This is a genomic window from Streptomyces sp. R44 (genome assembly GCF_041053105.1).
GTDB lineage: Bacteria > Actinomycetota > Actinomycetes > Streptomycetales > Streptomycetaceae > Streptomyces.
In genome coordinates, this window is the sequence record NZ_CP163444.1 from 3,269,311 (window position 1) to 3,382,924 (window position 113,614).

The 113,614-nt window shown below is 71.1% G+C and carries 102 protein-coding genes, 2 tRNA genes and 1 riboswitch (1 of these 105 cut by a window edge); of the genes, 35 read left to right on the top strand and 69 right to left on the bottom strand.

Going from position 1 to position 113,614, the window contains the following annotated elements:
- Positions 1-130 carry the 5' end (the start) of an ROK family protein gene (locus AB5J54_RS15075; protein WP_369144435.1) on the bottom strand. The gene continues 917 nt to the left of window position 1, outside the view, so the window shows 130 of its 1,047 coding nt (coding positions 1-130); its start codon is at positions 128-130; the stop codon falls past the left edge of the window.
- Positions 131-200: 70 nt separating this feature from the next.
- On the opposite strand from AB5J54_RS15075, the gene AB5J54_RS15080 reads away from it, so the two are divergent.
- Positions 201-1,271 carry a Gfo/Idh/MocA family oxidoreductase gene (locus AB5J54_RS15080; protein WP_369144436.1) on the top strand — a complete coding sequence of 357 codons (1,071 nt, stop codon included), beginning with the start codon at positions 201-203 and terminating at the stop codon, positions 1,269-1,271.
- Between the two features lie 7 nt (positions 1,272-1,278).
- On the opposite strand, the gene AB5J54_RS15085 is transcribed toward AB5J54_RS15080, so the two are convergent.
- The 6 genes from AB5J54_RS15085 to AB5J54_RS15110 form a co-directional block, all read right to left on the bottom strand.
- A complete protein-coding gene (locus tag AB5J54_RS15085; RefSeq protein ID WP_369149334.1) occupies positions 1,279-1,362 on the bottom strand; it encodes a hypothetical protein in 84 nt (27 codons plus the stop codon).
- A 103-nt stretch (positions 1,363-1,465) separates the two neighbouring features.
- The gene (locus tag AB5J54_RS15090; protein WP_369144437.1) at positions 1,466-2,851 is read right to left on the bottom strand and encodes a choice-of-anchor A family protein; all 1,386 of its coding nucleotides are present in this window, start codon (positions 2,849-2,851) and stop codon (positions 1,466-1,468) included.
- Positions 2,852-2,940: 89 nt separating this feature from the next.
- Positions 2,941-3,798 carry a fumarylacetoacetate hydrolase family protein gene (locus AB5J54_RS15095; protein ID WP_369144438.1) on the bottom strand — a complete coding sequence of 286 codons (858 nt, stop codon included), beginning with the start codon at positions 3,796-3,798 and terminating at the stop codon, positions 2,941-2,943.
- Positions 3,799-3,936: 138 nt separating this feature from the next.
- Positions 3,937-4,656 (bottom strand): YidC/Oxa1 family membrane protein insertase, encoded by a 720-nt coding sequence (locus AB5J54_RS15100; RefSeq protein WP_369144439.1) that lies wholly within the window; start codon positions 4,654-4,656, stop codon positions 3,937-3,939.
- Between the two features lie 92 nt (positions 4,657-4,748).
- On the bottom strand, positions 4,749-5,045 hold the full coding sequence (locus tag AB5J54_RS15105; protein ID WP_369144440.1) for a DUF6412 domain-containing protein: 297 nt from the start codon (positions 5,043-5,045) through the stop codon (positions 4,749-4,751).
- An 84-nt stretch (positions 5,046-5,129) separates the two neighbouring features.
- Positions 5,130-5,669: a winged helix-turn-helix transcriptional regulator gene (locus AB5J54_RS15110; protein WP_369144441.1), complete on the bottom strand. Its 540-nt coding sequence runs from the start codon at positions 5,667-5,669 to the stop codon at positions 5,130-5,132.
- Between the two features lie 81 nt (positions 5,670-5,750).
- Between AB5J54_RS15110 and AB5J54_RS15115 the strand changes: the two genes are divergently transcribed.
- Positions 5,751-7,139 carry an MFS transporter gene (locus tag AB5J54_RS15115; protein ID WP_369144442.1) on the top strand — a complete coding sequence of 463 codons (1,389 nt, stop codon included), beginning with the start codon at positions 5,751-5,753 and terminating at the stop codon, positions 7,137-7,139.
- Here AB5J54_RS15115 and AB5J54_RS15120 read toward each other — a convergent pair.
- The 3 genes from AB5J54_RS15120 to AB5J54_RS15130 form a co-directional block, all read right to left on the bottom strand.
- Complete coding sequence (locus AB5J54_RS15120; protein ID WP_369144443.1) at positions 7,114-7,839, bottom strand: hypothetical protein; 726 nt, start codon at positions 7,837-7,839, stop codon at positions 7,114-7,116. The genes AB5J54_RS15115 and AB5J54_RS15120 overlap by 26 nt on opposite strands.
- Positions 7,840-8,032: 193 nt before the next feature.
- The gene (locus AB5J54_RS15125; RefSeq protein WP_369144444.1) at positions 8,033-8,458 is read right to left on the bottom strand and encodes a hypothetical protein; all 426 of its coding nucleotides are present in this window, start codon (positions 8,456-8,458) and stop codon (positions 8,033-8,035) included.
- 163 nt (positions 8,459-8,621) lie between these two features.
- Complete coding sequence (locus AB5J54_RS15130) at positions 8,622-9,440, bottom strand: class E sortase (protein ID WP_369144446.1); 819 nt, start codon at positions 9,438-9,440, stop codon at positions 8,622-8,624.
- Between the two features lie 63 nt (positions 9,441-9,503).
- Here AB5J54_RS15130 and AB5J54_RS15135 point away from each other — a divergent pair, with 63 nt between their 5' ends.
- The 4 genes from AB5J54_RS15135 to AB5J54_RS15150 all read left to right on the top strand — a co-directional run bounded on the left by AB5J54_RS15135 (position 9,504) and on the right by AB5J54_RS15150 (position 13,597).
- Positions 9,504-10,499, top strand: a complete 996-nt coding sequence (locus AB5J54_RS15135; RefSeq protein WP_369144447.1) for a tetratricopeptide repeat protein — start codon at positions 9,504-9,506, stop codon at positions 10,497-10,499.
- 70 nt (positions 10,500-10,569) lie between these two features.
- Positions 10,570-11,001 (top strand): very short patch repair endonuclease, encoded by a 432-nt coding sequence (locus AB5J54_RS15140; RefSeq protein ID WP_369149335.1) that lies wholly within the window; start codon positions 10,570-10,572, stop codon positions 10,999-11,001.
- Positions 10,994-11,980 (top strand): DNA cytosine methyltransferase, encoded by a 987-nt coding sequence (locus tag AB5J54_RS15145; protein WP_369144448.1) that lies wholly within the window; start codon positions 10,994-10,996, stop codon positions 11,978-11,980. Before AB5J54_RS15140 ends, AB5J54_RS15145 begins: the two co-directional genes overlap by 8 nt.
- Positions 11,981-12,025: 45 nt before the next feature.
- Complete coding sequence (locus AB5J54_RS15150) at positions 12,026-13,597, top strand: DNA cytosine methyltransferase (protein WP_369144449.1); 1,572 nt, start codon at positions 12,026-12,028, stop codon at positions 13,595-13,597.
- Between the two features lie 9 nt (positions 13,598-13,606).
- Here AB5J54_RS15150 and AB5J54_RS15155 read toward each other — a convergent pair whose 3' ends face one another.
- Genes AB5J54_RS15155 through AB5J54_RS15165 form a run of 3 tightly spaced genes read right to left on the bottom strand, consistent with a single transcriptional unit; the run spans position 13,607 to position 17,610 of the window.
- Complete coding sequence (locus AB5J54_RS15155) at positions 13,607-14,470, bottom strand: DUF6339 family protein (RefSeq protein WP_369144450.1); 864 nt, start codon at positions 14,468-14,470, stop codon at positions 13,607-13,609.
- The gene (locus tag AB5J54_RS15160) at positions 14,467-15,462 is read right to left on the bottom strand and encodes a hypothetical protein (protein WP_369144451.1); all 996 of its coding nucleotides are present in this window, start codon (positions 15,460-15,462) and stop codon (positions 14,467-14,469) included. The genes AB5J54_RS15155 and AB5J54_RS15160 overlap by 4 nt, the downstream gene beginning before the upstream one ends.
- Positions 15,463-15,465: 3 nt before the next feature.
- Positions 15,466-17,610: a helix-turn-helix domain-containing protein gene (locus tag AB5J54_RS15165; RefSeq protein ID WP_369144452.1), complete on the bottom strand. Its 2,145-nt coding sequence runs from the start codon at positions 17,608-17,610 to the stop codon at positions 15,466-15,468.
- A 605-nt stretch (positions 17,611-18,215) separates the two neighbouring features.
- Between AB5J54_RS15165 and AB5J54_RS15170 the strand changes: the two genes are divergently transcribed.
- The 6 genes from AB5J54_RS15170 (at position 18,216) to AB5J54_RS15195 (ending at position 30,604) form a co-directional block, all read left to right on the top strand.
- Positions 18,216-18,338 (top strand): hypothetical protein, encoded by a 123-nt coding sequence (locus AB5J54_RS15170; RefSeq protein ID WP_369144453.1) that lies wholly within the window; start codon positions 18,216-18,218, stop codon positions 18,336-18,338.
- Between the two features lie 126 nt (positions 18,339-18,464).
- Positions 18,465-23,222, top strand: coding sequence for a DEAD/DEAH box helicase (locus AB5J54_RS15175; RefSeq protein ID WP_369144454.1), 4,758 nt, complete (start codon positions 18,465-18,467; stop codon positions 23,220-23,222).
- Positions 23,219-25,123, top strand: a complete 1,905-nt coding sequence (locus AB5J54_RS15180) for a UvrD-helicase domain-containing protein (RefSeq protein ID WP_369144455.1) — start codon at positions 23,219-23,221, stop codon at positions 25,121-25,123. The genes AB5J54_RS15175 and AB5J54_RS15180 overlap by 4 nt, the downstream gene beginning before the upstream one ends.
- Positions 25,120-28,377: a helicase-related protein gene (locus tag AB5J54_RS15185; protein WP_369144456.1), complete on the top strand. Its 3,258-nt coding sequence runs from the start codon at positions 25,120-25,122 to the stop codon at positions 28,375-28,377. Before AB5J54_RS15180 ends, AB5J54_RS15185 begins: the two co-directional genes overlap by 4 nt.
- Positions 28,374-30,233 carry a DrmB family protein gene (drmB, locus tag AB5J54_RS15190; protein WP_369144457.1) on the top strand — a complete coding sequence of 620 codons (1,860 nt, stop codon included), beginning with the start codon at positions 28,374-28,376 and terminating at the stop codon, positions 30,231-30,233. Before AB5J54_RS15185 ends, drmB begins: the two co-directional genes overlap by 4 nt.
- Before the next feature lie 68 nt (positions 30,234-30,301).
- Positions 30,302-30,604, top strand: a complete 303-nt coding sequence (locus AB5J54_RS15195; protein ID WP_369144458.1) for a hypothetical protein — start codon at positions 30,302-30,304, stop codon at positions 30,602-30,604.
- 85 nt (positions 30,605-30,689) lie between these two features.
- Here the strand turns inward: AB5J54_RS15195 and AB5J54_RS15200 are convergent, their stop codons facing one another.
- The 4 genes from AB5J54_RS15200 to AB5J54_RS15215 all read right to left on the bottom strand — a co-directional run bounded on the left by AB5J54_RS15200 (position 30,690) and on the right by AB5J54_RS15215 (position 34,722).
- A complete protein-coding gene (locus AB5J54_RS15200; protein ID WP_369144459.1) occupies positions 30,690-31,958 on the bottom strand; it encodes a DUF445 domain-containing protein in 1,269 nt (422 codons plus the stop codon).
- Positions 31,959-31,970: 12 nt separating this feature from the next.
- A complete protein-coding gene (locus AB5J54_RS15205; protein ID WP_369144460.1) occupies positions 31,971-32,951 on the bottom strand; it encodes an ATP-binding cassette domain-containing protein in 981 nt (326 codons plus the stop codon).
- Between the two features lie 6 nt (positions 32,952-32,957).
- Positions 32,958-33,734, bottom strand: a complete 777-nt coding sequence (locus AB5J54_RS15210; RefSeq protein WP_369144461.1) for an ABC transporter permease — start codon at positions 33,732-33,734, stop codon at positions 32,958-32,960.
- A gap of 187 nt (positions 33,735-33,921) precedes the next feature.
- Complete coding sequence (locus AB5J54_RS15215; RefSeq protein ID WP_369149336.1) at positions 33,922-34,722, bottom strand: ABC transporter permease; 801 nt, start codon at positions 34,720-34,722, stop codon at positions 33,922-33,924.
- 139 nt (positions 34,723-34,861) lie between these two features.
- Between AB5J54_RS15215 and AB5J54_RS15220 the strand changes: the two genes are divergently transcribed.
- A complete protein-coding gene (locus AB5J54_RS15220; protein WP_369144462.1) occupies positions 34,862-36,991 on the top strand; it encodes a transglycosylase domain-containing protein in 2,130 nt (709 codons plus the stop codon).
- Here the strand turns inward: AB5J54_RS15220 and AB5J54_RS15225 are convergent.
- The 3 genes from AB5J54_RS15225 to AB5J54_RS15235 form a co-directional block, all read right to left on the bottom strand.
- Positions 36,985-37,305, bottom strand: a complete 321-nt coding sequence (locus AB5J54_RS15225) for a multidrug efflux SMR transporter (RefSeq protein ID WP_369144463.1) — start codon at positions 37,303-37,305, stop codon at positions 36,985-36,987. The two genes, AB5J54_RS15220 and AB5J54_RS15225, sit on opposite strands and share 7 nt — an antisense overlap.
- A 32-nt stretch (positions 37,306-37,337) precedes the next feature.
- A riboswitch (guanidine-III (ykkC-III) riboswitch) is annotated at positions 37,338-37,408 on the bottom strand.
- Positions 37,409-37,452: 44 nt separating this feature from the next.
- On the bottom strand, positions 37,453-37,788 hold the full coding sequence (locus AB5J54_RS15230; protein WP_351187291.1) for a co-chaperone GroES: 336 nt from the start codon (positions 37,786-37,788) through the stop codon (positions 37,453-37,455).
- 37 nt (positions 37,789-37,825) lie between these two features.
- Positions 37,826-38,146 carry a DUF3618 domain-containing protein gene (locus AB5J54_RS15235; protein WP_369144464.1) on the bottom strand — a complete coding sequence of 107 codons (321 nt, stop codon included), beginning with the start codon at positions 38,144-38,146 and terminating at the stop codon, positions 37,826-37,828.
- A 135-nt stretch (positions 38,147-38,281) separates the two neighbouring features.
- Here AB5J54_RS15235 and bcp point away from each other — a divergent pair, with 135 nt between their 5' ends.
- Together bcp and AB5J54_RS15245 are read left to right on the top strand one after the other, a co-directional pair.
- Entirely contained in the window at positions 38,282-38,749 is a 468-nt protein-coding gene (gene bcp, locus AB5J54_RS15240; RefSeq protein ID WP_369144465.1) for a thioredoxin-dependent thiol peroxidase, read from the top strand.
- Between the two features lie 1,131 nt (positions 38,750-39,880).
- Positions 39,881-39,965, top strand: a tRNA-Leu gene (locus tag AB5J54_RS15245).
- Between the two features lie 56 nt (positions 39,966-40,021).
- Here the strand turns inward: AB5J54_RS15245 and rdgB are convergent.
- The 4 genes from rdgB to AB5J54_RS15265 all read right to left on the bottom strand — a co-directional run bounded on the left by rdgB (position 40,022) and on the right by AB5J54_RS15265 (position 42,154).
- Complete coding sequence (gene rdgB, locus AB5J54_RS15250; RefSeq protein ID WP_369144466.1) at positions 40,022-40,630, bottom strand: RdgB/HAM1 family non-canonical purine NTP pyrophosphatase; 609 nt, start codon at positions 40,628-40,630, stop codon at positions 40,022-40,024.
- A gap of 8 nt (positions 40,631-40,638) precedes the next feature.
- On the bottom strand, positions 40,639-41,040 hold the full coding sequence (locus AB5J54_RS15255) for a hypothetical protein (protein ID WP_369144467.1): 402 nt from the start codon (positions 41,038-41,040) through the stop codon (positions 40,639-40,641).
- Positions 41,041-41,104: 64 nt separating this feature from the next.
- Positions 41,105-41,836, bottom strand: a complete 732-nt coding sequence (gene rph, locus AB5J54_RS15260; protein ID WP_351187299.1) for a ribonuclease PH — start codon at positions 41,834-41,836, stop codon at positions 41,105-41,107.
- Between the two features lie 84 nt (positions 41,837-41,920).
- Positions 41,921-42,154, bottom strand: coding sequence for a glucose PTS transporter subunit EIIB (locus AB5J54_RS15265; RefSeq protein ID WP_189723936.1), 234 nt, complete (start codon positions 42,152-42,154; stop codon positions 41,921-41,923).
- A 294-nt stretch (positions 42,155-42,448) separates the two neighbouring features.
- Here AB5J54_RS15265 and AB5J54_RS15270 point away from each other — a divergent pair, with 294 nt between their 5' ends.
- Positions 42,449-43,675 (top strand): PTS transporter subunit EIIC, encoded by a 1,227-nt coding sequence (locus AB5J54_RS15270; protein ID WP_369149337.1) that lies wholly within the window; start codon positions 42,449-42,451, stop codon positions 43,673-43,675.
- Between the two features lie 289 nt (positions 43,676-43,964).
- Entirely contained in the window at positions 43,965-45,230 is a 1,266-nt protein-coding gene (locus tag AB5J54_RS15275) for a PTS transporter subunit EIIC (RefSeq protein ID WP_189805268.1), read from the top strand.
- Positions 45,231-45,323: 93 nt separating this feature from the next.
- Here AB5J54_RS15275 and AB5J54_RS15280 read toward each other — a convergent pair whose 3' ends face one another.
- Complete coding sequence (locus tag AB5J54_RS15280; RefSeq protein ID WP_369144468.1) at positions 45,324-46,079, bottom strand: MBL fold metallo-hydrolase; 756 nt, start codon at positions 46,077-46,079, stop codon at positions 45,324-45,326.
- A gap of 203 nt (positions 46,080-46,282) precedes the next feature.
- Between AB5J54_RS15280 and AB5J54_RS15285 the strand changes: the two genes are divergently transcribed.
- A complete protein-coding gene (locus tag AB5J54_RS15285; RefSeq protein WP_369144469.1) occupies positions 46,283-46,795 on the top strand; it encodes a type II toxin-antitoxin system PemK/MazF family toxin in 513 nt (170 codons plus the stop codon).
- Positions 46,796-46,864: 69 nt separating this feature from the next.
- Here AB5J54_RS15285 and AB5J54_RS15290 read toward each other — a convergent pair whose 3' ends face one another.
- The 4 genes from AB5J54_RS15290 to AB5J54_RS15305 form a co-directional block, all read right to left on the bottom strand.
- Positions 46,865-47,815 (bottom strand): PLP-dependent cysteine synthase family protein, encoded by a 951-nt coding sequence (locus AB5J54_RS15290; protein ID WP_369144470.1) that lies wholly within the window; start codon positions 47,813-47,815, stop codon positions 46,865-46,867.
- A 5-nt stretch (positions 47,816-47,820) separates the two neighbouring features.
- Positions 47,821-48,099 carry a MoaD/ThiS family protein gene (locus AB5J54_RS15295; protein ID WP_369144471.1) on the bottom strand — a complete coding sequence of 93 codons (279 nt, stop codon included), beginning with the start codon at positions 48,097-48,099 and terminating at the stop codon, positions 47,821-47,823.
- A 91-nt stretch (positions 48,100-48,190) separates the two neighbouring features.
- Positions 48,191-48,319 carry a putative leader peptide gene (locus AB5J54_RS15300; protein ID WP_312882985.1) on the bottom strand — a complete coding sequence of 43 codons (129 nt, stop codon included), beginning with the start codon at positions 48,317-48,319 and terminating at the stop codon, positions 48,191-48,193.
- A 101-nt stretch (positions 48,320-48,420) separates the two neighbouring features.
- Positions 48,421-49,059: an HD domain-containing protein gene (locus AB5J54_RS15305; protein WP_369144473.1), complete on the bottom strand. Its 639-nt coding sequence runs from the start codon at positions 49,057-49,059 to the stop codon at positions 48,421-48,423.
- 73 nt (positions 49,060-49,132) lie between these two features.
- On the opposite strand from AB5J54_RS15305, the gene AB5J54_RS15310 reads away from it, so the two are divergent.
- A complete protein-coding gene (locus AB5J54_RS15310) occupies positions 49,133-50,077 on the top strand; it encodes a GlxA family transcriptional regulator (RefSeq protein ID WP_369144474.1) in 945 nt (314 codons plus the stop codon).
- A gap of 27 nt (positions 50,078-50,104) precedes the next feature.
- On the opposite strand, the gene AB5J54_RS15315 is transcribed toward AB5J54_RS15310, so the two are convergent.
- The 4 genes from AB5J54_RS15315 to clpS all read right to left on the bottom strand — a co-directional run bounded on the left by AB5J54_RS15315 (position 50,105) and on the right by clpS (position 53,271).
- Positions 50,105-50,530: a Mov34/MPN/PAD-1 family protein gene (locus AB5J54_RS15315; RefSeq protein WP_369144475.1), complete on the bottom strand. Its 426-nt coding sequence runs from the start codon at positions 50,528-50,530 to the stop codon at positions 50,105-50,107.
- Positions 50,531-50,615: 85 nt separating this feature from the next.
- On the bottom strand, positions 50,616-52,052 hold the full coding sequence (locus AB5J54_RS15320) for an amino acid permease (RefSeq protein WP_369144476.1): 1,437 nt from the start codon (positions 52,050-52,052) through the stop codon (positions 50,616-50,618).
- Positions 52,053-52,372: 320 nt separating this feature from the next.
- Entirely contained in the window at positions 52,373-52,966 is a 594-nt protein-coding gene (locus AB5J54_RS15325; protein WP_369144477.1) for a DUF2017 domain-containing protein, read from the bottom strand.
- The gene (gene clpS, locus AB5J54_RS15330; protein WP_041129438.1) at positions 52,966-53,271 is read right to left on the bottom strand and encodes an ATP-dependent Clp protease adapter ClpS; all 306 of its coding nucleotides are present in this window, start codon (positions 53,269-53,271) and stop codon (positions 52,966-52,968) included. Before clpS ends, AB5J54_RS15325 begins: the two co-directional genes overlap by 1 nt.
- A gap of 114 nt (positions 53,272-53,385) precedes the next feature.
- Here clpS and AB5J54_RS15335 point away from each other — a divergent pair, with 114 nt between their 5' ends.
- Entirely contained in the window at positions 53,386-54,714 is a 1,329-nt protein-coding gene (locus AB5J54_RS15335; RefSeq protein WP_369144478.1) for a nicotinate phosphoribosyltransferase, read from the top strand.
- Positions 54,715-54,812: 98 nt separating this feature from the next.
- Positions 54,813-55,412: an isochorismatase family protein gene (locus tag AB5J54_RS15340; RefSeq protein WP_369144479.1), complete on the top strand. Its 600-nt coding sequence runs from the start codon at positions 54,813-54,815 to the stop codon at positions 55,410-55,412.
- Between the two features lie 35 nt (positions 55,413-55,447).
- Here the strand turns inward: AB5J54_RS15340 and AB5J54_RS15345 are convergent, their stop codons facing one another.
- Both AB5J54_RS15345 and AB5J54_RS15350 read right to left on the bottom strand, forming a co-directional pair.
- Positions 55,448-55,759 (bottom strand): hypothetical protein, encoded by a 312-nt coding sequence (locus AB5J54_RS15345; protein ID WP_369144480.1) that lies wholly within the window; start codon positions 55,757-55,759, stop codon positions 55,448-55,450.
- Between the two features lie 122 nt (positions 55,760-55,881).
- Entirely contained in the window at positions 55,882-58,293 is a 2,412-nt protein-coding gene (locus tag AB5J54_RS15350; RefSeq protein WP_369144481.1) for an immune inhibitor A domain-containing protein, read from the bottom strand.
- A gap of 329 nt (positions 58,294-58,622) precedes the next feature.
- Here AB5J54_RS15350 and AB5J54_RS15355 point away from each other — a divergent pair, with 329 nt between their 5' ends.
- Positions 58,623-58,880, top strand: a complete 258-nt coding sequence (locus tag AB5J54_RS15355; RefSeq protein ID WP_369144482.1) for a hypothetical protein — start codon at positions 58,623-58,625, stop codon at positions 58,878-58,880.
- A 27-nt stretch (positions 58,881-58,907) separates the two neighbouring features.
- Here AB5J54_RS15355 and AB5J54_RS15360 read toward each other — a convergent pair whose 3' ends face one another.
- Positions 58,908-59,645 (bottom strand): RDD family protein, encoded by a 738-nt coding sequence (locus AB5J54_RS15360; protein ID WP_369144483.1) that lies wholly within the window; start codon positions 59,643-59,645, stop codon positions 58,908-58,910.
- 114 nt (positions 59,646-59,759) lie between these two features.
- Positions 59,760-61,208 (bottom strand): RDD family protein, encoded by a 1,449-nt coding sequence (locus tag AB5J54_RS15365; protein WP_369144484.1) that lies wholly within the window; start codon positions 61,206-61,208, stop codon positions 59,760-59,762.
- A 331-nt stretch (positions 61,209-61,539) separates the two neighbouring features.
- Between AB5J54_RS15365 and AB5J54_RS15370 the strand changes: the two genes are divergently transcribed.
- Positions 61,540-62,031, top strand: coding sequence for an SsgA family sporulation/cell division regulator (locus AB5J54_RS15370; RefSeq protein WP_369144485.1), 492 nt, complete (start codon positions 61,540-61,542; stop codon positions 62,029-62,031).
- A 23-nt stretch (positions 62,032-62,054) separates the two neighbouring features.
- On the opposite strand, the gene AB5J54_RS15375 is transcribed toward AB5J54_RS15370, so the two are convergent.
- Positions 62,055-63,437: an FAD-binding oxidoreductase gene (locus AB5J54_RS15375; RefSeq protein WP_369144486.1), complete on the bottom strand. Its 1,383-nt coding sequence runs from the start codon at positions 63,435-63,437 to the stop codon at positions 62,055-62,057.
- A 98-nt stretch (positions 63,438-63,535) separates the two neighbouring features.
- Here AB5J54_RS15375 and AB5J54_RS15380 point away from each other — a divergent pair, with 98 nt between their 5' ends.
- Positions 63,536-64,930, top strand: a complete 1,395-nt coding sequence (locus tag AB5J54_RS15380; protein WP_369144487.1) for a tetratricopeptide repeat protein — start codon at positions 63,536-63,538, stop codon at positions 64,928-64,930.
- 321 nt (positions 64,931-65,251) lie between these two features.
- On the opposite strand, the gene hppD is transcribed toward AB5J54_RS15380, so the two are convergent.
- Complete coding sequence (hppD, locus tag AB5J54_RS15385; RefSeq protein WP_369144488.1) at positions 65,252-66,397, bottom strand: 4-hydroxyphenylpyruvate dioxygenase; 1,146 nt, start codon at positions 66,395-66,397, stop codon at positions 65,252-65,254.
- Positions 66,398-66,518: 121 nt separating this feature from the next.
- On the opposite strand from hppD, the gene AB5J54_RS15390 reads away from it, so the two are divergent.
- The 4 genes from AB5J54_RS15390 (at position 66,519) to AB5J54_RS15405 (ending at position 69,368) form a co-directional block, all read left to right on the top strand.
- Positions 66,519-66,986 carry an Lrp/AsnC family transcriptional regulator gene (locus AB5J54_RS15390; protein WP_123452764.1) on the top strand — a complete coding sequence of 156 codons (468 nt, stop codon included), beginning with the start codon at positions 66,519-66,521 and terminating at the stop codon, positions 66,984-66,986.
- An 88-nt stretch (positions 66,987-67,074) separates the two neighbouring features.
- Positions 67,075-67,740: an ArsR/SmtB family transcription factor gene (locus tag AB5J54_RS15395; RefSeq protein WP_369144489.1), complete on the top strand. Its 666-nt coding sequence runs from the start codon at positions 67,075-67,077 to the stop codon at positions 67,738-67,740.
- Positions 67,741-67,821: 81 nt separating this feature from the next.
- On the top strand, positions 67,822-68,019 hold the full coding sequence (locus AB5J54_RS15400) for a hypothetical protein (RefSeq protein ID WP_369144490.1): 198 nt from the start codon (positions 67,822-67,824) through the stop codon (positions 68,017-68,019).
- A 20-nt stretch (positions 68,020-68,039) separates the two neighbouring features.
- The gene (locus AB5J54_RS15405; protein WP_369144491.1) at positions 68,040-69,368 is read left to right on the top strand and encodes an MFS transporter; all 1,329 of its coding nucleotides are present in this window, start codon (positions 68,040-68,042) and stop codon (positions 69,366-69,368) included.
- Here AB5J54_RS15405 and AB5J54_RS15410 read toward each other — a convergent pair.
- Complete coding sequence (locus AB5J54_RS15410) at positions 69,301-70,095, bottom strand: S16 family serine protease (protein ID WP_369144492.1); 795 nt, start codon at positions 70,093-70,095, stop codon at positions 69,301-69,303. The genes AB5J54_RS15405 and AB5J54_RS15410 overlap by 68 nt on opposite strands.
- Before the next feature lie 69 nt (positions 70,096-70,164).
- The gene (locus tag AB5J54_RS15415) at positions 70,165-71,271 is read right to left on the bottom strand and encodes an alpha/beta hydrolase family protein (RefSeq protein WP_369144493.1); all 1,107 of its coding nucleotides are present in this window, start codon (positions 71,269-71,271) and stop codon (positions 70,165-70,167) included.
- Between the two features lie 86 nt (positions 71,272-71,357).
- On the opposite strand from AB5J54_RS15415, the gene AB5J54_RS15420 reads away from it, so the two are divergent.
- Positions 71,358-72,302 (top strand): ArsR/SmtB family transcription factor, encoded by a 945-nt coding sequence (locus AB5J54_RS15420; RefSeq protein WP_369144494.1) that lies wholly within the window; start codon positions 71,358-71,360, stop codon positions 72,300-72,302.
- A gap of 274 nt (positions 72,303-72,576) precedes the next feature.
- On the opposite strand, the gene AB5J54_RS15425 is transcribed toward AB5J54_RS15420, so the two are convergent.
- From AB5J54_RS15425 to AB5J54_RS15445, 5 genes are all read right to left on the bottom strand, one after another.
- Positions 72,577-73,218, bottom strand: coding sequence for an IclR family transcriptional regulator (locus AB5J54_RS15425; protein ID WP_041129456.1), 642 nt, complete (start codon positions 73,216-73,218; stop codon positions 72,577-72,579).
- Between the two features lie 407 nt (positions 73,219-73,625).
- Complete coding sequence (locus tag AB5J54_RS15430; RefSeq protein ID WP_369149338.1) at positions 73,626-75,422, bottom strand: DEAD/DEAH box helicase; 1,797 nt, start codon at positions 75,420-75,422, stop codon at positions 73,626-73,628.
- 115 nt (positions 75,423-75,537) lie between these two features.
- Positions 75,538-75,930, bottom strand: a complete 393-nt coding sequence (locus AB5J54_RS15435; RefSeq protein ID WP_369144495.1) for a type II toxin-antitoxin system death-on-curing family toxin — start codon at positions 75,928-75,930, stop codon at positions 75,538-75,540.
- Positions 75,927-76,127: a ribbon-helix-helix protein, CopG family gene (locus AB5J54_RS15440; RefSeq protein ID WP_030221768.1), complete on the bottom strand. Its 201-nt coding sequence runs from the start codon at positions 76,125-76,127 to the stop codon at positions 75,927-75,929. The genes AB5J54_RS15435 and AB5J54_RS15440 overlap by 4 nt, the downstream gene beginning before the upstream one ends.
- Before the next feature lie 46 nt (positions 76,128-76,173).
- Positions 76,174-77,649 (bottom strand): MFS transporter, encoded by a 1,476-nt coding sequence (locus AB5J54_RS15445; RefSeq protein WP_369144496.1) that lies wholly within the window; start codon positions 77,647-77,649, stop codon positions 76,174-76,176.
- 180 nt (positions 77,650-77,829) lie between these two features.
- On the opposite strand from AB5J54_RS15445, the gene AB5J54_RS15450 reads away from it, so the two are divergent.
- Together AB5J54_RS15450 and AB5J54_RS15455 are read left to right on the top strand one after the other, a co-directional pair.
- Positions 77,830-77,904 (top strand) — tRNA-Cys (locus tag AB5J54_RS15450).
- A 57-nt stretch (positions 77,905-77,961) separates the two neighbouring features.
- Entirely contained in the window at positions 77,962-78,348 is a 387-nt protein-coding gene (locus AB5J54_RS15455; protein WP_369144497.1) for a hypothetical protein, read from the top strand.
- Here the strand turns inward: AB5J54_RS15455 and AB5J54_RS15460 are convergent.
- From AB5J54_RS15460 to AB5J54_RS15470, 3 genes are read right to left on the bottom strand one after another with little or no spacing between them, the layout of a single operon-like run.
- A complete protein-coding gene (locus AB5J54_RS15460; RefSeq protein ID WP_369144498.1) occupies positions 78,284-79,090 on the bottom strand; it encodes a hypothetical protein in 807 nt (268 codons plus the stop codon). The two genes, AB5J54_RS15455 and AB5J54_RS15460, sit on opposite strands and share 65 nt — an antisense overlap.
- 50 nt (positions 79,091-79,140) lie before the next feature.
- Positions 79,141-81,480 (bottom strand): hypothetical protein, encoded by a 2,340-nt coding sequence (locus AB5J54_RS15465; RefSeq protein WP_369144499.1) that lies wholly within the window; start codon positions 81,478-81,480, stop codon positions 79,141-79,143.
- A gap of 15 nt (positions 81,481-81,495) precedes the next feature.
- Positions 81,496-81,921 (bottom strand): hypothetical protein, encoded by a 426-nt coding sequence (locus AB5J54_RS15470; RefSeq protein WP_369144500.1) that lies wholly within the window; start codon positions 81,919-81,921, stop codon positions 81,496-81,498.
- 315 nt (positions 81,922-82,236) lie between these two features.
- Between AB5J54_RS15470 and AB5J54_RS15475 the strand changes: the two genes are divergently transcribed.
- Genes AB5J54_RS15475 through AB5J54_RS15485 form a run of 3 tightly spaced genes read left to right on the top strand, consistent with a single transcriptional unit; the run spans position 82,237 to position 87,467 of the window.
- Complete coding sequence (locus tag AB5J54_RS15475; RefSeq protein WP_369144501.1) at positions 82,237-83,133, top strand: serine/threonine protein kinase; 897 nt, start codon at positions 82,237-82,239, stop codon at positions 83,131-83,133.
- Between the two features lie 4 nt (positions 83,134-83,137).
- A complete protein-coding gene (locus AB5J54_RS15480) occupies positions 83,138-85,309 on the top strand; it encodes a protein kinase (RefSeq protein ID WP_369144502.1) in 2,172 nt (723 codons plus the stop codon).
- Between the two features lie 49 nt (positions 85,310-85,358).
- The gene (locus AB5J54_RS15485) at positions 85,359-87,467 is read left to right on the top strand and encodes a protein kinase (protein WP_369144503.1); all 2,109 of its coding nucleotides are present in this window, start codon (positions 85,359-85,361) and stop codon (positions 87,465-87,467) included.
- A gap of 12 nt (positions 87,468-87,479) precedes the next feature.
- Here AB5J54_RS15485 and AB5J54_RS15490 read toward each other — a convergent pair whose 3' ends face one another.
- The 17 genes from AB5J54_RS15490 to AB5J54_RS15570 form a co-directional block, all read right to left on the bottom strand.
- Positions 87,480-88,130 (bottom strand): hypothetical protein, encoded by a 651-nt coding sequence (locus AB5J54_RS15490; RefSeq protein WP_369144504.1) that lies wholly within the window; start codon positions 88,128-88,130, stop codon positions 87,480-87,482.
- A 12-nt stretch (positions 88,131-88,142) separates the two neighbouring features.
- Positions 88,143-88,808, bottom strand: coding sequence for a hypothetical protein (locus AB5J54_RS15495; RefSeq protein ID WP_369144505.1), 666 nt, complete (start codon positions 88,806-88,808; stop codon positions 88,143-88,145).
- Positions 88,809-88,813: 5 nt separating this feature from the next.
- Positions 88,814-91,132 (bottom strand): DUF6571 family protein, encoded by a 2,319-nt coding sequence (locus tag AB5J54_RS15500; RefSeq protein WP_369144506.1) that lies wholly within the window; start codon positions 91,130-91,132, stop codon positions 88,814-88,816.
- Between the two features lie 52 nt (positions 91,133-91,184).
- Positions 91,185-91,607, bottom strand: coding sequence for a hypothetical protein (locus AB5J54_RS15505; protein ID WP_369144507.1), 423 nt, complete (start codon positions 91,605-91,607; stop codon positions 91,185-91,187).
- A gap of 48 nt (positions 91,608-91,655) precedes the next feature.
- Positions 91,656-92,828 (bottom strand): type VII secretion-associated serine protease mycosin, encoded by a 1,173-nt coding sequence (mycP, locus tag AB5J54_RS15510; RefSeq protein ID WP_369149339.1) that lies wholly within the window; start codon positions 92,826-92,828, stop codon positions 91,656-91,658.
- A 77-nt stretch (positions 92,829-92,905) separates the two neighbouring features.
- Positions 92,906-94,357, bottom strand: coding sequence for a WXG100 family type VII secretion target (locus AB5J54_RS15515; protein WP_369144508.1), 1,452 nt, complete (start codon positions 94,355-94,357; stop codon positions 92,906-92,908).
- Between the two features lie 92 nt (positions 94,358-94,449).
- The gene (locus tag AB5J54_RS15520) at positions 94,450-94,905 is read right to left on the bottom strand and encodes a hypothetical protein (protein ID WP_369144509.1); all 456 of its coding nucleotides are present in this window, start codon (positions 94,903-94,905) and stop codon (positions 94,450-94,452) included.
- A gap of 119 nt (positions 94,906-95,024) precedes the next feature.
- Complete coding sequence (locus AB5J54_RS15525; RefSeq protein WP_369149340.1) at positions 95,025-97,304, bottom strand: xanthine dehydrogenase family protein molybdopterin-binding subunit; 2,280 nt, start codon at positions 97,302-97,304, stop codon at positions 95,025-95,027.
- Positions 97,305-97,327: 23 nt separating this feature from the next.
- Complete coding sequence (locus AB5J54_RS15530) at positions 97,328-98,743, bottom strand: (2Fe-2S)-binding protein (protein WP_369144510.1); 1,416 nt, start codon at positions 98,741-98,743, stop codon at positions 97,328-97,330.
- Positions 98,740-99,615 (bottom strand): FAD binding domain-containing protein, encoded by an 876-nt coding sequence (locus tag AB5J54_RS15535; RefSeq protein ID WP_329851119.1) that lies wholly within the window; start codon positions 99,613-99,615, stop codon positions 98,740-98,742. Before AB5J54_RS15535 ends, AB5J54_RS15530 begins: the two co-directional genes overlap by 4 nt.
- Positions 99,616-99,840: 225 nt before the next feature.
- Positions 99,841-101,472 carry a beta-N-acetylhexosaminidase gene (locus AB5J54_RS15540; protein ID WP_369144511.1) on the bottom strand — a complete coding sequence of 544 codons (1,632 nt, stop codon included), beginning with the start codon at positions 101,470-101,472 and terminating at the stop codon, positions 99,841-99,843.
- Positions 101,473-101,476: 4 nt separating this feature from the next.
- The gene (locus tag AB5J54_RS15545) at positions 101,477-102,325 is read right to left on the bottom strand and encodes a carbohydrate ABC transporter permease (protein ID WP_369144512.1); all 849 of its coding nucleotides are present in this window, start codon (positions 102,323-102,325) and stop codon (positions 101,477-101,479) included.
- On the bottom strand, positions 102,322-103,257 hold the full coding sequence (locus AB5J54_RS15550; RefSeq protein WP_369144513.1) for a carbohydrate ABC transporter permease: 936 nt from the start codon (positions 103,255-103,257) through the stop codon (positions 102,322-102,324). Before AB5J54_RS15550 ends, AB5J54_RS15545 begins: the two co-directional genes overlap by 4 nt.
- A 5-nt stretch (positions 103,258-103,262) precedes the next feature.
- Positions 103,263-104,555 (bottom strand): extracellular solute-binding protein, encoded by a 1,293-nt coding sequence (locus AB5J54_RS15555; RefSeq protein ID WP_369149341.1) that lies wholly within the window; start codon positions 104,553-104,555, stop codon positions 103,263-103,265.
- A gap of 242 nt (positions 104,556-104,797) precedes the next feature.
- The gene (locus tag AB5J54_RS15560) at positions 104,798-105,082 is read right to left on the bottom strand and encodes a DUF3039 domain-containing protein (RefSeq protein WP_056558193.1); all 285 of its coding nucleotides are present in this window, start codon (positions 105,080-105,082) and stop codon (positions 104,798-104,800) included.
- Between the two features lie 53 nt (positions 105,083-105,135).
- Positions 105,136-106,332 carry an acyltransferase family protein gene (locus tag AB5J54_RS15565; RefSeq protein WP_369144514.1) on the bottom strand — a complete coding sequence of 399 codons (1,197 nt, stop codon included), beginning with the start codon at positions 106,330-106,332 and terminating at the stop codon, positions 105,136-105,138.
- Between the two features lie 167 nt (positions 106,333-106,499).
- Positions 106,500-107,060, bottom strand: coding sequence for a YqgE/AlgH family protein (locus tag AB5J54_RS15570; protein ID WP_369144515.1), 561 nt, complete (start codon positions 107,058-107,060; stop codon positions 106,500-106,502).
- Positions 107,061-107,339: 279 nt separating this feature from the next.
- Between AB5J54_RS15570 and murA the strand changes: the two genes are divergently transcribed.
- Positions 107,340-108,680 (top strand): UDP-N-acetylglucosamine 1-carboxyvinyltransferase, encoded by a 1,341-nt coding sequence (gene murA / locus AB5J54_RS15575; RefSeq protein ID WP_351191071.1) that lies wholly within the window; start codon positions 107,340-107,342, stop codon positions 108,678-108,680.
- Positions 108,681-108,792: 112 nt separating this feature from the next.
- On the opposite strand, the gene AB5J54_RS15580 is transcribed toward murA, so the two are convergent.
- The 3 genes from AB5J54_RS15580 to AB5J54_RS15590 form a co-directional block, all read right to left on the bottom strand.
- The gene (locus AB5J54_RS15580) at positions 108,793-109,074 is read right to left on the bottom strand and encodes an HU family DNA-binding protein (RefSeq protein WP_015033921.1); all 282 of its coding nucleotides are present in this window, start codon (positions 109,072-109,074) and stop codon (positions 108,793-108,795) included.
- A gap of 312 nt (positions 109,075-109,386) precedes the next feature.
- Positions 109,387-110,817 (bottom strand): NAD-dependent malic enzyme, encoded by a 1,431-nt coding sequence (locus AB5J54_RS15585; protein ID WP_369144516.1) that lies wholly within the window; start codon positions 110,815-110,817, stop codon positions 109,387-109,389.
- A gap of 398 nt (positions 110,818-111,215) precedes the next feature.
- The gene (locus AB5J54_RS15590; RefSeq protein ID WP_369144517.1) at positions 111,216-113,495 is read right to left on the bottom strand and encodes a UvrD-helicase domain-containing protein; all 2,280 of its coding nucleotides are present in this window, start codon (positions 113,493-113,495) and stop codon (positions 111,216-111,218) included.
- Positions 113,496-113,614 lie beyond the last annotated feature (119 nt).

Genomic DNA, 113,614 nt, shown 5'->3' on the forward strand with positions numbered 1-113,614 from the left:
TGCTGACGGCCTGCGGGGTGAGCCCGGTCCGCTCGGCCAGCTCCAGGCGGCTGATCCCGGCCTCCCCCGCCGTGCGCAGCAGGTCGAGCACCAGCGCCGCGTTGTGGCTGCGCACAGCCGTCACTTGCACGTTCTCATTCCTCACTCCCCCATTGTCGTCGTCGCTTGCACTTTGGCAACCGCGTTGCTTAAGTGGCTCCATGACCCCCCTCCGCGTCGGACTCGTCGGCTACGGCCTCGCGGGCTCCGTCTTCCACGCCCCGCTGATCGCCGCCTCCGAGGACCTCGTCCTCGCCGCCGTCACCACCGGCAACCCCGAGCGGGCCGCCGAGGCCCGCGCCGCCCACCCCGGCGTCCGGGTCGCCGCCCGCCCCGAGGAGCTGTGGGAGCAGGGCGCGGAGGAACTGGACCTGGTCGTCGTCGCCTCCCCCAACAAGACGCACGTCGCCGTCGCCACGGCTGCCCTGGAGGCCGGCCTCCCGGTCGTCGTCGACAAGCCGCTCGCCGGGACCGCCGCCGAGGCCCGCGCGCTCGCCACGCTCGCCGATGAGCGCGGCCTGCTGCTCTCGGTCTTCCAGAACCGCCGCTGGGACAGCGACTTCCGCACCCTGCGCCGGATCCTCGACGAGGGTGCGCTCGGCGAGGTCCAGCGTTTCGAGTCCCGCTTCGAGCGGTGGCGGCCGCAGCTCAAGGGCGGCTGGCGCGAGTCCGGTGCGCCCGAGGAGATCGGCGGGCTCCTGTACGACCTGGGCAGCCACGTCGTCGACCAGGCCCTCGTGCTCTTCGGTCCGGTGGTCTCGGTGTACGCCGAGTCGGACGTGCGGCGGCCGGGCGCCGAGGCCGACGACGACACGTTCCTCGCTCTCACCCATGCGAACGGGGTCCGCTCCCATCTGTACGTGAGCGCCACCACCGCCCAGCTCGGCCCCCGCTTCCGGGTGCTCGGGCAGCGCGCGGGCTTCGTGAAGTACGGGCTCGACCCGCAGGAGGCCGACCTCCGCGCGGGCCTGCGGCCGGGGCACGGCACGGTCTGGGGCGCCGAGCCCGAGGGGCTCTGGGGCCGGATCGGGGCCGGGGAGTCGCCGCTGACGGGCGGCGGCATCCCGGTGGAGTCCCTGCCCGGCGACTACCCGGCGTACTACGCGGCCGTCGCCGCCGCGGTGCGCGGCACCGGCGCGAACCCGGTCACCGCGCACGAGGCGGCCGCCGCCCTCGACGTCCTGGAGGCGGCTCGGACCTCGGCCCGCGAGGGCCGCTCGGTCTCCCTGTAACAGCCGCTCAGCTCACCCCACCCCTCCGACGACGGCTGAGGAACACCAACGCGCCACCCCCGAGGGAGAGGGCGACCGCGCCGGCACCCATGACGATCTTCCCGGTGCCGGCGCCGGTGTCGGGGAGTTCGCCGTCGGGGCCGTCGGGACCGTGGGGGCCGTGGTTGCCGCCGGAATCGCCGTGACCACCGGAGTCACCGCCACCGTCGGCCGAACCGCCACTGGTCCAGCCACCGCTGTCCGACCCACCGCTCGCCCAGCCGCCGCTCGTGTGGTCGGTGGGGGTGGGCGTGGGGGGGGGGGTGGGTGGGTTCCGTCGGGGTCGGCGTCGGGTCGGTCGGCGTGGGAGTCGGATCCGTCGGGGTCGGCGTCGGATCGGTCGGCGTCGGGGTCGGGTCCGTGGGCGTCGGGGTCGGGTCCGTGGGGGTCGGCGTCGGGTCCGTCGGGGTGGGAGTCGGGTCCGTCGGGGTCGGGGTCGGGTCCGTCGGGGTCGGGGTCGGCGTCGGGTCCGTGCACGACGGCAGGTCACCGTTGAACGGGTAGGCGTGGAACTCCTGTCCCCCGCCTCCGTCGACCTCCGACGCATGGGTCAGGTCGCCGGTGGTGAAGAAGCGGCCGTTCATGCCGGGCATCGTCACCGTGGTCGTACTGGCCGGGTTGCCGATGAGCACGCTGCCCGCGAACTGGGCCGTGCCCTCGAACTTCACCTTCGTGGCGTCGGGGAAGTTCCACAGGACCCGCTCGCGCAGGCCGTCCGGCAGCTGGTTGATGTACGAGTCGACGGTGCGGTGGGCGCCGAGGACGTTGACGAGGACCGTCGCGCCGGCCGGAATCCCGGCGAAGCGGATGCCCTGCTGGCGGCCGGTCGTCGACTCCAGGTCGAAGTCGACGGTGAAGACCTGGAGCGCCGAGGTGCCGTCGCCCGTGAAGAGCGTCTCGGTGTTGTTGTTGACGGCGGTGCCGGTGGGGGCGCGGGACGCCCCGTTCACGTACGCGTAGCACCGGCTCGCGTCGGTGAGCTGTCCGCGGAGCGCCTTGTACGGGTCGGCGGCCGCGGTGTCGTGGACCGGGGCCGGGCTCACCGTGCCGGAGCGGGTGCCCCCGTACCGTACGACGCCGTGGATCGCGCCCTCCTCGGCGAGGAGTCTCTGCCGGTCGGCGACCGTCAGGTCCTTGCCGACGGTGAGGAAGTCGGTGCCGTCCTCGGGCGGGACGCGTGAGCCGACGCCGGCGACGCCGACGTTGTAGACGCCGGAGACGCCGGGTTTCTTCTTCTGGTCGAAGTCGCCGAGGACGACGACCTTGCCCTCGGCCTCGGCCGCGGCCTCGCGGACGAGGAAGTCGCCGCCGACGAAGACGTTGATGTTGTCGTCCCGGTAGGTGACGGTGCCGCTGCCGTTGTCGTCGGGGTACTTCGTGGGGCACTTGCCCGGCTTGCAGGGGCCGAGGTCACCGGGCAGCGGGTCGGCGTGGCCGGTGACGGCGAGCGCGCCGACGAGGGCGGTGGCCCCGACCGTGGACGCGGCGATGAGAGCGAGACGACGCCGTTCGCGCCTCCGCTCCGGTGCGATTTTCTCCATGTCGGGCAATATGCAAAAAGAGTACGAAAAGGGCGACGCTCCACGCGGAACGCCGCCCCTTTCGTACGCATGCGTCAGGCCCGTACGGCTCAGGCGCCCTTGAGCTCCTGCCGCTGCCGGCCGAGGCCCTCGACCTCCAGCTCGACCACGTCACCGGGGCGCAGGTACGGCTTGGGCTCCGGCTGCCCCATGGCCACGCCCGCGGGCGTACCGGTGTTGATGATGTCGCCCGGGTAGAGCGTCATGAACCGGCTGACGTACCGGACGACTTCCGCGACCGGGAAGATCTGGTCCGAGGTGTGGCCGTCCTGCTTGAGCTCGCCGTTGACCCACAGCCTCAGGCCGAGGTCCTGCGGGTCGGGCACCTCGTCGGCGGTGACGAGCCAGGGGCCGAGCGGGTTGAAGGTCTCGCAGTTCTTGCCCTTGTCCCAGGTGCCGCCGCGCTCGATCTGGAACTCGCGCTCCGAGACGTCGTGGGCGACCGCGTACCCGGCGACGTGCGCGAGGGCCTCCTCGTCGGTCTCCAGGTAGCGGGCGGTGCGGCCGACGACGATCGCGAGCTCCACCTCCCAGTCGGTCTTCACGGAGCCGCGCGGTACGAGCACGGTGTCGTCCGGGCCGACGACGGTGTCGGCGGCCTTGAGGAAGACGACGGGCTCGGCGGGGGTGGCCTGACCGGTCTCGGTGGCGTGCCCGTGGTAGTTCAGCCCGATGCACACGACCTTGCCGATCCGGGCGACCGGCGGGCCGATGCGCAGACCCGTGGCGTCCAGCGCGGGCAGCACGCCGGCGGCCGCCGCGCCGCGGATGCGGTCGAGGGCGGAGGCGTCGGCGAGCAGACTGCCGTCGATGTCGTCGACGAGGGCGGACAGGTCGCGGAGCGTTCCGTCCTGGTCGAGCAGGGCGGGACGCTCGGCTCCCGGCGGCCCGACACGCAGCAGCTTCATGGTCTTCTCCCTGTGGTCGAGGTGGGCCCGGGAAGGGCCCTGAGGGTGCCCCGGCCGATGGAGTGCGGCCATCGGAGGATTGGTCGATCCTCCAAGAGAACAGGTCAGTCTGCAAGACCCCGTTCACACACTGGACCCTTACGCGGGAGTAACCAGGGCCGCCTGAGGCATGTCCCGGTAGAGGAAGGCCCGCTCGACGGCCGTCCAGGTGGTGCTGGTGACGATGTAGAGCGCGGCGGCCAGCGGCACGACGGCGACCGAGATCAGGGTCGCGAACGAGAGCAGCGGCATGAACCGGGCGAGGCCCGCGGCCACTCCGGCACCCGGCTGGCCGGGCTCGACGGCGACCGCGACGGGCTGCCGCTTGGCCCGGAGGTAGTTGTACGTGGCGACGCAGCCGACGATCGCGAAGAGCACGAGGTAGACCAGCCCGGCCGGGCCGAAGACGCCGCCGTGGGCGAGGGCGTCGGCGTAGTGGTCGCCGAGCGGGGCGGCGAAGAGGGCGTGCCCGGTCATCCGCCCGCTGGAGAAGAGGTGGAACATCAGGAAGAACGCGGGCGCCTGGAGCAGGCTCGGCAGGCAGCCGGCGAGCGGGGAGACCTTCTCCTTCGCGTGCAGCTCCATGATCGCCTTCTGGAGCCGCTCGGGGTTCTTGGCGTGCTTCTTGCGCAGCTCGGCGAGCTGCGGGGCGAGCCGGGTGCGGGCCTTCTGGCCGCGGGCGGCGGCCCGGGACAGCGGGTGGATCGCGAGCCGTACGAGCAGGGTGAAGAGGACGATCGCGGCGGCCGTGGCGGTGGTGGCGAAGAGCGGCTTGAGCAGGTCGGCGAGCCGCTCGACCAGGGAAGCGAAGACGTTCAAGGGAGCCCTCCGTGGGGTCTCGTCGTGCCGGGGATGCGGGAATTCGGCATGACGGATCCGCGAGAGGTGCTCGAACGTGCTGTACGGGCTCCCTACGCGGCCGTCGGGAGGGGACGGCCGGGAGCGCGGGGTCTGCGGCGCCCGGCGGCGTCGGGGTCGCGCTGGGGCAGGAAGGCGGTGCGCCGCTCGCGGTCGCGTATGGCGGTGCGGACGGCGGTGGGCGGCACGGCCGGGGCCGTACGGGCTCCGATGAGGGCGCAGACGACGCCGGTCGCGGCGAGGGCGACGGCGGCGGAGAGGCTCGCGCCGTCGGAGAGGAGCAGGTCGGCGAGGGCGAGCAGGAAGAACAGGGGCGCCACGAAGCGCAGGACCAGGGCCCTGATCGTCATCCCGTCACCTCCTCCTCGTCACTGCGGTCTCGGGGTGAGGACGCACGGGGAGGCGCGGAAGTTCCCGCGACGTGCGTCACCGGCTCAGGAACTCGCGTGCTCCAGGGGAACGAGGAGGCGGCGGGGCCGGAGGAAGGCGCGGCTGACGGGATCGGCGGGGTCGGGGTCGAGCCCGGCGCCGGGCCGCATCTCGATGTCGGCGAGCGGTACGACGAGACCGCACGAGGCGCAGACGTCGTACGGATCGAGTTCGGTGCCGCAGTCGGCGTGGTGGAAGTGGCGCAGCGGTACGGCTCCGGAGACCTCGGCCCGGCCCCAGGTGCCGAGCGCGCGCAGCACGGGCCAGAGGGCGCGGCCGCGCTCGGTGAGCACGTACTCGTCGCGCGGGGGCGACTCCTGGTAGCGCCGCCGGTCGAGCACGCCGGCCTCGACGAGGGCCTGGAGGCGGGCGGCGAGGACGGCGCGGGGGACGCCGAGGTGCACGAGGAAGTCGTTGTAGCGCCGCACACCGTAGAAGGCGTCGCGGACGACGAGCAGGGTCCAGCGCTCGCCGATGACCTCCAGGGCGCGGGCGATGGAGCACTGCTGCTGGGCGTAGTCCTTGCCGAGAGCCATGGGACCCATCGTACAAATCCCGGGTTCATTGAGCGAACCGACCTGGTACCGTGAGTTCATTCACCGAACCGACAGGTGGAGGTCCCTGCCATGCCCCAGCTCGCCACCACACCCCGGCGCGGGTCCCCCTCCGTCACCGGCCGGCCACGGGCGACCCTCGCCGTCACGGCCGCCGCCACCGCGGTGGCCCTGATGAACTACACGGCCCCGATGCTGACCCTCCCGGACATGGCCGCCGCCTTCGGAACCCCGGCCTCGGCGCAGGCCTGGCTGCTCAACGGCACCCCCCTCGGCCTCGCCGTCCTGCTCCTGGTGGCCGGCAGCCTCGCGGACGCGCACGGACGGCGCCGGGTCTTCCTCCTGGGCACGCTCACCCTCGGCCTCACCACCGCGCTCGGCGCCCTCGCCGGCTCGACGCTCACCTTCACCGCGGCCCGCATCGCACAGGGCGCGGCGAGCGCGGCCGTCCTGGCGGGCAGCCTGGGCCTGCTCGCCCACGCGTACCCGGCGGGCCGGGACCGGATCAGGGCCACCGGCATCTGGGGCGCGTCCGTCAGCGGCGGCATCGCCCTCGGCCCCCTCCTCGCGGGCGCGCTGAGCCTGGCCGACTGGCGCCTGGCGTACGGGACGCTGGGGGCGGCGGCGCTGGTGACGGGGGCGGCGGGAACGCGGACACTGGCCAAGGAGGGAAAGCTTCCCGCCGCCGAGGCACGCCCCGACATCGTGGGCGCACTCACCCTCGGCCTCGCGGTGGCGTCCCTGCTCACGGCCCTGACCCTGGGCAGGGACGGCTGGCTGCGGCCCCCGGTGGGCCTGCTGCTCCTCGCGGCCGCCGCCCTGATCGCCCTCTTCGTCGCGGTCGAGCACCGGAGCCGCAAGCCCATGATCGACCTGGCGCTGCTGCGGAGGCCGGCGTTCCTGGCGTCGACGCTCGGGGCGCTGTTCACGGGCCTGGCGGTGATCGGCCTGTTCAGCGTGGTGCCGGCACTGCTCCAGGGCGGGGCGGGGATGTCACCGCTGGGCTCGGCGCTGCTGTTCCTCCTCTGGTCGGGCACGGCGTTCGTGGCGGCGCTGCAGGCCCGCCGCCTCGCGGGCCGGCTCTCCGCCGCGTACCAACTGACCCTGGGCTTCGCCCTGTCGGCGGCGGGCGTCCTCGCCCTGCTCGGCGGACTCGAAGGCCCCTGGCCCCGCCTCCTCCCGGGCCTCCTGGTGGCGGGCGCGGGCAGCGGCCTCCTGAACGCGGCGCTGCCCCGGCTGGCAGTCGACTCCGTACCGCCGGAGCGGGCGGCGATGGGCTCGGGCGCCAACAACACCGCCCGCTACATCGGCTCCTCGGCGGGAGTGGCCCTGACGCTGGCCCTGGTGACGACGGGCCCGGACACGGCACTCCTGGTGTCGGCGGGCCTGGCAGTGACGGGCGGGGTGCTCACGCTCGTACTGGAAAGGTCGGGGTTCAGGGTACGGGCTGGGCGAAACTGACTCCGTAGCGCCGCTCGAGCGCGCGGATGCGGGAAGGCAGCGTCCGCCGCAGAGCGGCGATCTCGTCGGCGTGAGCAGCCTGGAAGGCCGTCCGGCGGCTGCCGAGCAGGGGATCCCGTACGGCCGCCACCGGGGCCATGCACACGGAGTACGCCGCCCCGAGCCTCCGGTCGGCGCGGGCGGCCTCGCTCGCATCCGCGATGCCCTGGACCGTGCGGTCGACCAGGGCGAAGAAGCCCTCCTGGCCGTCGACCTGGATGCCGTACCGGCCGAGACAGCCGGGGAGCCCCCGCAGGGCCTCGCGGGACCGCGGGTCGTCACGGACCGCGGAGACCTCGGGCCACCACTGCGACTGGAGCGGGCCGTAGAGGTCCTTGAACTCCTTGGCGACGGCACGGGCGTCCCGCTCGCAGCGCCGCTGCGCCTCGGGATCGTTCCGGCCGGCCGGAACCGGTGATCCGGCCTGCGGCACCGGGACGTTCAGGGTGAGGCCGTGACGCCCGATGAACTCCAGGTCGGGAAGGTCGGACCAGCCGATGTACGCGGGCGGGGGAACGTCCGGGAAGCCCACCCCCTGCCGCTGGACGCACTCGCGGAGCCGCGCGTGCCCGAGCGTCTGCGCGAAGCCGTCGAGCCCGCGGGTCAGCCGGGTGTCGGCACCGGTGGCGGGCAGGACCATGGCCGTGATGTCCTGCGGCACTCCCTTCCGGACACCGGGCGGCCGCGCGTCGCCCACCGGAAGGGAAAGGGGAGGGACGGAGGGAGGGGGCGCGGAGACCCCACAAGCAGCGAGAACGGCCGACAGGACGACAACGCCGAAAACGCCGACACCCGCGGCGACGACCCGCCTCATCAGCACCATGGCACCCACCCCTTCACCGACGACCGACGGATCAGTGGGTGATCTGCACGTTGTCGCCGCCGTCCAGGTAGCTGGCGACGCTGAACTGCGTACCCGCGGAGAGGTCGGTCACCAGCGTCATCGTCGAGTCGTTGATGCTGTGGTAGCCGTCCCACGCCTGGACGTAGCCCTTGGAACCGGTGACCCAGGTCCCGTCGGCCTTCCTGTAGCGGCCGCCGTAGTAGTCGAACGTGCGGCTGTTGGTGTTGTACGAGTAGGTCAGATTGAGGTCGAGACAGCCGCTCGACGCCTTGGTGGCGATCGTGCCCTGCTGGGCGTACCCGCCGGTGGTGATGCTGGTGACGATGCATCCCTGGGCCGACGCCGAGGCGGCCGGGGCGAGGGCCACGGAGGTGGCGGCGAGACCTGCCAGAGCGAGGGCGCCCGAGGTCAGCGTGATCGTACGGATACGACGCATGTCGTCACTCCTTGTGATTCGACGGATGGCTCCACGTTCGCCCGGTGGTGATCAGGACGCTGCCGGGCCGGATCGCATCCTTGCCGGAGGGAGACGGGATTCCGCCGTCCCAGCACCCGGAGGGGACGCCCGGGACACCCGGGACAGCTGGAACGGGCGGTCGCTAGCCCCGTGTCGAGACGAGCTTGGCCCAGACGACGAGCCGGTAGGTGCTGCTGAACTCGGGGGTGCAGGTGGTGAGGGTGAGGTAGGCGCCGGGGGCGTCGTACCCGTAGGAGGGCTTGACGAGGGACCGGGGCACGGCGCGAATGACCCCGACATCGCGGGGAGAGGTGGAGGAGAGCACGAGGTCGACGCGGTAGACGTAGGTACGCGCACGCGTACGCACGAGGACCTGATCCCCTCGCCCGAGCCGGTTGATGTACCGGAAGGGCTCGCCGTGGGTGTTCCGATGCCCGGCGAGAGCGAAGTTCCCGACACGCCCCGGCCCGGCGGTGCCGGGGTAGTGCCCGGCGTACCCCTTGTCGAGGACGGACCGCTTGGAGACGCCTTCGGCGACGGGGACGGTGAGCCCGAGCCGGGGAATACGGAGAACGGCGAAGGCGGAGGAGGGGGCGGGGGTGGTCCGGGGACGGCCGACGGCGGGCGAGGAAGAGGGCGACGCCTCAACTTCAAGAGGCGCATCAGCCGGATCGGGCACAGCCGCCGACACATCGGGCACAGCATCCGCATCCACACCAGGCACGACATCAGCGCCAGGGGGAGAGATGTCCCACTCCCGCTCCAGGACGCGCACCTGGTCGAGGGCCTCGGCGCGGGCCTCCCGGTTGGTCCACCAGAGCTGATGGACGACAAGAAGCAGGACGAGAACCCCGCAGGTGACGACGGTCTCGGCGGCCAGCCACAGCGCGCGGGCGCTCGTACGAGATCGTCCTCCCGTCTGGACGACGACCGGCACCCGCTCCCGCACCCTGGCCCGCACGCGGGGCACGATAAGCGCTGAGGCGCCAACTCTCCAGGCCCGTACAGCAGTACGGTGGAGGGCATGCGCCCCGACACGCCTGCCGCCCACACCACCGAAGCCGAGCGTCTGCTGCGCACGGCAGCGCAGTACCCGGGAGACCGGGAGCCGCTGTACCTCCAGGCCGCGGCCCACCGGGAACTGGCGGGAGACCGCGCAGGCGCCACGGCCCTGTACGACGAGCTCCTCACGGGGGAGCCGGCGAACCCGCACCTGATCAGGGCGCTGAAGGCGGCGAACCTGTGGGAGTACGGGCACGAGGCGGAGGCGCGGGCGATCATCGAGGGCGTGCGGCGTGCGAAGCCCACGGACGCGGCGCCCTGGCAGATCACAGCGGAAACGCTGGAAGCACACGACGAGCTGGAGGCGGCGGAGTCGACCCTGACGGAAGCGGCGACGCTCCTGACGGGCCCGGAAGAACTCCCCCACGCAACCCAATCGCTCCTCACCACCCGCCACCGCATCCGCCGCATGCTGGCACGGGACCACGACGCCTGGGACGAGCAGGCGGACCGCCTGCACACGGGCACGGTGGCGCTGGACGAACTGCACGACCCGAAGCGCCTGTGGTCGCTGGGCTCCTCGGACCCGGCGGAACTCCAGGCGGAGATCACCCGCCTCCGCTCGGAACTGGGCACGTACCGCACGGCCCTCTCGCGCCCGTTCCCGGTGGCGGTCCTCCACTGGCCGGAACCGGAACTGGACGAACTGCTCGCGGCCTACCCGGAACTGGAAGCCGAGTACCCCACGTACCGGGCCCACCTGACGGACATCGAAGCGTCCCTCCGCGAACTGGCCGCGGCCGGCACCCCGAACCTGGGCATCGTCCGCGCCACGGTCCCCTCCTACGAAGCCTTCGCCGCCTCGGAATCCACCCCACCCTCCAACGCCGACCTCCTCCCCCAATACGCCACCACCCTGGCAGCCCGAGCCCGAGCAACGACCTGGCCCCCGGCCCGGAGCGCGCACTGCTGGTGCGGCTCGGTCCGGACGTACGGGGAGTGCCACGGGGCGGAGTGACGCACCGGACCTCCGGCAGAATGCAGATGTGACCGAAGCCGTCCCGTCCTCCCCTGCCGTCTCGGCCCGCATGAGCAGGCAGGCCAGCAAGGACACCGCCGCCGAGCTCGCGGTCCGTCGCCTGCTCCATGCAGCCGGCCTGCGCTACCGCGTCGAGTTCCCCGTGCCGGGAATGCCTCGACGGCGGATCGATGTCGCCTTCACCTCTGTCAAGGTGGCCGTGCTGATCGACGGCTGCTTCTGGCACGGCTGCCCCGAGCACGCCACGCAGCCGAAGGCGAACGCCGAGTGGTGGCGACAGAAGCTCGACCGCAACATGGCGCGGGACAGAGAGACGACCGAGCACCTGGAGGCCCAGGGATGGGTGGTCCTGCGTTTCTGGGAGCACGTGCCGGCCGGCGAGGTCGCCACGACCGTAAGGGCGACGGTGGACGGGGAGCGCCTGAAGCGCATCGCCCCGAAACACGGCCTCCGGAAGAGCGGGCAGGCGACGGATGAGTGATCGACTTCGCTTCGTCGACCTGTGCTCCGGCGCCGGTGGGTTGGCGTCGGGGCTGGAGAGCGCGGGCTTCTCGCCCGTCCTTCTCCTCGACGAGAAAACTCAGGCGTGCGAGACCCTGCTCGCCAACAGGCCGCAGTGGAACGTGGTGTGTGGGGACCTGATCGATTTCCTTCCGGACGAGCACCCGGAGACCTTCGACGTCGATCTCCTGTCGGCCGGTCTGCCACGCGTGAAGGCCTCGGCAGCCGTGGGTCGCGCCGACAGCGATCAAGAACTTCGGCTGCTCACCGCCACGATCTATCTCGTCCACTCGATCCAGCCGCGCGCCCTGCTGTTGGAGAACCTGCCCGCGCTCGTCGACTCCCCGACGTACGCCGGCATTCGCGATTTCGTCCGGGCCGAACTCACCCATCTCGGTTATCGGCTGCACTGGTTCGTGCTCAACGCGGCGGACTTCGGGGTGCCGCAGGAACGCCGGCAGGGCGTTCTCGTGGCGCTCAAGGAACCGTGGTCCGACGCTTTCGCGCCGCCCGAGCCCACGGTGGACGAGCCCGTCACCGTGGGCCGGGTGCTGCTGCCGTCCATGAGGGCCCGGGGCTGGCGTGACGCCGAGGCGTGGGCGGCCCAGGCATCGGCCGTGGCTCCGACCTTGGTCGGGGGCTCGGAGAACCGTGGTGGTGCGGACCTCGGCCCGTCCGGTACGAAGCGGGCCTGGGCGCGCATGGGGGTGAACGCCGGCTCGTTGGCGGACGAAGTGCCTGGGCCGGAGTATGTGTGGCCACGCTCGGACGACCCCGCGCAGATGGTGAAGATCACAGTGGACCAGGCAGCCCTCTTGCAGTCGTTTCCCCCGGAGTGGCGGATCACAGGCCGAAAGACGTCCCGGTACCGACAGATCGGCCACGCCACGCCCCCACCGGTGGGCAGGGAGCTCGGCACGGCCATAGCGACCGCTCTGCGCTCTGTCCACAGGGTGTAGACGAGGCGCCCTGCGCACCTCCGCCGCCGGCTAGACTTCGGGCCCATGAGTCACGTCGAAACGCAACAACCGTCACCGGCGAAGTTCCGCATTCTGGACCTCTTCGCAGGCCCCGGTGGGCTCGATGTGGCTGCGCATGTCCTCGGGCACGAGGTGACCGGCATCGAGTGGGATGCCGGAGCGTGTGCGACCCGCGCCAAGGCGGGGATGGACACCTTCCAGGGCGATGTGCGGCGGTACCGTGCCGCCTTCTTCCCCCATGCACAGGTGCTGACCGGTGGGCCGCCGTGCCAGACCTTCACCGTCGCCGGGCACGGCGCGGGCCGCAGGGCGCTGGACGATGTGCTCCGGTACATCGATCGCCTGCACACGGCCGTACGCAACACCGCAGGTCATCCCGACCCGCTGTCGGCCTGGACACAGGTCTTCCGCACCTGGCGGCAGATCCACGAGGAACTTCGGCGCAAGGAGGTCGAGGCCAGGGCGGTCAAGGCCGAGAAGCGCGCGGTGGAACTGTCCAGGACCGAGAAGCGCAAGGCCATGCGAAATCGGCTCGAGGAACTGGGTAGCTCGCCGGAGGAGGCGAAGCTGCTCCTGAAGCAGCTCAAGGTGCCTCAGAGCCTCGCATTCCGGGATGCCGAGCTCGCCGGTCTGTTCAAGGAGTTCGGCGATCTGGCCGGCACGCTCGAGAAGCTGAAGGTCAGGCTCGAGGAGCTGGGCGACGAGCGGACGGGGCTCGTCCTGCAGCCCCTGTGGTGGGTCATCGAGCGGAGCAGGCGGCCCGGCGCGACAGCCTACGAAGCCGTCGTCCTGGAGCAGGTGCCGGCGGTGATGCGGGTCTGGGAGGAGTACGCCGCCGTGTTCGACACTCTCGGATACCGGACCCGGACGCAGTTCCTGCACACCGAGGCCTTCGGCGTTCCCCAGACCCGACGGCGCGCGGTGCTGATGGCCAGGCTCGACGGATCCAGCCGCGATCCCCTTCCGCAGGTGGAGGAGACGCACGAGCTGTATCACCGCGGCGCTTCCCGCACCCGGCCGAAGGCCGACCACACCGACGCACTGCCTCTGGACGACACCGGGAACGAGAACCGACGGCCCCGGAAGAAGCCTGCGAAGTGGATCTCCATGGAGGCCGCGCTGAAGGACGCCCAGGAGTTCTCGGGCGGCCAGGTGCGCCTCCGTCCTCCGTTCACCGTCGTCTCCAACTATGGGACCGGCGGCGTGCCGGAGGCTCGTGGTCGGCGTGACCACGACACACCGTCCGCAACAATCACCGGAAAGGTGTCGCGGAACCGCGTGGTCCACCAGGGCACCGACACGGACCTCGACGACGAGCTCGACCGTTTCAACAATGCCGAGGCCGGAGTGCTGCAGACGTTCCCCGCCGCATACCCGTGGGACGGCAACGATGTGTCTCAGCAGATCGGCAACGCGGTGCCCCCACGGCTCGCCCTGCACGTGCTGCGCCACGTGCTCGAACCCGACCTCGGCGAGAGGGAGGTCGAGGACAGGTTGGAGGAGGGCATCAAAAAGCTGGTGGCCTGGAAGCCCGAGCGGACGGTGAAACTCCTCAAGCACCGCGGTCTGGAGGGTCACCCGCTCACCGGCAGGTGACCCTCCGGCTCAGACCTGCGCCGTCCGCCCTCTGACCGGAGCCGTCTCGAACAGATCCGCGAAGAGATCAGTGAGTGCTGCCACCGATGCCTCCGGGACGGGCTCCTCGTCGGGCCCGTCCGGCAGGGAGTGCCGCGGAACCGAGGGCGCTGTCTCCGCCTCCGCGACCCACCGACGCAACACCTCGGGGTCGCGCGGCTCGTCGGGAGCCAACGCGTCGTAGACGAGAGTCGCCCCGGCGGCGTTGATCGCCGACATGAGACCCTCGATCTCACGGCCGGTGGTGGCGATCCCCCGCCCCAGGACGCGGACCAGGGCCTGGGCTGTGGGCCGGTGATCGATGAGATCCCGCCGTAGGGCGGAGTGGATCAGGTCCTGGTTGGCACAGGCCGCCACCACGGGGGAGTAATCGTTCCCGTTGCGGAACATCTCCGCCGCCCACCACAGCCGCGAGAAGCACTGGCGATCGACAGCGCCCTTGAACCGCTCCGGGTTGATCTTCGATGTGCCCGCAGAGAGGTGCCGCCACGCCACGTAGTCCGGGGCGACGGCCAGGGCGAGATGGGCCCACAGCCTTCGGTCCGCCGCCTCCCGCCGCGTGAGCCGGAGGGTCGCGTGGAGACGGGGTGCCAACCAGGCGTCGGCCTGCGTCCTGTTGTCACGGAATCCGTGACGCGCGTCCTCCACGAGTTCCCTGAGCTGTTCGACCTCCCAGCGGGGATCTTCCTCCGGCAGCGGTTCGACGACCTTGGCGAGGTCCACTCCCCCGTGGCCCTCGACCCCGTTGAGCAGGTCCTCGGTGAGGAAAGGCTCGGCCGCCGAGGCGGAGAGCAGGCCGAGCCGCGGAGGGAGGTGGTGCGGTTTCTCGATCATGCCTTGTCCCCTCGGTTCAGTTGCTGCAGCCCGCGCAGGGCGTTGGCGAGCGCCTTGCTCGCGCCGGCACGCCTCACGGCCGCGTAGTGGATACGGGTCTGGAGCTCCACCCATCCCGCGTCGCCGGTGCGCCGCCGGTGGACCCGACGAAGCGCCTCCTCCACGTGGACGCCCGGCACGACGTCGGGGAGCATCTCGCGCAGCACCTCGCCCTGCCAGTCGGTGGGGAAGATCGGCGAGCCGTCGGGTTCCACCTCCAGGTCGCCCACGGAACTGTGGAACACCGCGGTCCAGACGTCGGTGGCCATCTGCGCGACGAGCATCTCGTGGACCTTGCTCTCGAGACCTCCGCTCTCGGCGCCCAGCAGGTCGGAGAAGCCCTCGATGTCTCCGTTGATCAGGACCGTGGGCAGCCGTCCCGAGGCATCCACGATCCATGGTGCGTCGGAGTAGGGGCGCAGCCATTCCCGTGAGCTCTTCGAGAAGCTGACCTGCTTCACGTCGAGGCGCAGGCCGCCGAGCGGCTCCTCCGCCACGACGTCGACGGTCCAGTCCTCGTCGGTCTCCGCGATCGACCTGCCGGACACACCGTCGACCGTGGCGACGGCCAGGGCCGCGAGCGTGGCGCGACCGACATGGTCGTCACGGAACACCTCGACGGCCCCGGACCACTCCTTGCTCCCCGGGGCGTCCTGCCGGAGGTCGACGGCGGTGCGCACGTTCGTCTCGCCATCGGTCAGGACCGCCAGGACGCGCAGCTCGGTCCACGGGGCGTCTTCGGAGTCGACACCCGGCGGCAGCGTGGCGGACAGGCCGATCCTGGCCGAAACCCAGTCGTCGTGCTGCGCCACGCCCAGAGCGACGGTCCGCTGCTGTGTGGAGAACGCCGACGTGTCCAGATGGTCGCGGTTTCCGTCGGGCAGTCTGAGCGCGGCGGAGGTGACCCGAAGGGTGATCGGGCGGACGACTCGCTTGTACGGGTAGAACTTCATGGCTCACTCCCCCTTGCCGGCGCGCAGTTCGAGCACGAGCCGTGTGAGCGCGGTACGGACCGGATGGCTGGTGACGTCGGTGGAGCCCTGGAACACGGCACGCCGGGCGCCGGGCGAGAAGCGGAGCACACCGTTCTCGACCTCACAGCCGTCCACGGCCACGAGCTCCGCCCAGTCGAGCCTGGGGCGACTGCCCGACCTCACATCGAGCAGGACCGTCGGAGTCATGGCGGGAAGCTCGTCGGCACGCGGAAGCTTCACCTCGGCGGTGATGCGCCACTCGCCCGCCTCGCCGATCGAGGCTTCCAGACTGTCCAGCTCCGGCAAGCCCGGCCCCGCCGGGCGCCGGGGCGTCGCGGTCTTGCGGGGAACGGTGAGTGCCTTCCGCAGCTTCGTGCCCCCTTCGCCGACGGAGCGTCTCGGCTTGGCGACCAGCTCCTTCACCGCCGAGTTGACCTCGGTGGTGAGCCTGCTGATGCGGTGGTGGGCGGTGTGCGACCAGCGCAGGGTCAGCTCCTCCGTCTGTCCCCAACGGTCGTGCTCGGGCGGCTCGGCCGCGCGCAGGAAGTCCTCGGCCTCATCGACGAACGGAACCGAATCCCCGGCCGCGTGCCCCGTGAGGAGAACGGCCTGGAAGGCGTTGACGCCGAGGGGCAGTCCGGCGACCCCGGACTTCTTGATGGTCATCCTGTTGCCGCGCAGCGAGTGGACCTGGTTGGGGACGCCGTCCGCGTCCTCGGCGTCCGTGACCAGGAGCACGGCCTGGTGTGTGCCGAGGGTGCCGCGGCGCCCGCCCGCGAGAGGCAGCTTGAACGGGACCGTGCGGAGGGCGACCTGACCGGCTTCCGTGAGCCGGTCCACGGTCGTTCCTTCGTAGAAGGCACGCAGCGCCCTGGTGCGGGACGGTTGGGTGACGACGGGGTCGACCTTCTCCTCCTCGACGACGACCTCGCCGTTGCGCAGGGTGCGCACCGAGGTCTCCAGGAGAGGGAGGTGGTTTCCGCCACCGGTCATCGCGGCCCAGAAGTCCCGTCCCAGCGCCTCGACCAACCGGCGGTGCATGGCGCGGACGTCCCGGGTCCCGTCGTCATCGGCACCGTCCTCCTCGTCGGAGTCGATGTCGGCGGTGCTCTGGTCGAGGCTGGCCACGTCATGGGCACCGACGATGAGGAAGGAGGTGCCGGGTTCGTCGCTGTCGCGGGTGAGGTGCAGACTCGCGACCGTCTCCTCGTCCGCCCACCAGGAGCGGGCCACCTGCGCACCCGGGCTGTCCGGGTCGGGGCGCCCCAGCCACGCCGGGCCGGCGTACACCTCCCCGTCGACGGAACGCCAGGGCAGCTCCAGTCGACCGATGACACGACGCTCGGTCCGCCCCTCGTGGGGGACGGAGAGCGTGGAGTTGATGAGGACCATGCCGAGCGCGCTGGTCGCCCAGAGTGTCGCCTTGCCGAGGCCGTAGGAACCACCCGCGCCGCGACCGGACTTGAGGCTCTCCAGCTGTCGACGGACGACGGCAGCGAACTTGCCGTCGTCGTAGTCGTCCCCGGTGAGGCCGGAGGCGTTGTAGTCGTCGATACGGAGAAGGACGAGGCGCCCCTTCTCGAACATGTCGCGCACACCGGCGTCCACGACGCGGCCGACCTTCTGGTGGGAGGCGGCCTGCGAGACGGACGAGTAGTGGGGGTGGAGGTCGTCCCAGAGGATCGCCTTGCGGAAGGCGTCCAGCATTCCGCCGGTGAGTTCGTGGATGGTGTACCGCACACGCACAGGGCGACCGTTCTCGACCAGTCGCTCGTCGAGGCTGTTCTGGCACGTCTCCCGGGCGAGCACCTGGACGTCGGCGTCGAAGGCGAAGGCGGCGGCATTGCCGCCGTCGCGCCCGCCGTCGTGGTAGCCGGGCCGGTGGTACCAGGTGACGGGAAGCCCGACCTGGGTGTCGGTGGTGCGCGTGTGCACCGTCCCGAGGTCCGTCCCGAGGGCCTTGGCGATCTCCACCATGACGGTCGGGCGCGGGACCGATCGCTTGGTGATCCACGCCGAGACCGCGGCCCGGGTCAGTCCCAACTCTTCGGCCAGTTCCGCCTGGGACCTGCCAGCGAGCCTGAGTTGACGGGCCAACCAGGGCCCGAACTCCTCGCCTGTCTCCACGCGACCACCCCACTCCTGTCTGTGACTACGGACAGGAGCAGGCTAATTTGACGAAGAAGATCGCGTCAATCAGAACTTGACATCTTCAGCCATCGAAGAGTCTTTACAGTCTCGACCGAATTGCATCTATTTACGCCGCCTTGCCCGTTTTGCAATCGCCTGTGCGACCACTCGATACGGAATCCGAAATTCCATTGATGAAGAAATCGCGAATCGCCTGGCACCCTCCGCGGGATTCCCCTACCTTGGAGGAGTTGGAAAAGGCGATCCCATCCGGAAAGCCTCCGACGAGAACACGGGGAGAACTCTACCCTTTTCCTCCCCGCCACTCCGTGGACGCGCGCCCGAAAGGACCCCACAAGAAGCTCCTTCGACGGACCGGCGCGACCGGACAGAATTCCTCTGATATTTTCCTCGTCCCACTCGTATCGGCTGTCACCCGTGACCGCCCGAGTGGCGATGCAACGTGCCGGAAAACGCTTAGAACAAGGGTTTGGTGATTCACCGTGGATGATTCTTCGGGGGCGGCGGATTCATACGGATTCGCCCATTGTTCGGCCGCTTCGAGCGGCCGGGAGTTAAGCTCCGTCCAGCTGGCTTGGAGCATGGTGTCCACCGATGTGGAACGGAAGCAGGTCGCCGACGACTTCGGAACGACGGAAGAGGAGCTCAGGGAAGTCCACGGCCTCGACGTCGAACGGTACGGAACCGCCGACCACGGCGGCTGACACCGGCCTGTGCACCACTGTGCGACGGGCCGGCCTTGTGCGGGTCCCGACAGCTCGGGACCCGCACAAGGCCGGCCCGTCGGAGGCCCTTCCCGACCTTCCTCGATTCCAGGAGCCGCAGAAAAGATGTCGCCCACCAAATCCCAGGTCGTCGATACCGTTCTCGACCAGTCGGAACGTGTCCTGCAGACCTATGCGGTCGACCCCGGCCTCATTCCGGAGCACGCCAACAGCGAGCGTCGGATCACCCAGGGCGGGTACGGCGATCGCCAGCTGTTCGAACTCGTGCAGAACGCGGCCGACGAAATCGCGTCCCAGCCCGGCGGTACCGCCCACGTCGTCCTCACTAACACCCACCTCTACTGCGCCAATGAGGGCTCTCCTGTCACCCCCGAGGGCGCGGAGACAATTCTGCGGATGAGCATGTCGCGGAAACGAGGCGGTCAGATCGGCCGCTTCGGGGTCGGCGTGAAATCAGTGCTCGTCGTCACCGACACCCCGCAGTTCTTCAGCAGCACCGGTTCCTTCGGGTTCGACCGCGAGTGGGCCCACGAGCGGATCCGCTCGGTGCCGGGCGTGACGGACCGTCTGGGGGAGAACTTCGAAGCACCGGTGCTGCGCATGGCGCGCCCCCTCGACATGGCTGCCGAACGTGCCCAGGACCCCGTTCTCGACGAGCTGCTCGAATGGGCCGTCACCGTCGTGCGCCTGCCGCTGCTCCCCGGTGCCGCAGACAAGCTGGCCCAGGACATGCATGGCGGGCGCAAGGGCGCCGGGGCGTCCCGCGAGGAGTTCCCGGTCGGCTTCCAACTCCTCTCCCCACACGTGGCGAAGGTCGTCCTCGAAGACCGCAGGCCTCGGCCGGTCGCCCGTCGTGTCCTGACCACCGAGCAGGAAGGCGACCTGCACACCGTGGCGGAGGAGCGGACGGGGAAGCCCACCACCACCGCCCGATGGCGGGTCTTCTCCGTGACCCACGAGCCGGGGCCGGCGGCCCGGGCCGACGCCGGTGAGCTGCACGACCGTCTCGCGCTCGACCTCGCCTGGGCCGTGCCGGCGCTGGAGCGGGATACGGAGAGCGGACTGTACATCTCCCCCCGGTCCCGCGGCCGTGGACGCTTCTGGTCGTTCTTCCCGACCAAGTACGAGATGTCTCTCAGCGGCATCCTCAACGGCGCATGGAAGACGAACGAGGACCGACAGAACCTCCTCGACTCGTCCGCCTTCAACGAGGAGATGGTCAAGGTCTCGGCGGCTCTGGTCGTCGACGCGCTCCCCCGGCTCGCCCCCGCCGAGGACCCTGCCGCCTATCTCCCGCTGCTGCCGGGACGCGCGAAGGAGGCCATCAGCTGGGCGGACGAGTCCCTCACCCGGGAGATCTGGGAACGGACCGCGGTCCGACCGTCGTTGCCCGACCAGGACGGGGTGCTCCGCGTGCCCACGGAACTGCGGGTGCACCCCCGCCTCGACAAGGACCAGAAGCGCCTCACCGGATGGCTCCGCATGTGGCACGAGTGCCCCGGTCGCCCCGCGGACTGGCTGCATCCCAACGCCGAGGCCGACCTCCTGCGCTCCGGCAAGGTGGAGCACATACTCTCGGCGGCCGAGCACAAGCGCACGGACGTGCGCACCTGGCTGGAGGCGCTCGTCGAGTGCGGCACTGCCGAAGCATCCGCAGTGGCGATCCGCATCCTTGCGGAGATGATCGAGATCAGGTCACCGTACGCCGAGGAGGCCCGCAGGGCCCGCATCGTGCTCACCGAGGAACACGGCCTCGTCGCCCCCGTCCCGGGCCGCGTCTTCCGACGCGCCGACGAGGGAGGGCTGCGGGAGACCCTCGTGTACGTGGTCGGCGACATCGCCCAGGATCCGTCGCTCGCCCACGCACTCGATGTCCTCGGCATCCGGGAGGCGGACGCCGAAGGGCGGTTCTTCAGCGTCCTCGATCAGGGCTTCGACGGGTACGGGGACACCGAGTGGGAGCGATTCTGGGAGCTGTTCCGTCGGGCGGGCGGACGCCGACTGGCCCACAGAGTGCTGGAGAGGGTCCCGGGCGCCCGCGAGACGCTGCGCGTACGCACCGCGGACGGCAGGTTCCGGCCCGTGCGCGACTGCATGCTTCCGGGGCCGGTCGTCGACCCGCAGCGTGACCCGAGCATCGCCGTCGACATGGGCTTCCACTCCGACGACGTGCCCTTCTTCTCGGAGATCGGCCTGCGCGCGCTGCCTTCGACCTCGGTGCGACCGGACGGCGAGGAATGGTTCGAGGAGTACCGGGAGGCAGTCCACTCGGCCTATCTGCGGTCCCTGGACGACCACGCCCCGCGCCCCTCCATCGGTCGGATGAAGGTGGAGGGCTCCGCCGTCGGCGGTCCCCTGTACCTCTTCCGATCGCTCTCGGAGGAGTCCCGCGCGGCCTTCCTGAAGGCGCTGCCGGACGACGCCGTCGTGGACAACTGGACCCGCCAGATCGGTGCGCAGACGAGTACGCGGCAGGCCGTTGCGTCGCCGATCCGCTGGCTGTTCAGGAAGTACGGGACGGTCGCCACCTCCCAGGGGATCAAGCCGCTGAGGGAAGCGGTCGGCCCTCAGCTGGCCGCCTATCGCGATGTGCTGCCGGTCGCCGAGATCTCGCCGGAGAAGGCCCGGAAGCTGCGCCTGCCGACCACGGTCGAGGAAGTCCCGTCCGCGCGTTGGGAGAACCTTCTCACCGAAGTGGCCCGGAGCGAGGACGACACCTTCGTGGGAGCCACCTACGTGATGCTGACCCGGTTCGGCGCGGACTTCCCCGAGGACTCGTTGACCCGTTGCCGCATCGGTGACGCGTGGGGCGATCGACCGGACGAGGAGATCACCGTCGCGGTCGGTCCGACCGAGTACCGGGCGCTGCGCGCCGAACAGCTTCCCGCGCTGCTGGTGCCGAGCGCGGCGGACGCCGAGTTGATGGTCGAGAAGTGGGGCATGCTCCGCTACGCCGACGTGATCAGCAAGGAGACCCGTGAGGTCCCGGACGGTGACCCCGTGGCTCTGGTCGAGTTGTACCCCGCCCTTCGCCAGCGGCTCAACAGCACCCACCGGAACAGCCTGGTGCAGCGGTGCACCGAACTGGAGGAGGTGACCCGCACCCCCAACGGCACCAAGCCTCGCCAGCTGGACGCGGTGCGCCAGGGCAGCACGGTGAAGGTCCGTGTCCCGGTGGACCCCGAACCGATGCTGCGGCTGATCGACCGTGAACTGGAGTTGGGACTCGGTGCGGCCGGTTGCAGGGCGGTTCTGGAGCACCAGGAACGCATGGCCCGGGACAGCGAGACGAGGGCGGCGCTCAGGGCCGTACGCGACGCCGAGGACGTCGTCTCGAAGATCGAGCTCCTGATCGGCGCCGAGGCCCTGCGGTCAGGGCTGCCCGAAGGCCTGATGGAAGCCGAGCTGCAGGAGAGCGACGGTACGGAGCCGTCCCCGCACCGGATCGCCCAGATGGCCTTCAACGCACACGGCGACGGAGTGCTCCAGCAGCACGCCCGGGACATTCAGGCCACATTTCCCAACGCCCCGGTCGCCTACGGCGGTTCGTCGGCGGCCATCGCCTTCGTCTCCGACCTGCGACTCCCGGTGACCTTCGCCGGTTCCAGGACCCCGTCGCCGCCCGCGTTCGAGACCGTGGACGGCCCCAGGGACTTCCCCCGCCTCCACGACTACCAGGAGGACCTGGTCCGCAACATCAGCACGCTGCTCGACCGGCTGGCCCCGCAGCGCGCCATGCTGTCGTTGCCCACCGGCGCCGGCAAGACCCGGGTCACGGCGGAAGCCGTGATCCGATGGGTCAAGCAGGTGGGTGACCTGCAGGGTCCGCTGCTGTGGATCGCGCAGACCGAGGAGCTGTGCGAGCAGGCCGTTCAGAGCTGGAAGTTCGTCTGGAACAAGGTGGGTGCGGAACGACCGCTCACCATCAGCCGGTTGTGGAGCACCAACGAGGTCGGGGACGTCGTCGACCATCCGCATCTCGTCGTCGCCACGGACGCCAAACTGGAGCGCTGCCTGGACACCGAGGCGTACGACTGGCTGCGGCAGGCCGCCCTGGTGATCGTGGACGAGGCCCACACCGCCGTCTCCAAGCGGTACACGGGAATCCTGGGGCAGTTGGGTCTCACCCAGTACGAGACGAAGCGCCACCTGTTGGGCCTGACGGCCACCCCGTTCCGCAACACCAACGAGGAGGAGACCGACCGGCTGGTCAAGCGCTTCGGCAACAAGCGGCTCGACGAGGGCGTGTTCCCGTCCGGCGATCCGTACCGGGACCTCCAGGAATGGGGCATGCTCGCACAGGTCGAGCACCGCACCCTGGAAGGCGGCCGGATCGAACTGACCCGTGAGGAGAAGGCGCAGGCGGACCGGATGGCCACGCTCGCGCGCGCCGCCGAGCAGCGGCTCGCCGACGACCACACCCGCAGCCGCCGCATCGTCGACGAGGTGGTCGCCCTCCCGGAGGACTGGCCGACCCTGCTCTTCGCCACCTCCGTGGACCACGCCAAGTACCTGGCAGCCATGCTCAACGACCGCGGTGTCCCGGCCGCGGCCGTGGACTCGACGACCAGCGCCCAGGACCGTCGGCGGCGCATCGAGGAGTTCCGTGCGGGACGCATCCGCGTCCTCACCAACTACGGCGTCCTCACCCAGGGGTTCGACGCTCCCGCGACCCGCGTCGTGGTGGTGGCCCGCCCGGTCTACAGCACCAACGTCTACCAGCAGATGATCGGTCGTGGCCTGCGCGGCCCCAGGAACGGCGGCAAGGACACCTGCCTGATCCTCAACGTCAGCGACAACATCGAGAACTTCGACACCCAACTCGCGTTCAACCAGTTCGAGCACCTCTGGAGCCGCAAGTGACCGACACCTACCTCGACAGTCCCCCGCTCACCGACGAGCAGCGGGCCGTGGTCGAGCAGCCCTGGGACGCCCGTGTGCTGGTCACGGCCGGGGCAGGAGCAGGCAAGACGCACACCTTGGTGCGTCGGCTCGACGCACTGTGCGGGCACGAGGACCCGGAGGAGGCTCTGGAGGCTGCCGAGATCCTTGTCCTCACCTTCTCCCGGGCAGCGGCACGTGAGCTGCGGGAGCGGATCACCCGGCACGGGGAGCGAGCCCGTCGAGTCCGGGCGCAGACCTTCGACGCCTGGGCCTACGGGGTGCTCCGGCAGGCCCATCCGGACGGCGAGTGGGGCTCGGTCGGCTTCGAAGGGCGGATCGCGGCCGCGGCACAGGCTATCGAGAAGGGAGCGCTGGAGGCAGGCGACGCCGTTCCGCCCGCCCACGTCGTGATCGACGAGGTCCAGGACCTGTTGGGGGCCCGCCGTGAGCTGGTGGAGACCCTTCTGGACCGGTATCAGGACAGTTGCGGGTTCACCGTCGTCGGTGATGCCGCCCAGACCGTGTACGGCTTCCAGATCGAGGACTTGGCCGAGCGCATCGACGAGACCGGTCGGTTCTTCGACTGGCTGCGCTGTTCGTTCCCCGACGACCTGGTCGAGCTGCAGCTCACACAGAACTTCCGGGCCGCCACCCCCGAGGCCGGGGCGGCACTGGCGTACGGGCCGCGGCTGCAGCAGCTCGCCGACACGGACCTGGCGGCGACACTGTACGAGGAGCTGCGCGAGCTGCTGCTGGAACCTGCGAACGGAGTGGGCGACCTCACCGATCCGTTGACGCTGGACGGTCTGCGGAACCTCTCCGACACCTGCGCGATCCTCACCCGGGACAATCGACAGGCCCTGGTGGTGTCCGATCTCCTCCACCAGCACGGCATCGCCCACCGGCTGCGACGTCCCCTCGAGGACCGGCCGGTCCCGTACTGGGTGGCCGAGTTGTTGCGCCGTACCGAGGCCGGCAGCCTCACCGAGGACCGCTTCCGTGCCCTGCTGGACGAGATCTCTCTGCCGTTCGAGCCGAATGCGACCGCCCTGTGGTCGGTGCTGCGACGTGCCGCACGCGGGACCGGCCGCAACGCACTCGACCTCGAGCGTCTGCGCCGCTCCGTCGCGGACGGTCGGTTCCCCGACGAGGCGGCCGACCCGGAGACCTCGCGCATCGTCGTCACCACCGTGCACCGGGCCAAGGGGCTCGAGTTCGACCGCGTCATCGTCCTGACCCCACCGACGGTGGCCGAACTTCGCAAGCAGTACAAGGACGAGCTGGACCTGCCCGCCGAGGCCCGAGCCCTCTACGTGGCGATGACGCGCGCCCGCCAGGACCTCTACCACGTGCACTCCCCCCGGTTGCCGGTCCTGAGGCGCGCGGAGGGCAGAAGGAACGGCCGCAGGTACGTGGGTGGGTGGCGGTCGTACGACAGGTACGGAATCGTCTCCGAGGCCGGGGACGTCGACCGGAACGATCCGCCGGGCCACGAGACCGACGCCGTCACGACGCAGGCGTACCTCCTGAGGCGGGTTCTCCCCGGGCACGAGGTGGTGCTGCGCAGGCGCCACGGCCTTCCGGCGGGAGAACACCAGAGCCCGCCCTACGCCCTCGTGCACGACGGGTGCGAGATCGGTGAGGCCTCCCGGACGTTCCGCGAGGAGCTGTTCCAGGTGCAGAAGGTGAATCGGACCTGGGACCCCTGGTGGCCCGACGAGATCCACGGCATACGGATCGACACCCTGGAGACCGTGACGGGCAGCACCGCTGCCGGCGCCAACGCCGGCCTCGGCGACCGAGGAGTGTGGATCGCGCCCCAGATCACCGGCATCGGTGGATACCGCCGGGCCGACGACAACGAGGAGATGACCGCATGACGCACGTGGCAGGCCGTCACGCCGAGCACTACCGGGTCCGGGACGAGGAACTCCTGACGGGGCTGCGTCGTGAACTCCTCGGTCCCTCCCCCGACGCCCCGCCGGACGAGCGGGACGAGGTCCTCCTCCAGGACGCCCCGATCGACCGCTACCTCACCGGGGTCCTGTACCCGAGGTCCTCGAACGCCGCCGCTGAGGACCGGATGCGTGAGGACGAGGAGGAGCATGCCGGCTCGGACAGCGCACCGATGCGGTCCCGGGACGACGTGGAGGAGTCGGGCACCGCGGACGAGATCGGCGCCGCCGGGTCCCGCCGCCCGTCCTCGATGGGACTCACCTTCGCGGTCGATCCGATCCTGAGCCCCACGATCATGATCCAGGCCCGCGCCGCGGTCTACGAGCCCACCGACGCGGACGGTAGCCCCGTCCCGGCCCGCCGCGCCGAGGCCCGAACCACCTCCGACCAGCAGGAACAGTGGCGACGCAAGGTGCTCGCACTGCCGGAGATCCCGGTCGACGTGACCTCGCCGAACCCGGCTCTGCGGGTCGAGCTCGGCCACGGCGCGGCACTCCGCGTCAACGTCCGTCGCCCCGACGCGACCACCGGCACGGTCACGATCACGGTCACGCTGGTGAACACACAGCGCATCGGCGAGTACGACCTCCAGGACGCGGCATCGCTCTTCCAGTGCGGACTCACCGTCCGCGCGGCCGACGGCTCCAGCGCGTTCGTCGTGCGCCCGGCGCCGGTCGCCGCCCACGACCCCGAGGTCGCCACCAGCCGGTTGCTCCACCGCCACGCCCCGACCTTCGCCGTCGGTCACGGCTGCGCCGCCGCATGGGACTGGGCACCGCCACCGATCGGGATGACGGAGTCCGTGGACGCCGCCGTGCCCGAAGTGCGCAGCGAGTTCGTGCCCAGCGTCGAAGTGCTGCTCACCGACTCCAACCCGGAGATCGACAGCTCCGCCCTGTCCATGCTCGGTCTCGCCGAGGGCTCGGACGCCGACGTCCTGGATGCTCTGAAGGCGCTCGCCGCAGGCTACGAGCACTGGATCGACCGCAAGGAGGCGGAGGCAGCCGCCCTCGCCGGCACGCCTCACGCGAAGCCGGCCCTCGCCCAGGTCGAATCCTGTCGGGAAGCACTCGGAAGGATCCGGGAGGGCATCGAGCTCCTCGGCGACGAACCGGACGTGATGCGGGCCTTCAGGCTCGCGAACCGAGCCATGGCCGAACAGCGGGCCCGTAGCGCCTGGGTCAAGGCCGGCCGGGTCGGTCTCCCCGACCCGACCGCCGGCAGCTGGCGTCCCTTCCAGATCGCGTTCGTACTGCTCTGCCTCGCCGGCATCGACGATCCCGGGCACCACGACCGAGCCGTCGCGGACCTGCTGTGGTTCCCGACCGGTGGTGGCAAGACCGAGGCCTACCTCGGTCTGATCGCGTTCACCGCGTTCCTGCGTCGCATCCGGCGCGGCACGGACGGCGGCGGCGTCACCGTACTGATGCGCTACACGCTGCGGCTGCTCACGCTTCAGCAGTTCGAACGAGCCGCGATCCTGGTCTGCGCCATGGAGGTGCTGCGCCGAGACCTGCCCGACGAGCTGGGCACCGAGGAGTTCTCCATCGGGATGTGGGTGGGGCGCTCTGCCACGCCCAACACCCTCGAGGAGGCGGAGGCGAAACTCGCCGAACTCCGCAAGGACCTCGACAAACGCCTGGCCACCAAGAACCCGGTTCAACTGCATGCCTGCTCATGGTGCGGAACGCGCCTGGACGCCCGCGACTACGAGGTCGAGCCGGACGACAGGCGGATGTACGTCCGCTGCCCCGGCTCCGGCTGCGACTTCTCCGACGGTCTGCCGGTCCACCTGATCGACGAGGCCGTCTACGACGCCCGCCCGACCCTGGTGATCGCCACCGTCGACAAATTCGCCTCGATGCCGTGGCGTCCGGCCACCGCGGCTCTCTTCAATCGGGACGGGCAGACCGACCGCACTCCGCCCCCCGAACTGATCGTCCAGGACGAGCTCCACCTGATCTCGGGCCCGCTCGGGACGCTCACCGGCCTCTACGAGACCGCGGTGGACGCCCTCGCCGACAGGCCCAAGGTGATCGCCTCCACCGCGACCATCCGTCGAGCCGCGACGCAGGGCCTCAACCTCTTCGATCGTGACGTGCGCCAGTTCCCGCCCGCCGGCCTGGACTCCCGTGACTCGTGGTTCGCGGTGGAGACGCCACGCGAGGACAAGGCGAGCCGGCGCTACGTGGGTCTCCTCGCCCCCGCCACCAGCCAGTCCACCCTTCTCATCCGCACGTACGCCACCCTCATGCACCGTGCGCAGCAGGCGCGCACCGAGGACGAGGTCCGCGACGCCTACTGGAGCCTCGTCGGCTACTTCAACAGCCTTCGGCTGCTCTCCGCCGCGGAGCTCCAGGTCCATGACGACGTCGTCGCCTATCTGGAACTGCTCGCCGAGCGGGAAGGAGTGGAGGTCCGCTCCGCCGTCAACTACTCGGAACTGACGAGCCGGGTCGACGCCAGTGACATCCCCACCCGTCTCAAGGGCATCGAGAAGAAGCTCCCGGACGCGGACACCGTGGACGTCCTGCTCGCGACCAACATGATCGCGGTCGGCGTCGACGTGGACCGGCTTGGGCTGATGGCCGTGATGGGCCAGCCGCAGACCACGGCCGAGTACATCCAGGCCACCAGCCGTGTCGGCCGCGCCCATCCGGGCCTCGTCGCCGTCATGCTCAACGCGACACGGTCCCGGGACCGTTCGCACTACGAGAACTTCCTCCACTTCCACTCCGCCCTGTACAGGGAGGTGGAGTCCACGTCCGTCACTCCCTTCTCCTCCCGGGCACGCGAACGCGGGCTGCACGCCGTGATCGTCGCCCTCGCACGCATCCTCATTCCGGAGGCCCGTCCCAACGACGCCGCCGGGCGGGTCGAGTCCTACGAGCACAGGCTCCGTACGGAGATCAAGAACGTTCTCGTCGAGCGCGTCGCCCACATCGACCCGGAGGAGTCCCGGGCCGTCTCCCGCGCCTTCGACGAGTTCGTCGAGTGGTGGTGTGCAGAGGCCGACGTCCATGGCGGCCTGCTCTTCGAACCGAAGAGGGGCGACCGCACACCGTCTCTCCTGAAGTCGTACGACGACGAGTCCGAGGGCGCCGAGGCCTGGCCCACCCTGTGGAGCCTGCGCGATGTCGACGCCGAGTCCGCCCTGTTCATGGAGGCATCCCGATGACCCCTCCCCCCGCACGCCGTCGCCGCACCGGCACGGACGGTCGCGCTCCCGCCCACAACCTGCTCCGCCGAGGCGCGGTCCGCCGCTCCCAGATGATCACGACGTACGGAGTCGGATCGCTGATCGCCGTCGACCACGAGTCATTCGTCGTCTCCGGCCTGGACGGAGCCGACACCCACTGGAACTCCGACGAATCTCCCAAGATCCACGAGCGCCGGCTCGCCCGCCTCCTCGGCGTCCAGCACTTCCGGCTGCCTCCGGCGTCCGACGAGGCCAGCAAGGACGGGGTCCGGGTGCGCCGCTTCCCCCTGATGCAGTCCTGCCCCGAATGCAATGAACTGCGTCGACACCGCGATTTCAACCCGCCCCCCGGCAGAAGCATCTGCGGCACGTGCGAAGCCGACCTGGTCCCCTCCCGCTTCGTGATCGCCTGCGAGGGCGGACACCTCGACGAGTTCCCCTACTGGCACTGGGTCCACCGCACCTCCGGTTCCGGGTCGATCACGGCCGGCCAGTGCGGAGGAACCCTCAAGCTGCGCACCTCGGGGCGCAGCTCCTCCCTCCGGTCCATCGTCGTCTCGTGCACCTGTGGTGTCCCGGAGGTCTCGATGGAGGGCTCCTTCCGCAGGAACGCCCTGAAGGACCTCGGACTGCGCTGCCGCGGCACCCGTCCGTGGCTCGGTACGTCCGTACCCGCGGAGTCCTGCGGCTTCACCGCCCGCACCCTCCAGCGAGGTTCGTCCGCAGTGTGGCAACCGGTGCTGAAGTCGGCGCTCTCCATCCCGCCCTGGAGCGACGGCCGTGCCGACCCGCTCGCCGAGCATTGGGAGCAGCTCCGCGATCTCAACGGACGCGAAGAGGTGGAGATGTGCCTCAAGTTCGTCTTCAAGGACGAGATCCCGGTGCCTGTCGACGAGGTCATGGCACTCCTGGACGCCGAACGGGAGGAGGATCCCGACGGCGAGGAGACGCCTGCTTTCGACCACCGGTACCGCGCCCTGCGCCACAAGGAGTACGAGCGCCTCCGCGCCGGCAACGACGAACGCGAGCATTCCCGCGACGAGCAGTTCGTCTGCGAGACCCCGCTCGGGGATCCGGCCGACCTGCATCCTCTCGGGGTCACCGGACCCATGCTGGTGAAGAAGCTTCGTGAGGTCCGCGCTCTCAAGGCGTTCACCCGACTCGCCGACCTCGACGCGACGACCGAGGGGAGGGAAGCCGCGCTCTCGACGTCCGAACTGACCTGGCTGCCCGCCATGGAGGTCCGTGGCGAAGGCGTTTTCGCCCGATTGGACGACACCCGCCTCGACGAGTGGGAGCGCTCGACCGCCGTGGCAGCACGCGTCGAGCGCATGCGGACCGCGCACGAGAGGCTCATCCAGCAACGCGCGGCCGACCCGACCCGGGTCCCGGCCTCTCCTGCCACCCCTCGAATGGTGCTGCTCCACACCCTGGCCCATGTGCTCATCAACGAATGGAGCCTCGACGCCGGCTACCCTGCCGCCGCACTTCGCGAGCGTCTCTACGCCGACGGCGACATGTCGGGCATGCTCATCTACACGGCCACCAGCGACTCGGCGGGCAGCCTCGGGGGGCTCGTCGCCCAGGGCGAACCGGACCGGCTCGCCCACACGATCCGCGCCGCCGTACGCCGTGCGGAGTGGTGCTCCTCCGATCCGCTGTGCGTCGAGTCCGAGGCATCGGGCACAGGCGGCACGAACCTCGCCGCCTGCCACGCCTGTGTGATGCTCCCGGAGACGAGCTGTGAGCACAACAACCTGCTCCTGGACCGCGCACTGCTCGTGGGGACCCCGGAGGAACCACAGATCGGCTTCTTCGCACACCTGCAGACCTGACGTCCGACCGTGCGGTCTGTCTCGTTAGGCTCGTACGAAGAGACATCGATTCGACCCGAGGTGACACCATGCCCCGCATCTCCTCCCCCGCCATAGCCGCCGCCGGGCTCGTCGGTGGTTACGCCGTTGCTCGGTGGACCAAGAAGCGGCCCCTTGGGGGTGTCGTGCTCGCTGCCGCCGGTGGCGTGGCCGCTCGGGAGTGGCAGCAGGTCGGTGGGGCCAAGGCTTCTGTGGGGCTGACGGCCGGATACGTCGCCGCCTTCGCCGGGTCCCATCCGCTCGCGAAGAAGATCGGGGCCTGGCCCGCCGTGTTCTCCGTCGCCGGGGCGATGGCCGTCGCCTCTTGGGCCGTCACCCGCGGGAAGGGCTGAGCCACTCCGCCGTCACCCGCGGGAAGGGCTGAGCCCCACTCCGCCATCACCCGCGGGAAGGGCTGAGCCCGCCCAGGGCGCGGCCTCAGCCCCCCACCGCGTGGCTCACCGTGTAGATCAGCAGGCCCGCCAGGGCGCCGACCACCGTGCCGTTGATGCGGATGAACTGGAGGTCGCGGCCGATGTTGGCCTCGATCTTGCGGGAGGTCTGGGTGGCGTCCCAGCCGGCGACCGTGTCGGTGATCAGGGACGTGATCTCGTGGCGGTAGGTCGTGACGACGTAGGCCGCGGCGTCTTCCGCCCAGCCCTCCACCTTTCCCTGCAGGCGGGCGTCCGTCGACAGGCGCGTGCCCAGGGAGATCAGGGAGGCGCGGGCGCGGAGGCGGAGCTGGCTGCGGTCGTCCTCGGCCGCTGCGATGATCAGGGACCGGACCGAGGACCAGGCCGAGGCGATGATGTCCTGGACCTCCGGGCGGGCCAGGAGGTCCGCCTTCAGGCGCTCCACGCGTGCCCGTGTGTCCGTGTCGGCCTGGAGCTCCGCCGCGAAGTCCGCGAGGAAGCGGTCGATCGCGCCGCGCGCCGGGTGGCCCGGCATGTCCCGCATCTCCGTGATGAAGCGGAGCAGTTCCTTGTAGACGCGTTCGCCGATCTTCCGGTCCACGAAGCGGGGCGTCCAGCCCGGTGCCCCGCCCTGCACCGCGTCCATCACCGAGTCCCCGTGCGTGACCAGCCAGTCGTGCGCGCGGGTGCAGATCAGGTCCACCGCCCGGCGGTGCGCCCCGTCCGCCACCACCTTCTCCAGGGTCTTGCCCAGGCCCGGCGCGATCTCCGCCGCCTCCGCGCGGCGCGTGATCGCCTCCCCCACCACCGCCTGGACGTCCGCGTCCCGCAGGATGGTCAGGGCGCCCCGTAGCGTCGTCGAGAGTTCTGCCGTCACCCGGTCCGCGTGGGCCGGGTTCGCCAGCCAGGCCCCCAGCCGGGCGCCGATGCCCAGGGCCGCCAGCCTGCCCCGTACGACATCCGCCGACAGGAAGTTCTCGCCCACGAACGTGCCCAGCGACGCTCCCAGCTGGTCCTTCTTCGTCGGGATGATCGCCGTGTGCGGGATGGGGAGGCCCAGCGGCCGCCGGAACAGCGCCGTCACCGCGAACCAGTCCGCGAGCGCGCCGACCATGCCCGCCTCCGCCGCCGCCGCGACATAGCCCGCCCACCCGCCCCAGCCGGCGTTCCGCGCCCACGTCGCCAGGCCGTAGATCACGGCCACCAGCGCCAGCAGCGCCGTCGCCAGGGTCTTCATGCGGCGGACGCCTCTGCTCTTCTCCTCGTCCGCCGCCGTGTACGAGAAACTCACCATCGACTCGACCTCCTACTTCAGGGACTCCCGGCGCTCGTCCCGAGTTCCCCCGTACATCTTCGCGATCACCGCCTCGATGTCCGGCTCCCGCACCGAGAGGTCGAGGAGGGGGTATCTCGCCGCCACCGCCGCCACCAGGGGTGCCGCCGATTCCGTCGCCCCGAACGCCAGCCACTGGCGCGGGCCCTCCGACCGTACGAAACGGGCCCCCGGCACGTCCGTGATCGGCGGCAGCTCCCGCTCCAGGTCCACCACAAGGAGCCGCTCGCTCTCGCCCACCGCGTGCAGACCGGCCAGCTCCCCGTCGTACATCAGCCGCCCGTGGTCGATGACCATCACCCGCGAGCAGAGCTGTTCGATGTCCGTGAGGTCGTGGGTCGTCAGGAGGACCGTGGTGCCCCTCGTCGCGTTCAGTTCCCGGAGGAACTCCCGCACCCTCGCCTTCGACACCACGTCCAGGCCGATCGTCGGCTCGTCCAGGTACAGCACCTCCGGGTCGTGCAGCAGCGCCGCCGCGATGTCGCCGCGCATCCGCTGGCCCAGGGACAGCTGGCGTACGGGGACGTCGAGGAGGTCCCCCAGGTCCAGCAGGTCCACGCAGCGGGCCAGGTTCTCCTCGTACCGGGCGTCGGGGATGCGGTACATGCGGTGCATCAGCCGGTACGAGTCCTTCAGCGGCAGGTCCCACCAGAGGGTCGTCCGCTGGCCGAACACCACCCCTATCCGCTGGGCCAGCCGGGTGCGCTCCCGCGCGGGGTCGATGCCCGCGACCCGCAGCCGGCCGCCGCTCGGGGTCAGGATGCCGGTGAGCATCTTGATCGTCGTCGACTTCCCGGCGCCGTTCGGGCCGATGTAGCCGACCATCTCCCCGCGTTCCACGCCGAAGCTGATGCCGTCGACCGCCCGGACCTCCCGCTTCTCGCGGCGGAGCAGGCCCGCCTTCCGGCGGACCGTGAAGGTCTTCTCCAGCGCGTCGAGTTCGATGAAGGGCATGTGGCCTCAGCTTCCTGTCGATCTGTACGAGCGGATTCCCGCGCGCCACGCGAGCCCCGCCACCCCGCAGCTCACCGCCGCCACCAGCGGCGACACGAACGCCGCCCAGTCCGGCACCCCCGCCGGAGCCGGCCGGCCGAGCACGTACAGCGCGGGCAGCCAGCTCACGAACGCCAGCGGTACGACGTACACGACCCCCCGCACCAGCTCCTGCGTGAAGATCGTCGGCGGGTACTGGAGGAGCGTGTTCCCGCCGTACGTGAAGGAGTTCGTGACCTCGGCGGCGTCCTGGATCCAGAAGAGCGTCGACGCGCCCACCACCATCACCGCACCGAAGATCACCGCCCCGCACGCCACCGTCACCGGCAGCAGCACCACCTTCAGCGGCGTCCAGTCCACGTCGAGGAGGAGCAGGCTCCAGACGAGGACGAGAAGGCCCTGCGCGACCCGCCCGAACCTCCGCAGCGCGAACTTGTCCGCCGCGACCTGCGCGAGCAGCGGCGCCGGACGCATCAGGAACGTGTCGAGCGAGCCGTCCCTCACCCGCTTCCCCATCCGCTGCAGCGAGCCCATCGTCAGGTCCGCGATCCCGAACGACGTCCCCGCCGTCCCGTACAGCAGGGCGACCTCCGCGAACGAGAAGCCGCCCAGCCCCCGCACCTGACCGAACATCAGGAGGATCACGACGAAGTCGAAGAACGTGACGCAGAAGCTCGTGAGGAGGGTCAGGGCGAAGGAGGAGCGGTACGTCATCGTGGAGCGGATCCACATGGCCGCCACCATCCGGTACGTACGCCAGGAAGCCCCGATCCCCCGATCCGTACGCCGCCAGGAAGCCTCGGTCCCCCCGTCCGTACGCCAGGTAGCCCCGGTCTCCCCGTCCGTACGCCAGGTAGCCGCGGCCTCCCCGTCCGTACCGCCGGAAGCCCCGGTCCCCCCGTCCGTGCGCCAGGAATCGGCCATCCGTGACCTATCCACCCTGCACCACCACCTTCCGCGTCGCCGCCGCCTGCGCCGCCCTCCCCGCCCCCAGCAGGACCAGCGCCCAGCAGCCCTGGAAGCCGTACGCCCCCGCCAGCTCCCAGCCCTCGTACTTCCCCAGGTACACATCGGCCGGCACCTGGAGCAGCGACGCCCACGGCAGCATCCGCGCGAGCTCGCCCAGGGCGCCCGGGAAGACGTTCAGCGGGAGCAGCATCCCCGAGAAGAACAGGCCGCCCAGCCACGCCACCTGCACCACCCCCTGGCCGTCGAGCAGCCAGAACGCGCTCATCGCCACCAGGTACCAGATCGCGAAGCCCACCACCGAGCCCAGCGCCACCGCCACCAGGAACGCGAGCCACGCGCCCGGCCCCGACGGCAGGGTGAAGCCGAAGACCAGCGCGCCGACGGCCATCGGGGCGACCCCGCGGCCGAGCAGCTGGAAGGCGGAGCGGCCGGCGTTGGCCGAGAACCACCAGGCCTGGAGGTCGGCGGGGCGGTAGAGGTCGACGGCGATGTCGCCGGTCCTGATCCGCTCGATCAGCTCGTCCTCGAAGCCGCCGCCCATCAGGCCGCAGACCGTGATCAGCGCCTGCCCGATCCACACGTAGGCGAGGGCGTCGTCCATGGAGTAGCCGCCGAGCCGCGGTCGTTCGTCCCACAGGGCGATGTAGGTGGCGGAGAGGACGAAGCCGAAGACGCTGTTGGTGAAGACGCCCGCGGCCGTGGCCACGCGGTAGGTGGCGAAGCGCCGGAAGCCGCCCGCGGCCACCGTCAGGTACAGCCGCAGCATGAGAGGCCCTTTCCGGTACGAATGACGGCGAAGCGCACGACCCTAGTGGTGTCGTGCGGCGCGCCGCGAGCGGTTTTCGCGCCACCTACGGGTCGGTTAGGGGAGTTTCGCCGCATTCCATGCAGTATGTGATGCCATGTCCCCTTCCTCTGGTACGAGCTCGGATACGAACTGGGAGCCGAGGGACCCCACCCTCCCCGCACCACACCCGGACGACGACGACAGACCGAGAAGACCGCTCCGCCGCATCCTGCGGACCCTCCTCGGGCTCCTCCTGCTCGGCACGCTGCTGCTCGCCGGCGCCTTCGCCGCCGGCTACCTCCTGGTGGAGATCCCGCCCGCCAACGCCGCCGCCGTCGCCCAGTCCAACGTCTACCTCTACCGGGACGGCACCCCCCTCGCCCGCGACGGCGAGGTCAACCGCGAGAGCGTCCGCCTCGACCAGGTCCCGCTCACCGTCCGCCGGGCCGTCCTCGCCGCCGAGGAGCGCGACTTCCACACCTCGCGCGCCGTCGACCCCAAGGCCATGGTCCGCGCCGCCTGGAACACCGTCACCGGCAAGGGCCGCCAGTCCGGCTCCACCATCACCCAGCAGTACGTCAAGAACTACTACCTGGGCCAGGAACAGACCCTCAGCCGCAAGGCCAAGGAGTTCTTCATCGCGATCAAACTCGGCCGCGAGAAGAGCAAGGAGGAGATCCTCCAGGGCTACCTGAACACCAGCTACTTCGGCCGGAACGCATACGGCATCCAGGCCGCCGCCCGCGCCTACTACGGCAAGGACGTCCAGCAGCTCGACACCGCCGAAGGCGCGTACCTCGCCTCCCTCCTCAAGGCCCCCAGCGCCTACGACGTCACCACCCACCCCGAGAACCGGTCCAAGGCCGTCGCCCGCTGGCACTACGTCCTCGACGGCATGGTCACCGAGGGCTGGCTCTCCCCCGCGGCCCGCACCGCCGCCCGCTTCCCCGCCCCCCAGACCGCCCGCGCCGCCACCGCCCTCTCCGGCCAGCGCGGCTACCTCGTCCAGGCCGTCGAGGAGTACCTCACCGACCACGGGATCGTCGACGAGAAGACCCTCGCCGGCGGCGGCTTCCGCATCACCACCACCCTGGAGCCCGCCAAGCAGGAGGCCCTCGTCGACGCCGTCGAGGAGCGCGTCGTCTCCCGGCTCGACCCGGCGAACGCCCCCACCGACCGGTACGTACGGGTCGGGGCCGCGGCCGTCGACCCGGCGAACGGCAAGGTCCTCGCCATGTACGGCGGCGTCGACTACACCCAGCAGTACGTCAACAACGCCACCCGCCGCGACTACCAGGTCGGCTCCACCTTCAAGCCCTTCGTCTTCACGGCCGCCGTCCAGAACGGCTCCCAGACCCAGCAGGGCCAGCCCATCACCCCGTACACCCTGTACGACGGCACCAACCGGCGCCCGGTCGAAGGCTGGGGCGGCAACCCCTACGACCCCGCCAACGAGGACGACGCCAGCTACGGCGACATCGCCGTCGGCGCCGCCACCGACCTCTCCGTGAACGCCGTCTACGCCCAGATGGCCGTCGACGTCGGCCCCGCGCACGTACGGCGCACCGCGATCGCCCTCGGCGTCCCCGGCACCACCCCCGACCTCACCGCCTCCCCCTCCATCGCCCTCGGCGCCGCCACCGCCAGCGTCCTCGACATGGCCTCGGCGTACGCGACGCTCGCCGCGCACGGCCGGAACGGCACGTACTCCCTCGTCGAGGAGATCAGCAGGAACGGCCAGGAGGTGGAACTCCCCGGCGTCGCCCGCCGACAGGCCGTCAGCCGCGAGGCCGCCGACACCACCACCTCGATCCTGCGGAGCGTCGTCGAGAGCGGCACGGGCACGGCCGCGCAGGTCGCGGGACGCCCGGCCGCCGGCAAGACGGGCACGGCGGAGGACGACAGGGCCGCCTGGTTCGCCGGCTACACCCCCGAGCTCGCGACGGTCGTCGCGGTCATGGGCCAGGACCCCGAGTCCGGCTCGCAGCAATCGCTGTACGGCGCGCTCGGCCAGCCGCGCGTCAACGGCGGCGGGGTGCCGGCCGAGATCTGGGGCCGCTTCACCCGCGAGGCCCTGGCCGGGACGCCGGCCCGGGACTTCGAGCTCCGGCTCATGCCGGGGGCCGAGGCACCGCCGGTACCGCCCGTCCCGGACGGGGCGGAGGACTGGTACGAGACGGGCGAGGCGGGACCGGGAGCGGCCTCACGGGGCCCCGCCCCCTCCCGCAGACCGACGGGTCAGTGACCGCTGGTCGCCTTGAGCCCCACCACGGCGACGAGCAGCAGACAGACGAAGAAGATCCGGGCGGCGGTCGCCGGCTCACCGAGCACCACCATGCCGAGCACCGCCGCACCGGCCGCGCCGATGCCGACCCACACGCCGTACGCCGTACCGATCGGCAGCGTCTTGGCCGCCTGCGACAGCAGCATCATCGAGGCGACGATCCCGGCGCCGGTGAACACGCTCGGCCAGAGCCGGGTGAAACCGTCGGTGTACTTCATGCCGATGGACCAGCCGACCTCAAGCAGACCGGCGACGATCAGCAGAACCCAGGCCATGACGAGACACCTCCGCGAGACGGATCAACAGGGGTGCGTCGTCTTGTCGTGAACCCGGTACGGCGCGTCTCGTCGGGGTGTCTCCAGGCTAGCAAAGAACAGGCAAAGGCCCCGGTGACTCCGGTCACCAGGGCCTTCGTGCTCGTCCTACAGGTAGAGCCCGGTCGAGTCCGTGGTGCCGAACCGGTCCGCGGCCACCGCGTGCAGATCGCGCTCGCGCATCAGGACGTACGCGACACCCCGCACCTCGACCTCGGCGCGGTCCTCGGGGTCGTACAGCACCCGGTCGCCGATCTCGACGGTACGGACGTTCTGGCCGACCGCGACCACCTCGGCCCAGGCGAGGCGTCGGCCCACGGCGGCCGTCGCGGGGATCAGGATGCCGCCGCCGGAACGCCGCTCCCCCTCCGGGGAGTCGGTGCGGACCAGAACCCGGTCGTGGAGCATCCGGATGGGCAGCTTGTCGTGCGTGTTCTCGCTCACGGACTGAACCTACCTGCACGGGCGGGCCGGAAGGCGGTCACCCCTTGTTCCTCCGCGAGGAGGAAACGATCAGGCCGACGACGGCGAGGGCCACGACGGCCGCCGGAACGACGCGCTCCAGGCGGGGCGCGCCGTCCTCGTGGGTGAAGCGGGCCTTCACGTCCGAGACGACCCGGTTGACGGCGACGAAGGCGCGGCCGGCCGTCTGGTCGACCGTCGAGGCGACCTTGGCCTTGGCGTCCCCGATGATCGTCTTCGGGTGCATCCGAATGCCGATCTCGTCGAGAGTGACGGCGAGCTGCTCGCGCCGGCGGACGATGTCCGCCTCGATCTGCGCAGGGGTCCTGGCCTCCGACACCGCGCTGCCTCCGTAGTCGTAATCGGTCGTTGACGCCCAGTCTGTCAGCTCCGCCGCGATCGGGTCGCCCCAGACCCCCATTCGCCCCCATTAGGCTCTGGAATGCGTACGCGAACCATCCGAGGAGAGCCAGCCATGAGCGAGCGACTGCAGCCCGGCGACACCGCCCCCGCCTTCACCCTTCCCGACGCGGACGGCAACGAGGTCTCCCTCGCGGACCACAAGGGCCGCAAGGTCATCGTCTACTTCTACCCGGCGGCCCTGACCCCCGGCTGCACCAAGCAGGCGTGCGACTTCACGGACAACCTGGAGGTCCTGGCGACCGCCGGCTACGACGTGATCGGCGTCTCCCCCGACAAGCCGGAGAAGCTGGCGAAGTTCCGCGAGAAGGAGAACCTGAAGGTCACGCTGGTCGGGGACCCGTCGAAGGAGACCCTGGAGGCGTACGGCGCCTTCGGCGAGAAGAAGCTGTACGGCAAGGTCGTGACGGGCGTGATCCGCTCGACGGTCGTGGTCGACGAGGAGGGCAAGGTGGAACACGCCTTCTACAACGTCAAGGCCACGGGCCACGTCGCCAAGATCATGAGGGACCTGGGCGTCTGAGCCCGCGCCCTCGCCGGAACGGCCCGCACCTCGCGGTACTGGGGTGTGGGCCGTTCCGCGTTTCGGGTGTGACCGTCCGATATTCGGGTCGTTAACCCGTACGAGATCCGTACTGGGGAGGGGGTCCGATGGGGCCGGACACGTACACGAGGGAACGGCTCAGCGCCGTGGTGGCGGAGTCGAAGGGGTGGGCTGATCTCATGCGCCGCCTCGGCGTCAATCCGAGCGGAGGTCGGCGGCGCACCCTGCAGTCGAAGGTTGCCGAGTACGGCATCGACACCAGCCACTTCAAGCAGCAGAGCCCCTGGCGCAAGTACACGGACAACGCCATTGCCGAGGCGGTCGCCGCCTCTACGACGCTCCGCGAGGTCGCCCAGAGGCTCGGCGTTCCCCCGGCGACCGGAACGCTCTCGCACATCAGCCGACGGATCACGGCAGCCGGAATCGACGTGAGCCAGTTCCCCGGCCTGAACCGCCCGACCCTGGACCTGCCGTTCACCGCGGAGGAACTCAAGACCGCCGCAGCGGCCACACGGAGCGTCAGAGAAATGGCCCGCCTGCTGGGCGTAGGCGATGACGGTAGATCCCGCGCCGCGCTCCGGCACTTGCTCCACGAGCGGGGAATCGACATCGCACACTTCACGCACAGGCGCGTCGGGGTGCCGGAAGAGCGTCTACGAGCAGCGGTGGCCGACGCCACCAGCTTCGCCGACGTGATGCGCGCGCTCGACCTCCCCGTTACCGACCAGAATCACCGTCGGGTACGGCGACGGGTGGTCGAGCTGGGCCTCGACACATCGCACTTCAAGCGTCGTACGTGGGGCACTGTCCGAGCCGCGGCACCGAAGGCCATAGCGGACACGGTCTTCCGGGTACGCCCGGAAGGATCGTCGCGCGAGAACCGCGACCGGCTGCATCGCGCCCTCACCGAGGTGGGCGTGCCGTATCGCTGCGTCGAGTGCGGGAACGACGGCAAGTGGCGGGGCAAGCCCATCACCCTGCAGATCGACCACATCAACGGGAACTGGCTCGACAACCGTCGGGAGAACCTTCGCTACCTGTGCCCCAACTGCCATGCCATCACCGCTACCTGGTGTCGTGGCGGCGCCCGCTACGATGGCAGGGAGTTGCGCGGCGGTGGTGCAATGGTTGACACAGCAGACTTAGGATCTGTGGCCCCTGACCGGGCTTGAGGGTTCGAATCCCTTCCGCCGCACACTGAACGGCCTGCGAATCGAAGAATCGATGCGCAGGCCGTTCGCATGCGGGCCCTCAGCCCAGCAGTTCCTTCACCACCGGCACCAGGGCCCGGAACGCCTTGCCCCGGTGGCTGATCGCGTTCTTCTCCGCCGGGGTCAGTTCCGCGCAGGTGACCTCGTGGCCCTCCGGCTGGAGGATCGGGTCGTAGCCGAAGCCGTTCGTGCCGGCCGGGGTGTGGCGGAGGGTGCCCCGCAGCTGGCCCTCGACCACTCGCTCCGTGCCGTCGGGGAGGGCGAGGGCCGCCGCGCAGGCGAAGTGGGCGGCCCTGTGGGCGTCGTCGATGTCGGAGAGCTGGGCCAGGAGCAAGGTCAGGTTCGCCTTGTCGTCGCCGTGGGTGCCGGCCCAGCGGGCCGAGAAGATGCCGGGGGCTCCGTTGAGGACGTCGACGCAGAGGCCCGAGTCGTCGGCCACGGCCGGGAGGCCGGTGGCCTGGGCCAGGGCGTGGGCCTTCAGCAGGGCGTTCTCGGCGAAGGTGACGCCCGTTTCCTTGACATCGGGGATCTCGGGGTACGCGTCCGCGCCGACGAGTTCGAGGTCGAGGCCCGCGTCGGCGAGGATCGCGTGAAGTTCGGTGATCTTGCCCGCGTTGCGGGTGGCGAGGATCAGGCGCTGTCGGGTCATGACAGGGATTATCCCGGGGTGCAGACCTTGGCCACCTCGCCCGCCGCGTCCGTGATCGGCGTGATGTCCGGGGTCGTGTCGCCGTTCTTGACCGCCGTGCGGACGGAGTCCACGCCCTTCGTGAGGTCGTCGACGGCCTTCGAGAGGTCGGCGTTGTCCGTGGTGTTCTTGAGGTTGCCCAGTTCCGTGGAGATCGAGTTCAGGGACTCCTCGATCTGCGTGACGTCGTTGGACGCGTTCGAGACCGCCTGCTGAAGGTTCTGTACGGACGTGGCTATCGCGTCGGCGGTCTTGACGCAGTCCATCGCCGTGTCGAGGGCTCCGCAGCCGCTCAGGACGGTGGTGAGCGCGGCGGCCGTTGCCACGGCGATTGCGAGACGGCTCTTCAAGGCGGGTCCTCCCCTGTACATGACAGTCGTGCGGGCGCACGGATCCTATCCGTGCGCCCGTTGCCCGTCAGGACGCGACAGGAGGTCAGAGGGTTCCTTCGAGGGCCTTGCGCTGGATCTCCGCCAGTTCGGCGCAGCCGCCGGAGGCGAGGTCGAGGAGGGCGTTGAGCTCCTTGCGGTCGAAGGGCTCGGCCTCGGCGGTGCCCTGGACCTCGACGAAGCGGCCGTCGCCGGTGCAGACGACGTTCATGTCGGTGTCGGCGCGGACGTCCTCCTCGTAGCAGAGGTCGAGGAGGGGGACGCCGTCGACGATGCCGACGGAGACGGCGGCGACGGTGCCGGTGAGGGGCTTGCGGCCGGCCTTGATCAGCTTCTTGCCCTGGGCCCAGCCGATGGCGTCGGCGAGCGCCACGTACGCGCCGGTGATCGCCGCCGTGCGGGTGCCGCCGTCGGCCTGGAGGACGTCGCAGTCGAGGACGATCGTGTTCTCGCCGAGGGCCTTGTAGTCGATGACGGCCCGCAGGGAGCGGCCGATGAGGCGGGAGATCTCGTGGGTGCGGCCGCCGATCTTGCCGCGGACGGATTCGCGGTCGCCGCGGGTGTTGGTGGCGCGGGGGAGCATGGAGTACTCACCGGTGACCCAGCCCTCGCCGCTGCCCTTGCGCCAGCGCGGGACGCCTTCGGTGACGGAGGCGGTGCAGAAGACCTTGGTGTCGCCGAAGGAGATGAGGACGGAGCCCTCGGCGTGCTTGCTCCAGCCGCGTTCGATGGTGACGGGGCGGAGCTGTTCGGGGGTACGGCCGTCGATGCGAGACATGCCACGAGCCTAGCCGGACATGAGGGAGGGCCCGTTCCCCTGCCGGAACGGGCCCTCCTCGGGAAGTGAGCGGAACGCTCACGCTCACATCAGGTCTTCGATCTCCGCGGCGATCGGGTCGGCGTCGGTGCCGATGACGACCTGGATGGCGGTGCCCATCTTCACGACGCCGTGGGCTCCGGCGGCCTTGAGGGCGGCCTCGTCGACCTTGGCGGGGTCCACGACCTCGGTGCGCAGGCGGGTGATGCAGCCTTCGACCTCTTCGATGTTGTCGATGCCGCCGAGGCCGGCGACGATCTTCTCAGCCTTGCTGGCCATGTGTTTCTCCCTGTCCGTTCTGCGTACCGACGGTCCGCTTTGTCACGGTAACCCACGGTTGGCCCAACCTCGCGAGCGAGTGCGGCCGTTCTGCCGAATGATGACGATCACCGGCGGCCTGTCCTCAGCGGGCTCCCGGAGCCTATCGCAACTGGTCTACACCAGTGTGCAACGAGATGCGGACCCGGCTTGTTCCGGGGAGGGAGGACGCCGATGAGCACCGACAGCACCGCGGCCGCACCGAAACCCAAGAAGTCCCTGTCCTGGGGCGGCCTCTTCCAGGGCCTCCAGAAGATGGGCCGCAGCCTCCAGCTCCCCATCGCCGTCCTCCCGGCCGCCGGCATCATCAACCGGCTCGGGCAGCCCGACGTCTTCGGCGCCGACGGCCTGGGCTGGGACAACGTCGCGAAGGTGATGGCGGGTGCGGGTGGTGCGCTGCTCGACGGCAGCCTGGGTCTGCCGCTGCTGTTCTGCATCGGTGTCGCGATCGGCATGGCGAAGAAGGCGGACGGCTCGACCGCGCTCGCGGCGGTGGTCGGCTTCCTCGTCTACTACAACGTGCTGCGTCAGTTCCCGAAGGACTGCCCGGCGGGCACGGTGGACGTCAACGGCGGCTGCCTCTCGCCCGAGCAGGCCTTCACCGGGTACACGTACCAGAACCCGGGCGTCTTCGGCGGCATCCTGATGGGCCTGATGGCCGCCTGGTTCTGGCAGCGCTACCACCGGACGAAGCTGGTCGACTGGCTCGGCTTCTTCAACGGCCGCCGGCTCGTGCCGATCATCATGACGTTCGTGGCGATCGCGTTCGCCGCGATCTGCCTGTGGATCTGGCCGCCGATCGGCGACGGCCTGGAGAACTTCAGCGACTGGCTGGTGGGTCTCGGCTCCTGGGGTTCGGGCATCTTCGGCCTCGCGAACCGCGCGCTGCTCGTCATCGGCCTGCACCAGTTCCTGAACGTGCCCATCTGGTTCCAGTTCGGCACGTACACCAAACCCGACGGCACGGTGGTCCACGGCGACATCCCGATGTTCCTCGCGGGCGACCCGAACGCCGGTCAGTTCCTGACGGGCTTCTTCCCGATCATGATGTTCGCGCTGCCCGCCGCGGCGCTCGCGATCACCCACACCGCGAAGCCGCATCGCCGCAAGGCGGTCGGCGGCATGATGCTCTCGGTCGCCCTGACCTCGTTCGTCACCGGCATCACCGAGCCGATCGAGTACTCGTTCCTTTTCATCGCGCCGCTGCTGTACGTGATCCACGCCGTGCTGACCGGTGTGTCGATGGCGGTGACCTGGGCGCTCGGCGTGAAGGACGGCTTCAGCTTCTCGGCCGGTCTGATCGACTACGTGATCAACTGGAACCTCGCGACGAAGCCGTGGCTGATCATCCCGATCGGCCTGGGCTTCGCGGTCGTCTACTACGTGATCTTCCGGTTCGCGATCGTCAGGTTCAACCTCCCCACCCCGGGCCGCGAGCCCGAGGAGATCGAGGAGGAGATCGAGCGCGACAACGTCAAGTAGCCCCGCGCTCACGCGGCGGGATCTGACCGTTCTCGGGGCTTTCGACCCCCTCGTAAGGCCCTTCGAAGGCCCCCGGACCTGACCGTCCGGGGGCCTTTTGTCGTGCATCTCCGGCTATGGCTGAGTACACAGAATTCGCAGGTTCCTTATCTAAGTCTCACGTGCTACAACTGGTCTACACCACTCAATGGTGTAGACCACGCGGTCCAGACCACCGCGTTCCACGAGACGTCGCCTCCCCCCCGTGTTCACTGTCCTGGGCGACGCCTTGCCTTACTGGAGGAAGTTGATGAGTACGGCCACCGCCCAGGCCGCCGCTCCCGCGAAGAAGCGCGGATCCGGCCTGTTCCAGGGCCTGCAGAAGGTCGGTCGCAGCCTGCAGCTGCCGATCGCCGTGCTGCCGGCCGCGGGTATCTTGCTCCGTCTCGGCCAGCCCGACGTCTTCGGCAAGGACGGTCTCGGCTGGGACAAGGTCGCGTCCGTCTTCGCCACCGCCGGCGGCGCGGTCTTCGACAACCTGCCCCTGCTCTTCTGCATCGGCGTCGCCATCGGCTTCGCCAAGAAGGCGGACGGCTCCACCGCCCTGGCCGCGCTCGTCGGCTTCCTGGTCTACAGCAACGTGCTGAAGGCCTTCCCGATCACCGAGGCCGTCGTCAACACGACCGCCAACAAGGGTGTCGACGTCGCCGCGACGTACAACAACCCCGGCGTCCTCGGCGGCATCCTGATGGGTCTGCTCTCGGCCGTCCTCTGGCAGCGCTTCCACCGCACCAAGCTCGTCGACTGGCTCGGCTTCTTCAACGGCCGCCGTCTCGTCCCGATCATCATGGCCTTCGTCGGCACCGCCGTCGGCGTCGTCTTCGGCCTGGTCTGGGAGCCGATCGGTGAGGGCATCTCCAGCTTCGGCGAGTGGATGACCGGCCTCGGTGCCGGTGGCGCCGGCCTCTTCGGTCTCATCAACCGCGCGCTGATCCCGGTCGGCATGCACCAGTTCGTGAACACCGTCTCCTGGTTCCAGATCGGTGACTTCACCAACGCCGCCGGCGAGGTCGTCCACGGTGACCTCAACCGCTTCTTCGCCGGTGACCCGAGCGCCGGAATCTTCATGTCGGGCTTCTTCCCGATCATGATGTTCGGCCTCCCGGCCGCCGCGATCGCCATCGCCCACGCCGCCCGCCCCGAGCGCCGCAAGGCCGTCATGGGCATGATGGTCTCCCTCGCGCTGACCTCCTTCGTCACCGGTATCACCGAGCCGATCGAGTTCACGTTCATGTTCATCGCGCCGGTCCTCTACGCGATCCACGCGGTCCTGACCGCCGTCTCCATGGCCGTCACCTGGGCCTTCGGCGTCCACGCGGGCTTCACCTTCTCCGCGGGCGGCATCGACTACCTGCTCAACTGGAACCTCGCGACCAAGCCGTGGCTGATCATCCCGATCGGTCTCGTCTTCGCGGCGATCTACTACGTGGTCTTCCGCTTCGCGATCACCAAGTTCAACCTCCCCACCCCGGGCCGCGAGCCCGAGGAGGAGATCGAGGACCTCACCAAGGCGTGAGCCTCGCCCGTACGACGGAAGGCCCCGGAACCAGGACGGTTCCGGGGCCTTCCCCGTGCTCGTACGGGACATCAGATGTGCTCGTACGGGCAATCAGATCTCGTACACCGCTCCCGGCCGCGCCAGCTCCGACGGGCCCTTGTACACCTCGCGCGCGTCCGCCAGGTTCCGCTCGCCGTCCGTCCACGGCGGGATGTGGGTCAGGACCAGGCGCCCCACCCGCGCCCGGGTCGCGTGCGCGCCGGCCTCCCGGCCGTTGAGGTGGAGGTCCGGGACGTCCTCCTTGCCGTGGGTGAAGGAGGCCTCGCAGAGGAAGAGGTCGGTGCCGTCGGCGAGGCCGTGCAGCGCCTCGCAGACCCCGGTGTCCCCGGAGTACGTGAGCGAACGGCCGCCGTGCTCGACCCGGATGCCGTACGCCTCGACCGGGTGGCACACCTTCTCCGTGCGGACGGAGAACGGGCCGATCTCGAAGGCGCCGCCGGACTTCAGGGTGCGGAAGTCGAAGACCTCGCTCATCGAGGACGGCGAGGGGGTGTCCGCGTAGGCCGTGGTCAGGCGCTGCTCGGCGCCCTCGGGGGCGTACACGGGGATCGCGTCGCAGCGTCCGCCGTCGTGCCGGTAGTAGCGGGCGACGAAGTACCCGCACATGTCGATGCAGTGGTCGGCGTGGAGGTGGCTGAGGAAGATCGCGTCGAGGTCGTACAGACCGATGTGGCGCTGCAGCTCGCCCAGGGCGCCGTTGCCCATGTCGAGGAGCAGCCGGAAGCCGTCGGCCTCGACGAGGTAGCTCGAACAGGCCGAGTCCGCGGACGGGAACGACCCGGAGCAACCGACGACGGTGAGCTTCATGGAGCGAGAACCTCCGTGGACGGGTGCGGAAAGCGCGCTGAGGGAGGGGGAGGCTGTGCGGTCTGTCGAGCGTAAGGCGCACCCGGGCCCGCCGCTCCTTCGTGGTGGCCCGTTGTGGGCGAACTCACGGGCTCTGTCACCGGTTCGGATGGATGGCGGGGCGCGGCGGCGGGGTGGGGCGCGCACCGGTACCTTCTTGAGGTATGGACACGTCGTGGTGGCCCGCTCTGGCCGCGGTCGTGGTGATCGCGCTGGTGGTGGCGGTCGCCTGGGGGTCCCCCCGGACGAGGTCCGGGGGAGGATCGAGGCGGTCCTCGCGACGGCCGTCGTCCGGGGGGCCGGCGGCGCCGACGCGACCTCCTCGCGGTCCGGCCGGACCCCGGAGGGCCCCCGCGCGACCGGGCCGGGCGCCGAGGGCGGCCGAGATCTGGTGGGCGGACGTGCCCTTCGAGGACGGGCCCGGGTCGAAGGACCGGCCCTGTCTGGTGCTCGTGGTACGGGGCGACAGCGCGCTCGTCGCGAAGATCACCAGCAAGTACCACGACGAGCGGCCGGGGGTGATCGCGCTGCCGCCGGGGGCGGTGGGCGACGCGCAGGGGCGGCCCAGCTTCCTGGAGACCGATGAGCTGCGGCGGGTGCCGGTGACGGACTTCCGCCGGAGAGTGGGAGAGGCGGACCCGGTCGTGTGGGACCAGGTCCGCCATCTGGCGCGGTAGCGCCGGTGCGTGTCGCGGGGCCGGAAGCCTAAGCGCGGCTCAGCGCGCCGTCCGGTGTGCCCACACCTACTACGCCCAGAGCTGGCCCTGGACCGCGGCGATTGCTTCTTCTGTCGTCTTGGCTGTGTAGAGGCCCGTCGAGAGGTACTTCCAGCCGCCGTCGGCGACGACGAAGGCGATGTCGGCGGTCTCGCCCGCCTTGAGGGCCTTGTTGCCGACGCCGATGGCCGCGTGGAGGGCGGCGCCGGTGGAGACGCCCGCGAAGATGCCCTCCTGCTGGAGGAGTTCGCGGGTGCGGGTGACCGCGTCGGCGGAGCCGACGGAGAAGCGGGTGGTGAGGACGGAGGCGTCGTACAGCTCGGGGACGAAGCCCTCGTCGAGGTTGCGCAGGCCGTAGACGAGGTCGTCGTAGCGCGGCTCGGCGGCGACGATCTTGACGTCGGGCTTGTGCTCGCGCAGGTAGCGGCCGACGCCCATGAGGGTGCCCGTGGTGCCGAGACCTGCCACGAAGTGGGTGATCGACGGGAGGTCGGCGAGGATCTCCGGGCCCGTGGTGGCGTAGTGGGCGCCCGCGTTGTCGGGGTTGCCGTACTGGTAGAGCATCACCCAGGAGGGGTTCTCGGCGGAGAGTTCCTTGGCGACGCGTACGGCCGTGTTCGAGCCGCCGGCCGCGGGGGACGAGATGATCTCGGCGCCCCACATGGCCAGCAGCTGGCGCCGCTCCTCGCTGGTGTTCTCGGGCATGACGCAGACGATGCGGTAGCCCTTGAGCTTGGCGGCCATGGCGAGGGAGATGCCGGTGTTGCCGCTGGTCGGCTCCAGGATGGTGCAGCCGGGGGTGAGCCGGCCGTCCTTCTCCGCCTGCTCGATCATGTGGAGCGCGGGGCGGTCCTTGACCGAGCCGGTGGGGTTGCGGTCCTCCAGCTTCGCCCAGATGCGGACGTCGTCCGAGGGCGAGAGCCGGGGGAGGCGGACCAGCGGCGTGTTGCCGACCGCGGCCAGCGAGGAGTCGTAGCGCATGTGGATCAGACCATGCCGCCGGCGACGGCCGGCAGGATCGTGACGTTGTCGCCGTCGGTGAGCTTGGTGTCGATGCCGTCGAGGAAGCGGACGTCCTCGTCGTTGAGGTAGACGTTGACGAAGCGGCGGAGCTTGCCGCCGTCGACGATGCGGGCCTCGATCCCGGCGTGGCGGGTCTCCAGGTCGGCGAAGAGCTCGGCGAGGGTCGCGCCGCTGCCCTCGACGGCCTTCTCGCCGTCGGTGTAGGTGCGGAGGATGGTCGGGATGCGGACCTCGATGGCCATGGCGTGGGCTCCTGTCGGAAGTGGCGTGTTGGGCGCGCTTCTGTGGCCCCGCGCGGAGGGGGTCGTACGGTGAGTGCGCTCGGCCGGTCGCTCAGAGCGCAGCGCGTGCGGTACAGCGTGAGGTACAGATCGCGCTGGCGAGGCGGCACAGGTCGACGTGCAGGCGTGCCACGAGCAGGGTGGTGCTCGGAGTCTCTTCGCTCACGTCGTGGGAAACCATGGGCTCATCGTATCGATTCCCGGTCCGGGTTCCGGAATGTGATCTCACATTCTGGATGATTTCTGACCGACTGACGGACGTCGCAGGTGGGAAGGGGGTCGTCACTCGGGCCAGGCGGAGTCCCTGATCGTCGTCACGAAGTCTCCGGGGGCGAAACCGGGCACGAAATGGCGCAGGACGTCCGCTTTGACGTTGCCGAAGGTGGTGTCCGGCCTGGGTGCGATGCCGTCGGCGAAGGCGGCCAGGATGCGGCGCTTGAAGTCGGGGCGGGGGTGGGCGGCGACGATCGCGGCGCGGTCCTCGGGGGTGACGGCGGCGGGGTCGTCGTAGCCGATGCCGAGGACGTCGTACTCGACGCCGGCGGTGACGAGGGCGACCTCGGGTTCCATGAACGCGGGGATGCCGGGGGTGGTGTGCAGGGCGATCGCGGTCCAGACGCGGCGGACGGCGTCCTCGTCGGCGCCGTGGGAGCGGAGGAAGGCGGCGGCCTCCTCGGCGCCGTCGACCTCGAAGCGGCGGCCGCCGGTCCGGTGCGCCTCGCCGAGGCCGAGGTCGTGGAACATGGCGCCGACGTAGAGGAGTTCGGGGTCGAAGGCGAGGCTGCGGGCGCGGCCCTGGAGGGCGCCGAAGAGGTAGACGCGGCGGGAGTGGTCGTAGATCAGCTCGCTCGTCGTGTCGCGGACGAGTTCGGTGGCGGCGGTGGCGAGCTTGCTGTCGGGGACGAGCGTCATCGGGTTCATGGGAGCAAGCCTCGTCGTCGGGGGCGGGTGCCCGCCATGTCCTCAGGGACAGGCATCCCACAGAATCGGACACATGACGAGGACGCACGAGGTGTGGGTGTTCGCCTTCGACGGGGTCCGGCTGCTCGACGTGTCGGCCCCGCTGGAGGTCTTCTCGACGGCCGGGTCCGGCTATGAGGTACGGGTGTGCTCGCCGGACGGGCGGGGCGTAAGGACCTCGTGCGGGCTGCGGATCGGCGCGGACCGCGCGGTCGGGGAGGTGCGGGGCGCGGACACGCTGGTCGTCCCCGGGGCGGTGGACGTGGAGCGGTGCGTGGCGGTCGCGGCCGAGGTGGCGGGCCTCGCGGGGCGCTCGGGGCGGGTGGCGTCGGTGTGCACGGGGGCGTTCGCGCTCGCGGCGGCGGGGCTGCTCGCCGGGCGGCGCGCGGCGACCCACTGGGAGCACGCGGCGGAGCTGGCCCGGCGGTATCCGGGGGTCGAGGTGAGCGCGGACGCGATCCACGTGCGGGACGGGGAGGTGTGGTCCTCGGCGGGGGTGACGGCCGGGATCGACCTGTGTCTGGCGCTCGTGGAGGAGGACCGGGGGCCGGAGGCGGCGCGGGCGGTGGCGCGGGACCTGGTGGTGTTCCTGCAGCGGCCGGGCGGTCAGTCGCAGTTCTCGGCGGCGTCGCGGACTCCCCCGACGGGGCACCCGGTGGTGCGGCCGCTCCTGGACGCGGTGGCGGCGGACCCGGCCGCGGACCACAGCGCGTCGGCGCTCGCGCGGCGGGCGGGGATGAGCGCCCGGCATCTGGCGCGGCTGTTCCGGGAGCAGGTCGGGGCGACGCCGGCGGGGTACGTGGAGCGGGTACGGGTGGAGGCGGCGCGGATCCTGCTGGAGGGCGGGGCGAGCGTGACGGGGGCGGCGGCGCGGAGCGGGCTCGGCAGTGACGAGAGCCTGCGGAGGGCGTTCGCCCGGCATTTCGGGGTGACGCCCTCCGCGTATCTGGCGCGCTTCCGGACGACGTTTTCCTCGTAGACCGCGCCCTGCTCGTTGGGTCTCGGGTTACTCGTAGGCCTCGACGATCTTGACCTCTTCCTCGGTCACGACGCCTTCGACGATCGAGAAGGAGCGGAACTGGAAGGGGCCGGCGTCGTCGGTGTCGGCGGTGGAGACGAGGACGTAGTGGGCCTGCGGCTCGTTGGCGTACGAGATGTCCGTGCGGGACGGGTACGCCTCGGTCGCGGTGTGCGAGTGGTAGACGATGACGGGCTCCTCGTCCCGGTCGTCCATGTCGCGGTAGAGCTTCAGCAGGTCCGAGGAGTCGAACTCGTAGAAGGTGGGCGAGCGGGCGGCGTTCAGCATCGGGATGAACCGCTCGGGGCGTCCGCTGCCGACCGGGCCGGCGACGACGCCGCAGGCCTCGTCGGGGTGGTCCGCGCGGGAGTGCGCCACGATCTGGTCGTACAGGGCCCGGGTGATGGTCAGCATGCCGACAGGATAAGCAGACGGGCCGCCCCGTACCGATGGATGGTACGGAACGGCCCGAATGGTGAGACCGAGCAGGTCAGGAGGGTCAGGAGCGCTTGGCGAAGGCCGCGCCCTCCGGGTTGCGGGCCTTGAGGACCAGGTAGGAGACCGCGAGGATCAGGCCCCAGACCGGCGCGCCGTACAGGGCGACGCGGTTGTCCTTGTCCATGCCCATCGTCACGATCACCATGCCGATGAAGGCGAGCGAGAAGACGCTGAACCAGATGCCTCCCGGCGCCTTGAAGGAGGACTGCGGCAGCTCGCCGCGGTCGGCCTTGAGGCGGTAGCGGATCTGGCAGATCAGGATGACGATCCAGGCCCACATGCCGGAGATGGTGGCGAAGGAGACGACGTAGTTGAAGGCCTCGCCGGGCCACTGGTAGTTGATCCAGACGCCGACCATCATCAGCGCGGCCGAGACCGTGGTGCCGACCAGCGGGGTGCCGGACTTGGTCAGCTTGGTGAAGACCTTCGGGCCCTGGCCGTTGAGCGCGAGGTCGCGCAGCATGCGGCCGGTGGAGTACATGCCCGAGTTGCAGGAGGACAGGGCGGCCGTCAGGACGACGAAGTTGACGATGGCGGCGCCGACTCCGAGGCCCATCCGCTCGAAGGCCTCGACGAACGGGCTGACGCCCGGCTTGAAGGCGGTCCACGGGACGACCGACAGGATCATGATCAGCGCGCCGACGTAGAAGACGGCGATGCGCCACGGCACGGTGTTGATGGCCTTCGGCAGGACCGTCTTCGGGTCCTTCGACTCGCCCGCCGTCACGCCGACGAGCTCGACCGCGAGGAAGGCGAACATGACCATCTGGAGGGTCATCAGGGTGGAGAAGATGCCGTCCTCGCCGCCGAAGAAGCCGCCGAGGTCCCAGAGGTGGGTGACGGAGGCGGTGGCGCCGGCGTCGGAGAAGCCGAGGGTGAGGATGCCGGCGCAGATCAGGATCATGCCGACGATCGCGGTGACCTTGACCATGGAGAACCAGAACTCCAGCTCACCGAAGAGCTTCACGGAGATCAGGTTGGCGGCGTAGAGGATGACGGTGAAGACGAGGGCGGAGAGCCACTGCGGGATGTCCCACCAGTACGTCATGTAGGTGGCCGCGGCGGTGACTTCGGTGATTCCGGTGACGACCCAGAAGAGCCAGTACGTCCAGCCGGTCGCGAAGCCCGCGAAGGGGCCGATGAACTCGCGGGCGTACTCCGAGAAGGAGCCCGACACCGGGCGGTACATGAGGAGCTCGCCGAGCGCCCGCATGATGAAGAAGATGACGAGGCCCGCGACCGCGTACGCGAGGATCAGGCTCGGTCCCGCGATGGAGATGCCCTTGCCCGCGCCGAGGAAGAGTCCGGTGCCGATGGCACCGCCGATCGCGATCATCTGGATCTGCCGGGCGCCGAGTGCCCGGTGGTAACCCTCGCCGGAGGCGGAGTCCGCGGCCTCATTGCCGTCGTGCTGCTTGTCGACCTGCACTGAGGTCATGGTGGTGCGCCTTTCTCCATGCTGATCCGCGCGACTGCGAGTGCGTCTGCTGCGGATCAGATCCTGATCCCCCCGGATGTGGATGGAGTGCTACCGGCGGTCAGCCGGCCCAAGCGCCCTCGGGAACAGGGGTGGCGTGCCCGAGTGGTCGTGAAGATTTATCACGGGGCGAGGGGTGATCGACGGGGTTCGGAGTGATGCGCGCCACAAATAAATACGGACAAAGGGTGTACAAGATGGCCAAGCGGACGCTCTGATAACGCATTCGTTATCCGGATTTGAGCGTCCGCTGAGCGAACAGGGCGTGAACGGCCGGCCGCTCAGGCCATCAGGGTCGCGACGAGGGACTCCTGCAGCGCCCCCAGCCAGAGGTACGCCATCACCATCGGCTTGCGCGGATCGGAGTCCGGCAGCCGGTACAGCTGCTCGCTCTCCTCGTCGTCCGTGATCTCCAGGCGGGTCCCGATGGTGAGCCGGAGGTCGTTGAGCGCGCCGAGCCAGGCCCGGGACTCCTCGGGGGTGAGCTTGAGGACCGCGCCGCCCTCCCCCGCCGCCTCGGCGGACAGGGAGTCCAGGGCACGGACGACCACGAGCGCGTCCTCGCGCTTGCGGGCGCGCAGGTCGTTCTCGGTGTAGCGGCGGAAGTCGGAGGCGGCCGCCCGCAGCTCCTCGCTGTCGTCCCCGTACGCGTCGGGGAAGAGCCGCCGCAGGGCGGGGTCGGACGGGGGCTCGCTCGGCCCCTCGGCGAAGAGCGCGGCCAGCGGGTCCGCGTCGGCGGCGGGCTCGTCGCCCGGGCCGATCAGCTCCATGAGCTGGACGGCGAGGGAGCGGAGGATGGAGATCTCGACGTCGTCGAGCGCGACGGCCGCGCCGCCGCCGGGGAGGGCCACGAAGCTGCTGGCGGTCCCGGCCATCAGAAGCGGTCCTGGGAGAGGGTCGCCCAGAGGCCGTAGCCGTGCATCGCCTGCACGTCCCGTTCCATCTCCTCGCGGGTGCCGCTGGAGACCACCGCGCGGCCCTTGTTGTGCACGTCGAGCATCAGCTTGTGCGCCTTGTCCTTGGAGTATCCGAAGTACGACTGGAAGACGTACTCCACGTAGCTCATCAGGTTGACCGGATCGTTGTGCACGAGGGTCACCCAGGGCACGTCTGGTTCGACGACCGCGGAGACCTCCTCGGCCGATTCCGTACGTTCGATCTCAATAGGCGCGACGCTCACTCACACCATGTTGTCACCCCTGGGGGGCCGTCGCGCAAACGGGGCACGCGAAAGGACCCGCTGTTCGGACCCCCTATTCGTCACTCTGACGATTTCTGCGCTAGCATCGCTGACATGAACGCTGCGGACCTTGGGCTGCCGGTGGACGTGCCGTCGACCGCGCTCTTCACCGATCAGTACGAGCTGACCATGCTCCAGGCGGCCCTGCGGGCCGGCACCGCCGACCGGCGCTCCGTCTTCGAGGTCTTCACCCGCCGGCTGCCCGAGGGGCGGCGCTACGGCGTCCTCGCGGGCGTCGGCCGGGTCCTGGACGCCGTCGAGAACTTCCGCTTCGACCCCGCCGTCCTGGGCTTCCTGCGGGAACGCGCCATCGTCGACGAGCCGACCCTGGACTGGCTGGCCCGCTACCGCTTCTCCGGCGACATCTGGGGCTACCCCGAGGGCGAGGTGTACTTCCCCGGCTCCCCCGTGCTGCGCGTCGAGGGCTCCTTCGCGGAGTGCGTGCTCCTGGAGACCGTGATCCTCTCGATCCTCAACCACGACTCGGCCATCGCCGCCGCCGCCTCCCGCATGTCGGCCGCGGCCGGCGGACGGCGGCTGATCGAGATGGGCGCCCGCCGCACCCACGAGCTCGCGGCCGTCGCCGCCTCCCGCGCCGCCTACGTCGGCGGCTTCGAGGCCACCTCCGACCTCGCGGCCGGCTTCCGCTACGGCATCCCGACCGTCGGCACCTCCGCGCACGCCTTCACCCTGCTCCACGACACCGAGCGGGACGCCTTCCGGGCCCAGGTGGAGACCCTCGGGCGCGGCACGACCCTGCTCGTCGACACCTACGACGTGGCCGAGGCCGTCCGCACCGCCGTCGAGGTCGCCGGGCCCGAGCTCGGGGCCGTACGGATCGACTCCGGCGACCTGCTGCTCGTCGCGCACCGGGTGCGGGCGCAGCTCGACGAGCTGGGCGCCCGGGACACGAAGATCGTGGTCACCTCGGACCTCGACGAGTACGCCATCGCCTCGCTCGCGGCCGCCCCGGTCGACGCGTACGGGGTCGGCACGCAGCTGGTCACCGGCAGCGGCCACCCGACCTGCTCCATGGTCTACAAGCTGGTCGCCCGCGCGGCCTCGGCCGATCCGAAGGCGCCCCTGGTGCCGGTGGCCAAGAAGTCCGTCGGCGGGAAGGCCTCGGTCGGCGGCCGCAAGTGGGCGGCCCGCCGGCCCGACGCGGAGGGGGTCGCCGAGGCGGAGGTCGTGGGCACCGGCCCGGTCCCGCCGGAGCTCGCCGACCACCAGCTGCTCGTCGAGCTGGTCAAGAGCGGCGACGTGGTGGCCCGGGAGCCGCTGGAGGCCGCCAGGGCGCGGCACATCGCGGCCCGCGCGGGGCTGCCGATGTCGGCGATCCAGCTGTCGCGGGGCGAGCCGGTCCTGCCGACGGAGTACGCGTAGCAGTCCCCGCAGGAGTCCTCGGGAACGCCCCCTCCCGCCGGGAGGGGGAAGTCTCTAGGCTCGAACCTCTCCCTTCCGACGCGCTAAGGACACCCGCCATGCACCGCGCATTGATCGTTGTGGACGTTCAGAACGACTTCTGCGAGGGCGGCAGCCTCGCGGTGGCCGGCGGCGCGGACGTCGCGGCCGCCATCACCGACCTGGTCGGCCAGACGGCGGGCACCTCCTACCGGCACGTCGTCGCCACCCGCGACCACCACGTCGACCCGGGCGAGCACTTCGCCCCGGCCGGGGAGCAGCCGGACTACGTGGCCTCCTGGCCGGTGCACTGCGTGGCCGGGACGGAGGGCGTCGGCTTCCACCCGAACTTCGCGCCCGCCGTCGCCAGCGGGGCGATCGACGCCGTCTTCGACAAGGGCGCGTACTCCGCGGCGTACAGCGGCTTCGAGGGCTTCGACGAGAACGGCCTGACGCTCGCGGACTGGCTGCGCGCGCGGGGCGTCACCGAGGTCGACGTGGTCGGCATCGCCACCGACCACTGCGTCCGCGCCACGGCCCTGGACGCGGCCCGGGAGGGCTTCCGGACCCAGGTCCTGCTCGACCTGACGGCCGGCGTGGCCAAGGAGACCACCGACCGGGCCCTGGAGGAGCTCCGGACGGCGGGCGTGGAGCTGACGGGCAAGCCGGTGGTGGCGTAGCCCTCCGCCGGACGGGCCTCAGGCCCGCGGGCTCCTCAGGCCGCGGGCTCCTTCGGGAGCGAGCGGACCGGGTGCCAGAGCTCCTGGGCGGCGCCCGGTGTGGATCTCCACAGCAGGCCCTCCGGGTGGTGCAGGACGGCGGTGACCTCGTCCGGGGTGGGCGGCTCGCTGTTGCCGCGGAGGTAGACCGCCCGCAGCCCCAGGTTCCGCAGCCGGGTCAGGGCGCGGGCGCGGTTGGCGGCGTGGACCAGGAAGCGGACGGTGGCGCCGTCGCCGGCCGGGCTGGGGAGCCCTATGGCGACGACCACACTGCCTCCCGGCAGCTTGCAGAACCCTCCGTTGGGCATGCGGAACCACTCCCCCGTGGATCAGATGTCAATAAGAACTGCGTCAGACGCACCTAAACACGATCGGCCGCCGCCCGCTAGGGGGCGACGGCCGATCATGGTTTGACCTGCGGTTTTGCTATTTACTTGGTCGAGGGACCAACCTGAACCGTGATCGTCTGCCCGTTCAGGGGCTCCTTGACGACCTGGATCTTGGTGTTGGTGTCAGTTACCTGGACACCGGCGCGCGGGGTCTCGGCGAACCAGTAGACGCCCTTGCGGTCGTCGAAGGTCGGGTTGCCGGCCTGGGACGGGACCCAGGTGGCGACGCCCTTGTTGTGCAGCTGGAAGCCGTCCGTGCGGGAGAGGCTGAACGGCGAGTCGTACGCCTGGACGCGGTTGCGCATCAGGGTGCCGTCCGACCACTTCAGCGGGCTCGGGTGCGCGTCGATCGGGAGGACACGGCCCACACCGGGGTGCTTGGAGGTGTTGTTGTCCTTCTGGGACAGGTCCCACTTCCAGATGAGCAGACCGTTCTGGTACGGGTAGTGCTCGACCCAGTTGGCCTTGTCACCCGTGAAACCGAAGTTGTACGGGCCGACCTTGAGGGTGGCGTCGTACGAGACGTACTGGCGGTTCTCCGCGATGTAGTACTGCTCGTACTCCTTCGTGAAGCCCTTGCCGACGCGCGAGAAGCCCTTGGCGACCCAGCCGTTGTCACCGTTCTCGGCACCGTCCGCGAAGACGGTGGCGCCGTCGGCGGTCACCGTGATGGCGTCGGCGGTGAAGCCCTTGCCGCCCGCGCCGCCGTCCGTCTGGTAGCGGAAGCGGAGGTCGAACTTCTTGCCCGCGTAGGCACCGAGGTTGTACGAGAGCTTCTTGTACGCGCCCGAGACGTCGGTCAGCGCCGGGGCGCCGCTCGCGTCGCGCGGGAGGGCCTTGCCGTCGGCGGTGCCGTCCAGCGCGGTCCAGTTGGCGCCGCCGTCCGTGGAGACCTCGGCGTACAGGTAGTCGTAGTCCTTCTCGATGTCCCACCAGCCCTGGAGGTCCAGGGAGGCCGACGTCTTGCCGGTGAGGTCGACCGAGCGGGTCAGGGTGTTCTTGAGGTCGTCACCCATGTTGCTCCACCACTGCGAAGCGCCCTCGGCGGGAGCGACGATGTCGGTGGTGACGCCCTTCTTCGGCAGCTCGACGACGAGCGCCTGCGGGTTCTTGGTGTTGTACTCCGAGACGCCCAGCGTGTGGGTGGTCTTGGTGGAGCGCTGCCAGTCGTTGACCTTGGCGTAGTTCAGCCAGCCGAGCTGCAGCTTGTCCCAGGCGGTCATGTCGCCGGGCAGGTCGCCGATGGCGTCCTTGCCCTGGCCGAGCCAGGAACCGGAGGACATGAGGGTCCAGAACCCGGTGGAGTTCTCGCCGCCCGCGGTGTCGTAGTGGTCCGGCAGACCGAGGTCGTGGCCGTACTCGTGGGCGAAGACGCCGAGGCCGCCGTTCTCCGGCTGCATCGTGTAGTCGCCGACCCAGATGCCGGTGTCGCCGATCGGGGTGCCGCCGGCCTTGTTGTTCGCCGGGCCGGTCTTGCCGGCGTCGGTGCCGTAGGCGTACCAGCGGTGCGCCCACAGGGCGTCCTTGCCCTCGACGCCGCCGCCGGCCGACTCGTCCTCGCCCGCGTGCACGAGCTGGAAGTGGTCGATGTAGCCGTCGGGCTCGTTGAAGTTGCCGTCGCCGTCGAAGTCGTAACGGTCCCACTGGTCGTACGTGGCCAGCTGGGCCTTGATCTGGGCGTCGGTCTGGCCCTTGGCCTTCTGGTCGGCGACCCAGGCGTTGAGGCCGTCGCGGACGGTGTCCCAGACGTTGTTGCAGTTGTGGTCGCCGCACCAGTTCGAGCCGTAACGGGCCTCGTTGTACGGGACCTTGACCCAGTCGGAGACCGTGCCGTCGACCGAGTAGCGGCCGGAGGAGGTCTTCTCGTAGAAGGTCTTCAGGGACTGCTTCGGCCGGCCGTCGGTGCCCTTGCCCGTGCCGAAGTACAGGTCCTGGAAGTGCTGCTGGTTGTAGTCCGCCTGCCACGCCGTCGAGTTGTTGTTGGCGCGGTCGGGCTGGGCTATGGAGTTGTGCAGCGGGCCGGGCCGGCCGCCGTACTTCGGCTTCAGCTCGGTCGTGTCGTCGTCGTCGCGGTCGACCAGGGTGGTGTTGTCCACCTGGTCGCCGAACTCGACGAGGATCGTGAAGATCTTGTCGGTCTTCTCGCGGCCGAGCTCGACGTACTTCTTGCTGTCGAGCTTGACGACCTGCGAGCCGTTCCGGTTCTCGACCTTGGCGTCGCCGTTCAGCACCTGCTCCAGAGCAGCCTTGTGCTGCTGCTCCTGCTGCTTGCTGAAGGGGCCTTCGAGGTCGTGGTCGACCGTCGTCTTGTCGACGGTCTGGATGCCCGTGGCCGGCGTCTCGTTGCCGTGGTTGTCGGCCCAGGCGGTGGTGAAGGTCGAGGCGGTGGCGGCGGTGGCCGCGAGCGCCACGACGACTGCGGACGCTCTGATCGCCCGTCGTCTGTTGGTCACTTGATGTTTGTCCTCCCCGGCGCCCACGCCCTCGGACCGAAGGTGGGGTGTCCGTCCGGCGGGGGTCGCGCGTCACAAGTGACGACATTCGACCGGAGTGGGGCCAGAAAAGACAGATCTTGACTTGAACGGGTCAAGTGCACTATGCAGGATCGGATTTCCGATTATCGAACACACAGTGGGCGCGCAGTGAAGGAAGATTGACGGTCTCGTGCCCCTGTGCGCCCCCTGTGCACCGGCACCGTGGGTAAGGTCACGCTTACCTGTCACACCGCCCGGGCATCCACCGTCGTAGAGTCGAACCGAAGTCTCGAGGGGCGGTACCCGTCATGCAGCGTCCGAACGCCGCACAACTCACCTACGGTTCGGCCACCGTCGTCCTCGCGACCGTCGCCCTGCTGTTGCTCTCCGGTACGACGACGACCCTGGGCATCGCGGTGATCTGCACCGCCAGCCTGCTGCTCGGCACCCTGGTGGCGGTGACGATGCCGGTGCGCGAGCGGCCCGTCAATACCCCGGTGGACGAAGAGATCCGGGTGCCGGCCCAGCGCGTGGGCGCGGGGGCCGATACCCGGATCGGTTCGTGACGCTTCGTCCCTGTCATTGAGGACGCCTCACTGAGGGACGCTCACCACCACTGTCTTCGCCGCCTTGTCGTGCAGACCCTGCTTGTACGGCTTGTCGACCATGATCAGGATCAGCAGGAGCAGCGGCCAGAGGCAGGCGCAGCAGATCAGCGCGGGCAGCCAGAGCACGACCGCGCGCAGCAGCGACTGGCTCATCGGGGGCGTCGTCCCGTCGTTGAGCATCGCGACCCGCAGCTTCATCAGCTTCTTGCCGAGGGTCTGGCCGTTCTTGGCCGTCAGGACGGTGTCGTACGCGACGTACGCGACGATCGTGATGAGCTGGAAGACCAGCTGGCTGCCGCCGTTGAGGCTGTTGACCGTGTTGTCGAAGCCGTCGCCGTTGCTGGTCGCCCGGTCGTAGATGTCGAACGGGATGCCGATGATCGCGAGCGGCACCGCGATGATCACCCAGTCGACGAGCCGCGCGAGGACCCGGCGTCCGGTCTCGGCGAGGGGAGGCATCCCGGAGAGCGGATCCGTCCCTCCGTAACCGCCGCCGTATTCACCGTACGGAGGCGGGGGCGGGGGCGGATTGTCGTACGGGGAGCCGTACGGGCTCCCCGGCGGGGGCCCTCCCGGGGGCGGCCCTCCCGGCGGCGGCCCCGGCGGCGGCCCTCCCGGCGGCGGCTCCGGAGGCGGCGGACCTCCCGGCGGCGGCTCCGGAGGCCTCTTGCTGAACGGGTCGTCCTCGGGCGGCTGGCCGGGCGGCGGCTGGTCGGTGCTCATGGGGGCAGTGCATCCCGGCCGTGACGGCCCCGCAAGGAATCACCGCCCGTTCGGGGGACGGCACTCCCCCGGCGCTCCCCTGGCGCTCTCTCCGACGCTCCCTCCGACGCTCCCTCAGCGCGCGACGAAGGTGCCGGCCGCCTTGTCGTGCCAGCACTGCCGCCACGGACGGTCGAAGAGACACCACAGGACGTTGAGGACGCCGACCGCCAGCAGCCCCAGGACGCTGTAGACGAGCCAGCGGCGGAGCGCCTTCCCGAAGGTCGGCGGCTGGTGCGACTCGATGTCCCGCACCTCCAGCCCGCACAGCTTCTTGCCCAGCGTGCGGCCCCACTTGGCGGTGGGCAGCGCCTCGTACAGGACGCCGATGACGAACAGCGAGGCGAGCATGATGCCGAACTGGACGGAGGTCGTCCCGTCGAGCAGCCAGACCTGGACGGTGGTGCCGGACTGCCTGGCCGCCTCGATCTTGCCCTCGATGTGGTCGACGGCCGCGGTCACGAACGGCACGGAGGCCGCGCCGACCAGCGCGCCCAGGACGACGCCGTCGATCAGCCGGGCGAGCAGACGCCGGCCGAGCCCGGCCGGACGGGCCGCGGCCTGCGCACGGGCGGCCGCCTGGAACACGTCCTCGACGGGCGGCTTCCAGGGGACGACGGGCTGCTGCTGCTCCTGGGGCTGGGGCTGGGGCTGCTGGGCCCAGGAGGGCTGGGACTGGGCGGGGGCCGGGGCCGGGGCCGGGCTCTGGACGGGAGTGGGGGCCGGGACCGGTGCCGGTGCCGGGGCTGGTGCCGGCGCCGGTGCGGCGGGGGCCGCGGACTGCTGGGGCTGGGGCTGCGGCTGGGGCTGCGGCTGCGGCTGGGGCTGCGGCTGGGGCGTCGGGGAGGGCGTCGGGATCGGGGTGACGGGCATCCCGCCGAGGCGGGCCGCTCCCCCGGTGGCCCGGGGATCCGCGACGGGGGTCCGCTTCTCCTCCGGCTCGCTCCCGCCCGCGACCGGCCACTCCGCCGGGGTGCGCGGGTCCGGCGTCCGGGGCGCGCCCCAGGAGACCTTCTGGTCGAGGTCGCCGCCGAAGCCGGTCTGCCGGGAGGAGTCCGCCTGCCAGGCCGAAGCGGGCTCCGGCGCGAGCGGCTCCTCGTCGAAGAACATGGGCCCGGTCTCCTCCACCGTGGGTACGGGGGCGGGGGCGGGCGCGGGTGTCGGTGCCGGGGCCTGCGCCTGGGCGGGCACGTGCGGGGCGGCCTGAACGGGCGCGGCGGGCTGCTCCGGGGCCGCGGACTGTGCAGGGGCCGCGGACTGAGCCGGTGCCGGTTCGGCGGACTGCGCGGGCACCGGTGCGGCCACCGGGGCCGGGGCGGGGGCCGGGCCGGGAGCGAGGATCGGGCCGGCCGGGATCGCCGAGGCGGGCGGGCCGGCCGGAACCTCGCCGTCCGCCGGGGCGGGCCGGCTCGTGCCGGGCACCCACGCGCCCCCGTTCCAGTACCGGATGTATCCGGGAATGGACGGGTCCGGGTAGTACCCCGCCTGCGGTACCTCTCCGCCGCCTCCAGGAGGAGTAGCCACTGCCCCGACTCCGTTCAGTCACAACGCCTTTGATCCGCACGGCCGCGCGCCGGGCGTGCCGCGCCCAAGGAGGACAGTAACGAAGAACGTCCCCGAGGGGACAAGGAGCCCGCGAGAAAGCCCGCCTTCGGGGGGACACGTACCGGAATCGATCACTCCCGGTGATGTTCGGGCCGTGCATCCGGCCGGCCGTCCCGACCGAAGAACTACCGAAGAACTACCGAAAAAACTTCCCGAAAAAACTTCTCGAAGTCGCGTAATGAACGGCGGGGACCCCGCTCTCTCCCTGTGAAGGCCCGCAGGGGGCCGTCCGAGACGAGGGAGCACGACCATGCAGAACACCGACAACACCACCGTCGAGCGCGAGCTGGAACTGAAGCTGGTGCTCTCCCCCGAGCGCTCCGTCCCCGTCCCCGCCCGGCTCGCCTACCGGACCGACGACCCGTACGCCGTCCACATCACCTTCCACGTCGGCACCGACCACCCGGTCAACTGGACCTTCGCGCGCGAACTGCTCGTCGAGGGCGTCTTCCGGGCCTGCGGCCACGGGGACGTCCGCATCTGGCCCACGAAGGTCGAGGGCCGCAGCGTCATCCTGATGGCGCTCTCCTCCCCCGACGGCGACGCGCTGCTCGAAGCCCCGTCCGCGCAGGTGTCCGCCTGGCTGGAGCGGACCCTGCGCGCGGTGCCGCCGGGCACCGAGTCCGAGCGGCTCGGCATCGACGACGGGCTCGCGGAGATCCTGGCGACCACGGTGGTCGGCGACGACCTGTGGCTGCGCGACCCGTGGCCGTCGGACGAGTCCCAGGACGGCGAGCTGTGACCCCCGTACCCCTGGATGCGGGCTCAGAAGAGCTTTCCGGGATTGAGCAGCCCCAGCGGATCGAAGGTGGCCTTGATCCCGCGCTGGAGTTCCAGGCCCACCGGTCCCAGCTCCCGCGCCAGCCACTCCTTCTTGAGGACGCCCACACCGTGCTCGCCGGTGATCGTGCCGCCGAGTTCGAGGCCGAGCGCCATGATCTCGTCGAAGGACTCCCGCGCCCGCCGCGACTCGTCCTCGTCGGTGTGGTCGAAGCAGACGACGGGATGGGTGTTGCCGTCGCCGGCGTGCGCGCAGACGCCGATGGTCAGGTGGTACTTCTCCGCGATCGCCGCCGTGCCGTCGAGCATCTCGGCGAGCCGGGTCCGCGGTACGCACACGTCGTCGATCATGGTCGCGGACTTGATGGTCTCCAGGGCGGTGAGGGCGAGCCGGCGCGCCTGGAGGAGGAGTTCGGACTCGGCGACGTCGGCGGCCGGGACGACCTCGGTGGCGCCCGCCGCCGTGCACAGCTCCCCGACGGCGGCCAGGTCGGCGGCCGGTTCCGGGGTGTCGAAGGCGCACAGCAGCAGCGCCTCGGTGGTGTCGGGCAGACCCATGCGCGCCAGCTTGTTGACCGCCTGGACGGTGGTGCGGTCCATGAGTTCGAGCAGCGAAGGAGTGTGGCCGCGCTCCATGATCGCGCAGACGGCCTCGCAGGCGGCGGCCGCGGAGGGGAACTCGGCGGCGAGCGCGAGCTGCGCCGGGGGCTGCGGCTTGAGCGCGAGGACGGCGCCGACGACGATGCCGAGGCTGCCCTCGGAGCCGACGAAGAGCCGGGTCAGGTCGTATCCGGCGACGCCCTTCGCCGTACGCCGGCCGGTCCGCAGCAGCCGCCCGTCGGCGAGGACGACGTCCAGACCGAGCACATACTCGGCGGTGACCCCGTACTTGACGCAGCACAGGCCGCCGGAGGCCGTGCCGATGTTCCCGCCGATGGTGCAGCTCTCCCAGCTGGAGGGGTCCGGCGGGTAGTACAGGCCGTGTTCGGCGACCGCGCGGGACAGCACGGCGTTGACGACGCCCGGTTCGACGACGGCGATCCGGTCGACCGGGTTGATCTCCAGGATGCGGTCCATCTTGACGAGGGAGAGCACGAGGCACCCGTCGGAGGCGTTGGCGCCCCCTGACAGCCCCGTGCGGGCGCCCTGCGGGACGACGGGGACGCGGAGTTCGGTCGCGGTCCGCATGACGTGCTGGACCTCCTCGACCGTCCGCGGGAGCACGACGGCGGCGGGGGTGCCGGCCGCGCAGAAACTCGCCATGTCGCGCGCGTAGGAGGCGGTGACGTCCGGGTCGGTCAGGACCGTGTCGTCGGGGAGCCCGGCGCGCAGCCGCGCCACGAGGTCGTTCCGCTGAAGATCGTCCATGTGTCCAGCGTGGCACCCGCGTCCATCGGTGTGAACCCGCCGGAGCGGGCGCTTCGTGTGCTCTTCCTACAGGCGGACGCGGGCGCACAGTGAGCGCCATGAAGACCGAGAACGTGTCGAGGACGGTCCTGGCGGCCGGGGTGGGCGCGGTGCTCGCGGCGACAGCGCTGCTGTACGTCCCGGAGTGGATGGGGCAGGGCCCGCCGGCGCCGCCCGGGCCGGCGGAGCGGGCGGTGATCGCCGCCCACGCGGGCGCGCAGGCCTCGCTGCCCGACCTGGCCGCGCTGATCGCCGACCGGGAGGAGTGGCTGCGGGCCCATCCGGACGACGAGGCGTCCTGGGCGGAGCTGGGCGCGGCGTACACGGAGCGGGGCGGCCGGCTCGGGGACGTACGGGACTATCCGCGGGCCGAGCAGGCACTGCGGCGCTCGCTCGCCGAACGGCCCGCCGCGCGCGGCAATCTGGAGGCGCAGCTGGGGCTCGGGGCGCTCGCGGGGGCGCGCGGCGACTGGAAGACGGCGAAGGAGTGGGGCGAGCGGGTACGGAAGGCCGATCCGCGCCGCTGGCCCGTGTACCCGGTCCTGATCGACGCGTACAACGGGCTCGGCGAGTACAAGGCGGCCCAGAAGGCGATGGAGAGCCTGCAGGGGCTCCACGCGGGCGCGGTGGTACGGGCCAGGGCCGCGCAGACGTACCGCGACCGGGGCTGGCGCGAGGACGCGGACGCGGCGGCCCTCGACGCGGTGGCACTCGCGGAGACGGACGCGGAGAAGGCGGTGGGCCTCGCACGGCTCGGGGACCTGGCGTGGGAGCGGGGCGAGCCGGAGGAGGCCCTCGGGCAGTACGGGGCGGCGCTGCGGCTCGTACGGGACCACGGGCCCTCGCTCGCGGGCCGGGCGCGGGCCCTCGCGGCCCTCGGCCGCACGGAGGAGGCGGTGCCCGCCTGGCGGGCGGCCCTGGCCCGGCTGCCGCTGCCGGAGTACCTCCTGGAGGCGGGCGAGCTGTACGAGTCGCTGGGCCGGGACGGGGAGGCGCGGGCGCTGTACGAGCGGCTGCGGACGGGCTCGTGGGCGGGGGCGGAGGTGCCGCTGGCGCTCCTGGACGCGGACCACGGCGACCCGGCGGCGGCGGTCGCCCGGATGCGTGCGGAGTGGACGCGGGGCCACCGCTCGGTACGGGCGGCGGACGCGCTGGGCTGGGCGCTGCACCGGTCGGGCGCGTCGAAGGAGGCGCTGGGGTACGCGAAACGCGCCACGGAGGAGGGGCTCCGGAGCGCGCTGTTCCTGTACCACCGGGGCGAGATCGAACGGGCCGTGGACCAGCCGGGCCCGGCCCGCCGGCACCTGGAGGAGGCGCTGCGGCTCCATCCGTCCTTCTCGCCGCTGCACGCGCGGAGGGCGGCGGAGGCCTTGGGGGTGCTGGGTGAACTGCCGGACGAACTCCCGGCGGAGCTCCGGCCGGAGCCGAGGCCGGCGAGGCTCCCCCGGCGATGACCCGCGGCCCGGCCCACCCCCGTATGGGCCGGGGCGCGCGCCCCCCCCGTGTGGGCAATCGTCCCGCAGGGCGATGGGGGTCCCCCCTGCTCGAGCGAAGCCGAGAGCTTGGGGGAGGGTGGGCACACGGGACGGCGCCCTTCAGCGGCGCCTCCGCGTTCCGCGCCTTGACCCGCACCCGATGCGCGGCGCACGACGTGGTGCGGGTTCAGGCGCGTAAGCCTCTGGCGCCGGCAAGGCGCGGGTCCGTTGTGCCCATCCGTTCCGCCCCTTGCAGAACGCCTGCCCACAACGGGGTGGGCGCCGTCCGGGCGGGCGGGGCTACAGGTTGCCGCGCTTCTCCTGTTCGCGCTCGATCGCTTCGAACAGCGCCTTGAAGTTGCCCTTGCCGAAGCCCATCGAGCCGTGACGCTCGATCATCTCGAAGAAGACGGTCGGGCGGTCCTGGACCGGCTTGGTGAAGATCTGCAGCAGGTAGCCGTCCTCGTCGCGGTCGACGAGGATCTTCAGCTCGCGGAGGGTCTCGACGGGCACGCGGGTCTCGCCCGCCCACTCGCCGAGGGTGTCGTAGTACGAGTCGGGGGTGTCGAGGAAGGAGACGCCCGCGGCCCGCATCGCGCGCACGGTGGCGACGATGTCGTTCGTGGCGAGGGCGATGTGCTGCACGCCGGCCCCGCCGTAGAACTCCAGGTACTCGTCGATCTGCGACTTCTTCTTCGCGATCGCCGGCTCGTTGATCGGGAACTTCACCTTGAGGGTGCCGTCCGCGACGACCTTCGACATGAGCGCCGAGTACTCGGTCGCGATGTCGTCGCCCACGAACTCCTTCATGTTCGTGAAGCCCATGACCTTGTTGTAGAAGGCGACCCAGTCGTTCATCTTGCCGAGCTCGACGTTGCCGACGCAGTGGTCGATGGCCTGGAAGGTGCGCTTGGCCGGCGGCTCGACGATCGGGTTCGCGGAGACGAAGCCCGGCAGGTAGGGGCCGTCGTAGCCGGAGCGCTCGACGAGGGTGTGGCGGGTCTTGCCGTACGTGGCGATGGCGGCGAGGACGACGGTGCCGTTCTCGTCCTTCAGCTCGTACGGCTCGGTGATGCCGGTGGCGCCGTGCGCGACGGCGTAGGCGTACGCGGCGCGCGCGTCCGGCACCTCGATCGCCAGGTCGACGACGCCGTCGCCGTGCTCGGCGACGTGGTCCGCGAGGAAGCGGCCCCAGTCGGTGGAGACCTTGATGACGGAGGTGAACACGAAACGGGCGGCGCCGTTGGTGAGGACGTAACTGGCGGTCTCGCGGCTGCCGTTCTCCGGTCCGGAGTAGGCGACCAGCTTCATGCCGAAGGCCGTGGAGTAGTAGTGCGCGGCCTGCTTGGCGTTGCCGACGGCGAAGACGACCGCGTCCATTCCCTTGACCGGGAAGGGATCGGCCTCACGCGCGGTGGAAGGGGTGTGATCGATGGTCTCAGTCATGGCAGCAATGTCCCGCCGTTCGGCAAGGTGCGCAAGAGTTTGCTGATCCCCTGGTCAATGTGCACAGCGACGGGCGAGTATGGCCGTGCGACTTGTACATCCTGACCACGAGGAGGCCGTTGTGGCGATCGATCATTTGGACGGCCGGCTGATCGCGCTCCTGGCGCGCGAGCCGCGCATCGGGGTCCTGGAGGCCTCCCGGCGCCTGGGGGTGGCGCGCGGCACGGTGCAGGCGCGCCTCGACCGGCTCCAGGCGAGCGGGGTGATCCGCGGGTTCGGGCCGCAGGTGGACCCGGCGGCGCTCGGCTATCCGGTGACGGCCTTCGCGACCCTGGAGATCAAGCAGGGGCAGGGCGCGGACGTGCGGGGCCATCTGGCGACGGTGCCGGAGGTGCTGGAGCTGCACACGACGACGGGCCACGGCGACATGCTCTGCCGCCTGGTCGCCCGCTCGAACGCGGACCTCCAGCGGGTGATCGACAAGGTGGTGGCCTTCGAGGGGATCGTGCGGGCGTCCACGGCGATCGTGATGGAGAACCCGGTGCCGCTGCGGATCATCCCGTTGGTGGAGCAGGCGGCGCAGGAGTAGGGCGCCCTCGAACGCAAAGAGAGCTCTGCAAAGAAGTACTTGCAAAGAAACCCTTGCAAGTACTTCTTTGCAACTCTACGGTGGAGGCATGCCCGAGCCCGAAGACCAGACCCCGGCGGAGCCCCACGCCCAGGCCGACCCGCAGCACGACCCGCAGCACGACGCCCAGGCCGAAGCCCAGGCCGACGAGCTCCTGACCCGCACGCTCGACCCGCGCTCCCTCCGGGCCATCGCCCACCCCCTGCGCATCCAGCTGCTGCGCGCCCTGCGCCGCTACGGACCCGCCACCGCCTCCCAACTGGCCGACCGCCTCGGCGAGTCCAGCGGCGCCACCAGCTACCACCTGCGCCAGCTCGCCGCCCACGGCTTCATCGTGGACGACCCGACGCGCGGCAAGGGCCGCGAGCGCTGGTGGAAGGCGGCCCACCAGGGGACGAGCTTCGACGAGACGCTCCACAAGAACCCCGACCCCGAGGTCCAGGGCGCCCTCGACATCGTCATGCACGAGATCGCGACCATCCACACCCAGGAGCTGTCCACCTGGGTCGCCACCCGCCACACCTGGGACGAGGAGTGGGCCGGCGCCTCGGACTTCAGCGACTTCCGGCTGACCCTCCCGCCCGAGCGGCTGCGCGAGCTCAACCAGAAGATCCACGCGCTGATCAACGAGTACAGCGACACCGCCGACCCCGACGCGCCGGGCGCCAGCACCGTACGGATGCACCTGCACGCGTTCCCGCAGCACGAGGGCTGACCAGCCGTACCACCCTCCGCACCGCCCGCGGCGTCACCGCCCGCACCGTCTCGCCTGCACCCACGGAAGGAACCCCGCATCATGCATGCAGACATCCATCTCCAGCTGCACGCGCTGACGGCCGCGGAGCTGCGGCGCGAGGCCGCCGCCGTCCGGCCGTCCGCCACCCCCCGCGTCCCCGCCCTGCGCACCCTCCGCGCCCGACTGGGCTGGACGCTCGTCGAGTGGGGCCTGCGCATGGCCACGCCCGCCCACCGCCCGGCCACTCTGGCCGCATAGCCGCAACGGGGGGACACGAAGTGACGACGACAACGCAGCACAACCGCACACCACTCACCGGCGTCCTGGCCGCCAACGCCATATCCGTCACCGGCAATTCGCTCACGCTCATCGGCGTCCCGTGGTTCGCGCTCGAGACCACGGGAAGCCCCGGCAAGGCCGGACTGGTCGCCTTCTGCGCCGCCGTCCCCGTCGTGCTCGCCGCCGTCGCCGGCGGCCCGGTCATCGACCGCCTCGGGCGCCGCCGGGTCAGCATCACCTCCGACCTGGTCTGCGGCCTCGCGCTCGCCGCGATCCCGCTCCTGCACCAGACGGGCGCCCTCCGGTTCTGGATGCTGTGCGCGCTGATGGCGGTCACCGGCCTGTTCCACGCGCCCGGCGAGATGGCCCGGCACGTGCTCGTACCCGACCTGGCCGGACGCGCCGGGACCTCGCTCACCCGGGCCGCCAGCCTGTACGACGCGGTGGCGCGCGGGGCCCGGATGACGGGTGCCGCGATCGCCGGACTGCTCGTGGCGTTCATGGGCCCCGGCACCGTGCTGTACGTCGACGCGGCCACCTTCGCCGTCTCCGCGCTGCTCGTCATGGCGACCCTGCGCGGAGTGCCGTCGGCGGAGCCGCTGCGCGACGCGCCCCGACTCTCCGCCGCCCGCTACCGAGCCGATCTGCGCGAGGGGTACTCCTTCCTGTTCCGCGCCCGGCTGATGCTCGGGATCATGGTCATGGTGATGGTGACCAACGGCCTCAGCCAGAGCTGGAGTTCGGTGCTGCTGCCGGTCCACAGCCGGGAGAACCTCGGCGGGCCCGCCGCACAGGGCCTGCTCGTCTCCGTCTTCGCCGGCTGCGCCCTGGCGGGTGCCCTGCTCTACGGGGCGATCGGGGAGCGCTTCTCGCGCCGGGTGGTGTTCACGGCGGGCTTCCTGATCGGCGGCGCCCCGCCGTACGTGGTGGCCGCCCTCACCGACACCACCACACCGCTCCTGGTGACGCTCGCGGCCTCGGGGCTCGGAGTCGGGGTCCTCAACCCGATCCTGACCACCGTCGCCTACGAGCAGGTGCCCGACGAACTGCGCAGCCGGGTCATGGGCGCGAGCACGGCGGGCGTCCTGCTCACGAATCCGCTGGGCGGACTGGCCGCGGGTCTCCTGGTCGAGCGGGTCGGCCTCACGGCGACGCTGCTCGGGATCGGGACGCTCTACTTCCTGACGACGCTCTCGCCGATGGTCTTCCCGGCCTGGCGCGGCATGGACGCGGATCCGAAGCCCCGGTCCGCCGAGGAGGTCAGCAGGACGGGACCTTCGACTCCTGCCCCTGTTCCAGGGCCCGCAGGGACGCCACCGCGTCGCTGAGCGCGGTCACGGGCACGAGCCGCAGGCCCTTCGGCCGCTCGGCCAGGGCGTCCGCGCACTCGTTCTTCGGTACGAGGAAGACGGTGGCGCCGTCCCGGGCGGCGGCCTGCGTCTTGAGGGAGACCCCGCCGACCGCTCCGACCGTGCCGTCCGGCTCGATCGTGCCCGTACCGGCGACGGTCCGGCCGCCGGTGAGGTCGCCGCCGTGCCCGTCGCCGTCGAGCTTGTCGACGATGCCGAGGGAGAAGAGCAGCCCGGCACTGGGCCCGCCGACGTCGGCGAGGTGCAGGGTGACCTTCACCTTCTCGGGGTCCAGCTTCAGGTACCCGAGGGCGGCGAGGGTGGCGGCGTCCTGCGACTCCTTCATCTGCCCGAGGTTGTGCTTCTCGATCTCCTCGTCGGACTGGCCCGAGGGATAGACGGAGTCGTGCGGCAGGACGGCCCGGTCGGTACGGAACCAGGCGTCGGTGACGTCCGCGAGGTCCACCTCCGTGGACGGCCCGGTCGCGAGGATCGTCGTCATCCGCAGCTGCCCCGTGGTCGGATGGACCGGGGCGCCGGTGATGGTGATGACCTCCTTGCCCTGGTCCTTGCCGAGCACGTCGGCGGTCGTGCCGGGCTGCGCGATCGCGTACGGCAGCGGCGCGAGCCCGACGACGGCGAAGAGCGCCGCGACGGGCAGCGCGCAGAGGGCGAGGGCGCGGGGACGGGAGAGGCTGGAGAGCACGCCCCCAATCTACTGGGGCCCCCGCCCGGGCCCGGGCGGGGGCGCGGCCGGCCCCCGGCCGGGGCCGGGTCAGCGGCGAGCGGCGGCCGGGAGCCGGCGGGCGAAGAAGGACCGCAGCCCGTGCCGTACGACGGCGGTCGCCGCCCCCGTGTCCCCGGCCCCCACGAGCGCGGCCCGCACACCGGCGGTGACGAGCCCGGCGGCCTGGAGCCGCGGCACGAGGTGGGCGTAGTCGCTGAAGATCCAGTGGTTGGCGTCGGGGAGCAGGACGCGGCGGGCGGGGATGCCGGCCCAGGAGCGTTCGAGGCGCGCGGACTCCTCGAAGCCGTCCGTGCGGAACATCAGCAGGGGCCGGTCGAGGCGCGCCATGAGCTCCGGGTCGAAGTCGAGGTACCCCTCCAGGTTGACCCCGGCGGCGATCCGGTCGTCGGAGGCCAGCGCGTGGACGGCGGCGGTGCCGCCCGCCGAGTGCCCGTACACGCCGATCCTGCGCAGGTCCATGACGGGGGCGAGGGGCAGGTCGCCGAGCCGGTCGAGGAGGAAGCGGAGGTCGGCGACCCGGGTGTCGATCATGGTGCGGACGGTCGCGGGGTCGGGGGGTCCCATGAGGACGGTCCGGCGCACACCGCTCGGCAGCTCCACCTGACTGGCATCACCCGGGTGGTCGACGAGGACCACGACCCGGCCGTGGCTCGCGAGGTCCTCGGCGAGCGTCGTACTGAGGGTGCGGGAGTCGCCGCCGCCGGGGGTGTACAGCAGCACGGGCCGGCGACCCGGGAGCGGGGGCGCGTCCCGGTGCCCGTGGGTGAGGACCGCGCCCCAGTCGACGCCGGCGGCCGGGAGGCCGGGGTGCATGTAGGGCGCGAGCTCGGAGAAGGCGTCGGCCTCGTCGGGGGTGAGCTGCGGGACGCGGGGGCAGCCGCGGACGGTACGGGCGGGATACAGGACGCTGATCATCAGCTCCCGGGGGCCGGGCTGCCAGGGGTCGTCGCGACCGGGGTCCGTCAGGTGGAAGGTGCGGAGGCCGACGGGGTGGGGGCCGGTGGGCGCGGGCAGCCGGAGCGCCGCCGGCCCTTCCGCGGCGCCGGCGGCGGAGGCGCCGAACAGGACGGCGGCGGCGCCGAGGAGGGCGCCCTTGGCGACGGTGCGGCGGCTGGGTGCGGAATGCGGTGTCATGCACGGCATCCTGGGTGCGGGGCGGGTCGGAGCACGAAGGTTCAGGCCCTCCCCGAAAGGCTGGCGCACGGGGGAAGGGCCGAGCATTGCTGCGTATCCACTTCACGACGGAGGACTTCACCCGGGTGCGGTTCGCTCCCCGGCCGGCGCCCGTGCCCGAGCTGCACGCCGCGCTGATGATGCTGGGCGCCCCGCACGAGGAGCTGCTCTTCGGGCGGTGGCGGGGCAGGCTGCTGCGCGCCCTGCCGGGCGCGGCCGAGCCGCTCGCGGACCTGGTGCCGGGCGGGGTGGCGCCGTACTTCCTCGACGTCCTCGGCGAGACGCGGGAGGAGGGCCTCACGCTGATCCGGTCGGCACGGCCGGAGTTCGTACGGTCGGAGCTGGAGCGGGTGTACGCGGGGCAGGGCGCCGTGCCGCCGTGGATCCGGGGCCTGCACGCGGGGAGCCCGGAGGCGTGGCGGGTCCTGGAACGGGCGCAGCGGGCCGCGTACGAGACGGTCCTGGCGCCGGTGTGGCCGCTGGTCCAGGACCTGCACCGGGCGGAGTTCACCCGGCACGCGCTGGTGGTGGCGGAGCGGGGCCTGGGGGCGGCGCTCGAAGTCCTGTCGCCGGGGCTGCGGGAGGGCGTCTGGGAGTGGCCGGGAGCTCCTCGTGACGTCCACGTGGCCGGACGGGGCCTGGTCCTCCTCCCGACCTTCCACTGGCGGGGCGGGGCGCTGGTCCAGGACGTCCCGGACGCGCCGGTGGTCCTGACGTACCCGGCGGGCGGGGGGCTGCCGCCGGCGGCGCCGGGCACGCCGACCGGCGAGGACGCGTTGGCGGGGGTCCTGGGCCGGACCCGTGCCGAGCTCCTCAGATCCCTCACGGAGCCCCGCACGACGACGGAACTGGCCCGCTGCCTGGGCGTCAGCAACGCGACGGCCTCGGCCCACGCGCAGGCCCTCCGCGCGGCGGGCCTCCTGACGACGACCCGCACGGGCAGATCGGTCCACCACGCCCCGACGGCCCTGGGCGACCTGCTGACGCCGTAGCGCGGGGCCCGCCGTTGTGGGCATGCGTTCCGCCGGGGCGGAACGGGTGGGCACAACGGAACGGCGCCCTTGCCGGCGCCAGAGGCTCCCGCGCCTGAACCCGCACCCGCAGGTACGGCGCCGTCGCGGTGCGGGCCAGGGCGCGGAACGCGGAGGCGCCGCGAAAGGGCGCCATCCCGTGTGCCCACCCGTCCCGCCCTGCGGGACGATTGCCCACACGGCGGGGGGCGCCGTCCAGCAGGGCGCGGGCCGTCTTCGAAGGTTGCCGCGCGCTCTAGCGCAGCGCGTCCGCGACCTCCCTCGCCGCGTCCACCACCCGCGGCCCCACCCGCTCCGGCACCGCGTCCGCGAGCATGACGACGCCCACGCTGCCCTCGACGCCCGTGACGCCGACCAGCGGCGCGGCCGCGCCGCTGGCGCCGGCCTCCAGTTCGCCGTGGGTGAGGGTGAAGCCGGGTTCGGTCAGGCCGCCCTGCCGGGCGGCGAGGATCGCGCGGCCGGCAGCGCCCCGGTCGAGCGGGTGCCGGAAGCCGGCCCGGTAGGCGACGTGGTAGTCGGTCCAGGTCGGTTCGACGACCGCGACGGCGAGCGCCTCCGCCCCGTCGACGAGCGTCAGGTGGGCCGTCGCCCCTATGTCCTCCGCGAGCGAGCGCAGCGCGGGCAGCGCGGCCTCCCGCACCAGCGGGTGGACCTGCCGGCCGAGCCGGAGCACGCCGAGGCCGACGCGGGCCCGCCCGCCGAGGTCACGGCGGACGAGGGCGTGCTGCTCCAGCGTGGCGAGGAGCCGGTAGACCACGGTCCGGTTGACGCCGAGTTTGTTGGACAACTCGGTGACCGTCAGACCGTGGTCGGTGTCGGCGAGCAGTTTGAGGACTCTGAGTCCCCGGTCGAGCGTCTGGGAGGTCTCCGCGGTCACGACGCCCTCTCCTTCGAGGTGAGTGGCGGCGGATCTCTCACGGAGTTGCGGCGCCGGTCCCGCGGCGACGCACGTCAGAGGCCGCCGGCAGGAAGGGGTACACCGGCTGCGCTCCGCGGCGGCGCTGCCACGGGGCGAATGCTTGTGAGCCGGGACAGTAGCGGCGCGCTCCGCTCAGCGGAAGACCTCGTCCAGAATCCGGGCGCAGGCGGGCGGATCAAGACGGTTCGGGACCTTCGTCGGTCGGACGTGGGACTTTGGCGGACAAGATCGGCTATGTCGTGCACGTAGCGTGGAGGTGTCCGGAGGCCGACCGTGGGGGCCGGTCTCCCGGCCCGCTCCCGCCCCGGCGGGACGCCCGAGGCCCGTACGCACCCCCCGGCGTACGGGCCTCGAAACGTCTGCGGTCAGCGCATCCGGGTGGCCCACTCCTGGACCTTCTTGATCCGTTCCCGGATCTGTCCCGCCGTCGCCTCGGCGCTCGGCGGTCCGCCGCACACCCGGCGCAGCTCGGTGTGGATGACGCCGTGCGGCTTGCCGCTCTGGTGAACGTACGCACCGACCATCGTGTTGAGCTGTTTCCTCAGCTCAAGGAGCTCCTTGTGGGAAACGACGGGCCGTCGCTCCGCCGGAAGCTCCAGGAGGTCGGCCTCGGTGTCGGGCTTCTTGCGGCTGTGCGCGATCTGCCGGGCCTGGCGCTTCTGGAGGAGCAGCTGGACCTGGTCGGGTTCGAGGAGGCCGGGGATGCCGAGGTAGTCCTGCTCCTCCTCGCTGCCGGGGTGGGCCTGCATGCCGAACTCGGCGCTGTTGTAGAGGACGCGGTCGAAGACGGCGTCGGACTCCAGCGCCTCGAAGGGCAGCATGTCCTGCTCGCCGGTGTCCTCGTCCTGCTGGCGCTCGGCCTCGGCCATCTCCTTCTCGGACTCGGCGTACGGGTCCTCGTCCTCGCCGGCCTTCTTCGGCCGGTCGAGGACGTGGTCGCGCTCGACCTCCATCTCGTTGGCGAAACCGAGGAGGCTGGGGATCGTCGGAAGGAACACGGACGCGGTCTCGCCGCGCCTGCGTGATCGCACGAAGCGGCCGACGGCCTGGGCGAAGAAGAGCGGGGTGGAGATGGTCGTCGCGTACACGCCGACGGACAGGCGGGGGACGTCGACGCCCTCGGACACCATGCGGACGGCGACCATCCAGCGGTCGGTGTTCTCGCTGAACTCGTCGATGCGACTGGAGGCGCCGGTGTCGTCGGAGAGGACGACGGTGGCTTTGGTGCCGGTGATCTCGCGGATCAGCTTGGCGTACGAGCGGGCCGAGTCCTGGTCGGAGGCGATGACGAGGCCGCCGGCGTCCGGGATGGACTTCCGGACCTCGGTGAGCCGCTGGTCGGCGGCCCGGAGCACGTTCGGCATCCAGTCGCCCTTGGCGTCCAGGGCGGTGCGCCAGGCCTGCGAGATCGCGTCCTTGGTCATGGGCTCGCCGAGGCGGGCGGCGATCTCGTCGCCGGCCTTGGTGCGCCAGCGCATGTTGCCGCTGTAGGAGAGGAAGATGACCGGGCGGACGACGCCGTCGCCGAGGGCGTTGCCGTAGCCGTAGGTGTAGTCGGCGGAGGACCGCCGGATCCCGTCGTTCCCTTCCTCGTACGTGACGAAGGGGATGGGGTTGGTGTCGGACCGGAAGGGCGTACCGGTCAGGGCGAGGCGCCGGGTGGCGGGCTCGAAGGCCTCCAGGCAGGCCTCGCCCCAGGACTTGGAGTCTCCGGCGTGGTGGATCTCGTCGAGGATGACGAGGGTCTTGCGCTGTTCGGAACGGTTGCGGTGGAGCATGGGCCGTACGCCGACGCCGGCGTACGTGATGGCGATGCCGTCGTACTCCTTGCTCAGCGGTCCCGCGCTGTAGTCGGGGTCCAGCTTGATCCCTATCCGCGCCGCCGCGGCCGCCCACTGCTTCTTGAGGTGCTCGGTGGGGGCGACCACGGTGATCTGCTGCACGACGTGGTGGTGCAGCAGCCATGAGGCGAGGGTCAGGGCGAAGGTGGTCTTGCCGGCGCCGGGCGTGGCGACCGCGAGGAAGTCACGGGGCTGCTCCTGGATGTACTTCTCCATCGCGCCCTGCTGCCAGGCTCGCAGCTTGTTGGCGGTACCCCAGGGGGCCCGTCCTGGGAAGGCGGGAGAAAGGTGATGGGAGGAGGTGGCGGTAGTAGTCACGATCTCCGGGTTCGACGCTCGTCACGAAATGACAGTCCAGATATGACAACCGGGCCACCTTACCGGCGGCCCGGCCGGAACGTCGTACGCGACGGGGTGGGTGCGGGGCGGTTGTGACTCAGCTCGCTTGGTCGTCGATCAGCACGCGCAACCCCTGCGCGATCACCTTCACCTCGTCGGCCTCACCGGTCGCGACGGCGATGACCAGGCGTTCCGCCGCGTCGATGTCGGGGCGCAGCTGGACCCCGTTCATGGCGAGGAACGTGACGCAGGACAGCCAGGCCGTCCGCTTGTTGCCATCGAGGAAGGGGTGATTGATCGCGAGCGACTGGAGCAGCGCGGCGGCCTTGTCGAGGAGGTCGGGGTACGCCTCCTCGCCGAACATGGCGGCGGACGGCCGGTGGACCGCCGATTCGAGCAGTCCCGCGTCGCGTACGACGACGGTCTGGTCGTCCACCGCGTGCTCGGCGACGACCAGGACGTCCTCGGCGGAGAGGTACACGCAGCTCACTTGAGCCGCTCCATCAGCTCGTGCCACTTGGCCGCCTGCTCCATGGCGGTCTTCCGCACGATCGCCTGCTGGGCCGTGCGGGCGAGGTAGTCGTCGACCGCCTGGAGCAGTATCGCGTGCATGCTGGTGCCCTCCTGCTCGGCGCGCAGCTTGAGAGCCTCGGTCTGGTCGTCGCGAAGTCGCAGGTTCATGGCCATACCAGAACGGTACCACCGAGTGGGGCCAGAATGGTACTGCCCGGTTTCAGGCCCCGGCCCGCACCGGCCTCGCGTGCAACCGCGTCGCCACCCAGCCGCCCACCGCCGCCACCCCCGCCATCGGCAGGAAGACCGCCGCGAAGGCGGCCGGGTGGGAGCCGGTGGTGGTGCCGGCGTCCATCGCGTGGCCCACCGCGCCGCCGCCGAGGGCGGCGAAGGCCGCGCCGCCGGCCGCGAGCAGCAGGACGTTGGAGAGGCCGTCGGAGATCTGGAGCGCGGCCGAGTTCGCGCCGACCTCCTCGGGGGCGGAGAGCTTCATCAGGAGCACGCTCGTCGAGGCGATCACGGCGCCCATGCCGAGGCAGCCGAAGGCCCAGGCCACCGCGACGACCCACACGGGCACGGACGCGATCAGCACGCTGGGCGCGGTGGCGATCGCGAGGGCGACCAGGAGCATGCCGAGGACGACGAGCCGCTCGCGGTACGGCTCCGTCCACGGCCGGGACTGGATCCAGGAGCCGAGGGCCCAGGTGAGGCCGCCGACGGCGAGGGAGAGGCCCGCCAGGGTGGGGCTGAGGCCGCGCTGGGAGACCAGCATCAGGGGGACGAAGGACTCGGCGGCGATGAAGGACCCGGCGGCGATGCCGCGGAGCAGGATGACGGACGGCAGCCCGCGGGCGGCCCGGTAGGTACCGCGCGGCAGCAGACCGCGGACGGCCGGCACGAGGAGGGCGACGCCGGCGGCCGCGGGCAGGAGGGAGAGCCAGCGCAGCTCCTGCCCGGCGTACTGGAGGAGCGCGGCGCCCGCCGAGATGGACAGGGCCAGCAGGATCCGGCGCCGGTCCCACGGGGCGAGGGGCGCGGCCGGGTCGGCCGGGCCGGAGGCGGTGCGGCGGATCGCGGGGAGGGCGAGGGCCAGCGGGAAGACGACGAGGGCGGGGATGCCGACGAAGACCCAGCGCCAGCCGAGGTGCTCGGTGACGGTTCCGGCGGCGAGGGGTCCGACGACGGAGGGGACGACCCAGGCGGCGGCGAAGGCGGCCATGATCGCGGGCCTGAGGTGTTCGGAGTAGGCGCGGCTGACGATCACGTACAGGGCGACGATGACGAGGCCGCCGCCGAGGCCCTGGACGGCGCGGCCGAGGATGAACTGCCACATGGCGCCGGCGGTCCCGGAGAGGAGCAGTCCGGCGGCGAAGGCGCTGATGCCGCTGGTGAGCGGTGCGAGCGGGCCGCTGCGGTCGGACCACTGGCCGGCGAGGACCATGCCGAAGAGGCTGGTGGTGAAGTACGCGGAGAAGGCGAAGGCGTAGAGGGGGATGCCGTCGAGCTCGCGGGCGGCGACGGGCATGGCGGTGCCGACGGCGGTGGCCTCGAAGGCGATGAGCAGGACGACGGAGACGATGCCGATGCTGAGCGCCCGGTGCTCCTGGTCGAGGACGGAGCCCTTGGTGTCGTCGGGGGCGGCGGGGAGTTCGGGGGTGGGGGCGACGTCGGCGTCGCGGGGTTCGAGGGCGCTCATTCCCTCAGAGTAAGAGGTGATTGCCGGGTTGGCTCCTGTCGGGAGTCCCGGTCGCCCTCGGCCGATGGACGTACGACCGCGAACGGAATGTTGCGGCCGTGTGGCAGTCGCATGGCATGCCCCCGGAAACCCTTGAGCCCCTCCCGGCCCCCGCCCTACGGTCGTACTCGTGCACAACACGACCGTGTGCCCGAGTGGTTGAGGGGCTCGCCTGCAAAGCGAGTTACGCGGGTTCAATTCCCGCCACGGTCTCCAAGCGATCTTCCTTACAGGATCTTCACAGCACGCCGTACGGTGTGCGACAGTCCGCCCATGAACGCTCAAGGGGGACGCAGACTCGGTGTCATCATCGGCGTGGGCCTCGCCTGCGCCCTGCTGCCCGGCATCACCACGCGCGGCACGGAGACCCTCGACACGGTCCTCTCCGTCCTGATGGCGGCCGTCGTCATGACGGTCCTCACCCAGGTGATCTTCATCGGCCCGTCGGGCCGCGTCCCGCTCCCGGCCCTCCTGGTCTTCGGCCTCGCGGGCTTCGTCCAGGACGCCCTGATCTGGTGGCTGCTCTCCTGGCTGGGCCCGAAGATGTCCTACCTGCACGTCGAGGGCCTCGCGACGATCCTCCTCGCGGCCCTGATCACCCGCGCGACGATCCTGCTCCTGTCCCAGCTGTCCCCGGCCGCGGAGACGGCGGAGGACTGACGGCCGAGGACTGACGGCCGAGGACTGACGGCCGAGACTGCCGGGGCGGGCCCTCACGGAAGGGCACCGGCCGCGGCCGGTACTGCTCTCCGCGCCACTTCCTCTCCTCGAAGACGGGCTTCTCGGGAAGCCCCGCGTCGTCCTCGCAGCCCAGCTTCTTCACGACCGCCAGGGTGACGGAGTGGAGCACGGTGAGGTAGGCCTCGCGGGTGGCGGGGGTGTTGGCCGGGTAGGCGCCCTTGATCGGCTTGTCGAACTCGAGCAGGCCCTCGACGAGGGCCGGCTCCTTGTCCGACCCCTTCAGCTGCGGGCCGGAGCACTCCACAAAGACGCGTGCGGTCTTGTTGTCCGTGCTCGTCTCCCGGCCCATCCCGTAGAGGTGCCGCCCCTGGGCCGTCCACTTGGTGCCGTCGTCGTACAGGTCGGCGTCTTGGTACAGCTGGAAGTGGACGTCGATACGGAACCTGTCGCCGGCGGCAGGCGCGACCTTGCACATCGGAGGAACCCCCGGTGCGCGGCCCACGACCGCCTGATCGTCGATCAAGGCCTTCGCCGTCCGCTCCAGCCCGGTGCCGCCCCACTGGAACTCCTTCGTGCCCAGCACGGTCTCCAGGGCCCCGACCGCCGCGGACGAAAGCGACCCGTCGCACTTCTGCGCGACCTGCCGCCCCTCCTCGCCGCTGCCTCCGCAAGCGGTGAGAAGCAGCCCGAAGGCCAGCACGGTCGACACGGACGCGGACACTCTTCTCATCGTGTTCCTCGGGTTCCTGGTGAAGTCGGTGCGACGGCTGGTCAACCGGTCTCCGGGGCGTTGCCGGTCTGCCTGGCGTGGGCGTTGCCGTTCATGTAGCCGTTGCTCACGGACTCGATCATGTCCTGCCGGAAGTCGCTGCTCACCTGGGAGCGGTGCTCGGACAGGAACCGCTCCATCGGGGACTCGGCGCTGTACCGGCCGGCCGTGTACATGGCCGCGTTGTCCTCATGGATCTGGTCCTCGGTCTTGTCCTTGTGGTCCTCGACCGACTTGTCCGACCAGTCCCCGATGACCTGCCCGGCCAGCTGCTCCATGGCGCCCGAACCGGTGTCCACCGCGAGCGGTACGAGGATGGCGGCCGCGCCGACAGCGGCGGTCGCGGGCAGGAAGGCGACACCGGCCGCGATGCCCACCGTGGCGCCGAACTCCACCCAGCCGGCCTTGGCCGCGGCGGCCTTCTCGTACTCCTCGTGCTTCTTCATGCCCTCGGCCTCGACCTGGTCCCCACGGGACTGGTCGAGCAGGCCCTGAAGAGTGGCACCCGTGAACGCGGCGCCCCGCGCACGGCCCTCGTCGATGTGGCCGTCCGGGCCGACCTGCGCCTCCAGGACACTTGTGGTGTAGAGACGCTCGGCCGTGGAGACCGAGGCGTAGGCGTCCGGGTGCTGGCCGAGGGTGCTCAGGAACTTGACCGTGTTCTCCCGCCCGAACTCGGGGTGTGCCGACGATTCCTTCGTCGGATGGAAGACGCTGTCCGGAGTGTTCTTGTCCAGAGCCCAGTTGAGGTCGTCGATATAGCCGGCACCCATGTTGCCGAGGCTGTCGGCCATCGTGGGCTGCCACTTCTTGAGCAGTTCGGCGTCGTCGCCGTACTTCTCGACGACATCCTTCATGATTCCGGCCGTGGTCTCGTCGCGCCTCAGTTCCGGCGTCGGGTCGTCCCAGGCATGGCCGAGCGTCGCCGATTCCAGGGCGTGGCCGAGGGCGTCCGGCATGTACCCCATGGTCTTGGTGAGGTCGTCCGGGTTGTGCCCCTCGATGTCGGGGAAGAACTCGTACTTCTCGTTGGCGAAGAAGTCGAGGTAATTCCCGATCTTCTGGCCGTCCTTGTCCTTGCCGAGGTTCAGCTCGCCGCCGACACTGCCGTCCTCCTTGTACGAGGTCAGCGGGTCCTTCGAGAAGAAGTCCTTCGAGGCCTCCGGGCTGTGCCCCAGCGCCTCCAGCATCGAGATCATCGGGTCGAAGCCGGAGCCGTTGACGCCCGACGGGTTGTACTGGTTCCGCAGCCCGCCGCCGAGCATCGGCTTGCTGTCGGCGAAGAGGTACGGGTCCTTCGCGTGCAACTGGGTGACGTGTTCGGCGATCGGGACGAGGAACTTCTTGTCGTAGTCGCCGTAGCGCATGATGCCGCCGAGCAACTGGTAGCCGTACGCCGGGTTGTTGTCGTACTTGATCAGCGGGATGCGTTCCGTGCCGAGCCGGCGCATGTCCGCGGACCACTTCTCGGTCCACGCGTCGCCGCCCTGCGTCGCGGTCGCCAGGTTGAAGCCCAGGTTCTTCTGGAGCTCCTGGACGTCGGCGAGGCGCTGCTTGTCGACCTTCGTGTAGTCGTACGTGTCGGTGGACAGCTGCCCGAAGAACTCCAGGGCCCCCTTCGGGCCCATGCCGTCGTAGAAGGCCCGGGAGAACTCCTTGGAGCCGCTGTTGTCCTTGAGCAGCTCGTTGAGGCGCATCAGCTCCTCGTGCGAGATGTCCCGGCCCTTCTTGGCCAGGTCGACGGCGCGCTGCGCCTCCTCGGCGTCGAGGCTGGTGTACTTCGGGCCGCTGAAGTCGTGCTTGTCCGCGGTGTTGTCGGCCCGCAGCGCGTTGGAACACGCCACGTCGGCCTCGGTGCAGACCTCCAGGATCGCCTTGATGCGCTCCTCCATCGCCTGGATGTCGGCGCGCTCCTTGCGGACCAGGTCCTGGAAGTCGGGGTCGTGGCGGGCGCCGGGGTCCTTGATCTGGGAGAGCGGCTCCTTGGCGGCGACGGTGCCGTCCGCGCTGACGTAGAAGCCCTTCGCGGGGGCCTCGGTCTCGGCGATCTTCTTGAGGTCGTCCTGTGCCTTCTTGAAGGCCTGGTGGCCGTCCGCGAGGACCTTGGCGATGCCGTCCGCCGCCTTCGCCGCGTCACCGAACTCCTTCGCCGTCTTGTCCACGAAGGGCTTGGTGACCTCGGCGTTCACCCCGCGCCAGTAGTCGTCCCTGGCCTTCGCGGCCATCGTCGACCGCGCGTCCTGGGCAAGGACGTCGAGCTTGCCCTTCAGGGCCGCCCACTCGTCGGCGGCCGTCTTCATCCTGTCGAGCGGCGCCTGCATCACGTTCTGGTAGGTCAACACGACAAGCCCCCCGGCCTACTTGAAGTACTGGTCGATCTGGGAGGCCGTGAGGGCCGCCGTGATGTCCTGCTCTTCCTTCGCGTGCGAGGCCGCGCTGTAGTCGAGGTGGTTGGAGATGTTCGCGCAGGCGTCGAGCAGCGTCTTCAGCTGCTCGTCCCAGGTCTCCTGCACGGCCGCCATGGCCGAGCCGGTGAGGAAGTCGTGGCTCTTCAGCTGGGTGGCCGCCTCGGTCGTGCTCGTACGGGCGTGGTTGCCGTCCTTGGCGAGCCGGCCGTGCAGGGCGTACGCCGCGCTGCCGATGGCGCCGAGCTTGTCCTGGTCGACGCTCAGGTCGGCGCTGCCGCCGCCACCGCCGGGCTCGGGGGCGACCTGGTTGAGCCTCATGCTCACGTTGGTCGTCGACGTGGCCCGTACGGACGCCCACTCCGTTTCGAACGACATGCTCTCCCCCGATGTCCAGCGTGATCATTCCGGCTTCGCCTCAGCAAGTTCCACGGCCGGGGAAGCATCGCGATCGTAGCCCTCGGGCGCCCGTTCGAGCACTCCCCGCCGGGAAAATGCAGCCTGTTCGAAACGGTCATGGTGTACGGGCGCGGGCTTCACCTTCGCAACTCGGACAGCCCGGACGTTCTCACCCCCGACCGGCCGCCGGGGCCCGCTCCCGCCCACGCCCCGTCACTCCCGCCCGCTCCGGCCTCGATAGGCTCGTCCCGCCCCCGTCGTCACGGGGCGCCGGAACGACGGGGGGACGTACACGTGGAGCAGTCGCGCACGCGGGAGGAATCCGCGCGCGGGATCGGCCCGTACCGGCTGATCACCCGTCTCGACCCGCCGGGCCCGGCGGTTCCCTGCCGCCGGTTCGTCGCCCGTACGCAGGACGGCGAGCGCACGGTCCTGCTCAGCGTCCCGCTGCCCGGCGCCGACCCGGCCCGCTTCGCCACGGAGGCCGACGCGGCCCGCCGCCTCCTGGGCCCGTGGATCGCCCCGGTGACGGACCTGGCCGGCCCCGTCGAAACCCCCTGGTACGCGACCCCGTACGTCCCCGCCCTCCCCCTCCCCGTCGCCCTGGCCGTCCACGGCGGCCCGCTGCCCGAGACGACCGTACGGGCCGTGGGCGCCGCCCTCGCCGAGGCACTCGCCGCCGCGCACGGGCAGGGCCTCACCCACGCCGGGGTCTCCCCCGCCGCGGTCCTGCTCACCGCCGACGGCCCCCGGCTGACCTGCTTCGGCGCGGTACGGGCCGCCTCGGCCGACGGAGAGGCCCGCACCGGCCTGCCCGGCCTCGACCCGGGCGCGCTCGCCCCCGAGCAGGCGTCGGGCGGACGGCCGCGCCCGCCGGGCGACGTCTTCGCGCTCGGCGCGGTCCTCGCGTACGCCGCCACGGGCCACACCGTGCCCGAACGCGACGAACTCCCGCCCGCCCTGCGGCCGGTCGTCTCCTCCTGCCTGGCCCGCGACCCCGCGGACCGCCCGGACGCCGCCGCGCTGATGGCGGCCCTGGCGCCGCCGACCCCGCACCGAACGGTCCTGAACTCGGCCGGCGCGCTGCTCACCCCCGGCTGGCTGCCGGGGCGGGTGGTGGCGGCGCTGGCCCGCCAGTCCTCCGAACTCCTCGCGGCCGAACTCCCCACCGACACCACCTCCCGAACCTGACCTCATGCTGTCGCCCCTCACGCACGACGACCCGGCCACCGTCGCCACGTACCGCCTCCTCGCCCGCCTCGGCTCCGGCGGCATGGGCACCGTGTACCTGGCGCGGACGCCCGGCGGCCGCACGGTCGCCCTGAAGACGGTGCACGCCCGTCTGGCCACGGACCCGGCCTTCCGCTCCCGCTTCCGCCTGGAGACGGACGCGGCGCGGATCATCGGCGCGCGGCACGGCGCGGCGGTCGTCGACGCGGACCCGCTGGCCGAGACGCCGTGGCTGGCCACCGAGTACGTCCTCGGCCCGCCGCTCGACGACGCCGTCGCGCTCGGCGGCCCGCTCCCGGAACCGACGGTCCGCGCCCTCGGCGCCGCACTCGCCGGGGCCCTCGCGCAGCTGCACTCCTCGGACGTGGTGCACCGCGACCTGAAGCCCTCGAACGTCCTGGTGACCGCGTACGGACCGAAGATCATCGACTTCGGCATCGCCCGCGCGGCCGGCGACGACCACCTCACCCGCACGGGAGCGGCGGCCGGCACGCCGGCCTTCATGTCCCCGGAGCAGGCGAGCGGCGAGGAACACACCGCGGCGGGCGACGTGTTCGCCCTGGCCGGCGTCCTCGTCTTCGCGGCCACGGGCCACGGCCCCTTCGGCACGGGCTCCCCGGCGGACCTCCTCTACCGCGTCCGCTACGCGGAACCCGACCTGACGGGCGTACCGGATCCCCTCCTCCCCCTCCTTCGGTCCTGCTTCGCCAAGGACCCGTCGTCCCGCCCCACCACAGGCGTCCTGACGGACCACCTCCACGACGGCCACGGCGAGTTCGCGGACCACCTGCCCCCACTCCTCCTGACCGACATCGCCCGCCGCGCGACGGACGTCTGGCTCCACGCCCCCCACCGCCTCCCGGCACCGGCGACCGCCGCCGCGGCCGAAACCGTCCCGACCACACCGCTCTCCCGCCGCCGCCTCCTCTCGACGGGCGGCGGCGCACTGCTGGGCGTGGCGGCGGCGGGGGGTGGGGTGTGGGCGTGGCTGGGGTCGCGGGACAGCGGCGGAAGCAGCCCGTCCGCTGCCGGCCCCACCGCGATCCCTGCGACGACGGCGTCGGACGGGGCGCCGTCGGCGTTGTGGCGGGGGGAGTCGCTGGACCGCGAGGAGAACACCACACCTCTCCTCGCCGGGGATGTCGTGGGAGTCCCGCAAACGGGCTCCTACCGCGCCTTCGACACGCGCAACGGCAAGCACCTCTGGGACGACATCATCGTGTTCGAGCCCCACCAGATGACCACCGACGGCAGGTTGTTCTACGCCTCCGACGGCCCCACCGTGGGCGCCGGCGTCCTGCAGATCCGGACACTCGCACCCCGCACCGACAAGGACGTCGCACGGACCATCGAGATCAAGGGTTTCGACGGCTCGGCCTTCGGCACGCGACTCCTCACCGCCGCCGGCGGACGCCTCTTCGCCGCCGCGCGTGTCGGCCGGCACACGGACCCCATCGAGGACCGGGAGCGCGGCTGGCATCTGCTCGCCATCGACCTGCGTACGGGTCGGGAGATCTGGCGCCAGGCGTACGCGTGGGGCAACGTACGGCCCTGGCTGTCCCGGATCGCCGGCGACCGGCTGGTGCTCGGCAAGAACAGCGACGACCTCGAGTCCTTCGACATCCAGGCGAGGGATCTCCGCACCGGTCGCCGGTTGTGGCAGCGGAGCGTCCCGCTCAAGGAGTCCATGTTCTTCAAGCCGGGCCAGCTCATCACCGACGACCGGCACCTCTACCTCGGCGGGGACCGCCTCCGGGCGCTGCGCCTCAGCGACGGAGGTGTCGCCTGGGAGTACGGCAGCGGCTCCGCCTACGGAATCCCCGCCGTCTCGGACGGTCTCGTCCACGCGAACGAGGACGGCCGCGGGCTCGTGGCCGTCACCGCCGACAAGGGCGCCAAGCGCTGGGAGGAGGAAGCGTCCGGCCGTAGCCTGACCCCGGACCTCCGCGTGGTCCCGCTGGTGGGGACGAAGTACGTGTACGCGCCCGTCCGGGGTGGTCTGAGCGCGGTCGACCGCATGACCCACCGCTCGGCCTGGGTCTTCCCGGCGGAAGCCAGCCGGTACGTCGTGGACGCCTCCCGCACCCGGATCATCGGGGCCGGTGCGTCGTCCGTCGTGGCCTTCCCCTTCGCCTGAGCGACACCCGACCGCCAGACCGATCCCCCACGAACCGGAAAGCAGCCCCGTGACGACCACACAGCCCCTCGCCACCGGCGACCCGCTCCGGCTCGGCCCGTACCGGCTCCTCGGCGTCCTCGGCGAGGGCGGCATGGGCAAGGTGTACGTGGGCCGGGACGGCTCAGGAGCGCCCGCCGCCGTCAAGGTCCTGCGTCCCGAACTCGCCCACGACCAGCACCTCGCGCAGCGCTTCGTCCGCGAGGCCGACATGGCGCGGGCCGTCACCAGCAAGGGCGTGGCGCGGGTCCTCGCCGCACAGACGGAGGGCGGGCGGCCGTGGATCGCGGCCGAGTTCCTGGCCGGCCCGACGCTCGACGAGGCCGTCCGCACGTACGGCCCGATGGACGTGGCGACGGTCCGCGCCCTCGCCGCCCAGCTCGCCCGCACCCTGCACGACATCCACGCGGCCGGTCTGGTGCACCGCGACCTCAAGCCCGCGAACATCGTGCTCACCTCGACCGGCCCCCGGATCATCGACTTCGGCATCGCGCGCCCCGAGCACGGCCTCACGCTCACGACGACCGGACAGATCCCGGTCACCCCGGGGTACGGGGCCCCGGAGCAGGTCCTCGGACAGCGGGTCGGCCCGGCCTCGGACGTGTTCTCGCTCGGCGCGGTCCTCGCGTACGCGGCGAGCGGCCGGCGCGCCTTCGACGGCGCGCACGTGGCGGCGGTCCAGTACGAGGTCGTGCACGGCACCCCGGACCTGACCCGGGTACCGCCGGAGCTCCAGACGCTGATCGGCCCGTGCCTCGCGAAGGACCCGGCGTTCCGCCCGGCGCCCCCGCAGGTGGCGGAGGCCTTCGCCCCGCCGAAGGGCGCCGACCGCGCGTGGCGCAAGGGTCCGCTGGCGGAGGACATCAAGCGGCGGGAAGCAGCCACGAAGCGCCTGGCGGCGCCCGAGGACACCGCCGTACCCACGACCGCACCGTCACGGCGCCGCTTCCTCACCATGACGGCGGTCGGCGTGGCCGTGCTCGGCGCGGGCGGCGGGGCGGGGGCCTGGTGGTTGAACCGTGAGACGTCCCCGACCGCCGACGTGCCACCGGCTGTGGCGACCCCCGAGGCCGCCTTCATCTCCCTCATCGACAGTGAACCGGGCAAAGCCCCCAAGCCCCTGTGGGGCCCTCTCGACCTCACCCTTCCGAGCGGACATCTCCCGCTGCCCGTACGGGATGTGCTGATCGTGCAGGCGAAGACGGGCGGCCTGCTGGCCTTGTCCGTCAAGGACGGCAAGGAACGGTGGCGGGCCGAAAGCGTCGACGCGGACGCCGGTTACGTCTCCGTCGCCGACCGGCTGGTCATCGGTGTCGACAAGACGGGCGCCCTCAACGCGTTCGTCGCGTCCACCGGTACGCCGGTCTGGCAGGCCGGCAACGACGCAGACGACGTCCTCGCCGCCGATGACACCCATGTCTACCTGGTGACGAAGGACAACCAGCTGCGTGCCGTGAATGCCTGGACACTCAAGACGTCGTGGGCCCGCCCGATGCTCTCCCCCCGCTCCCCGAACGGCCCCGCGAAGGCGGCCACGGGCAGGAACCGGCTCGTGATCCAAGGCCGGGACGGGCAGGTCGACGTCGTCGACACCACGACGGGCGAGACGGCGTGGAAGATCAGGGGCCAGGGCACCCGCGGTCAGGTCCCCGCGATCGGCGGCGACACCGTCTATCTCGCCGGCCCCAAGCTGATCGCCAGAAACCTCGACGCGGGCGACTTCCTGTGGATGGACGAGGCCAGGACCTTCGGTGACCGGCAGCTGGGCTGGGCCAGTCCGGCCGCCGACGGCGCATCCGTCTTCGCCGTCGACGGTTACCGGGGCTGCCGCTACAGCACCCTCGCCGACAGCGACAGCCCGAGCACGGAATGGACGGAGATCCTGGGCGAACTGGGCGCCAGGACCGGCACCCTCACCGCCCCCGCGGTGGAGGGCGGGACGGTCTGGCTGCCCGAACCCGACGACAGTGCCGTCCGGGTGGTGAAGAAGACCACCCACGAGAAGCTCTTCACCACGACCGTGCAGCGCGAGGGTCCCTACCAGCTCGTCAGCGACGCCCACCGTGTCTTCGTCGCACGCGGCGGAATGATCGCGGCCATGCCGGTGTACGGCGAGTAAGGGCCCTCGTCCCTACGGCCGCGCCTTCGTCGGCACGCCGTCGACCAGCCGGGTCTCCGTGCATCCCAGCTCGTCGGCGACGTGCCGAGCCGCCGCATTGGCCAGAACGATCTGCTCGTCCCTGACGCCGGCGTGATCGGCCTCGTTCTCGTCCGCCCGCTCCAGCTCCGCATCGAGGACGATCTCGTGCGCCGGTGCCGGCATCCGGCAGGTGAAGTAGATCGAGGCGAAGAGGTCGGAGGAGGTCGCAAGGCGGCCGGTGGCGTACGTCGTCACGAGGTCCTTCGAGGCATCCCCACCCGGAACGGCCAGCGCCTCGCGCACGGTGAGGGTCAGGACGTTCTTCCCGTCCTCCGCCGCCTCCAGCGTGCAGAACGGGATGCCCGCCATGCGCTTCTTGCCGCTCTGCGGCGTCCGCGCGGCCTTCCGCAGCTCGCTGACGACCCTGTCCGGCTCGGACCGGTTGCTCGTCAGCCGGACGCCCTCGCCGGCGACGGCCTGGAGGGCCGAGGCCACACGAGGCTCCTCGGCGAACCCACCGCAGACCTCCGAGGCCGACTGGCCCTTGGCTGCGGCATCGTCGGTTCCCTGCGTACAGCCGGTCGCCGCCATCACGAGCGCGGCGACCGGAAGCACGATCCTGTGGACTGTGGTGGTGCGCATGGAACGACTCTCTCAGGAGGTCGTCGCGGCGGGCGCAGGCACCCCGGTCGCCAGCCCGTCCTCCCCCTGGCAGCCCAGCTTCGCCGAGACGTCACGCGCCGCCGCGTTGGCCAGGGTGATCAGGCGGGTGCGCTGCTCCATGTCCGTGTCCGGGACGCCCGCCGGGCCCCAGACGGTCATCTCGACGGTGATCTCGTGAGCGGGCGCCTTGAGACGGCAGGTGAAGTAGACGTGGCCGACGCCGGAGGAGGTGAAGGCCTCGAGCCCCGAGGTGTACGAGGTCACCTTGTCGGCGAGCTCCGGACCCAGGTACGGGCCCTTCCCCACCGCGTTCACCTCGATCTTGAGGTTCCGCGCCGCCTCCGCCGCGGACTGGAGGCCGCAGTACTTCACCGGCTGCGGCCGGTACGAGTCGCTCCACGGCGCGGCGGCATCCTCCCGCAGCCGGTCCAACGCCTTCTCCGGCTTCGACAGGTCGTCCTCGAAGCGCTCGCCGCCCAGAACGGCCTTGAGCGCCGCCGAGGTCTCCGGGGCCTTGGCGAAGCCCCCGCACGCCTCGGCCGCCGTCAGGCCGCCTTCGGGTGCCTTCGTGGCTTCCCCGCCATCGCCGCCGCCGCATCCGGTGAGGAGGGCGGCCATGGCGACGGCCGCCCCGATCCCGGTCAGTACAGACCGCATGTGCGTCACTTCTTCTCGTACGGGTCGGGCAGCGAGTTGTCGCGGGCGTGCATGCGCGAGTCCCGGACGTACTTGACCAGCTCCTCGTCGAGGTAGTTCCGGTCCTTCTCGCTCCAGCCGGGCGCGTTGGCGTAGGCGATGCCGGGGCGGAGGGCGTTCTCCTTGCCCATGGCCAACGCCTCGTCCGACAGGTCGTCCGACTTCTTCTTCAGCAGCTCGTCCTTCTCGTACTTCTCCGCCATGTCGTCGGCTTCCATGCCGATGACGGTCGTCACCGCGCCGCCCACCGTCTCGGCGGCCAGCGGTACCAGTACGCCACCGGCGCCGCCCGTCAGGACCGCGATGCCGCCCGCCGCCGCCGCGCCGACGCCGAACTTGACCCATTCGGTCGTCCTGCCGACGGCCTTCTTGTGCTCCTCGGAGTCGTGCTCGTAGTCCTTGTCGATCTGCGCCATCCGGGACTCGTCCAGGATGCCCTGCGCCTCCGACCCGACGCGCAGTGTGGTCCGCGCGTCGGTGAGGTCCCGGTCGTCGAAGGTGGAGCCGGGCTTGGGGCCGACCTGGTCGAGGACGCTCGTCGTGTACAGCGACTCGGCCGCGGAGAGCGTGGAGTGGCCGGTCTCGCTCTGCGACACGATGCCCATGAAGTTGACGGCGTCGCCGCGGTTCCAGAGCAGCCCGGTGTCGAACTCGGAGCCGAACCGCGACCCGCCCTTGCCGTCGTTGAAGCCGAAGGGCGAGTTCCGCTTCTCCTCCATCGTCGTGTCGCTGTCCGTCTCCAGGGAGCGGTTCAGCTCGTCGATGTACGCGGCGCCCATCTTGCCGAGACTGTCGTCGATGCCCGGCTGCTCGTGCATGTACTTGGGGTCGCTGCCGTACCGCTCGACGACCTTCTGCATGATCTCAGCGTTCTCCTTGGTCCGTACGTCCTTGAGGCCCTCGGCCTCGGCGTCGTACGGGTGGCCGGTGGTCGCGGACTCCAGGGCGTGGCCGAGCGCGTTGTAGCCGGGCTCCTTGGTGCGGTCACCCTTGTCGTTGAGCTCCTCGGGCCACTCGCGGTCCTTGGTGAAGTAGTCGAACGGGTCGAGCTTCTTGTCGTCCTTGGTGTTCTCGGGCGTGAGGTCGATGTCGCCGTTGAAGAAGTCCGTGGACGCCTTCGGGTTGTGTCCGAGGCCTTCCATGAAGCCGACCATGGGGTCGTTGCCGAGGTCGCCGCCCATCCAGTTCAGGTGGCTCGGCATGCCGTTCAGCTGGCGCCAGGCGCGGTCGGCGGGCAGCGCCCCGTCGTGGGTCATCTTCCGCTCGGTGATGACGAGGCCGTTGCCGTAGTCCTTGAGGAACTTGTCGTCGTAGTCGCCGACGCGCATCAGGTTGGACATGACCTGGAAGCCGTACGGGCTGGTGCCGCGCGTGTGGATCGGCTCGCTGCCGGCCTTGATGACGTCGGCCTTCCACTGCTCCATCTCGGGGCTGGTGGAATGGGTCGCGGTGGCGAGCGTCAGACTCCAGTTCGTCTGGAGTTCCTTGAGCTTGTCGCGGTGGTCGACGCCGAGCCGCGAGCCGTCGCTCGGGTCGCCCATGTCGGCCCAGTACTCCATGCTGCCCTTCGGCCCGACCTCCAGGGCGAACTTCTCGGCGAAGTACGGGTCCTTCTGGTTGGCCTTGAAGAGGGCGTTGAGCTTGTCGATCTCCTCGGGGGTGGCGTCGTCGCCCTTCTTGTACAGCTCGTAGGCGGCGTGCGCGTCCTCGGCGTCCTGCGCCTTCGAGGCGGCCTTGAGGGAGTCGTAGCTCGTGCCGGAGAAGTTCATCTTGTCGCCGCCGACGAGTCCGCGCAGGGCGCGGGAGGCGACGTCGTCGGCGTTGTTCGCCTTGTCGATCGCGGCCTTGATCGCCGAACGCATCGCCTCGAAGTCGGCCTGCTCGGGCTTGGGGCCGTCGTAGTCCTTCGCGCGGCGGTCGGGGTGGATCAGATAGCTGACGACACCGTCCGGATCGATGCGGATGCCCTTGCCCGGGGCCTCCGCCACGAGCTTCTCCAGCTCGGACTTGGCGGCCTGGAACTCGCTCTCCGCGTCCCGCAGGATGTTGCGGATGCTGCTCGCCTCGGTGAGGGCGTCGCCGAACTCCTTGGCGGTCTTGCGGACGAACGCCTGCGTCACGCCGGCGTTCTCGCCCTTCCAGTCGGCCTTGTCGGCCTTGCCCTGGAGGCCGGTCTCCGCCTTCTCCTTGGTCTTCTCCAGCTTGGACACCGTCTCCGACCAGCCGGTGACAGCCTCTTTGAGGCCGCCGAGGTGGGCGTGGAGGACCTGGTCGAACTTCAGCATCTGTTTCCCTCGTCAGCCGTGCGCGATCGTCGTGGCCGTCACCGGCTCAGGCTCATTTGAAGTGCTTGTCGATCTCGGACATGGAGAAGTTCGTGACCAGCGTCTCCTCGTGGTTGGCGTGGCTGATCACGGTGTCCTCGAGGTGGTTGTGGATGTGCGCGCAGGCGCTGAGGAGCGCCTCGGCCTGGCCGCGCCAGGTGTCCCACATCGTCCACATCGCCGAACCGGTCAGGAACCCGTCGCCGTCGAGACCCTTGGCCGCGGCGTCGGTCTGGGCGCCGGCGTGGAAGGCGTCCCGCTCGAACCAGTGGAAGAGCTCCTGGGCCTCGTTGCCGATGGCCTTGAGGTCGGCGGAGGTCACCTTGTAGTCGCTGGCACCGCCGCCACCGCCGCCGCCGGGGTCCATGGGCACGCTGTTGAGCCTCATCGCCGCGGTCTCGCTGCGGACTTGGCTCCACTCCTCGTCGAACGACATCTACTTCCCCATGAGTGAGTTACGGACGGCCGACGGCAGGGGGCTTGCTCAGCCCCGCCGCGACCGGAGTACGGGTACGGCGACGGCTGCCCCGATCACCACGACGGCCCCGATCCCGAGACCGATCCAGAGGCCGGTGTTGCCGCCGTCGCCCTTGGAGGCCTGGGGGGCGGGGGCCGGGGCGGGGACGGACTGCGACGGGGCGGGATCCGTCGAACCGGAGGCGGACGGGGTCGCCGTCGCGGTCTGGGCGAGGTCGTCGATGGGCCGGACGTCGGCGGGACCGGGGTCGCCGGGCGTCTTCAGGGTGCGGAGAGGGCGGATGGCGCCGAAGCCGATGTAGTCGCTGCGCTTCTCGCCTCCCTTGGGCTTCGCGGCCGTGTCGAGCATGACCTTCAGCACCTGGTTGTTGGTCCAGTCGGGGTGCTTCGACCAGAGGAGCGCGGCAGCGGCGGAGGCCAGGGCGGTGGCGTCACTGGTACCGGTCGACTTGCACATGCCCGTCCCGCCGCCGCAGGCGTGCACCATGTCCTTGCCCGGTGCCACCAGGTCGACCTGGGAGCCGTACTGGGACGTCGAGACGTGCTTCGCCTTGTCGTCGACGGCGCCGACACCGACGACACCCGGGGTCGCCGCCGGATACTCGACCTGGTTGCCCTTGTCGGCGGTGTTCCCCGTCGACGCGAAGATCAACGACCCCTTGTCCAGCGCGTACTTCACCGCGTCGGTGAGTGCCTGCGAGCCCGCTCCCGCTCCGAGCGAGACGTTGATGACCTTGGCACCTGAGTCGGCCGCGTACTTGATCGCCGGCGGCACGACGCGATTGAACTCCTCGTCGCTGTCCGCCATGCTGCCTCCCCCTGCGTCGAGACCGGAGACACGGATCGGAAGGATCTTGGCGCCCGGCGCCAGGCCGAAGGCTCCGGTGCCTCCGTCCCGGTCTCCGGTTCCGGCGATCAGGCCCGCCATACCGGTTCCGTGTCCGGTGTAGTCGGTGAACTGGTCACCGGACTCATCGGCCGCGAGGTCCTTGCCTTCCAGCACCTGACCGCGCAGGTCGGGGTTGGCCTTGTCCACGCCGGAGTCGATCACCGCGACGGTGACGCCCTTGCCGGTACTGAGCTGCCAGATCTCGTCCGCGCCCATGGCGTCCAAGTGCCATTGCTGGGCACGGAAGTTCTCCGCGTGGGCGGGCACGGAAGCGATGCCCACCAGCAGCATCCCCAAGGCGGCCGAGGCGGTGACTCGGGCACGGCTCCGACGAATACTGCTGGTACGCATCTGCTTCCTCGCGCTGATCAGTCGATGACGGGCGGCGCCACGCGGCGGCCCTGCTGCCAGGTCTCCTCGTCCTCGACGAGGTAGTCGGGACGCTCTCCGTTCTGCTCCTCGCGGTCACCGGGCTTCGCGGCGTTGCCGCGGACGAGGCCCGAGCCACCGGCCGTGAAGGGCTTCCCGCCGCCCGCGGCGCCGGCGCGCTGCGCCTTGCCGCCGACGACTCCGCCGCTCTCACCGGCGAGGCGACGGCCGCCGCTGATGCCGTTCTGGCCGGCACCGCCGCCCATGGGGCCGCCCATGCCGTGGGCGCCGCCCATGCCGCGGCCCATGCCGGTCCGGTTCTGGCCGGTGGGCTCGTTGCCGACGACGGTGCTGCGCGGGATGCCGGTCTGCGGCCGGCCCGTGGTGCTGGGGACCTGGCGGCCACCGCTGATGCCTTCGCGGGGCATGCCGGGCCCGTTGCGGAGGCCGCCGGTCTGCGGGCCGCGCTGGGTACCGGTGCCGCCGGTGATGGGCGACGTGGGACCGAGGGGCCCCGGACCGCCGCCCTTCACGGTCAGCGGAGGCACGCCGGTCGTCACGAACGGAGGCGTGCCGCCGTCCGGCTTGGTGATCGGCGGCGGGCCGCCCGGGAGCTGCGTCGTCGGCACGGTGATGTCCGGCTTCGGCGGCGTCTTCACGCTGTCGATGCCCAGGTCCACCGGGGCGTCGGGCCGGACCTCGGGCTTGATGACGTGCGTCGGCCCGGTCGGGTCGCCGGTGGGCGGGACCGTGCGCGTGTCGGGCGTGGTCGGGGTGCTGGGCGGGTTGTGCGTGGTCCGCGTCCCCGTGCTCGTGTCCGTGCCGGTGGAGCGATGGCCGGTCTCCTGCGTGGAACCGATGTAGGAGCCGCTGTCCCGGGTGTCGGGTGCTTCCGGCACGAACGCCCCCGGCGGCGGCGGGAACGTGGGCGGCACCTGGTTCTTCATGCGGAGGCTCGACCACTGGTAGGCGGAGGAGAGGCGGTACATCTCGTCCGCCGCCGCCTGCTGGTTCTCCCGCTCCTTCGCCTCGATGGCCGCCAGCTCCTCACTGGGGGACATCTGGTTCCGGGCGTTGCGGGCGATGGTCTGCGCGTCGGGGTCGTTGTGGTACTTCTGGGCGGCCGCCAGGTTCGCCTTGGCCGCCTCGTGCGAGGTGTACCGGGGGATGGCGCTCTGGGCCGAGGCGATGGCGGTCGAGTTGTCCTCCATGCAGACCGAGCCGTGCTCGGCGTAGTCCGACAGGCTCGTAGTCGAGTTGGCCACGTTCGTGGCCCACTCGACGAACGCCTTCTCGGCCTCGCCCTCCCAGTCCATGTTCCTCATGCTGGAGCGCAGCTCGCCGGCGATCTTGGCCATCTGCTCCGAGACGCTCTTCAACCGCCGCGCCGCGTCGCCCACGTAGAAGCTGCTCGCCTCATCCAGCCACGCCAGCATCTGCTCGTGCTTCATGGCAGCGAAGTTGGTTCCGCCGCCACCGCCGCCCTCTGCAGGCCTCATCTGTCGCCTCTTCCCCGTGTCCCCGAAATTCTGTCCGCGCCCGACTACTTGAAGGAGCCGTCGCCCTCGGCCGCGTCGGTGCCGCCGGCGCCCGCTTCCTTGTCCGCCTTCGTCTTGGCGTCGTAGGTGCGCTGGTGGATCTGGATCATCTTGCGCTTGACGTCGTCGTCCATCTCCTCCATGCCGTTCTTGGAGGCGACGACCGCGATCCCGAGGCCTTCCAGGCAGTCCTTGAGCAGGCCGGAGAGCTCGACCAGACTGTGGAGGGTCTCGTTGTAGGCCGAGTAGGCCCCCTGAGCCTCATTCCAGGCCGCCCCGCCACCGCCGAACTGGGTACGGGTGACCGGATCCGCCTTCAGCTTGCCCGCGCTCGCGCCGGAGCCGTCGAGCTGCTCGATGAGCGCGTCGACCCCCTGCTTGAACTTCTGCATGGAGTCGGCGCTGTACTTGACGGCCTGCGTCCGCATCCCGGACGTCATGCCCTCCATCTCGGCTCGCATGCCCGCTCCTCCCCCGTGAACCCACCATGCCGTCAACGGCACAAGTCTAGAAGTTCACTGTAGTCAGGAACGACGACAGTCCGCACCTCCCGGTTGCACAAGCAACGGACATCACATGGTTACGAATTGGGCACGGCGACCGCCGCCTGCGGGCGGATCGGGAGGCGGTTGACCGGGCGGCCCGTCGCCGCGCGTACCGCTGAGGCCACTGCGGCGGGTGAGGTGACGACCGGGATGGCGCTCGCCGCCTTGGCGCCGAAGGGGGCCACCACATCGCGTTCCTCGACGAGTTTCACGATGCGAATGTCCGGGGCATCCAGGGATGTCGGGAGTGCGTACCCCGTGAAGTCGGGGTGCCGGACCAGACCGCGGGCCGTGCGGAGGTTCTCCGTGAGGGCCGCGCCGACGCCCTGGGTGATGCCCGCCTCGATGCGCGCGGTGAGCTGCGCGGGGTTCAGGATGCGGCCCACGTCCTGGGCCACGGCCATCTCCACCACGCGTACCGCGCCGAGTTCGATGTCCACGTCCACCACCGCGCGGATCGCGCAGAACGCCAGGCCCACGAAGGCGTCGCCCTGGCCCGACTCGTCCAGCGGCTCCGTGGGGTGGGGGCGGCACTGGGCCGTGGCCCAGAGTTCCTTGCCGTCCATCGCCTCCGTGACGGTCGTCGACAGGACGCCGTCGTACGAGGTGATCTTGCCGTCCGTGATCTGGAGCAGCTCCGTCGACATGCCGAACTTGTGGGCCAGTGGCTGGAGCAGCTGGGTGCGGACCATTTTCGCCGCTCGCTCCACCGCTCCCCCGGAGACCCATGTGTGGCGGCCGTGCGCCGCCGGGCCCGCCGGCGGCTGGTCCGTGTCGACGGGCGCCACGTGCACCTCGTCGATGCCCAGCGTCTCCTGCACGATCTGGCGGGCGAGGGTCGAGAAGCCCGAACCCGTGTCCACCGCCGAGCAGATGACCGTGGCCACCCCGTCCATCACGCGCACCGTGGCCGTCGAGACCTCGTCGGTGCCCTCCGCGCCCAGCATGTGCACCATGCCGAGCGCGTAGCCCACGCCCCGCCGCACCGCGCCGGGTTCGCCCGCGCCCTCCGGGCCGCCGGGCAGCAGCCAGTCGTCCTCCGGGGTGTCCTTGGGCAAGGAGGGGAGGGGGAAGTCCCGTACCGCTGCCAGGAGTTCCGCCACCGGGGCCGGGCACGTCACCGTCTGGCCCGTCGGCAGGATGTCGCCCGTCGCCATGACGTTCCGCATGCGCAGCTCGGCCGGGTCCACGCCCAGCTTGGCGGCCAGCTTGTCCATCTGCGCCTCGTACGCCGCGCACACCTGCATCGCGCCCTCGCCCCGGACATGGCCCGAGGGGGGGTTGTTGGTGCGGACCGCCCAGCCTTCCACGAAGGCGTGCGGGACGACGTACGGGCCGCACGCGAAGGCCACCGCCGCCGCGAGCGACTCCGACGACGAGTCCGCGTACGCGCCCGCGTCGAGCAGGATCTGCGCCTCCACCTTCACCAGGCGCCCCTCCGCGTCCGCGTGGTGGCGGTAGCGCAGCAGGGTCGGGTGGCGGTGGGCGTGGCCGAGGAAGGACTCCTCGCGCGTAGCGGTGAGTTTGACCGGGCAGCCCGTACGGAGCGCGAGCAGGCCCAGGGGGATCTGGAAGCCGGGGTCCTCGCGGTCGCCGGTCGCGCCCGGGACGCCCGTCACGACCAGCTTGACCTGCTCGGGCGGCAGGCCGAAGCAGGCGGCGGCCAGGTCGCGGTCGGTGTGCGGGTCGGTCGAGGCGGTGTAGATCTCCACCCCGCCGTCCGGGCGCGGTACGGCGAGGCCGGCCTCGGCGCCGATGGGCGCCGGGTCCTGACGGCCGATCCGGTACAGGCCCTCGACGACGACCTCGCCGGTCGCCTCCGGGTCGCCGAAGCGCAGCGGGATGTGTCGGATCAGGTTCCCGTCGGGGTGCAGCGCCTCCGCCGCGAACGCCTTCTCCGGGTCCGTCACCGGCTCCAGGAGCTCGTAGTCGACGCCGATCGCCGCGGCCGCGAGCCGCGCCGTGTCCGGGTGGTCGGCCGCGACGGCCGCGAGGGCCTCGCCGTGGTGCCGTACCAGGTCGGCGGCGAAGACGGGCCGGTCGGCGACCCTGCGCCCGTACGTGGCCGCGCCCGGCACGTCCGCGGCCGTCACCACGGCCCGTACGCCCGGCATGGCCTCCGCCGCCGTCGTGTCGATCGACACGATCCGGGCGTGCGGGTGCGGCGAGCGGAGGATCGCGGCCCAGAGCAGGCCCTCGGCCCACAGGTCGGAGGCGTACGGGAAGGTGCCCTCGGTCTTCGCGCGCGCCTCGGCCTGCGGGAGCGAGGTGCCGAGGCCGTGCGCGGCGGGCTGCTCCTGACCAGGGGTGTCCAGAGCGGCGGTGGTCGCGTCGCTGCTCACGCCATGCCTCCGTCGTGCGGGTGGGGAATCTGGTGCGGGATGCGGGCCTCGTCGGCGGCCTCGGGCGCGGTGGCCGCGGCGGCCGCCTCGCGCTCGGCGACGACGTCCCGGACGGCGTCGAGCACGCCCCGGTAGCCGGAGCAGCGGCAGAGGTTGCCGGCGAGGGCCTGGCGGGTCTCCAGCTCCGTGGGGGCGTGGTTGCCCTCCAGGAGGTCGTGCACGGTCATGCACATGCCGGGGATGCAGAAGCCGCACTGGACCGTGCCGCACTTCGCCATCGCCCGCTGCACGTCCGAGGGCTCGCCGTCGGCCGCGAGGCCCTCGACCGTCCGCACCTCGCTCCCCGCGGCGGTCGCCGCGGGCACCAGGCAGGAGGCGACGAGACGGCCGTCGACCTGCACGTTGCACGCGCCGCACTCGCCCTGCGAGCAGCCGTCCTTGGCCCCGGCGAGGCCGAGGCGCTCGCGCAGGACGTAGAGCAGCGACTCGCCGATCCAGGAACCGGTGACGGGCCGGTCGGTGCCGTTGACCCTCAGGGTGTACGAGGTGTGGGGGTGCTCGTCGCTGTCCGTGGACGCGTCGACGGGCAGGGCCACGGTGGCGGCGGGGGCCCGGGGAGCCTCCTCCGCCGCGGCCTCCGTCACGGCCTCGGGAGACGCCTCGGGCGCGACGGCCGGTGCGACCTCCGGCGCGAGCTCCGATACGGCCTCCAGCGCCTCCTCGGGGGCCTCCACGGCCTCCTCCACCGCCGGCTCCTCAGGGAGCGCCCACGGCGCGGGCGCGCCCCCCGGCAGCGTCGCCGGAGCCTCGGCGTACGAGGCGGGCGAGGCGGGCGAGGCGGGCGCCTGTGCCTCCTCCGGCTCCGCGGCAGCCGGAGCCGCAGCCGCCTCCGCCGCCTCGGCCGGGATCCGCCACTGCCCCGTGGCCCCCGGGTCGGTCCCCGGGTCGGCCGCCGGAGCCGCCGCCTCCTCGAAGCGCCACTCCGCCGTCGCGTGCGGGTCCGGCTCGGCGTAGTCGACGTGCTCGACATGCCCGACGGCGTGCTCGACGTGCCCGACGTGCTCGACGGCGTGCTCCACGTACGCCGGCGGCTGGAAGTGCTCGACGCCCTGGAAGGACCCGTCCTGCTCCCCGTACTCGCCGCCCTCGAAGTACTGCGGCTGCTGCGCCTCCGTCGGGACGTGCACCGTCCACGAGCCCGTCGCCGACGGGTCCGTCGTCGCGGCCGGGGCGAGCGGCTGGAGCGGGGTGATCATCGGCGGTACGTAGCCGTGGCCGGGCGCCTCCAGGGGCACGCCGTCCAGCATGAAGTCGGGCGGCAGCTGGACGAAGGCGGTCGCGTCGCCGTCGTAGCCCTCGCTCTGCGGGAGCGGCTCCCAGCCGCCCGTCTGACCCCTGTGCTCGTCGCTCATGCCAGTGCCCTCCCCAGTGCCCGTCGGGCGAGTGCGGCGACCGTGCGCCGCAGGTGCAGTACGGCCGGGGGCAACTGTTCGTCGCCCGGCGGGTCCGGGATGCAGGCGGCGGCGACGTACTCGCCGAACGCCGCGAGCGCCTCCGGCGCGAGCCCCCGGTCGTTGTCCCAGTCCACCAGCGAGGCGATCCAGCGCTCGGCCTCCAGGGGCCGCAGCGGCATGGGGGCGACGGCGCCGACCGCGCAGCGCACGCCCCGCCGGGCCGGGTCGAGGACGACGGCGACGGAGGCGGTGGCGCGGGCCGGGCCGGTGCGGCCGGTGGCCTTGACGAAGACCTGGGGGGCGTGGAGCAGCGGGACGCGGACGAAGGCGACGAGCTCGCCGGGGGCGAGCAGGTCGCGGCCCGCGAGGAGGTGGGAGACGGGGATCTCGCGGCTGCCGAGCGGGCCGAGGACGACGAGGTCGGCTTCCAGGGCGGCGAGGACGGGCAGCGAGTCGCCGGTGGGCGCGGCGGTGACGATGTTGCCGCCGAGGGTGCCGGCGTTGCGGATCTGGGGCGGCCCGGCCGCGCGGGAGGCGGCGGCGAGGGCCGGGATGAGGGCGGCGAAGTCGGGGCGGCCCATGCGGGCGTGGGTGAGGCCGGCGCCGAGGAGGGCGTGGCCGTCCTGGTACTGCCAGCCGCGGATCTCGTTGATGCGGCTCAGGCCGACGAGTCCGGCGGGCCGGAGCTGGCCTTTGTTGACGGCGGCCATGAGGTCGGTGCCGCCGGCGACGGGGACGGCGGCCGGCATGGCCGTGAGCGCTGCCACGGCCTCGTCGAGCGAGGCGGGCAGCGTCACGGACTGCGCCGTCTGTGGTGCGTGCGTGGTCAACCCGCTGCCCCTTCCCGGTGTCCCGGTGGTCCCCGACTGTGCCCGGCCGTCGCGCCTGCGTGTGGGCGTACCGTACGTGCTCACAGGCCGGACGTGGCAACTCTGGCACATCTTCCGAGGAGTCCGGCGCGAGGGTCCGCGAAGGACTGTTCCGCCCGGGACGCCCCGGGTGCGACGGTAACTTCCGTTTCGACGCTCTTGGGTGACCGGGTGACGTCGGGTCTCTCACACGTTCGGGGGCGTGCCCTCCAGGGGTCGGCCGGCCACCCCGGGGCGCTGCTGCCAGGGGTGGGGTCCGGCGGGCGGGCGGTACTCGACGCCGAGGGCGTCCAGGCGCCGGTAGTGGGTGCGCATGCGGCGCTCGAAGCCTGCGTGGTCGCGCGCCTCCGGCGCGGGGAGCGCGGACCAGGCGACCTCGGCGAAGGCGGCGAGGCGCGGGAAGACCTGGTAGTCGACGCGGGAGCGGTTCTCCATGACCTCGGTCCAGACGTTGGCCTGGGTTCCCAGGATGTGGGCCGCGGCCTCGGGTGCGAGGCCGGGCGGGACGGGCTCGAAGCGGTAGACGTCCGCGAGGGTGCGGACGTATCCGATGGGCATCGGTTCGTCCTCGCCGGGTGCCTGACGGTGGTCCAGGTAGACGTGCTGTTCGGGGCACATGACGACGTCGTGGCCGGCTTCGGCGGCGGCGATCCCGCCCGCGTATCCCCGCCAGGAGGAGACGGCCGCCCCTTCGGCGAGGCCGCCCTCCAGGATCTCGTCCCAGCCGATGAGGCGGCGGCCGCGGGCGGTGAGCCAGCGGTCGAAGTGGCGGATGAACCAGGACTGGAGCTCGTCCTCGTCGGCGAGTCCGAGTTCCTCGATGCGGGCCCGGGCGGCCGGGGAGGCCTTCCACTGGTCCTTGGGGCACTCGTCGCCGCCGATGTGGACGAAGGTGGACGGGAAGAGGTCGAGGACCTCTTCGAAGACGCCCTCGTAGAAGCGGAGGACGGCCTCGGTGGGGGCGAGGACGTTGGGGTTGACGCCCCAGGTGTCCCAGACGGTGAGGGCGGCGGTGTCGACGACGTCGGTGTTGCCGAGTTCGGGGTGGGCGGCGATGGCGGCCTGCGCGTGGCCGGGGAGGTCGATCTCGGGGACGACGGTGATGTGCCGCTCGGCGGCGTACGCGACGATCTCGCGGATGTCGTCCTGGGTGTAGAAGCCGCCGTACGGGGTCTCGGTCCAGAGCGGGGAGGCCCGGTGCCCCCACTTGGTACGGGCCCGCCAGGCGCCGACCTCGGTGAGTCGGGGGTAGCGCTCGATCCGGAGGCGCCAGCCCTGGTCGTCGGTGAGGTGGAAGTGGAAGACGTTCAGCTTGTGGGCGGCGAGCAGGTCGAGCAGGCGCAGGACGTCGTCCTTGGGCGTGAAGTGCCGGGAGACGTCGAGCAGGAGGCCGCGCCAGCCGAAGCGGGGTGCGTCCTCGATGGTCACGTACGGGAGGTCCCAGGGGCCGTCGCTCCGTACGGGCGCCTTGCGGTACGCGTCGGGGCCGAGGAGCTGGCGGAGGGTCTGGGCGCCCCAGAAGACGCCTGCGGGGCCGCCGCCCTCGATGACGACGGCGGCGTCCGGGCCGCCGACCGTGAGCCGGTACGCCTCGGGTCGCTCCGTCTCCTCGGTGATCCTCAGCCGGATCGCGTGCGGCCCGGTGCCGTCGGCGAAGGGCAGTCCGGTGGCGGCGCCGAGCGCGGCGCGCAGCCACCGGGCGGTGGACCCGGTGCCGGGCCCGGCGTCGAGGGTGGTCCGCTCGTCGAGCGGGAGCCGGCCGTCGCCGTGCTGCTCGATGGAGAGCGGTACGGGAATGAGGTCCTGGTCGGAGGTCATCGCGTCAGTCCTTCACCGCCCCGCCGAGTCCGGAGACCAGGCGGCGCTGTACGAGTACGAAGAAGACGAGCACCGGGATCGTCATCACGGTCGACCCGGCCATGATTCCTCCCCAGTCGTTCTCGTCGGGCTTGAAGAAGACGAGCAGCGCCATGGGGAGGGTCGACTGCGAGGTGTCGCTGATGAGGAAGGACTTCGCGAAGAGGAAGTCGTTCCAGGTCGAGATGAACGAGAAGACGCTCGTCGCCACGAGGCCGGGGAGGACCAGCGGGAAGAGGATCTGCCAGAGGAAGCGGGCGCGGCTCGCGCCGTCGATCTGGGCCTGTTCCTCCAGCGCCTCGGGGACCGCCTGGACGAAGCCGCGCAGCATCCAGATCGCGAACGGCAGGGAGAAGGCGAGGTGCGGCAGGACGAGCGAGCCTAGGGTGTTGAGGAGCCCGGCGTCCCGCATGAGGAAGAACAGCGGGATGGTCAGCGCCTCGACCGGCACCATCTGGGCGACGAGGAACATGACGAGCAGCGTCGTCCGGAACCGGAAGCGGAACCGGGTGACGGCCGTCGCCGCGAGGAAGGCGATGAGGGCCGAGGCGAGGACGACCGTGCCCGCGACGATGAGCGAGTTGACGAAGTACCGGCCGAAGTCCTGCTGCTCGAAGACGCGCCGGAAGGAGTCGAGGGACGGGGAGAGCGTCCAGGGGCGGGGGTGCGTGGACTGGATCTCGCCGGCCGGTTTGAGGGCGGAGAGCAGCATCCAGTACAGCGGGAAGGCGACGGCGGCCGCGACGAGCAGGGTGACGGCCTCGGCGGCGAGCCGCCCGGGACGCCGGATGCGGAACGTACGGGAAGTGGTCACAGCTCTTCTCCCCGGCGTCGCAGCAGCCGCAGGTGGACCAGGGTCACGGTCAGCAGGATCAGCAGCATGACGACACCGATCGCCGAGCCCAGGCTGTACTCGGACGAGGCGAAGGCCTTCTGGTAGGCGTACACGTTGAGGACGAGGTTCTGGCCGGCGATGCCGCCGCCGTTCGTCATCACGTAGATCTGGGTGAAGAGCTTGAAGTCCCAGATGATCGACTGGATCGTGACGACGACCAGGATCGGCCGGAGCACCGGGGCCGTGACCGAGCGCCAGATCCGCCACTGCGAGGCGCCGTCGAGGGCGGCGGCCTCCAGGACCTCGGACGGGATGGCCTTGATGCCGGCGTAGACCGTCACCATCACGAACGGGAACGAGCACCAGACCACTTCGAGGAGGACGAGGGCGAAGGCGCTGTACCGCCCGTACGTCCAGGAGAAGTCGCCGAGCCCGAGGAGCCGGTTGACGGGGCCGAAGTCGGGGTCGAAGAGGAAGACCCAGACGGTGGAGCCGGTGACGGCGGGGGTCGCCCAGGCGCCGAGCGCGGCCAGCATCAGCAGGAGCCGGGGCAGGGCACGCACGCGCGTGAGGAGGACGGCGAGCGAGCAGCCGACGGCGAGGGTGGTGAGGACGCAGGCGGCGGCGAAGACGACGGTGGCGAGGAGGACCTGGCGGAACTGGGGGTCGGTGAAGAGGGCCGTGTAGTTGCCGAAGCCCTGGAAGGAGGTCGGTTCGCCGCCGCTGACCTGGGCCTGGGTGTACTCCAGGAAGGAGATCAGGCCGAGCTGGTAGAGGGGGTAGACGAGGAGTCCGCCGAGGACGGCGAGGGCGGGCAGGAGGTAGAGCCAGGGGGTCCAGGGGCTGGGGCGCCGGGACGTGGGGGCGGGGGCCTTCACCGGTGCGGCGGCCCGTGTGAGCTGGATCGTCATGCGGCTCAGCCCGCCGCCGCGAACGCCGCATCCATCTTCTTCGCGGCGTCGCCGGAGGCCGTGGTGACGTCCTTACGGCCGCTGACGACCTCCTGGAACATCGTGGGCAGCACGAGGGAGGCGTCGATCTTGCTCCAGCCGGGGGACGCGGGGACGAACCTGGTGCCGGCGCCGAGGGTGTCGATGAAGGGCTTCACGAAGGGCCGGCGCTGGGCGGCGGCGGTGCGGACGTCGGTGTACGTGGGCAGGAAGCCCATCGCGTCGAACAGCCTGCCCTGGGTCTCCTTGCCGGTGAGGGACTTGAGGAGGTCGACGGCGAGGGTGCGGTGGGAGGTGCTCTTCAGGACGCCGATGTTGTTGCCGCCGGCGAAGGCGGGGGCGATGGAGCCGGGGGTGGTGCCGGGCAGCGGGACGACGGCGTACCTGCCCTTGACGGTGCCGGCCTCGACGGCGGCGTGGCTGAAGTCGCCGCCGATGGCCATGCCGGCCTTGCCGGAGGCGAAGGCGGTGACGGTGGCGTTGCCGCCCATCTGGGCGCACTTGGCGGCCGGGCAGTTGTCGTCGCCGAAGAGGGAGGCGTACGTGCTGATGCCCTGGCGGGCGGCCTCGCTGTCGACGGCGGCCTTGTACGTGGTGCCGTTCGCGGTGGCGAGTTCGCCGCCGGCGGCCCAGACGAAGGGCATGGCGCCGTAGGTGTAGGCGCCGCCGACGGCGATGCCGTACAGCTCGGGCCTGGCCTTGCGGATCTTCTTGGCGGTGGTGACGAGTTCGGCCTGGGTCCTGGGGGCGGTGAGGCCGAGCTCCCGGAACACGTCGGTGCGGTAGTACAGGGCGCGGACGCCGACGAAGAGCGGGGCGCCGTAGACCTTGCCGGCGACGGTGACGGACTGCCTGGCGGTGGGGTCGGTGTCCTCGGCCTCGTCCCAGGCGGCGAACTCGGCGCTGATGTCGGCGAGTCCGCCGTCCTTGACGTATCCGGCGGTGTCGGTGTTGCCGTACTCGATGAGGTCGGGCGCCGAGGCGGGGTCGTTGAAGGCGGCCTTGACGCGCTGGGCGCGGGTCTCGACGGGGATGTACTCGATCTCGACCTTCGCGCCCGCGTGGCTCTTCTCGAAGGCGGCGACGGCCTGCCGGACGACCTGTTCCTTGGGCTTGTTGCTCACCTCCTGGAAGAGCCAGACGCGCAGGGTCCCGCTCTTCTCGTCGGCCGCGGCGGTGCCGCCGGACGTCTGGGGCGCGCAGGCGGTGGCGGTGAGGCAGGCGAGCAGGAGTGCGGCGGCGGTGATGGCGGACTTCATGGACGTCACGACGGGTCCCCTCCGAATGCGTGCGTTGCAACATATGCAATGAGCGTTTCGTGCTGCACAACACGCGTGAGGTTAGGCGCGTCTCCGGCGGGCCGACAAGAGGTCTCGACCACCTCAACCACTCCGTGACCGGCGAAAGCAGCCCGTGCAACGCGAAACGGCCCCCGTCGCACGTACCGAAGTACGCGCGACGGGGGCCGCTGAGGGCTTGCCCCGACGTCAGGGCGGCACGGCTACTTGTCCTTGCCGCCCTTGTCCTTGTCGCCGCCCGCGCCCATGGAGTCGTAGATCTCCTTGCACATCGGACAGACCGGGTACTTCTTGGGGTCGCGCCCCGGTACCCAGACCTTTCCGCACAGCGCCACGACGGGCGTGCCGTCGAGGGCGCTCGCCATGATCTTGTCCTTCTGGACGTAGTGGGCGTAGCGCTCGTGGTCGCCGTCACCGTGGGACACCTGCGGCGTCGGCTCGACGAGGGTTCCCGTACCTGCCCCGCGCTCGGGCTCGAGAGTGCTCATAACCGCCAAGGGTACCCACGCCCGCGCGGGAACCGGAGACCCGAGGGGGGCGCTCACGGCGTGTGCTGGGCGACGGGGACGGACGGGGCCGTACGCCGCCAGCGGGCGGGGATGCGGCGGACGAGCCAGCGGTTGGCGGGCTCCTCGACGAAACGGTAGAGCGCCCAGGACATCGCCAGGATGACGAGGCCCATCCCGAGCATCGCGAAGAGCGCCGAGTCCTTGTCCGCGGTCCGTCCCCACTCGTACGTGGCGAAGCGGCTCACCGAGTGGTGCAGCAGGTAGAAGCTGTACGACCACACGCCCAGCAGGATGAGCGGCTTCTTGTTGAGGAGACCGCGGTGGCCGCCGAGCTCCCGCTGCACGAACGCGATGATGACCAGCGCGGCGAGCACGGCGAGCGTGGGCCGGAGCGTGTACTCCAGCTGCGCGTCGTAGGCGGCGGACAGGTGGGCGCGCAGCTGGAAGTAGCCGTAGACGTAGGCGGCCAGCAGCGCGAGCGGCACGATCGGGCGCAGCGGGACGCGGAGGCCGCGGCGGATCAGCAGGGCGACCGTCATGCCGACGAGGAACTGCGGCAGGTAGACGGCGGGGTGGCGCATGACCCAGCGGGCCGTCTCGGGGGCCAGGCTGTCGAAGGCCCACCAGTTGACCGCCCACATGCCGACGAGGCCGGCGACGGTCAGCCCGACCAGGAGCGGGGTGCGCATCCGGACGACGAAGCGGGCGAGCAGCGGGAACAGGGCGTAGAAGAGGATCTCGACGCTGAGGGTCCAGGTCACCGGGTTGCCGGGAAGCGTCGGGGTGGCCTCGGGGAGCCAGTTCTGCACGAGGAAGAGCGAGGCGATGAACGACTTCCACTCCACGGCCTCGTGGGCCCGGACGTAGAAGACGTAGTAGGCCAGCACGGCGGCGACCAGGGTCGCCGGCCAGATGCGCGCCACCCGGCGTATGTAGAACGCGACCGGGTGCTCGTACGGCTTGTACACCCAGGTCAGCAGGAAGCCCGAGAGGACGAAGAAGAAGGTGACCCCGTGGGCACCCATCTCCGAGTACGGGAAGATGGAGGGGGCGCGTCCGTAGCCCGTCTTGCCGCCCACACCGGTGAAGTGGTGGGCGAACACCGCGAAGGCGGCGAAGAACCTCAGACTCGTGAGCGAGTCGAGGCGGGTGGGCAGCACGGATCCGGCCGATTCGGCGGGCACCCGTGCCGAGGCCCGGCCGCTCCGGGCATCGGTTATGACAGACACGTGGTCATCTCTTGATCGTCTGGGCGCATATGTGCGCACTGTGGGCTCTGCGAAGTCGGATCATCGTACGTAGCGCGTCGCCCTACGAACAGACACACGTCACCCAAACCACGTATCGCACACGCGGACGCCCCAACGGCAAGGCCCTTCTCCGGGGTGCCGGAACGTCAGTTGAGGGATGGATCGTCCGGATATGTCGCAATCATCGCGAGTTCACCGCGCTGCCGTCGCAGCACCTGCCGCCAGAGCGTCTCGGGGCGCGGCGAGGAGACGTCACCGGGCTCCGACTCGACCACGTACCAGGCCCCGTCGCCGAGCTCGGACTCCAGCTGGCCGGGGCCCCAGCCCGCGTACCCCGCGAAGATCCGCAGCGAACCGAGCGCCGGCCCGAGCAGCTCGGGCGGGGTCTCCAGGTCGACCAGGCCGATCGCGCCGTACACCCGGCGCCAGCCGAGGGGGCCCTCGTCGCCGGGGATGACGGCGACGCCGAGGGCCGCGTCGAGCGAGACGGGGCCGCCCTGGAAGACGACGCCGGGCTCGCCGGCGAGGGCCGCCCAGGGGGCGAGGATGTCGCCGACGGTGACGGGCGTGGGCCGGTTGAGGACGACGCCGAGCGAGCCCTCGTCGTCGTGGTCGAGCAGCAGGACCACCGCGCGGTCGAAATTCGGGTCCGCCAGCGCGGGGGTGGCCACGAGCAGCCGTCCTGTGAGCGAGGACACCTCGGTCATGCGACACATGATCCCGCATCTTCGGCGTTCGCGGAGGGTTGTCGGACGGGATGGCGGGAAGGCGGGGACCACCGCAGTTCAGGACCGACAGGGCCGCGGTGCCGGGCCGCCCCTCGGGGACAAGCGGACGGTGACGCTCCGCAAGATCACGGGAACAGAGGGTGTTGTGCCGAATTCATTACATCTGACAGGCCCCATGAGGCACCCGATCGGGGTCTCATGGCCCCTTACCCTTTTCTCTGGCCACCCGTCGGACCCCACTTTCGGAACGCGAGATTCATGACCGGCACAGACGATGTCCTGCTTGTCCACGGCGGAACCCCGCTGGAGGGCGAGATCCGCGTCCGCGGCGCGAAGAACCTCGTGCCCAAGGCGATGGTCGCCGCCCTGCTCGGCAGCGGCCCCAGCCGCCTGCGCAACGTTCCCGACATCCGTGACGTCCGCGTGGTCCGCGGGCTGCTCCAGCTGCACGGAGTGACGGTCCGCCCGGGCGAGGAGCCCGGCGAGCTCGTCCTCGACCCGACGCACGTCGAGTCCGCGAACGTCGCTGACATCGATGCCCACGCCGGTTCGTCGCGCATCCCGATCCTCTTCTGCGGCCCCCTGCTCCACCGCCTCGGCCACGCCTTCATCCCGGGCCTGGGCGGCTGCGACATCGGCGGCCGGCCCATCGACTTCCACTTCGACGTGCTCCGCCAGTTCGGCGCGACCATCGAGAAGCGCGCCGACGGACAGTACCTGGAGGCCCCGCAGCGTCTTCGCGGTTGCAAGATCCGCCTCCCGTACCCCTCGGTCGGCTCGACCGAGCAGGTGCTGCTCACCGCCGTCCTCGCCGAGGGCGTCACCGAGCTGTCGAACGCGGCCGTGGAGCCCGAGATCGAGGACCTGATCTGCGTCCTGCAGAAGATGGGCGCGATCATCTCCATGGACACCGACCGGACCATCCGGATCACCGGTGTCGACCGCCTCGACGGCTACACCCACCGGGCGCTCCCGGACCGCCTGGAGGCGGCCTCCTGGGCGTCGGCGGCGCTGGCCACCGAGGGCAACATCTACGTGCGCGGCGCCCAGCAGCGCTCGATGATGACCTTCCTCAACACGTACCGGAAGGTCGGCGGCGCCTTCGAGATCGACGACGAGGGCATCCGCTTCTGGCACCCGGGCGGCTCGCTCAACGCGATCCACCTGGAGACGGACGTGCACCCGGGCTTCCAGACGGACTGGCAGCAGCCGCTGGTCGTGGCCCTGACGCAGGCCTCCGGCCTCTCCATCGTGCACGAGACGGTGTACGAGTCCCGGCTCGGCTTCACCTCCGCGCTGAACCAGATGGGTGCCCACATCCAGCTGTACCGCGAGTGCCTGGGCGGCTCCGACTGCCGCTTCGGCCAGCGGAACTTCCTGCACTCCGCGGTCGTGTCGGGCCCGACCCGGCTCCAGGGCGCCGACCTGGTCATCCCCGACCTGCGCGGCGGCTTCTCGTACCTGATCGCGGCCCTCGCCGCCCAGGGCACGAGCCGGGTCCACGGCATCGACCTGATCAACCGCGGCTACGAGAACTTCATGGAGAAGCTCGTCGAGCTGGGCGCGAAGGTCGAGCTCCCGGGCAGCGCGCTGGTGTAGTGCGCCACGGGCCCGTGGCGCCCCGCGAGGCGCCACGGGCCCGTACAGGCACGAACGAAAGGGCGGCCACCCCCTGACAGGGTGGCCGCCCTTTCTGCGCCTCCAGGCCGCCTTACTTGCCCTTGGCGGCTTCCTTGAGCTTCGAGCCCGCGGAGACCTTCACGCTGTAGCCGGCCGGGATGTCGATCGGGTCGCCGGTCTGCGGGTTACGAGCGGTGCGAGCGGCACGGTGGGTGCGCTCGAAGGTCAGGAAGCCGGGGATGGTGACCTTCTCGTCACCCTTGGCGACGACCTCACCGACGGTCTCGGCGAGAGCGGCCAGCACGGCGTCGGCGTCCTTGCGGGTCACCTCGGCGCGGTCGGCCAGGGCGGCCACCAGCTCACTGCGGTTCATGTTGTTACTCCCGTGTTCTTCTTGCCTGTGAGGCGTGCCACGCGGCGGAAGCCGCGCGATTGGGTACAGCGAAGCCGATGCTGCCAGGGCCCTCGGACAGTCCCCGGACCCGGGTCAAACGACAGACCCTCGCGCCCAAACACGCATCCTGCCCCCACCAGCGGCGGGAACGCCAATCCGGCACCCCCGCGGGTCACACGAAAAGCGCCCGAGCCCCGTGGTGGTGACGTTCTGTCGACGCCGCGAAAACCGCGCGGAGCCGAAACGCCACCCTAAAGGCGGGTTTACGGCTCCGCGAATCGCGACGCGCCGTCAGCGCCCGCCGGGCGCCGTGCCCGAACCCGCGGCCTTCGCCGCGTTCCGGACGGCTCCGGCGACCGCGCCGGCGACCTTGTCGTTGAAGACCGACGGGATGATGTAGTTCGGGTTGAGCTCGTCCTCGGTGACCACGTCGGCGAGGGCGGTGGCCGCCGCCAGCATCATCTCCGTGTTGACGGTACGGGACTGGGCGTCGAGCAGACCGCGGAAGACGCCCGGGAAGACGAGCACGTTGTTGATCTGGTTCGGGAAGTCCGAACGGCCGGTGGCGACGACGGCGGCGGTCTGCCGCGCGGCGGCCGGGTCGACCTCCGGGTCGGGGTTCGCGAGCGCGAACACGATGGCGCCCTCCGCCATGGCGGCGACGTCCTCCGCGCCGAGCAGGTTCGGCGCCGAGACGCCGATGAACACGTCCGCGCCGACGACGGCCTGCTTGAGGGTGCCGGTGACGCCCTCGGGGTTGGTGTTGTCGGCGATCCAGCGCAGCGGGGTGCCGGGGGCGGCGTCGACCAGGTCCTCGCGGCCCGCGTGCACGACACCGTGGATGTCGGCGACGACGGCGTGCTTGACGCCCGCCGCGATCAGCAGCTTCAGGATGGCCGTACCGGCCGCGCCGGCACCGGACATGACGACCCGTACGTCGCCGATGCCCTTGCCGACCACGCGCAGCGCGTTGGTGAGGGCGGCGAGGACGACGATGGCGGTGCCGTGCTGGTCGTCGTGGAAGACGGGGATGTCGAGGGCCTCGCGCAGCCGGGCCTCGATCTCGAAGCAGCGGGGCGCGGAGATGTCCTCCAGGTTGATGCCCGCGAAGCCCGGGGCGATCGCCTTGACGATCGCGACGATCTCGTCGGTGTCCTGGGTGTCCAGGCAGAGCGGCCAGGCATCGATGTCGGCGAAGCGCTTGAACAGGGCCGCCTTGCCCTCCATGACCGGCATCGCGGCCATCGGGCCGATGTTGCCCAGGCCGAGGACGGCGGAGCCGTCGGTCACGACCGCGACGGTGTTGCGCTTGATGGTGAGGCGGCGGGCGTCCTCGGGGTTCTCGGCGATCGCCATGCACACGCGGGCGACGCCCGGGGTGTAGATCATGGAGAGGTCGTCACGGTTGCGGATGGGGTGCTTCGACGCCATCTCGATCTTGCCGCCGAGGTGCATCAGGAACGTACGGTCGGAGACCTTGCCGAGGACGACGCCCTCGATGGTGCGCAGCTGCGCGACGATCTCGTCGGCGTGCGCGGTGGAGGTCGCGGCGATGGTGACGTCGATGCGGAGCTTCTCGTGGCCGGAGGCGGTCACGTCGAGGCCGGTGACGGATCCGCCGTGGGACTCCACCGCCGTGGTGAGCTGGGAGACCGCGGTTCCGCTGGCGGGAACCTCCAGCCGGACCGTCATCGAGTACGAGACGCTGGGCGCCGTTGCCATGGCCGAGTTCCTCTGCTTTCCCTGAGCTTCGTTGCTACGCCGCCCCGGCTGGTTGCCTGGCGGCGCCCTCCGATGGTCGCACCTACCTGCCGGTAGCAGGTAATGCGGTCATTTTGTTTTCGGAAAGTAGTTTCCACCATACGAGAACCGTCGGGGAAACAGAAGAGGCTCCCGTCACCAGTGGTGACGGGAGCCTCAACTTCGTACGTACATCTAAGTGGCACCGACCCGCCATGCTCGCCTCGCGGCAAGTGGTCCCTCTGAGGGACGAAGGTTGGGCCCGGGGGCTTGGATCGAGCCGGTGCCACGACAAGGCTAACAAACCACCCTGCCTGGTGATTCCAGCGCCACAGGTTGACCTGAAATCGGCGTCCTGCCCCGCCGGAGCGGGGACCGGATCAGTCCCGCAGCAGGTCCGGGACCCCCGCCTCGTCCGGCATGTCACGGTCGCCCGCGAGCACCGTGAGCGCCTGCGTGGACCGGGTGAGGGCCACGTACAGGACCCGCAGGCCGGCCGGGGACTCGTCCGCGATCTCGGCGGGCGAGACGACCACCGTCGCGTCGTACTCCAGCCCCTTCGCCTCCAGGGAGCCGAGGGCGACCACCCGGTCGCCGAGGCCGGCGAGCCAGCGCGCGGCCTCGTCCCGCCGGTTCATGGCGACGACGACACCGACGGTTCCGTCCACCTGGGTGAGCAGCCGCTCCGCTTCCAAACGTACGGTTTCGGCCAGATCGCCCTTCTCCGGCACCGGTACGAAGCGGGGCTCGACGCCCGTGGAGCGGACGGCGCGCGGCGATTCCTTGCCCGGCATGGCGAGCGCGAGGACCTTGGCGGCGAGCTCGGCGATCTCCGCCGGGTTCCGGTAGTTCACGGTGAGCTCGAAGCGGCGCCGCGGCCGGGAGCCGAGGGCCTCGTCCCGGGCCTCGGCGGCCTCGTCCGGATCCGACCAGGAGGACTGCGCCGGGTCGCCGACGACCGTCCAGGTGGCGTGCCGGCCGCGCCGCCCGACCATCCGCCACTGCATGGGCGTCAGGTCCTGGGCCTCGTCGACGATCACGTGCGCGTACTCGGTGCGCTCCGCGGCGAGCCGCTCGGCCCGCTCCCGCTGGGTCTCCTCCCGTACGGGCATCAGCTCCTCCAGGCCCGTGAGCTGGTCCAGCGGGTCGTACTCCCGCTTCTTGCGGGGCCGGGCCGGGGCGCCGAGCAGGGTGTTCAGCTCGTCGAGGAGGGCGACGTCGTGGACGGACAGCTCCCGGCGGCGCAGCGAACGCGCGAGCCGCCGCACCTCGCCCGGGTTGAGGATCCGGCGGGCCCAGCGGCCGAGCCGCCGCTCGTCGGCCATCGCGTCGAGGACCTGACGGGGAGTGAGCTCGGGCCACCAGGCGTCGAGGAAGCCGAGGAACGAGTCCTCCGTCGAGACGTCCTCGTCGAAGGAGGAGCGCAGCTCGGCGGCGAGCTCGGGGTCGCTGTGCCGGCCGGCGGCGCCGGACTTGGCGTACAGCGCGTCGAGGAGGAGCCGGCGGGCGCGGGGCCGCAGGAGGTTGACGGGGGCGGTGCCGCCGAGGACGTTGTGCCGGATGCGGCGGAGCTCGTCGGCTTCCAGTTCGAGCCGCCGCCCGAAGGCGACGACGCGCAGGAGCTGCGGGGCGTCCGGGCTCTCCAGGGCGCCCCTGGCCGCCTTCCGCAGCACATGGACCATGCGGGAGGAGCCCTTGACGCGGGCGACGGCGGGCTCGTCGTACGCGGTGGCCTCGGCGCCGTCGACGAGCGAGCCGACGGCACGGATCGCGACCTGGCCCTCCTCGCCGAGGGAGGGCAGGACGCCCTCGGTGTACGAGACGAGGAGCGGGGTCGGGGAGACGATGAGGATGCCGCCCGCGTACCGCCGCCGGTCCTGGTAGAGCAGATAGGCGGCCCGGTGCAGCGCGACCGCCGTCTTCCCCGTCCCCGGTCCGCCCTCGACGTACGTGACGGAGGCGGCGGGCGCGCGGATGACCAGGTCCTGCTCGGCCTGGATGGAGGACACGATGTCCCGCATGGTGTGGCTGCGGGCCTGGCCGAGGGCGGCCATCAGGGCGCCGTCGCCGATCACGGGCAGCTCGCGGCCGTCGAGGGTGGCGCGGAGCTCGGGACGCATCAGGTCGTCCTCGACGCCGAGGACCTGGCGGCCCTTGGAGCGGATGACGCGACGGCGCACGACGCGGCCGGGGTCGACGGGCGTGGACCGGTAGAAGGGCGCGGCCGCGGGCGCGCGCCAGTCGATGACGAGCGGCGAGTAGTCGGCGTCGAGGACGCCGATCCGCCCGATGTGGAGGGTCTCGCCGATCTCGGCGGTGTTGTCGGGCCGTACGGCGTCCTCGGCGGGCTCGACGGAGGTGTAGGCCCCGTCGGGCCCCTTCTTCCCGTCCTTGCCGTACAGGAGGTCGATCCGGCCGAAGAGGAAGTCCTCGAACTCGTTGTTGAGCCGGTTGAGGTGGATGCCGGCCCGGAAGACCTGGGCGTCACGCTCGGCGAGGGCGCCGGGCGTGCCGACCTGGCCCCGCTGGGCGGCGTCGTTCATCAGGAACTCCGCCTCGTGGATCTTCTCCTCCAGTCGGCGGTAGACCTGATCCAGATGTTCCTGCTCGACACCGATCTCACGGTCTCTGACCGTGTCCACGGCTTCCTGCGCGGCCACCTAAGGCCCCCTTCTCACGTGCACTGGGCAGCCGTCGAGCGTACGCCACGAGGGGGCACCGTGTCAGGCGCGGGGCCCGCACGCCCGCCCGTGTGGGCCCGCGCCGGTGCTGGGCGGTG

Coding starts and splice junctions, on each gene's coding strand:
- AB5J54_RS15080 (WP_369144436.1), top strand. CDS start 201: ATGACCCCCCTCCGCGTCGGACTCGTCGGCTACGGCCTCGCGGGCTCC.
- AB5J54_RS15085 (WP_369149334.1), bottom strand. CDS start 1,362: ATGGGTGCCGGCGCGGTCGCCCTCTCCCTCGGGGGTGGCGCGTTGGTG.
- AB5J54_RS15090 (WP_369144437.1), bottom strand. CDS start 2,851: ATGGAGAAAATCGCACCGGAGCGGAGGCGCGAACGGCGTCGTCTCGCT.
- AB5J54_RS15095 (WP_369144438.1), bottom strand. CDS start 3,798: ATGAAGCTGCTGCGTGTCGGGCCGCCGGGAGCCGAGCGTCCCGCCCTG.
- AB5J54_RS15105 (WP_369144440.1), bottom strand. CDS start 5,045: ATGACGATCAGGGCCCTGGTCCTGCGCTTCGTGGCGCCCCTGTTCTTC.
- AB5J54_RS15110 (WP_369144441.1), bottom strand. CDS start 5,669: ATGGGTCCCATGGCTCTCGGCAAGGACTACGCCCAGCAGCAGTGCTCC.
- AB5J54_RS15115 (WP_369144442.1), top strand. CDS start 5,751: ATGCCCCAGCTCGCCACCACACCCCGGCGCGGGTCCCCCTCCGTCACC.
- AB5J54_RS15125 (WP_369144444.1), bottom strand. CDS start 8,458: ATGCGTCGTATCCGTACGATCACGCTGACCTCGGGCGCCCTCGCTCTG.
- AB5J54_RS15135 (WP_369144447.1), top strand. CDS start 9,504: ATGCGCCCCGACACGCCTGCCGCCCACACCACCGAAGCCGAGCGTCTG.
- AB5J54_RS15140 (WP_369149335.1), top strand. CDS start 10,570: ATGAGCAGGCAGGCCAGCAAGGACACCGCCGCCGAGCTCGCGGTCCGT.
- AB5J54_RS15145 (WP_369144448.1), top strand. CDS start 10,994: ATGAGTGATCGACTTCGCTTCGTCGACCTGTGCTCCGGCGCCGGTGGG.
- AB5J54_RS15150 (WP_369144449.1), top strand. CDS start 12,026: ATGAGTCACGTCGAAACGCAACAACCGTCACCGGCGAAGTTCCGCATT.
- AB5J54_RS15155 (WP_369144450.1), bottom strand. CDS start 14,470: ATGATCGAGAAACCGCACCACCTCCCTCCGCGGCTCGGCCTGCTCTCC.
- AB5J54_RS15160 (WP_369144451.1), bottom strand. CDS start 15,462: ATGAAGTTCTACCCGTACAAGCGAGTCGTCCGCCCGATCACCCTTCGG.
- AB5J54_RS15170 (WP_369144453.1), top strand. CDS start 18,216: ATGGTGTCCACCGATGTGGAACGGAAGCAGGTCGCCGACGACTTCGGA.
- AB5J54_RS15175 (WP_369144454.1), top strand. CDS start 18,465: ATGTCGCCCACCAAATCCCAGGTCGTCGATACCGTTCTCGACCAGTCG.
- AB5J54_RS15185 (WP_369144456.1), top strand. CDS start 25,120: ATGACGCACGTGGCAGGCCGTCACGCCGAGCACTACCGGGTCCGGGAC.
- drmB (WP_369144457.1), top strand. CDS start 28,374: ATGACCCCTCCCCCCGCACGCCGTCGCCGCACCGGCACGGACGGTCGC.
- AB5J54_RS15195 (WP_369144458.1), top strand. CDS start 30,302: ATGCCCCGCATCTCCTCCCCCGCCATAGCCGCCGCCGGGCTCGTCGGT.
- AB5J54_RS15200 (WP_369144459.1), bottom strand. CDS start 31,958: ATGGTGAGTTTCTCGTACACGGCGGCGGACGAGGAGAAGAGCAGAGGC.
- AB5J54_RS15205 (WP_369144460.1), bottom strand. CDS start 32,951: ATGCCCTTCATCGAACTCGACGCGCTGGAGAAGACCTTCACGGTCCGC.
- AB5J54_RS15210 (WP_369144461.1), bottom strand. CDS start 33,734: ATGGTGGCGGCCATGTGGATCCGCTCCACGATGACGTACCGCTCCTCC.
- AB5J54_RS15220 (WP_369144462.1), top strand. CDS start 34,862: ATGTCCCCTTCCTCTGGTACGAGCTCGGATACGAACTGGGAGCCGAGG.
- AB5J54_RS15225 (WP_369144463.1), bottom strand. CDS start 37,305: ATGGCCTGGGTTCTGCTGATCGTCGCCGGTCTGCTTGAGGTCGGCTGG.
- bcp (WP_369144465.1), top strand. CDS start 38,282: ATGAGCGAGCGACTGCAGCCCGGCGACACCGCCCCCGCCTTCACCCTT.
- rdgB (WP_369144466.1), bottom strand. CDS start 40,630: ATGACCCGACAGCGCCTGATCCTCGCCACCCGCAACGCGGGCAAGATC.
- AB5J54_RS15255 (WP_369144467.1), bottom strand. CDS start 41,040: ATGTACAGGGGAGGACCCGCCTTGAAGAGCCGTCTCGCAATCGCCGTG.
- rph (WP_351187299.1), bottom strand. CDS start 41,836: ATGTCTCGCATCGACGGCCGTACCCCCGAACAGCTCCGCCCCGTCACC.
- AB5J54_RS15265 (WP_189723936.1), bottom strand. CDS start 42,154: ATGGCCAGCAAGGCTGAGAAGATCGTCGCCGGCCTCGGCGGCATCGAC.
- AB5J54_RS15270 (WP_369149337.1), top strand. CDS start 42,449: ATGGGCCGCAGCCTCCAGCTCCCCATCGCCGTCCTCCCGGCCGCCGGC.
- AB5J54_RS15275 (WP_189805268.1), top strand. CDS start 43,965: ATGAGTACGGCCACCGCCCAGGCCGCCGCTCCCGCGAAGAAGCGCGGA.
- AB5J54_RS15280 (WP_369144468.1), bottom strand. CDS start 46,079: ATGAAGCTCACCGTCGTCGGTTGCTCCGGGTCGTTCCCGTCCGCGGAC.
- AB5J54_RS15285 (WP_369144469.1), top strand. CDS start 46,283: ATGGACACGTCGTGGTGGCCCGCTCTGGCCGCGGTCGTGGTGATCGCG.
- AB5J54_RS15290 (WP_369144470.1), bottom strand. CDS start 47,815: ATGCGCTACGACTCCTCGCTGGCCGCGGTCGGCAACACGCCGCTGGTC.
- AB5J54_RS15295 (WP_369144471.1), bottom strand. CDS start 48,099: ATGGCCATCGAGGTCCGCATCCCGACCATCCTCCGCACCTACACCGAC.
- AB5J54_RS15300 (WP_312882985.1), bottom strand. CDS start 48,319: ATGGTTTCCCACGACGTGAGCGAAGAGACTCCGAGCACCACCCTGCTC.
- AB5J54_RS15305 (WP_369144473.1), bottom strand. CDS start 49,059: ATGAACCCGATGACGCTCGTCCCCGACAGCAAGCTCGCCACCGCCGCC.
- AB5J54_RS15310 (WP_369144474.1), top strand. CDS start 49,133: ATGACGAGGACGCACGAGGTGTGGGTGTTCGCCTTCGACGGGGTCCGG.
- AB5J54_RS15315 (WP_369144475.1), bottom strand. CDS start 50,530: ATGCTGACCATCACCCGGGCCCTGTACGACCAGATCGTGGCGCACTCC.
- AB5J54_RS15320 (WP_369144476.1), bottom strand. CDS start 52,052: ATGACCTCAGTGCAGGTCGACAAGCAGCACGACGGCAATGAGGCCGCG.
- AB5J54_RS15325 (WP_369144477.1), bottom strand. CDS start 52,966: ATGGCCGGGACCGCCAGCAGCTTCGTGGCCCTCCCCGGCGGCGGCGCG.
- AB5J54_RS15335 (WP_369144478.1), top strand. CDS start 53,386: ATGAACGCTGCGGACCTTGGGCTGCCGGTGGACGTGCCGTCGACCGCG.
- AB5J54_RS15340 (WP_369144479.1), top strand. CDS start 54,813: ATGCACCGCGCATTGATCGTTGTGGACGTTCAGAACGACTTCTGCGAG.
- AB5J54_RS15345 (WP_369144480.1), bottom strand. CDS start 55,759: ATGCCCAACGGAGGGTTCTGCAAGCTGCCGGGAGGCAGTGTGGTCGTC.
- AB5J54_RS15355 (WP_369144482.1), top strand. CDS start 58,623: ATGCAGCGTCCGAACGCCGCACAACTCACCTACGGTTCGGCCACCGTC.
- AB5J54_RS15360 (WP_369144483.1), bottom strand. CDS start 59,645: ATGAGCACCGACCAGCCGCCGCCCGGCCAGCCGCCCGAGGACGACCCG.
- AB5J54_RS15370 (WP_369144485.1), top strand. CDS start 61,540: ATGCAGAACACCGACAACACCACCGTCGAGCGCGAGCTGGAACTGAAG.
- AB5J54_RS15375 (WP_369144486.1), bottom strand. CDS start 63,437: ATGGACGATCTTCAGCGGAACGACCTCGTGGCGCGGCTGCGCGCCGGG.
- AB5J54_RS15380 (WP_369144487.1), top strand. CDS start 63,536: ATGAAGACCGAGAACGTGTCGAGGACGGTCCTGGCGGCCGGGGTGGGC.
- hppD (WP_369144488.1), bottom strand. CDS start 66,397: ATGACTGAGACCATCGATCACACCCCTTCCACCGCGCGTGAGGCCGAT.
- AB5J54_RS15395 (WP_369144489.1), top strand. CDS start 67,075: ATGCCCGAGCCCGAAGACCAGACCCCGGCGGAGCCCCACGCCCAGGCC.
- AB5J54_RS15400 (WP_369144490.1), top strand. CDS start 67,822: ATGCATGCAGACATCCATCTCCAGCTGCACGCGCTGACGGCCGCGGAG.
- AB5J54_RS15415 (WP_369144493.1), bottom strand. CDS start 71,271: ATGACACCGCATTCCGCACCCAGCCGCCGCACCGTCGCCAAGGGCGCC.
- AB5J54_RS15440 (WP_030221768.1), bottom strand. CDS start 76,127: ATGGCCATGAACCTGCGACTTCGCGACGACCAGACCGAGGCTCTCAAG.
- AB5J54_RS15445 (WP_369144496.1), bottom strand. CDS start 77,649: ATGAGCGCCCTCGAACCCCGCGACGCCGACGTCGCCCCCACCCCCGAA.
- AB5J54_RS15455 (WP_369144497.1), top strand. CDS start 77,962: ATGAACGCTCAAGGGGGACGCAGACTCGGTGTCATCATCGGCGTGGGC.
- AB5J54_RS15470 (WP_369144500.1), bottom strand. CDS start 81,921: ATGTCGTTCGAAACGGAGTGGGCGTCCGTACGGGCCACGTCGACGACC.
- AB5J54_RS15480 (WP_369144502.1), top strand. CDS start 83,138: ATGCTGTCGCCCCTCACGCACGACGACCCGGCCACCGTCGCCACGTAC.
- AB5J54_RS15490 (WP_369144504.1), bottom strand. CDS start 88,130: ATGCGCACCACCACAGTCCACAGGATCGTGCTTCCGGTCGCCGCGCTC.
- AB5J54_RS15495 (WP_369144505.1), bottom strand. CDS start 88,808: ATGCGGTCTGTACTGACCGGGATCGGGGCGGCCGTCGCCATGGCCGCC.
- AB5J54_RS15500 (WP_369144506.1), bottom strand. CDS start 91,132: ATGCTGAAGTTCGACCAGGTCCTCCACGCCCACCTCGGCGGCCTCAAA.
- AB5J54_RS15505 (WP_369144507.1), bottom strand. CDS start 91,607: ATGTCGTTCGACGAGGAGTGGAGCCAAGTCCGCAGCGAGACCGCGGCG.
- mycP (WP_369149339.1), bottom strand. CDS start 92,828: ATGCTGCTGGTGGGCATCGCTTCCGTGCCCGCCCACGCGGAGAACTTC.
- AB5J54_RS15515 (WP_369144508.1), bottom strand. CDS start 94,357: ATGAAGCACGAGCAGATGCTGGCGTGGCTGGATGAGGCGAGCAGCTTC.
- AB5J54_RS15520 (WP_369144509.1), bottom strand. CDS start 94,905: ATGCGAGCCGAGATGGAGGGCATGACGTCCGGGATGCGGACGCAGGCC.
- AB5J54_RS15530 (WP_369144510.1), bottom strand. CDS start 98,743: ATGAGCGACGAGCACAGGGGTCAGACGGGCGGCTGGGAGCCGCTCCCG.
- AB5J54_RS15540 (WP_369144511.1), bottom strand. CDS start 101,472: ATGACCTCCGACCAGGACCTCATTCCCGTACCGCTCTCCATCGAGCAG.
- AB5J54_RS15550 (WP_369144513.1), bottom strand. CDS start 103,257: ATGACGATCCAGCTCACACGGGCCGCCGCACCGGTGAAGGCCCCCGCC.
- AB5J54_RS15555 (WP_369149341.1), bottom strand. CDS start 104,555: ATGAAGTCCGCCATCACCGCCGCCGCACTCCTGCTCGCCTGCCTCACC.
- AB5J54_RS15560 (WP_056558193.1), bottom strand. CDS start 105,082: ATGAGCACTCTCGAGCCCGAGCGCGGGGCAGGTACGGGAACCCTCGTC.
- AB5J54_RS15570 (WP_369144515.1), bottom strand. CDS start 107,060: ATGACCGAGGTGTCCTCGCTCACAGGACGGCTGCTCGTGGCCACCCCC.
- murA (WP_351191071.1), top strand. CDS start 107,340: ATGACCGGCACAGACGATGTCCTGCTTGTCCACGGCGGAACCCCGCTG.
- AB5J54_RS15580 (WP_015033921.1), bottom strand. CDS start 109,074: ATGAACCGCAGTGAGCTGGTGGCCGCCCTGGCCGACCGCGCCGAGGTG.
- AB5J54_RS15585 (WP_369144516.1), bottom strand. CDS start 110,817: ATGGCAACGGCGCCCAGCGTCTCGTACTCGATGACGGTCCGGCTGGAG.